Here is a 92,027-nt window from a genome sequence, read left to right as displayed (position 1 = left end):
CGGCGGCCGTCCCTCGGGGCGTCCCCCCGGCCCCACACGCTCCTCCCGGGCCGAGCCGGCCCCCCCCCCCCCCCCCCCCCCCCCGCCCCCCCCCCCCCCCCCCACGGCGGTGATCAGTCGGAAAGTCCGCGCCAGAAGGCGCACCGGTGCTCGTCGCCGAGGTCGACCGGGCCGATGCCGCCCTGGCTCGCGGGTTTCAGGCTGAGCACGGTCCGGCCGGACGGGGTGAAGGCGTGCCAGGCGGGTGCGCCGGCGGCCTGGGGCCTGCCGCTGTGGGCGAACGACGTCCAGTAGCCGATCATCTGCCGCGCCAGCCGCCACTGCTCGGAGGTGAGCCCGTCCCATGCCTCGCCGTCCAGGTCGAACAGGTAGGGCAGGTCACTGGCGTGCTGGGCGCCCAGCGGGAAGTCGGAGGGAATGCCGGCGATGTTCGGGGCCTGGGCGTCGGCGAACTCATAGGCGTACACCGTGGTGCGGGCGGCCATCGCCTGGTTGCCTTCCAGCGTCGGGCAGGCCCATGCGCGGTCGCTGCTCACCGTCGCCCAGGCCAGGGCGGGCGAGGAGAAGGCCGTCAGCGGATACTCCCGCATCACCGTGCCGGCCTGCTCGCCGAACGCGCTCTTCATCAGAGCGGGGTAGTTCTCGGCGGTCACCGGGATGCCGGCCTGTGCAGCGCCGGCGACGAAGCCGCTGCTCTCGCTCCTGGTGGCGCCGGAGATCACCGGCACGCGCAGGAACCTGCCTGTGCGCAGTGCCTGCGCCGGGTCCAGCGGCAGCAGCGGCGTGCCGTGGGCGAGGGCGGAGCCGAACCTTTCGTTGATCTTCATCAGCTCGGAGACCGGCTTGGAGCGCAGGCACTCCAGCTCCTTGCCCGCCGCGCAGCCGAGCTGCCTGGCCGCGGCCAGACCGATGTCCCGGCTGGTCTTCAGCGATGCGTATGGCGTGAACGGCGGCATGTCCGGAACGGGGACGTAGGTGCCGGACGGCCAGTTGAGCGTGCACGTCCCCGACTGCATGACGGCCTTGTCGACCAGGCCGCGCGTGGCCGGGGAGGTCAGCAGCGCGCAGGTGCTCATCCCGCCGGCGGACTGGCCGATCAGCGTCACGTTGCCGGGGTCGCCGCCGAAGGCCGCAGCGTTGCGCTGCACCCATCGCAGGGCTTCGAGCTGGTCGGCCAGCCCGAAGGTGCCCGAGCCCGGCAGCCCCGGCAGCGCGAGGTAGCCGAACGCGCCGAGCCGGTAGTTGGGCGTCACCACGACCACCTCGCCCTGGCCGGCCATCCGCCGGGCGCCGTACATGCTGCCGGAGCCTTCGACGAAGCCGCCGCCGTGCAGCCACACCATCACCGGCAGCGGCTTTCGAGACGCCCTGGCCGGTGCGGTCACGTCGAGGAACAGGCAGTCCTCCCCGCCGAGCTGCTTACCCCTATCCGCCTGCGGGCATGGCCGGCCGGGCTTGGTGGCGTCGGCCACCCCGCGCCACGGCGCGACCCGCACCGGCTCCTTCCACCGCAGCCTCCCCAGCGGCGGCTGCGCGAAGCGGATCCCCGAGTACGTCCTGACGGCGCCGTCGTCCACTCCCCGTATCCGGCCCGAGTCCAGCTTCACGATCGACGGGCGCGGCTTCGGCGCCGTGGGCGGCTGCGCCGCGGCCTGCGTGACGCACGCGGTCAGGGCAAGGCAGCCGCCGGTGACCAGAGCGAGTAGCCGCCGCATCGGCGGGCTCGCCATTGACGTGGCAAAACGCGATCTTTTTGCGCTCATGCGGGCCAGTTTCGCCCCGGGCCGGAGGTCGCCGTGAGGTACGGACGTTGCGGCTTGGCGATCGGTTGTTGCGAATCAGCGCGACCAAGGACCCAGCGGCCGGGTGGCGGCGCCGGTGAGACGCCAGAGCGAGGTGACTTCCGCAGCGCGGGCGGCATGGAGGAAGTCAGCGGTGTCCCGCGCTCGTGGATGCTGCGGCCTGGTGTCGATTTTGTCCACGACGTGCAGGCCGGCTGCCTTGATGTCGGCGAGCAGTTCACTGCGGGTCCTGAGTCCGAGGTGCTCGGCCAGGTCCGACAGGATGAGCCATCCTTCCCCTCCCGGTTCGAGATGTGCGGTCAGCCCGTACAGGAAGGCGCGGAGCATGCTGCCGCCCGGGTCGTAGACGCCTTGCTCGACGGCGGAGGTGGGCCGGGCCGGAATCCAGGGCGGGTTGCAGACCACAAGGTGCGCGTTTCCGTCCGGAAAGAGGCCGGGGCCCACGACGTCGACGCGCCCGGTGAGGCGCAGCCGGCGGATGTTCTCGCGGGCGCAGGCCAGGGCACGCGGGCTGATGTCGCTGGCCACGACGCGGTCGATTCCCCGTCGGGCCAGGACGATGGCGAGCACTCCCGTTCCCGTTCCGAGGTCGAACGCGGTACGGCGACCCGCGGGGAGCGGCGCATGTGCGACGAGGTCGACGTATTCGCCCCTGACCGGGGAGAACACGCCATAGTGCGGGTGGATGCGGGCGCCGAGGGCCGGTACTTCCACGCCCTTCGTACGCCACTGATGCGCTCCGATCACGCCCAGGAGTTCTGTGAGCGAGACAGCCATCGGCCCGGACGGCGGACCGTACGCTTCGGTGCATGCCTGGCGCACGTCGGGGGCTCTGCGCAGGTTGAGGCTGTAGTCGTCTTCCAGCAGAACGAGGAGCCTGCCGAGCACGCGGGCCCGGTGGGCGCGGGCTCTGCGGTGCAGGTGGAAGGACTCCGCCGGGCTGCCGCCCTGCCGGGAAGGTTTCCGGTCGATGCGGCGGCCCATCGCCTGCAGGAGTTGACGGGCGTTGTGGAAGTCGCCCTGCCACAGCAAAGCGGTTCCTTCGCAGGCCAGACGGTGAGCAGTGTCGGCTTTCATACGGTCGTCCGCGCCGACGACCCGGCTGGGAGGCGGTGTTGCACTCTCGGAATGCCAGTGAGCGGAACGGAGAATGCCTGTCTCGGTCCAGTGAATGGTGGACACCACGTACTCCTCGTGAATCGAACGTGCAGGGGCACGAAGAGCACTTCGACGAGGAGCAGGGCGAACGGCCCGTGCTGCTGCAGCACGGGCGCGCGTTTCAGGGCAGGTAGGGCTACCGCTCCCGCGTCGAAGCGCGAGAGGAGAGATCGCCGAGAACCATGCCTAGCGTCACGAGCAGCCCTTTCGGAGAGATGACACAAGAGGCTCGCACACCTGCCCCTCCGCAGGCAAACCAGGGGGCCGCCCGCTGCGGCTGGGCAGGTCGGGCAGGCGTGCCTCACCGCCGGTGATGGAGTCGTTCAGTCCCTGCTGTTGTAGGCGCGCAGCTCATGGCGTGCCTGGTGGCAGCTCCGGCGCCGGTCCTCGCGGCGGATGTGACTCCACTCCCGGCCACCGCCGAGAATGCCGCATTCGAACAGGTAGTGGTCAGTGGCGCCCCAGTAGCAGCCGCTTCTTCCGCGGCGGTTCATGGACGCGCTGTCGGCGGTGATCTCCTCCGGCAGCGTGCACGGCCCGAACCGATGATCGTGCACGGGACGGCAGTTCACCATTGGCGCTTCAGCCATGCCCACCCACCAGGGCCGGGTCTTGTCGGTCTTGCTCATACGGTCACCTTTCGGCTCCGCGACGCCCCGGGATGGGGCTGTCACAAGACCGGATGCACCGTGATCACCTCCGCATTCGCCCGCCATGTCGGAGCCGGAAGCTTATCGCGTTGGACTTGCCCCACCCTGTGCAAGCCGTAACTCCGCTCCGGTCAGCCAGGTCCTGCACCGCGCCCTGGACGGTCCGCAGGGGGACGGCCGACAGGCGTGCCTGGTCGCGTTCGGAGCCGGCGGGGCCGGTTAGCGGGCTGGGCGGGAGATCAGCGCTTCTATGCCGTCCAGCAGGAGATCGAGGCCGAACTGGAAGTCGGCGTCCTCGGTCCAGCCGGTGGAGTCCCTGAGCAGGCCGGCGCGCATCATGGCCGACAGTGCCGGGTACGTCGCGGGGTCCAGGACCTCGGTGAGTATCTCGCCGTACTCGGTGGCGCCCTTGGCCCTGGCAGCGAGTTCGGTGCCCCCGGCGCCGAGCGAGTGCGTGAGGGTGGCGTCGGTGAGGGCGTAGCCGGTCAGCACCGTGGCGGCGTGGAATCGCTGGCCGTCGTCCAGCCCGGTGTCGGACAGCGCGTCCAGGGCCCGGTCGAGCCAGAGCAGCCGCCGTGGGCCCATGGGCGGGGTGCTCGGGCGCAGCTCCAGCAGCCAGGGCCGCGACAGCAGGACGTCGCGGGTGAGCCGGGTCCACGTGGCCAGGTAGGGGCGCCAGGGCAGGTTCCCGCGTTCGGGCGGTGGGGGAACGGCGCTGTCGGCCATGACGGTCAGCAGTTCGTCCTTGCTGCCGACGTACCGGTAGAGCGCCATCGGGGCGACGCCCACCTGGGCGGCGACGTTGCTCATGGAGACGGCGGCCAGCCCTTCGGCGTCGGCGATCTCGATGGCGGCCGTCGTGATCGTGGCCAGGTCCAGGCGCGGCCGGGGGCCTCTGCGCGTGGTGGGTTCGCGGTCCCACATCCGCGCCACGACGGGTGGCAGCTCTGCCATCGAACATCCTCTCGTGCGATCGGGATCTGTGTATGTCATATAGGCTAATAATTGCGTATGACGTACAGAGTAGGCCGTACATGATGATGGAGGCGTGATGGAGATCCGTACGTTCGCACCGGGCGACCGTGCCGAGCTGCGTGAGCTGTTCGGGCGCGTGGGGGAGGGCGCTCCCACGGCGTCGCTGTGGGGGCACGTGGACTCGGAGGCGGCCGTCTACCTGGACCCCTACATGGAGCTGGAGCCGGACTCGCTCTTCGTCGCGGTCTCCGGGGGCGCCCTGGTGGGCTACCTGACGGGGTGCCTCGACAGCGCGAGGTTCCCCGGGGAGGGGGAGCGCATGGAGAAGGCCATGCGGACCTACAAGCTGATGTTCCGGGCCAGGCCGGCGGCCTTCTTCGCGCGCAGCCTGGCCGACCTGGCGTGGGCCGCGGTCCGCAGGCAGCCCCGCGTAGGCGAGTTCGCCGACACCCGGTGGCCCGCGCACCTGCACATCAACGTGGCACCCGAGGCCCGGGGGACCGGCGCCGCCGACGGGCTGATGAGCCGGTGGTTCGACCGGCTCAGGACGGCCGGATCTCCCGGCTGCCACCTGCAGACCCTGGTCGAGAACACCCGGGCGGTGCGGTTCTTCGAACGCATGGGCTTCGCCGAGCACGGCCCGGCGCCCCTGGTGCCCGGCCTCCGGCACGACGGCCGGCGGGTCCACCAGCGGACGATGGTCTGGAGCGCCGGCCCCGCTGCCGGAGAGGCCGAGGCCGCAGCGCGGACGTCCGCCTGGCGTCGATGAACCCGGGCCGCACCGCCGGCCGAGCGCGGCGCACGGCTGCTTCACCGGCCCAGCACGGCGGAGCACGCCCGGCGATGCGGTGCCGGCAGGTTGAACTCCTGCCACTCCTGCGCCGTCATCGACCTGCCGGCCGCGACGCAGGCCGAGGCGAACAGGTCACGGTCCGCGGGAAGGCCGACGTCCCAGCGCCGCATGGCCGCCTCGACCCCACCTCCGGCGCTGACCAGCGTGCGCCCGTCGGCGCTGAACGCCATCGCCGCGACATACGCCTCATGGCCGGTGATCGCGGCGCCGATCGGCTGCTGGGTGGCCACGTCCCACAGGCGGATCCTCCTGTCGTTGCCGCCGCTGGCCAGGAACCGCCCGTCGGGGCTGAAGGTCAACGAGGTGACGCCCCCGTCGTGCCCGGTCATCGGCGTGCCGATCTGGCGGCGGGTCGCCACCTCCCACAACCTGATCGTCCTGTCCACGTCACTGCCGGCGCTGGCCAGGATGCGGCCGTCGGGGCTGAACGCCAGCGCCATGATCGTCCCCGTATGCCCGGTGAGGGCCGCGATGCGGCGCTGGGCGGCTGCGTCCCACAGGTCCACGACGTTGCCGTCGAACTGGGTCGTGGCGGCCAGGACACGACCGTCGGGACTCAACACCGCCATCGGGTACGACGCCCCTTCCAGCCGCATCGGGACGCCGATCGGGCGGCGCGTCGCCACCTCCCACAGCCTCGTCCCCTCCCGGCCGAGCGTGAGCAGCGCCCGGCCGTCCCGGCTGAAGAGCAGGTCATCGACGTACGAGCGATCAGCGGTGAACGCCTTGCCGAGACGCCTGCGTCCCTCCACGTCCCACAGTTGCACCGTGCCGTCCCCGGTGACCACGGCCAGCGTGCGGCCGTCCGGGGCCGGCGCCGCCAGGTGGCCGGTGAACGGGACGCCGATCGGGCGGCCGGCGGCCACCTCCCACAGGCGCACCTTGTCGTTCTCGTCCGTCGTGACCAGGGTGTGGCCGTCGGCGCTGAACCCCGCAGACATGAGATCGTCCGTCCCGGTGGTGAGCGGAGCCCCGAACTGGCGGAAGATGGACACGTTCCACAGCCGGACCGTCTTGTCGAGACCCGCGGTGGCCGCCGTCCGGCCGTCGCGGCTGAAGGCCATCGAGACGACCTCGTCCGTGTGGCCGCCGAGCGTGGCGCCGAGCTGGCGCCGGGTGGCCACGTCCCACAGCTTGGTCCCGTCACCCCCGGTGGTGGCCAGGACCCGGCCGTCGGGGGAGAAGGCCACATGGTGAGGGTCGTGCCCGCTGCTGATGGAGCCCTTGCTCCGGAGGGTGGCGACGTCCCACAACGCCACCTCCGTGCCGTTGCCCGCCCCGGCCAGCGTGCGACCGTCCACGCTGAACGCCACCGATTTGATCTCGTCCTCGAAACCGACGGCGCCGATCTTGCCGCCGGTCGCCGCGTCCCACAACGTCACGACCTTCTCGCTGGTGGTGGCGAGCCTGCGGCCGTCGGGACTGAACGCCACCGACCCGATCCCGTAGCCCTGCCCTGCGAGGAGGCGGATCTGGCGGCGCGTGGCCACGTCCCACAGCTGGGCGCCCTTCCCGGTGTGACCGGAGCCGGCCAGGGTGCGCCCGTCCGGGCTGAACACCAGCGTGCTGAGGTCTTCCCGGCTCTTCAGCGGCCCGCCGAGCGGTCGGCGCGTGGCCACGTCCCACAGGCGTACCGTGGCGTCGGCGGCAGCGGCGGCGAGAACGCGGCCGTCCGGGCTGAACGCCACCGCGTCGATCTCCGTCTTCCCCCTGGTGAGCGGCGCGCCGAGCTGGCGCCGGGTCGTCACGTCCCACAGCCGGACGGTGCCGTCCTGACCGGAACTGGCCACGGTCCGGCCGTCCTGGCTGAACGCCACTCCTTCGACGGCCTCGGCGTGCCCGATGAGCGAGCCCTTGCCGGGTGTGCTCGACGCGCTGAGCAGGGCGCGGCGGGCGTCGTCGGTGGGCGCGAAGTGCCAGGCGGTGGCGGCGAGCGCCTGCGCCTGGAGGGGATCGCGGGTCAGGACGCGTTCGCTCTGCGTGGCGAGCTGACGTGACAGGGCCTGACGGCTCTGGATCTCGGTCAGCCGCTGCTGCGCGTCGGCGTCGCGAGCCGCGAGGACGGCGGTCCCGGCGCCCGCCAGCGACGTGATCACGAGAGCCACCAGCGTCACGAACGTCGCCCGCCGCCGCCGCGCCAGCCGCCGCACGGCCTGGTCGCCGGCTCGCAGGAAGTCGCGGGCGACCTCCCCGAGCGCGGCCTGCTGGGCGGGGTCGGCCTCCCAGCGCCGCCGCGCGGGAGCGATCGCGGCCAGTCGGGCGCCGCTGTAGAGGTAGCCGGCCTGGCGGTGGTGGGCGTCCCAGCGGGCGGCGTCCTGCGCGAGCTGCTGCAGCGCCAGCAGATCGGCGCGGTCGGCCTGGAGCCAGGCGCGCAGCCGGGGCCAGGCCCGGATCAGCGCCTCGTGGACGATCTCCGCCCGGTCGCTGTCGACCGTGACGAGACGGGCGCGGGTGAAGGCGTCGAGCACCGTACGGGCCAGGTCGTGCTCCTCACCGGCCGGCAGCACGTCGGACAGCGGCGCGGTCCTGCGGGTGTCGCCGGTGTTCTCGCCCAGGTGCACCAGCCGCACCAGCATCCGGCGGGCGAGCCGCTGCCCGTCCTCGCCCAGCCCGTCCAGGATCTGATCGGCGGTACGGGCCAGCGCCTGGCCGATGCCGCCGGTGGCCCGGTACCCGCCCAGGGTGAGCACGCCGTTCTCGCGGCGTTGCCAGGTGGCCAGCAGCGCGTGCGAGAGCAACGGCAGCGGCGGGCCGCCCAGCCCGGCTCCCAGGTCCTCCAGCAGCAGCTCCACCAGCCCTTCTTCGAGGGCCAGGCCCGCCAGCCGGGCGGGCTGCTCGATCACCTCGCGCAGTTGCTCGCGGCTGAGCGGGCCGACCACGACCGGATGCTCGAGCGCGTGGGTGAGCTCGGGGAAGGAGGTGCAGTGACCGAAGAAGTCGGCGCGCACGCCGATCACGACCGCGGCGCGGCGCGCCGCCGCGGCCAGCACCGCGACGAACGCCGCCCGCTGCGCCTGGTCGGTGCATTCGGTGAACAGCTCCTCGAACTGGTCCACCACGATCACCGCGTCCCCGGGCAGGGCCTCCACCAGCTCCGCCCACCCCGCTTGCTCCGCCGGTTCCGCCCGTTCCGGGACGTCGGCGACGGCCTCGATCGCCTCGCGCAGGCGCGCCGGCGGGGCCGCGCCCGGCGTGAGCAGCAGGCAGCGGCGCACGCCCAGAGCCGGGATCAGCCCGGCCCGCAGCACCGACGACTTCCCCGCCCCCGAAGGGCCGGCGACCAGCAGCGGCTCCCCGCCGCAGCGGCGCACGCGCTCCTCCAGCGTGCGCGTGAGCTCCGCGCGGCCGAAGAACAGCGCCGCGTCCTCCTCCCCGTAGGAGTGCAGCCCCAGGAACGGGCTGCGGCTGCCGTCCTGCGCCGCCGGGGCGGGCAGCGGGCGTCCCGCGGGAAGCCGGTAGGCGACGTTGACCGCGAAGGGACGGCGCCCGGCGGCGTCGGCGGCCTGCCTGCGCGGCAGCGGCAGGCCGCGCGCCCGCAGATCCCGGTTGAGCGCGGCGTGCACGTCGTCCAGGGACAGCAGCGGCGGCCCGGCGGGATCCCCCTCCGACAGCAGGCGGATCAGCGCCCCGGTGAACGCCGTGTGCCGCTCGCCGGGCAGCGACCAGGCGGCCTCGTCCATGCTGGTCGCGGTCAGCAGGTAGCTGTCCGGCCAGCCCGCGGCGCGGCCCGCCCAGCAGCAGTCCAGGATCACGATGCTGAGCCTGGCCCGGCTCCTGGTCAGCAGCTCGCGCGCCTCGGCGTACGGCAGCGCCTGGTTGCGCGGCGGCCCCCGTCCCAGGTCCACGCTCGCCCGCGTGGCCAGGTACAGCCGGTTGTCCGGTCCGATCACTCCGTGGCCGGCGTACCAGAACAGCAGCACCTCGCCCGCCCGCCCGGCCAGGGCGTCGATCTCCGCCGCCAGGTGGGAGGGATCGGGCGGATCCAGCAGGCAGGTCACGTGCTCGCGGGCCAGCCCGGTGGCCTTGACCAGGGCGTCGGCGAGATCCCGCGCGCTCGTGGCCGCCGCGGGCACGTCGCCCGTCAGCGCCCCGGGAACATGCCGGCTCGACCCCACCAGCAGCGCCCGCACCCCAGGGCCGGACAGCAGCCCCGGCCGGTCAGTCACGCGGGCCCTCCGCGGGCGGCAGCCCGTCCTTGAGCGCGGCCTCGACCTGCGCGGCCAGCGCCCGGGTCTGCTCGGCGTTCAGCGTCCTGACGCGCTGGGCGCTGACCTCGACCTCGGTGTCGCCGTCCGTCCTGCGCACCTTGACCGTCACGTCGCTGGTGCGGTAGCGCAGCCAGGCGATCAGGACGCCGGCCACGGCCGCCACCACGCCGGCCGAGCCGGTCACCACCTGCACCGCCTCGGCCACCGGGCCCAGCGCCCCGGGAGGAGGCTCGCGCTCGACCAGGCGCACCCAGCGGCGGACCAGGGGATCCTCGGACAGCCACGCGTGCAGCTCCCGCACCTGGCCCGGCGCGCCGTCCACCGCCAGCACGCCCTGGCCGGCATCCGAGGTCTCGTTCGAACCGCTTCCCATGCCACCCCTCCGCGAGCCGGTACGGCGATCGCCACCTGGGTATCGCTCCGGCCGGTCCCAGCGCTACCCGCCTGGACGCGGATACCCCGGCGTCACAGAGCCGGCCAGGCAGGACGCCCGCGGTCCCGGTTGCGGTGTCAGGGGGAGACGCCGGGGACCGCGGGCAGTTTCGGTGAGCCGCCGTCGGAGGTCGCATCGGGAACGTCACCCCGCAACCGGCAGGAGGTGCTGCGGCTGTTGGACGGGTTCAAGCTGATCGGTCGTGGCCTAATTCCGGTCCAGGAACGGCAGGTCGGCGAGGGGCCCCGGATCCCCTGCTGGACGGCTACGTCGGCCGGCTCAGAGCCGGATGCCCTTGATGATCTGCGCAAGCTCGGGTACGAGAGGCTGGCTGGCCATCACGGTGACGACGACACCCTTGCGCTCGACCCAGCCCGCGTACTGGCCGTGGCCCAGCGCGCCGTCGCCCTGCTGGGTGAGCACCTGACGGTCACCGATCTTCACGGTCTTGGTCTTTCCTGAGAACGTCCCGATGTCGAACGGCCCGTTCTTGAGCTGCGCCAGCTTGCTCGCCTTCGGCCAGCACACCACCCTGACCCACAGCGACCGGCTCCGGCGATCCACCTCGCTGCGGTCGTCAGTCCACTGGTAGCCATACTCGGTGATGCCGTCGTGCTTGTTGACGACCACCGATCCGTTCTTGAACCCCTTCGGGATGTGGTTGACGCGGACCCCCTTGATAGCGGTGGCGCCCCTCGGCGGCTTGTCGACCTTGGAGTCGTACGACCGCTTCACCTCAGCCTTGGTCGGGACGGGGCAGTTGGGGCGCTCGGCGGCCTGGGCCGGGAGGGCCACCACAGCCGCGGCGACGGGCAGCACGGACAGCACGGCGATCTTCTGCAGCTTAGTCATACCGGGTTGGATGCGACGGATTCGCGAAAAGTTCAGTAGCACGCGGCCCTGCGGTCACCACGGCAACGCCGACACCACCGGACTGTGAGAACCGCCGGCTGCTTCTCGCCGTGGACAGGCTTTGAACCAATACGGGGAAACCGGTGGCCCGGGTCGGATCTACGCTGGGATGGACATGGAATGGGAGGAAGCCATGAAATTCATGGACGTCCACCATGGCATGACCGGCATCACCGCGGACCAGCTCAAGCAGGCCCACGACGCTGACCTGGCCATCCAGGATGAGGAGCGGGTCACTTTCGAGACGGCGTGGGCCGATCCCGACTCCGGGCTCGTCTACTGCCTGTCCGAGGCGCCGGACGCCGACGCGGTGCAGCGGATCCACCAGCGTGCGGGGCACCCGGCCGACGAGATCCACCCCGTGCCGCTGACCGTCTAATCGCTCGGACACTCTTCCCGGCAGCGGGAAAGGTGAAGGGCTGCGGCCGATGCGCACATGTGCGCGAGCAGCATGCTCGGGTTCCACGGGCGAGGCCGGCAGGGCCGACGGCGCGAGCTCCGCGCCAGGCGTACGCGGACGGCCACTTCCAGCAACCCCGCTCCAGCCGTCATCGGCGTACCGCCTGGCCGATTGCCGGATCGATCTGCGGCAGGCAGAACAGGGAGAAGACGCTGCTGTCCATGAACGCGACAATGCGCTCTATCCCGGCCGGGGAAACGGCGAGCACGTGGAGGGCGTGGGCGCGCCAGGCACCGTCCCGGGTCGCGAGGTAGATCGCGACGCCGGGTTGCCCGTTCGTGTCGACGTGGACGAACTGCGCCTGCCCGGCGGCCGGCAAGCGGGGCGCCAGGAAGCGGGCGACGGCTTCCCGGCCCGCGAACCAGGTGGGGATCGGCGGCATCTCGAAGGTCGCCTCCTGCGCCAATGTCCGCGTCAGCGCGTCGATGTCGGCCCCTTCGAACGCGGTGACGTAGCGCCGCAGCAGCTCGCGCTGACGCTCTTCGGTGGGTTCGGCGAGCTGCAGATCAGGCCCGGGGAGGTTGCCGAGTTGTGTCCTGGCCCGCTGCAGCAGGCTGTTCACGGACGCGACGGTGGTGTCGAGCAGCTCGGCGACCTCGGCGGCGCGCCACATCAGCACATCGCGCAGGATCAGCACCGCACGCTGTCTGGGCGGGAGCACCTGGAGGGCGGCTATCAGCGCCAGGCGCAGCGTTCCTCGATCAGCTACCACCTCGGCCGGGTCTCGCGCCTCGTCGGGAACGCGGGCCGGGAAAGGCTGCAGCCACGGGATGTCCCAGCGCGGTTCGGCCGGTGCGGCAGGGTCGCCGGCGGGCCCGCCGAGGCCGGACGGCAGGGGGCGGCGGCCGGCCTGCTCCGCGGCGCGGAGGCAGGCGTTGGTCGCGATCCGGTACAGCCACGTCCGCAGAGAGGACCGGCCGGCGAACGTCCCGTAGGAGCGCCAGGCGCGCAGGTAGGTCTCCTGCACGATGTCCTCCGCGTCGTGCACGGAACCCACCATGCGGTAGCACAGTTTGAGCAGTTCGTCGCGGTACGGGTCGGCCAGGCGAGCGAACTCCTCGCCCGGCTTCACTGGCTGTGTCACATCGACTCCCGTCCGCCTCCGCAGCGGCGGATCGTTGGGGCTGGTGTTCCGCGCTCCCGAGCTTGCGGCACGGAACACCCCGGAAGGGGCTCACCCGGCGGCTGACGCCTGCGTTTCCTCCGCCTTGCGCATCTCGTACGTGTCGAACACCACCACATCAGAGATGATCTTGCCGTCCCGGACGACCAGGTGATCGACGGTGCGCAACGTACCGAACGGTCCGGTTCTCATGTCGTAGACCACCACCGCCTGCTCGGCGTCACCCAGCGCCGCGATGATGTCCACGCCCGTGACGACCTGAGCGAACCCCCCGATCGCGGCCGTCACCGCTTCGGCGCCCTCGAGGCGGACCCGGGGGCTCTGGAACACCACGTCCTCGGCCAGGCACTCCGTGACCGTGGCCATGTCACCGGTTCCGAATGCCTTGATGAACACCGTCGCGACGTCGACGGCCGTTCTGCGCTCTGCCATGAACACTCCTCCGTACTTCTCCACCGATCGATCACGCCGCGGGCGGCGCGTCCCGCATCCCGCCTTTACTGATCCGGCGAACGGATGTCAGGCGGCGCGCCGCGGGCGGGTCGCGGTTGAATAGTCAGAGATCGGCCGCGACGAGCGAATGGCCGGCACCAGCTCATCGCGGATGAAGTCCTCGATGCGGTACGCCGCCTGAGTCGCGGGCGGGGGTTCTTCCCGCGGTGCCTCACCCAGCGCGGTGGCCATCGCCCAGGTCTGGTTCAGCAGCGTCGCGAAGCTGCGGCCGGTGCCCGCCGCCATGAGGTCCGCGATGTCGGCCTCGGCGGAGGTCTGCTCCACCCCTACGGGCCGGTCGAGGTGCTCGCTGAGCAGCGTGGCGATCTCCCGCATGGTCATGGGCCGGATGGGATGAACGGGTGCGGCGCTGACCCCGCGAAAATGCAGATCCCCCAGCAGGCGTACGGCGACGGCCGCCACGTCGCGTGCGCTGACCAGTTGAAGGGTGGCGTCGGTGCCGAGGGGCGAGCTGAGAACGGCCCGCTCCCGCAGCGGCCCCAGGAAGTAGTAGAGGATCTCGAAGAAGCTCGGCGGCTGGACGTGCACCACATTGAGGCCGTCCACCTGGTTGAGGATGGATTCGATGGTGGCGTGCCCGGCGATCAGGCCGCTCACGCGACCGTCGTCGGCCCCCTTCGTGCTGATGAACGCTGCATGCCGCAGCCCGGTCCGCTCGGCGGCCGAGGCGTAGACCCGGGCGATCCTACGCTGGTGGCGGGGAAAGTCCGGTGCGGCAGGACGCGGCGGCACGATCAGCAGGGCGCCGTCGACGTCGGCGAACGCGTCCTCCACGTAGCCCTGGTCGGCCAGGTCACCGGCGAGGACCTCGGCTCCGGCCGCCTCCAGTTCCTTCAGACGCGCGTGGTCGCGGCCCATCACGCGGACCTGGTGACCGGCTCGAAGGAGCCCACGCGCCGCGTAGCCGCCGACGTGTCCGGTCGCCGCGGTCACAGCGTAGGTTCGTGCGTTGTCCATCAGTGCCTCCAGCGTTCGGATCCTCTGGATGAATAGATCCGTCAGCCCTGCCGAACTCATCGCCCGGCCGCCGCTCCATGACTCCTGAGCGGGGTCATGGAGCGGCGGAGGCCGGTGATCAGGAGGACACCGTCAGCACGATCTTGCCCTGGATGTGCCCCCGCGCGGCCCGCGCGTGCGCGCTGGCCGCTTCGGACAGCGGGTAGGCGCTGTCCACCCCGACCTGGAGCTTGCCCTCGTCGAACAGGCGCCCGATCTCGGCGAGCTGGGGGCCGTTGGAACGCACCTGAATGATCGAGACGGTGATGCCCAGACGCGCCGTCTCCTCCGGGTCGTACTGGGCGAAGAACACCGGAAGCATGGTGCCGCCACGCTTGAGCACGGTCAGGAACCGTGAACTGTCCGGGCCGCCGACGGTGTCGATCACCAGGTCGACGCCGCTGACCACGTCGGCGGCCCGCGTCGTGGTGTAGTCGATGAACTCGTCGGCGCCGAGCTTGCGCAGGAACTGCTCGTGCCGCCCCGAGGCCACCGCGATCACGCGTGCCCCCTTCCACTTCGCCAGCTGCACCGCGAAATGACCCACTCCGCCAGCGGCCCCGTTGACCAGCACGGTCATCCCCGGCGTGATCGGCACCGGCCGGTGCACCCGGCCGGTGAAGGGAGAGGGCACGTCGTGGCCGAGATCGACCAGGTACTGCCAGGCCGTCAGCAGGGCCATCGGCGCACCGGCCGCCTCGACGAAGCCGATACCGGCCGGCTTGTGAGCCAGGTCGGAAGCCGGAGCGGCCACGTACTCGGCGTACGTGCGGCCGTCGAATCCGGGGAACCGCAGCATGCCGAACACCTCGTCACCGACGGCGAACCCGGACACATCCGGAGCGACCGCCTCAACCACGCCCGACATGTCCGTTCCGGGGATGAGCGGGTACTCCAGCACCGGCCTCATCTCGGCCGGTATGACCTTCATCCCCTCACGCAGGTACCAGTCCGGCGGATTGATGCCCGCCGCGTGCACCCGGACGAGCACCTCGCCCGGGCCGATCCCGGGAACCGGCACCTCCTCGTACCGCAGAACCTCCGGCCCGCCCGCCTCGTGGAACTGGATCGCCTTCATCGCGCCCATCGCTTTCTCAGGGGAAACGTTGCCCCCTAAGTCAAGGCCCTGGACCGCGTGGCCGTCCAAGACCCCTCCGGCAACGGGCCATTCCGAAACAGCATGACGCGTACCCTGAAGCGGTGAACGATCTCGGACGGGACCTGGAACTGCGGCTGGTGCGCTACTTCACCGTGGTGGCGGAACACCAGCACTTCGGCCGGGCCGCCGCCGACCTGCACGTGGCCCAGCCGGCGCTGAGCCGCCAGATCCAGCGGCTCGAGAAGTACCTCGGCACACGACTGCTGGACCGCACCTCCCAGGGCACCCGGCTCACCCCGGCCGGCCGGACATTCCTGCCCCGGGCCCAAGCCCTGCTGCAGGCCGCCCGCGAGGCCGAAGTGGCCGTGCGCGAGCAAGCCCGGAGCGAACGCATCACCATCGGTTACGTCGAGGACCTGGTGATCACCACCGTCGTACGGGAACTGCGCCACCGTCACCCGGACGCCGAGATCACCACCCGGCATCTGAGCTGCCGCGACGTCGGCGCACTGTCCGAAAGGCGCGTCGACGCCCTGATCGCGCGGACCCCGTTGCCGCTGGCCGCCGACGACGTATTCACCACCCCGCTGTACGAGGAGCCCCGGATGCTCGTCGTCCCTCGCGGCCATCCCCTGGCCGGCCGCGCGTCGGTGACCGCGGAAGAACTGGCCGGCCAGGAGGCGGCGCCGTGCGCGTTCGAGACCGCGGACTGGACGTCCTACCGGATCCTCGGGTCCGGCGTGCCGCCGATCGAGAGCTACGAGGACAAGCTCGAACTCGTCGCCGGTGGCCGGGCGATCGCCGTCCTGCCGGTCGGCGATCGGCGCAGCTCACTGCGTCCCGACCTCGTCACCGTCCCGATCGAGGGCGCTCCGCCCAGCCAGGTCGTCCTGGCCGGCCGCAGGGGCGACCCGAACCCCATGCTCAAGAGTCTCCGCCTGGCCGCCCGGGCAGTCCTAGGAACGTCCTGAAGATCTTGGTGGGCGAGCCGGCTCAGCCGCTGGTCATGACGTGATCGGGTCGAGAGCCCACATGAGGACCAATCACCTCCGCTTCCGGTGAACTACCTCCTTGTCGCCCTTGCCCGGATACGCCATGATCAGCAGCCGTTGCCCGCTCTCCGCCTCGCCCTTCCAGGGGAACCAGGCGTGGTGCACGCGGATGCGGTAGTGACCCTTGCGCCCGTTGAGGGCGAGGTTGGGCAGCTCGGTGCCGCTGAGGCTGTCGTAGAGCACGATCTCGCCGCCCGGGCTGTGGTAGCCGACCTCGACCACCTTGTCCCAGCCCTTGGTCTCGACAGGCGGCCGGCGGGTGTAGGTCTCCAGGGTGACGCAGAGGTCGAAGTCGGGGTGGGTCATGACGGCCAGGATGCCGCGAGAGGAGGAGACCAGCCCGTTGCCGGGGTCCGTGTCCGACGCCGCTTCCTCCTCTCCTTCTCCCTCGTACGTCTGCAGCACCCCGTAGTCGGTCCACTGCGGCTCCTTCATCCGGATCGCCCTGGCCGGCTTGATGCGCGGGCGGTGGCGCGGCGTGGCGTCGCACATGGCTTGGGCGTCGGCCTGCATCGCCGCGATCTCCTGGTCCTGCTTGGCCTTCGCGGCCTCGACGATGGCGGTGGCGCTGGGGCAGATGCCGGCCAGAGGATCGGTGAGGGAGGCGCGGCCGATCTTCAGCCGGGCCAGCTCCCGTGGGTCGTTGCGGGTGTGGACGCCGCACAGCCGGCGCCCGTAGGCGAGCACGACCTGGTCGGGCGTGGTGGCGGGGAACACGTGCAGGCCCCGCGCGCCGTCGTCGCCGCGCAGGGAGCACACGAACTTCTGCTCGGCCGTCAGCTCGCGCGGCGCCGCCTGGCCCGTGTCGACCTCCCACGGCGCGGGCAGGTCGCAGTCCGTGGCGGGGCCGCGGGGCTGGTCCGCTGCGGGCAGCAGGCACAGGGCCACCGCCGAGGCGAGCCCCGCCAGGAGGACATGGTGGCGGATGCGGTGGGCGGGCGGGGCGGCGTACAGGAGGAGCAGGATGAGGCCGGAGGCGGTGAGCGCGAGGGCGTACCAGAGCGGGGAGATGCCGGGGGAGAGGAGCTGGGCGCTCTCGTAGGGGAAGGTGGCGCCCGGCTCGACGTAGAGGCTTTCCGGGTAGAGCCACAGCTCCCCGAAGAAGGTGGAGTCCTCCGAGGTGAACGCGCTCACGGCGCCGGCCCCGCCCAGCAGGAACAGGCTCAGCGTCGTGCCGCGCAGCAACGTGCGCGTCCGCCGCCGCACGGCCACCAGGATCAGCACCGCCGGCGCGCCGACGCCGACGAGGAGGTCGAGCGCGAACCAGTACGCGGTGGCCTCCGACCCGGTGAACTCGCGTACCACGTCGCCCAGCACGTTCTTCGGCCCGAGCCAGAACGGGATCCCCTGCGCGAGGTTGACGGCGGCGGGGACCAGCGGGAGCACGATCGCCACGGCCGGCAGCGGCCACCACCTGGCGCGTACCCGCACGGGCTCCGTCCGGGGAGAGGGAGGCTGGAGCGTGCCCAGGTCGTGGGCGGAACGTGCCCACCAGACCAGCGAGAAGACCGAAACCGCGCTCAGGAGCGAGGGCATCAGCAGCTCCCACGCCACCGATTCCGCGCCGCCGAACGCCACGATCGAGATCGAGCCGGACGAAAGGAGCGAGAAGAAGACCGCGATCACGCCGGCCCGTACCGTCGCGCCGTTCCAGCGCGGATCCCGCGCCTGCGCCACCAGCAGGGACACCAGACATACCGACCACAGGGCGTCCAGCGCCCAGGTCCAGTTCTGCCCGGCGAAGAGGTAGTTGCCCCTCTGGTATGCGATGGTGATGACGCCGTCGTACACCACGCTGAGCGTGCCGGTCACGAGCATGAGCACCCGTGGCCATCGGCGGGGGTTCCCCCGCAGCACGCGGAAGAACAGCCATATCGCCACGAGCTCGACCACATCGGCGACCAGGGACATCCACCACAGGTAGGGGATCGGCAGGTCCCAGGACAGGACGTATACGGCCATGGCGTAGAGAGCGACCCGCAGCAGCCGTACCTCCCGGCCGTACCGCGCCGGTTCCCCGCGCAGCCGTCCGCGCAACACCTCCCGGTACGCCCACGCCTGCACCGCGGCGATCGGCACCAGCAGGGCGGCCAGCCACGGCCACGCCCGGATCTCGTCCGCCAGGTATCCGTTCGGGTCCGCGACGACTCTCCACAGGGGGACGAGGTCGCCGGTGACCAGCCCGACGACGGCGAGGACGCCCACGGCGGCCACGTAGAGGGCCGCGAAGCCGGCTGCGAATCGGCCGAAACGATGGCGGCGCATGAGGCACTCCGGCATGGGGGGATGTGGAGGAAAGCGCCCAACCTTACTGATCACCGGCTAAGTGGATCAAGCGCCGGCTGCAGTCGCCGGAGGCACGGCGGGATGTCCCAAAGGGATGTGGCCGATGAGTCATTGACCGCACACGGGTTGTTTCGTACGTTCATGGGGCTCGTCGGACGGCATCGCCGGGAGGCGCTCATGACGGAACTGTCCAGCACCCCATGGCCATGGCCCGACCTTCCGCCCGGTCCGCTCGGCACCGCCTCCCCTGAACTGGCCCGCAGGCTCGCCGAGGCTCCGGCGGAGCCCGTCACGATGCCGAGCGGGGACCAGGTGCCGATGATCGTCGGCTATGAGGACGTCCGTACCGTTCTCGCCTCGCCGGCCAGCAGCCGCAACCTGCGCGAACCCGGGCTTCCCAGGATGGTCAGCGGCACCTCCCTCGAGGACGACCCCTCGGCACTGATCAACCAGGACCCGCCGGAGCACACGCGGTACCGCCGCATCATGCAGGGCACCTTCACCCCCAGACACATCGAACGCTGGCGGCCACGCGCGGCCGCGATCGCCGGCGAGCTGATCGACGCGGCCGGCCAGGGGTTCGACCTGGTCACCGATTTCGCCCTGCCGCTGCCCGCGCGCGTGATCTGCGAGATGCTCGGCGTCCCGATGGACCGGTTCGACCAGTTCCGCGGCTGGACGGAGATGTTCCTGTCCACGTCCGAGGCGAGCGCCGAAGCCAGGGGAGAGGGATTCGCCGCGTTCATGGCGTACGCCGGCGAGCTGATCGCCGAGCACCGCGCCAAGCCGGGCGACGACCTCATCGACCTGCTCATCGAGGCGCGCGACGAGGGGGACAGGCTCAGCGAGCCGGAGCTGACCCACATGGTGTTCACCCTGATCATGGCAGGGCACGAGACCACCGCATCGATCATCATCCGAGGCGCGTTCCGCCTTCTGTGTCACCCTGACCAGTACGCGCAGCTGGCGGCCCGCCCCGAGCTCCTGGAACCGGCGGTGGAGGAGATCCTGCGCTGCGAAGGTCCTGGAGGGAACGGCCTGCTCAGGCTGGTCACCGAGGACATCGAGCTGCCCGGCGGCGTGATTCCCGGGGGCACCGTCGTGCTGCCCAACCCCACGGGCGCCAACCACGACCCGTCGGCGTTCGACGACCCGCTGCGGTTCGACATCCGGAGGTTCGCCGGAACGGCGCCGCCCAATCCGCACCTGACGTTCGGCCACGGCCCCCACTACTGCCTGGGGGCGAATCTGGCCAGGATGGAACTGCAGGAAGCCTTCCGCGCCCTGGTGACTCGGCTGCCCTCCCTCCGCGCCCAGGAGGACCTGTCGACGCTCCGCTGGACCAACGACGGACTCATCCATCGCCCGGTCCGGCTCCCGGTCAAGAAGAACGCGTCTTGACCGGCCTCTTGATCCGTGTAGGAGGAGGGGCGGCAGGACGAGCCGGCGGGGCATGGCGTTGTCCTCGGGCCAGGGCCAGGCCGAATGGGTCAACTACACCGACACCCACGGCGCGACCAGGGTCGGGTTCGCCTTCACCGAGCTGCTGGGCTTCAAGCTGCTGCCCCGGATGAAGAACATCGGCGCGATCGAGCTGTACAGCCCTGACACTGTTCAAACTGCCTGGCCGAAGGTGGACAGGATTCTCAATAAGCGGCCGATCGACTGAGACCTCATCGCCCGCAACTACGACCAGATGATCAAGTACGCGACGGCGCTGCGGCTGCGCACGGCGGAAACCGAGCAGGTGCTGCGCCGGTTCATGAAGGGCAACGGCCCCAAGCATCCGGTCTACCTGGCGCTGGAAGAACTCGGCCGGGTGGTGCGCACCATCTTCGCGTGCGACTATCTCGCCAATGCGCAGCTGCGCCGGGAGATCAACAGCGGCTTGCAGGTCGTGGAGAACTGGAACAGCGCCAACGACAAGATCTTCTACGGGCGCGAAGGAGTGCTGACCGGAGCCGACCGTGAGCACGCCGAGGTGTCCATGCTTACCCTGCACCTGCTGCAATCCTCGTTGGTGTTCATCAACACCCAGCTCCTACAGGCCGTTCTGCGAGATCCGCAGTGGGCCGGCAAACTCACGGAGGAAGACCGGCGCGCGCTCAGCCCGCTGTTCTGGGCTCACGTGAACCCCTACGGCCGGTTCCGGCTGGACATGGACACCCGGCTCGACCTCACTGCGGCCTGAGCAGGTCCCCCGGCGTCGGGTTCTTGCGCTGGGAAGCATGCCGGGCAGCGCCGCCAACATGCCTCACATCACAGGAAAAGATCATCTCGCCTCGACTTGCGAGAAGGGGCCACAACCCAAGACAACGATTGCTGGGACCGGGTGTCCTGGGTGTTGGGCTGAATATGTTGCAGCGTGGGGACGGCTCACGGCCCGCGGCATGTTCGCGAGGGAACGGTCTTCGCATCGGCTGTAAGACTGATCCGCCTTTGACCATTACCTGATGTAAGGGCCAAAGAAGGAGCCTATGTGCTGAGTGATGATGAGTTCGCCGCATTGTTCGATGCGTACCGCCCCCGGGTGTACGCGTACGCGGTGAGCAGATGTGGTCGCCGGCTGGCCGAGGAGGTGGTCAGCGAGACGTTCGTGGTCGTGTGGCGACGGCGGGACGTCATCCCGGCCAAGGCGCCCTTGCCCTGGCTACTTGGCGTGGCGCACAACGTGATCCGCGAGCTCTATCGCGCGGAGCTCCGGCAGGCGGCGCTGGACGAGGCGCTGCGCGGCTGGACCGAGGAGTTGGAGAGGGACGTGGCCGACCAGGTGGCCGAACGGGCCACCGCGATGAAAGCCCTGTCCACGTTGAGCGACGCGGACAAAGAAGTGCTGACCTTGGTCTCGTGGCACGGGCTGACCTCGGCGCAGGCGGCCGCGGTGGTGGGAAGTTCGCGATCGGCATTCTTCGTCAGGCTGCATCGGGCCCGCCGACGGCTGGAGGCCGCCATGAACAACGTGACGGCAGTCGGCCCCCGGCCCGCATTCATCCCGGAGGAGGAGAAGTGAAACGGAAGAACGCGCTCGATCTGCTGGCGGCGGCCCGGCCCGCCGACCTCGACATGCCGGGGTCGTCCAGGGCGATGGAGGAGTTGCCCACGCCGGTGAGACGGGGCCGCGTACGGTGGGCCGGGGCGGTCGCCGCGTCGCTGGCCACAGTTTCTGTGATCGGGGCGCTGGCCTTCCCCCGCCTGCTCGACCCCGGCGTCTCCATGGGGCAGGTGGCCACGTATCCCGCCGGGAACGCGCTGGACACGGCGGCCCGCAACGCGGCAGCGCAGCAGCAGACGCCCGGGCGGTTCTGGTACACCGAAGGCCTGATTCTAGGTGAGGAGATCATCGGGGCACCGGGCAACCGGTACCGGATCAAGACCCGGGTCCAGACCGGCCGATGGGCCCCGCGGGACCCGGCGACGCTCACCGTGCTCACCGAACGCGGACTGCCCACCGTGCCGGCGTCCGGACAGGAGGAGCAGGCGTGGCGGCGAGCAGGGAAACCCAAGCTGTGCGGCAACGACACCGACTGCAAGAACGACACGGCTCCGCTCGGACGCACGAGATTCATCTTCATGGCCGGCACCTGGCCTTACGGAGATCAGGGGCTCACGCTTCCCGCCGCTGAGCTGCTCGATCTTCCTCAGGCACCGGACGCGCTGCGCGAACGCCTGCTGGCGTTCTGGCCCGCCTACAGCGAGACGATGAAGGACTGGCCGTCACCGCCCGCGGGGACCTCGCTACCCACCAAGGACTCATGGCTCCTTGGCATCTCCCTGGACCTGCTCCAGCACGCCCCGATCTCAGCGGGCACCCGCGGGGCCCTCTACCGGATGGTGGCCAACCTGCCCGGCACCCGCGCCCTCGGCCGGATCCCCGATGCCGAGGGCCGCCTAGGGGTCGGCATCGGATGGACGCAGGCTGTAGGGGACGGGCAGAGCGAGCAGCAACTCATCGTGGAGGAATCCAGCGGTCGGCTACTCGCGCTGCAGAACACCGTCGTGAAGCCCTGGTCGCAGGATCCGGCAGGCTTCGAAGGGGCGGCGGGTCTGCCCGCGGGAACCGTCTACCACGCACTCGTCTACCAGCGAGCCGCCTGGACCGACACCCCCGCCCGGCTTCCCGAGGCGTGTTCCGCCCCCACACAGACCGACCGGAAGGACTGCGTCGGCTGAGGCCCGACATCCACTCGGCAGCTCAACCCTGAACGTACAGGAAGTCGTCAAGTCATGTACGTGATAATTGTCCATTATCACGTACATGAGCGACCACGGCGGCGCGACGACCTGGAGAACGTCTCGCCGGGGCGGTGCGCGACTCCGGCACGCTATCCGGTACATCGCCCAGACCGACGCGACGACCACTGGGCGGCCGGCATGAGCGCCGCACCGAAGATCACCGCCCTGCGTGGTGGAGACGTCAGCCTCGCCGCGGCCGCCGACGCCTTCCTCGCCACCCCGCGCACGGCCAACCCCAACACCCACCGCGCCTACGCTTCCGCCATCGACCGCGTCATCGACCGGCTGGGCCGCGACCGGCCGCTGGCGGAGGTGGCCGACGCCGAGATCGGCACCGCCCTCGCCGAGCTGTGGGGAGCGAGCGCGCCGGCGACCTGGAACCGCAACCGCGCCGCCGTCACCTCCTGGCTCGCCTGGTGCCAGACCAAGAAGCACTGGGCCGCACCGTCAGTCCCAGCCGACGCCGAACGCCGCAAGGAAACCGCCGACGAGACCCGCGCGGTCGCCAGGACCACGATCCACCGGCTGCTTGCACGCCGGGACATCCCCCTTCGCGAGCGGGCGCTGTGGCGCATGCTCTACGAAACGGCGGCCCGGGCCGCGGAGATCCTGGCGCTGAACGTCGAGGACCTCGACTTGGAGCACCGCCGCGCGTCTGTGCGGTCCAAGGGCGGCGCCGTCGAGTGGGTGTATTGGGACCGCGGCGCCGCCCACCTGCTGCCCCGCCTGCTCAGGCTCCCGGACGGCAGCGCCCGTACGCACGGCCCACTGTTCCTGTCCGAGCGGCGTCCGGTCCCGGCCCGTCGGCCCGGACCCGGCGACATCTGCCCGCACACCGGCCGCGCCCGCCTCGGCTACGACCGCGCCCGTGTCCTGCTGGAGAAGTACGCCGGGCTCGATCTGCACCAGTTGCGCCACAGCGCGGCCACCCACCTCGGCGAAGCCGAGATCCCGCTGCGGCTCATCATGGGCAAGACCCGGCACAAGAATCCCCGCACTGCCATGCGCTATGTCAAACCCGGCGCTGAGGCCATCGCCAAGGTCACCGAGGTGCTGGCGCTCCGCCGCCGTACCCACTGATCAACTGAATGGCGGCTCGCCGTAGCTATAGGAGTTCCGGGCCATTACGCCGGCATGCGCATCATCTAAAGGCCGCCACCGACCATGGCGGAGATGGCGGCATGACCACGGTGATGCCGAGACGACGAGCGCGGCTCGTGCCGCTGAGTCCGGGCTTCGGTGCGACCGAGATGTCAGGACGGCCCAGTCCTGCGCAACATGAGCATCGTGGTGTCATCGTGCTGACCGGCCGCGCTGAAGGCATGCAGGTCCTCGCTCAGCGCGCGGACGAGACCGGTGGGCGGGTCCGCGGCCCACGCGCGCAACCGCTCCTCCAAGGGATAGAACCTGCCGTCCGCGTCCCGCGCCTCGGTCACTCCGTCCGTGCACAACAGCAAGCGTGCACCGCGCGCGAATCTGAACGACACGCCTGCTCGCGGCGCCGGAGCCAGCGCCGCCAGACCGAGGGGGACCTCCGCCTGCCCCAGGTCCACCTGCCGGACGTCACGGCCCTGAACCACGTACGGGGCGATGTGGCCACAGTTGACCACCTCGACCGCCTCGGTCAGCGAGGCGTCCTTGATGTCCAGGATGAGCGCGGTGACCAGCCGCTCCGGCTCGCCGTTCTGAGCCGCGAAGTAGTTGTGCCTGACCACCGAGCTCTCCAGTGCGGCCACTACGCCGGTGAGTGTCTCCTCCCGGTGGGCCGCCTCTCTGAACGAACCCAGCAGCGCGACCACCATCCCAATCGCCGACAGGCCCTTGCCCTGCACGTCCGCGATCAGCACCCGGGTGCCGGTCTGGGCGACGGCCACGTCGTACATGTCACCGCCCATCATGGTGTCCTCCTCTACCGGCTGGTAGAGGCCCTCCGCCACGATCTCCGCCGTGCGCAGAGGCAGCGGGCGCACCAGGAGCTGCCTCAGGGCGGAGGTGGCCGAACGCAACCGGAAGACCTCCGCCTCCCGCTTAACCCGGTAGCGGCACCCGGCCACGCTCAGCAACCCGAACAGGCCGGTGAACCCGGCCGCCAACAGGATGTCGTTGGGCTCGCCACGCAGGTAGATCGCCGTGCCGACCACCACCACCTGCACCCACGCTGCGGCGACAGCTGTCTGCCACACCACCCCGAGCCCTGACACGATGGCTGGCAGGAAGATCAACAGCGGGTACAAGCGGACCGCGGTGCCCGTGGACACGTCCAGCATGATCACCACGGCGGTGACGAGGACGAGCCCAGCCAGGAGCTGTGGCGTCCGCAGAGCGGGACTGGCCCCGCGCCGCCCCTCAGCGTCGTCCGTCACCCTGCCCCCTTCGCCACCAAACCACCTTCTATCAGCGATATCTCCGCCCAGCCCTTTCGGCGCGCCCATGTGACCCCTCCTTGTGCCGATGACTGTCTGCCTGGAGGTCGTGTAGGCAACCTTCTCCCAGGTGGTGCGATGCCGTCGTGCCCGAGAAGATCACCCGACAGATTCATCCCTGCGTCAGGTCACGGTCCAGAGCCGTTGACATCTGAGCGGGGGAGCAGGACGCTCAGCCGTCACCAGGGAGGCGTCGATCTCCTGCGACGCGAGGGGCTTGCGGGAGACGCGCCGGCGCGTCAGATCCGGCAGAACACGCACTGCGGCCAGAACCTTGCGCCCCAGCCGCCGCACCCCGAGCCTTGGACTCGTCCAGCAAACGAGCGGACGATGCTGTACTTGTCGACCAGCACGGCGCAGTGCCTGCCTCGGCAGGCTGCGTGGCCCCGGTGTAGAGGCCAAGGCTCAACCGCTCGTTATGCTGTGTTGGGGCGCTGCTCCTCGGTGATCGTCGGCTCAGGGGTGCTGTGACGTTGTTGAGAACGGGTGAGGTGGAGAGGCTGACGGGTCGCCGTGCTCGTCGTCGTGCTGGAGGCGCGGTGCTGCCGCCGACGTGGCCGTTGGCCCAGTTGTAGAGGATTGGGGAGTCGGCGGGGATGGCGTGTCGCCGCAGGTTGGGCATGCCGGCCTGCGGGTTTGTGGAACAGTCGTGCCAGGCGCGTCAGCCGTCACAACGATCGGCGTTCGAAGACTGCCTGACTATGGGCCCGGCAGACAGCTCCGATCGCGCAGCCGAAGCGCTGCTCACGATCTCGTGAGCAAGCCGCCCACCTCGCTGGCGAACGCCTTCGCATTGTCGATCATGATGTTGTGGCCGGTGTCCGGGACCGCGATCAGCCGTACCCCGGAGGTCTCCAGCTCGGCCGCCCCGGCGAGCTCGCCGTCGATGGCCGGGTAGAGGTAGGCGCGCGGGATCGGCAGCCTCCGCAGCCGTTCTCGTACATCGGCCTGCGTGAGGTGCACCGCGCTCCGGTGCAGTGCCTCGCGGCCGGCAAGCCTCATGGTGGCCGCCCAGTGCGGGCCGACCCGGGTCAGGGTCTCGTCCCAGCCGTGCCGTACGAACCCGTCCTCGGTGTAGGCGGCGATGGTCGGGCGCGGCGTCGGCTGGATCGGGTCGAGGTTGGCGTCCACCAGCACCAGCTCGGCCACCAGCTCGGGGTGCCGCTCAGCCAGGTGCACTGCGATCGTCCCGCCCATGCTGTGCGCGATCACCTGTGCCGCGCGAACGTCCGCCGCACGCAATGCGGTCGCGAGTGCATCCGCGTGCTCCTCCATGCTGTAGCCGAACGCGGTGGGTCGATCGCTGGTCCCGAACCCCAGCAGATCAACGAACAGGCTCCGGTGCCCGGCCAGCTCCGGTCTGCTCGCGGCCTCCAGGAAGTACGGCGCTGCCGCCGCGCCCAGCCCGTGCACATAAACCCGGACCGGCTCGCGCCCGGCCACCTCGGCCCAGCGAATCCGGCTCCCGTCCGGCAGCACCTGCGCATCTCTCATGACCATCTCCTCCGAGGTATCTAACCGTCGAGATACTAAGTTGTCGATGTATCCTATGGGGATGATTGAGCTGTCGATCCTCGGGTTCCTCTACGACGAGCCGCTCCACGGGTACGAGCTGCGCAAACGCGTCGCCGCCCTGACCGGCCACGTCCGGCCCATCGCCGACGGCACCCTCTACCCAGCGATCAAACGCCTGGAGCGCGACGGCCTGCTCGAACGCGACCTTCAGCCTGGCGCTCAGGCCGCGCCCAGGCACGTACTCACCCTCACCGACGCCGGGCGCGCCGAGCTGCGGCGGCGGCTCGCCGAACCGGATGAGCCGTTCATCACCGATGAGAATCGCTGGTTCACGATGCTGGCGTTCCTGCGCCACCTCGACCAGCCTGCACTCCAAGCGGGAGTGCTGCGACGCAGGCTGGCCTTCCTCACCGAACCGGCCAGCTTCTTCTGGGACGGCGACCGGCCCTTGCGCGCCGCCGACTTCGACGATCCGTTCCGCAAAGGACTGTTCACGATCGCCACCGCGACCAGCAGAACCGAGATCGGCTGGCTGCGGGAAACCCTGGCCGTGCTGGGCGCATAGAGCGGCGCGTATGTGCCGCAGTCGTCCTGCAGCATAGCTGGGCGCATGGGCCAGCCACCGCACGTTCACCATGAACACCGGATCAGGAGCGAGGGGTGACCAGCATGCGGACGGAAGTCTCGTTAGCCGCCTCAGAGCCGTCCTTCGGCGAGCCCGAGTTCGCCGGCGTGCTCGGCGACCCACTTCAGCCCGGCGTGACATTCGACGGCGGCCTGCGGCGCACGGGCCTCGGGTACGAGCGTGTACTCGGGAGAAACCAGGACCAGCTGGTTGCCGGCGATCAGCTGGAGTACCTCGGGCAGCAGCCCTGAGAACCGGTTGCTGAGGATCATGCCGCCACCGTGGATGTCGTACAGGCAGGGGAGCGGCTGGGCCGCGCTGCGCGGCCGGACGATCGAGAGGATCATCTGGCCTTCAGGGACGGGTACGGTGTGCTCTTCGTGGACAAGATCGTGCTGGTCGAGCTGCTCCTGGAACATGTCGATGGTCATCTCCGGTGCGCTGCGCAGCGACTGGAACACCTCGTAATCGGTGATCACCGGGGTGAACAGGGTGCGGTCGGCGACCAGAAGCTCGGGGTCGTTCGGTGGTAGCGCCATGGCGTCGGTCATTGGAGTGCTCCGTTCTGGTGACGGCCGTCCGAGGACGTTGTCGGTCCTGCGCCGGTGACGGTGGTCAGCCGATGCGGATGAGGATCTTCGAGCCCTGACCGGCGCGCAGTGCGTGGATGGCGTCGACGACGTCGTCGAGCTCGCGCTCGCCGATCATGAGATCGGTCGGCTGGATCTCGGCCGGTCGTTCGTATGCGGCGACCTCGACCATCCGGCCCCCGGGTGCAGACTCGCCACGCCTGCGGTGAAGGCGGCGGGCGCTCCGGCGGCGTCGATGACGGCCTGCATGCCCTCGCCGCCGGTCAGTTCGCTCACGGCCGCGGCGAGGTCGTCGCCGGCCGGGTCGATCACCCGGGCCCCCAGCGCGGCGATCGCACCGCGCCGCTCGGCGTTCGGCTCCGAGACGAGCAGCTTCTCCACACCCTGGACACGCAGCGCGTTCCACGCGCCGATGCCGATCGGCCCGGCCCCGAGGACGAGTGCGGTTCCGCCCGCCTGCACGCCACTGCGCACCATCGCGTGCCAGCCCACTGCCATCGGTTCGACGAGCGTCGCCATGCGCAGCTCCAGGCCCTCCGGGATCAGATGCAGCTGCGAGACGTTGACGACGACGTACTCGGCCAGACCTCCGCCGCTCGCGTTCGTGCCCAGCGACGCCATCAGCCGGCAGGTCATGGGGACGCCGCGGCGGCACGAGGCGCACTCTCCACAGGTCGCCACGATCGGGTGAACGGCAGCGCGATCCCCGACGTCGATGCCCGTGGCGCCTGATCCGAGTTCGGCGATCGTGCCGCCGAGCTCGTGCCCCATGATCTGAGGCAGCTTGGCTCCGGTCAGCGGGTGCGGGGTTTCCAGGTCGAACGGGTTCGACTCCGGGCTGAAGTACGTGTGCACATCAGATCCGCAGATGCCGGCGTAGGCGATGCGCACCTTCACCTGACCCGGTCCGGGAGTCGGCTCCGGCACCTCCTCGATGCGGAGGTCTTCCTTGCCGTAGAACACCGCTGCTCTCATGCGTCTCTTCTTTGAAACTGTGCAGGGCCTGTCGTCGGCTGCCTTCCATGACCGGTATCGCGCCACGCACGCCCATCCTCCTCAACCGCAGGTCAGATGCGCGCCTGCATTCGCGGAGGAATTCGCGCCACTTGTCGGCCTCGCTGTATCCCAGGGATATTTCCAACGGATTTGCCTGACGGGGTCCCGGTAGCCGGGACCCCTGCTGGAGACGGCCGTCCTGATCGCCGGTCCAGCCCGGCACTTCCGCGCCGCCGAATGGCTGACCGACCTGGCAGGCATGGCCAACCGGGCGGCCTGCTGGCTGCTGTGCTCTCGCGTCCGCGCCTGGGGCTTGCTCATCCCGCTCATGGTGGCGGCACTGGACCAGGTGCGGCAGTCGCAAGGGTGGGGGACGGCTCTGTGGACGGAGTTCACGGTGTCCGCATTGGTCGACTTGGGGGACCGCATTTCTGGAACGTTCCCGTCAAGCCGCTCAGGGCACGGCTGTTCCAGAAACCCGGAGGCCGGCCTGCGGCGACACGCCATCCCCGCCGGCTCCCCAATCCAGCCAGGCCAAGGGCCACGTCGGCGGCAGCACCCTGCCTCCAGCTCGACGACGAGCACGGCGACCCGTCAGCTTCTCCACCTCACCCGTTCTCAACAACGTCACAGCGCCCGTGAGTCGACGATCACCGAGGAGCAGCGCCCCAACACGGCATAACGAGCTGTAGAGCCTTGACCGTCGCATCGTTCGGTGACGGACCCTGCCTGGGCCGGTCGGGGGGCCTGCGGCGCACCGCGTTCTGGCCGAGGGTGGGGACACGATCCTGCTGGCGCAGCTGAACGACCGGCCGGGGGGCTCCGCCGTGTTCGGGGCCTCCGCTTCCCGGCCCGGACGTCTGGGGCAGCGGCATCGCGAGGGCCCTGCTGACGGCCGTGCTGGACGGGATGCGAGATGCCGGGTACGACGACGTGCATCTGTGGACCCTCCGCGACTCCACCCAGGCGCGCCGGTTCTACGCCACGCACAGCTTCACCGAGACCAGCAGGACCCGCTTTTACCCATCGAGGAAGGGCCCCGCTGGCCCCGATCGAGCTGGAGCGAGCGGAAGGTGCGGCTCGATCAAGGACATCCATCGCCCGGGAGGTCCACGCGCCATGCCCCGGGGGCCCAACCAGTTATCTTCGGTGCTGTTGGTGTCAGGCATGCTAGGCACATGAAGGATTCAGAACGTGTCTGACGCACGTCAGGCACGCGCCATGCTCCTGCCGGCCACAGCATGATCCACTCGGTGCCCGCGCTGAGACAGGCCGAGCCGTACGAGATGATCGTGCGGCGGTCGCCGCCGCACCTGCGCCCGTACGCGCTGGGGGCGGCGGGGTTCCGGACGCGGACGGCGGAAGACGCGCGGATGCTGCCGCTCAATGCGGCCACCTTGATCGTCGACTTCACCGGCATGAGCCCGATCGTCACCGGCCCGCGCGCCACCGCGACGTTCGCGGTCCACACGCCGTGGCGTCACGGGATGGCGGTCGGGCTCACCCCCGCCGGGATGTCCGCGCTGACGGGCGCGCCGGTCCGGGAAGTGGCCGGGGCGACCGTGCCGCTCGCTGACCTCCTCGGAGTCCGGGCCGAGGAACTGGCGGGGCGGCTGGGCGAGTCAGCGAGCTGGGATGAGCGCTTCGCCCTGCTGTGGGAGCGCCTGACGGCGTGGCTGCACCCCGGCCCGGGACGCGACCATCTGATCATGCGCGCCTGGTGGCGGCTGCAGGCCCCGGACTGTCCGCGCACGATCGCGGGCCTCGCCGCCGAGCTTGGTGTCAGCAGGCGGTACGTCGAGCTCGGATTCCGCAGAGTGGTGGGTCTGTCACCCAAGACCGTCGCCCGGATCGCCCGCTTCCAGCGGACCGTGGACAGCTGGCGCCGCCCGTCAGCCACCCTGGACGCGGCCCTGAGCTGCGGTTTCGCCGACCAGCCGCATCTCACCCGGGAGGTCAGGGCGATGTCGCGGCTGACGCCCGCGCAGCTGTTCGCATTCGTTCAAGACACCGGGCGGCTCGCCGAATAGCGTGTCCTTCCGCTCCCGGCCGAACGGCGTGCCGGGATGGGAAGGGGCAGCACGTCATGGGAGTCACGCTCGCCGACTTCGGCAGGGATCCGCTGGGGATCACCATCGTCAAGGCGGTGTTCCTGTTCCTCTTCCTGTCGCTGGGGGTCGTGTTCGGGGTCTGGTTCGAGCGCAAGCTCATCTCCAGGATGCAGAACCGCATCGGACCCAACCGGGCGGGACCCTTCGGGATCCTGCAGTCGGTGGCGGACGCGATCAAGATGGGGTTGAAGGAGGATCTCCTCCCCAACACCGTGGACAAGGTGCTGTATCTGCTGGCTCCGGTCATCATGGTGGTTCCGGCGTTCGTGGCGTTCTCGATCGTGCCGTTCGGGCCGAAGGTGTGGATGTTCGGGCACCAGACGCCGTTGCAGCTGGTCGACCTGCCGGTGGCGGTGTTGTTCATGCTGGCGATGGGGGCCATCTCGCTGTACGGGGTGGTGCTGGCCGGGTGGTCGTCGCGCTCGCCGTACGCGCTGCTCGGTGGTTTGCGGTCGGCGGCGCAGGTCGTCTCGTACGAGATCGCGATGGGCCTGTCGTTCGTGGCCGTCTTCATCTTCGCCGGGACGCTGTCGACCTCGGAGATCGTGAACGCGCAGACGTCGCTGTGGTACGGCGTCATGCTGCTGCCGTCGTTCCTGGTGTATGTGGTCTGCATGTTCGGTGAGGCGGCGCGGATTCCGTTCGACCTGCCCGAGGGTGAGGGTGAGCTGGTCGGCGGGTTCCAGACGGAGTACTCCTCGTCGCTGAAGTTCGCTCTGATCATGATGGGCGAGTACCTGCACACGTTCACCGCCTCCGGCATCGCGGTCACCCTGTTCCTGGGTGGCTGGCGGGCGCCGTTCCCGATCTCGCTGTGGGCGGGCGCGAACGATGGCTGGTGGCCGATGCTCTGGTTCTTCATCAAGTTCGCGCTGACGTTCTGCTTCGTCATCTGGGTCCGCGCCTCGCTGCCCCGCGTGCGCTACGACCAGCTCATGTCCTTGGGCTGGAAGGTCCTCATCCCGGTCAACCTTGGCTGGATCCTCCTCGTCGCCGCCGTCCGGACGATCACGCAGAGCCCGGGAACCGTCTCCATCGCGCTCGGGGCCGTCATCGCCGTCGGCGTACTGGCCATCTGGATGCGGTTCGACACCGTCGGCCAGCGGCGACGGGAAGCCAGGAAGGCACAGGCCGACGCCGAGTTCGAGGAGCTCGGCGAAGAGCCGACCGCAGGCGGCTTCCCGGTGCCGCCGCTCGATCTACCGCACTATCACGGCCGCTGATCCGCCACCCGGGGCGCTGACCAGGGTGGCCCGCCGTTCGGCGAGCCGGGCCACGGGCGCCACCAGGAGGCCGACGAGGACGATCCAGCCGGGCGGCTCCAACCCAGGCACAGCGTGGTAACGACGGCCGGGCCGAGGAACTCCAACGCGCTCATGCCCATCCCGAACAGCCCCCGGTACTGGCCGATGGCGCGCGGCGGGGCGAGCGCGAAGGACAACTCGAAGCCGCCGGCCTTCTACGGGCCCTCAGCGCAGAGTTCAGGACGAGTTCGCGGACCTCGCGCCTATGGCTTTACTGCTCGCCCCAGTGCCTTACATGCCTTACGAGATCGTTCACGGTGTGTGTCACGGGTTGCTCCTCTCCTACCCGCACGGAGCGGGATCGGAGAGGAGGACCGACCCGGGACCGCAGACAGTACGCGCCGTGGCTTTCCGGCAGAGTTTCCGTGGGGGCGCAAGATCAGCAGGTGGGGCAGGGGGCATCGCGCCGGATGCGCCAGGTGAAGGTGGTGCTTGCCTGGCCGCCGCCGACGGCCGTGACCGTGACGTTGTAGCTTCCTACACGGGGCGTGCCGCTGATCAAGCCAGTCGTCGTGTCGATGGTCAGCCCGGGCGGCAGACCGGTCGCCGACCAGGTGTAGGACCCGCTCCCGCCGGTGGCCTGCATCTGCAGCGACACACGGTCCGGGAGGTACGTGTTCTGGGTGCCCGGGTTGACGACCGTCATCGCCGGCGAGGGCGTGGGGATATCCGGCGGCGGGCAGTCGAACAACACCGGACCAGACCCCGTCGATCGGGTGATGAACTCCGGAGTCCCCGACAGGTATTGGACCGTGGCGGTCGCCCGGCCCGAGTAATAGCCGGACTCGCACACCTCGCCCGGGCTGGGAGCGCCGAGGCCGAACAGGGGGACCAGGGTGGTGTACTGCCAAACGTCGGTGCGGCCGGTCACGGTTACGCCGGGGCCGCCGATCAGCCCGTGGTAGAGCAGCTCCACGGTGAGGTCGATGCGGCGCACTGGGCCGTCGCACTGGACCGTCGCGGTGTAGTTGACGGTCTTGGCGTCGGTCTTGCTCGGCGGGCTGCCCGGCGAGACCCACCAGCAGACGTGGCCGTCGGGAAGGTCGGCGGATGCCGGGGCGGCGTCGATGCGGCGCGCTGGACCGTCGCACTGGACCGTCGCACTGTCGTTGACGGTCTTGCTCGGTGGGCTGCCCGGCGCGCCCGACCAGCAGTTGTCGCCGTCGGGAACGGTGGCGGATGCCGGGGTGGCCAGGCCCAGGAATGCGATGGAGAAGGCGGCTGTGACCAGGGCCAGGAGGATGCGGGATAAATGGCGATACCACAGATTCACACGCATCGCTGGATGGTCTCACGGGACATCAGCGGCGACAATGGGTGAGCCCGGGGCCGGGGCGTGCACTCGAAGACAACCTGCTCACGCACAACGAGACCTTCCAGCACGACGTCGTCGACCGCCGCCGGCTCGCTGGTGAGAAGCCCCGCTACGAGGACCCCGCCGCGGCGGGGATCGACCGCGCCTGGCTGGCCCGGACCGTAGCCGTCCAGCACGTCACGGCCACCCGCGACAGCGACGACCAGTAGCCCCCGGCGTTCGCGTCGTCCGGCGCCGACGGCGGCGTAGGCGTCCATGCGGTCGGCGAAGACGGCGTTGATGAGGTCTTCGCGGGTGGCGAAGCGGCGCGACAGGGTGGCCTTGCCGACGCACGGCCTCGCAGGCGATGCAGGCCATGGAGACGCTCGAGGCCGTAGCCGGCGTACAGGCGGCGGGCCGCGGCCAGGATGCGTTCGCGGTTGCGCTCGGCGTCGGCAAGCGGCATTCGCACCCGGCGTCTTCCACGCTGACATAGCGCACCGCAGACCCCACGGCCAGGTAGCGCTGGTGGAACACCACTGCCCTTCTTGCCGCGCACCAGCCCCGGCTGCGAGGTGCCCGTTCTCTTGATCGACACGTTCGTACAAGCCACGCAGGTGATCTCGCCGCATTCTGAGGTCAGACAAACCCCCCAGAGAAAGGCGTGGCATGAGGTCCTTCCTATCCATCGCCATCGCGGTACTCATCGTCTGGTTCGGGGCGGCTCCCGTCTCGGCCGCGGAGCCTCCCACCGTCTCAGCGGTCGAGGCGTACGAGCAGGTCAAGAAGAACGTCGCGGACGGAGTCGGCGGGCGGCGACTGGCGAGCGGAGTCACCGTCTACGACTCTGATCCGTTCTTCTTCCACGTACGCGCCTACGGAGACTCCTACTGCCTGGACAACTTCGCCAGCGGCAACGGGGCGAACAACTCGCCGGTCGGCTTCTGGATCTGCAACCGCGGCATCACCGAGCAGTGGCGGTGGCGGTACTACAGCTCCACCGCCTACTACGGATGGGAGCTCGTCAACCAGGCCTCAGGACGCTGCCTCGACTACCCCGAATCCGCCGACGGCCAGCTCGGCTGGCAGTTCAACGTCTACGACTGCAAGGAGGGCGCCGCCAGCGGCCAGACCTTCAGGCTCTACAGCAACGGCTCCAGTCTCGCTCTGGCCTCTCCGGTGAGCCAGTGGTACGCCTGCCTGGACGGGTACTCCTCGCGCTGGCAAGGCAGCGGCAGCCCGGTAGGACTGTGGCGATGCGACCTGAACAACCCGAACGACTACCAGCGCTGGTACTGACACACCATCGTCCTGCGGCTGAGGGACTCAGGCCACGGCGGCAGAGCGCGCAACCTGTTAGTCGCTTCTACGAAAAGACGGGAAGCCGCCCGGACGGACGGCTTCCCGCTGCCATACGAACGATCTGGGGCCACGGTCACCGGGTCACATAGACGCGGGCGTGGGTCCAGGTCGGCCAGACGTAGTCGAAGTTGGTGGTGCCGGCGTTGTACGCCTGGTAGCGGTAGCCCGGCTCATAGGGCACGTACAGCTTGTCGGTCTGGCAGTATGTGGGCCCCCGGCCGGCCTTGACACAGCCTTTGATTTTTTTGTAGATCTTGTTGCGGGCCCAGACAATGATCTCCGGCCGCATGATCGCCTGGGGCTTGTTGCACGTCATCATGCCGATCCCGAACATGCGCTCGCCCTCGCGGTCGAACACAACATAGTTGCTGCAGCCCTTGTACTCCCCTCCCCACGCCGAATCGGCATGGGCGGGAGCGACGGAGATGGCCACCATGGCCATCGCTGCGGCGCCGGCGCCGACTGCCTTGAGTGCGTTTCTCATGGACCACGCCTTTCCATGAAGAGTTCGAGTTTCTGCGTGCGCATGTCAATGGTGCGGCGCGATCGTGGTCAGAGCTTGTACGAACGGGTCGAATCCCCGCCCTGCGAGGCGTCATCGCAGGGACCGGGCACGGACCTTAGTCGTCGCCTTCGGCCAGCGTGGCGGCGAGTGGTTGGAGCAGGCCGGCGAGCTGCGTCCGCTCATCCCCGCTGAGCCCGGCGAGGTCGGGCGCTTCGGCCTCCCACTGAGTGGGCGCGGCCGGGACCCCGTACTCGAGCACGTGCTCGCGGGTGAGCGCGATCTGTTCCACGGCCAACCAGCAACCGCCGGTTCGGGCGCGTCAGTCGGTCAGGATCGCCTCGCCGCTGGCGTCGTCATCGCCGACGTAGGCCAGCACCGCCGGGCGCGGATCGCCGTAGTCGAAGGTCCAGCTGGTGATCTGGGTCCGCAGCGTGTCCTTTCGGCGGCCAGGTGCAGTGCCACCGGCTGGTGCTCCGTCCGGTCGCGCCGGTACAAGTCGGGGACCTGGGCGAGGATTTCGCCTCGGTCGGTGCAGGCCGACGGGGAGTGGATCTCGCGCACCGCGTCGATCAAATCGGGGAAGTTGCCGCGCAGGCGTGCCTCGGCCAGATGGGCGGAAAGCTTGCGGTAGGCCGCCGCGGTGTTCGGGATGATGCCGGTCACGGCGGCGCGGTTAGGGTGAAGTTTCGGCCCTTGATCGTGGTCGCCGTGCCGCCGGCGGCCGGGCCGGTCGCCGGGCTGACGGTGCTGATCTCTACAGCCGGGGACATCGCGTCGAACTCCGACTGCCGGATCAGCGTCCCCGCGGTCTTCCACAGCTTGCGCGCCTGCGGGGGAAAGATGGTGCCCTCCGGCCGGAAGCCCTCGATCAGGGTCCTCGGTGACCTCGACGATCGGGTCGGTGACCGGGACGGCGGCGGTGGCCTTGGTCAGTTGGGTGCCGTTGGCGGCGTACAGCGTCATGGAGTTCCCCCAGGTAGAAGCGGCCAGCAGGGGACCGTCTGACGGTGCCGGCGCAACGATGGCGCGATCAGTCGCCAACGTCCCGCCGGCCACCGGACCCGCGTCTGAGGGGCAGCGCACCTGCCGGCAGAGGGCGGCAGGTGAACATACCGCCGGCATACCCAAGTTTGGTTGGCTTCTCGGCATCCATCCGTCCTCACCACTGAGGGGCCACCTATGAGGAAATTCGCCGCCGCCGCAATGGCCATCGCCGCAGGCACAGCCGTTCTGATCACCCCTGTCGCGGCGCACGCGGAGACCCGCATCTGCAAAGCCGGGATCAATCGCTACATGCCCGGCGCCCCCGATAAGGGAAGCGCCTCGTGCACATCTGGAGACGGGCTCTACCGCGTCTTCATGACGTGCTCGGCCAAGGCCACCGGCGGCGACACCAGAAACTTCTCTGGTCCGTATCGGGTGCCTGGCACCCGGTCGTCAGCGGCGACGTGCGGGTCGACACGTCCTTGGGCCATCAGTGTGAGGGTGGACTGGGACTAAGGGCGAGCCGGACGCAGGCCGGACCAGCCCTCGGGCCCAGACGTGAAGATCCTTAGTAGACGACGCCGGGCCGCTGCGGGCCGAACAGGTCCGGCACGTCCTGGTCAGCCGGCAGGTCGGTCGGTGCTCATGGGGTGATGGTCACGGGGATCTCGATGACGGGTTTCCGGCCGCTGGTGGACCTGATGGTGATCTTGCCCGTGCGTTCGGTTTCGCCGCCGGTGGCGGTGACGGTGAGGGTGGCCGCCTGGTTCTTCACCAGTCCGCCCTCGGCGGGGGTAACGGTCAGCCAGGCCGAATCGCTGGTGGCTTCGAAGGAAGTGGGGACGCCATGGTTGGTGAGGGTGACCGTTGCCGTGGTGGTGCCGCCGGGTGGGGCGATTAGGTCGAGTTCGCCTGGTGCGGCGGTGATCTTTCCGGTGACGAGTTCGACGTCCATGGCGGTGATCGCGCCGTGGGTGACGGTCACGTTCCTGTAGGTGGTGCCGTAGTTCGGCGCGTAGACCTTGGCGTTGTGGCTACCGGCGCGGATCTGGCCGGTGAAGGTGCCATCTGCGCCGGTGGTGAAGGTCGCGACGTCAGGGAACTCCACGGTCGCGTTCGTGATGGGCTGATGGTCGTTGGCGTCGGTGACAGTGCCGCGCACCACGCCGTAGTCGGCGGCGGTGAAGGTCAGGCTCTGACCGTTCTTGATCGACAGGGTGTTGTGGGAGTACTGCAACGCATCGGTGCCATCGGCGTTCTCGATGCCGATGGTCGCGCTCGCGCCTCGTTCGAGCGGACTGTCGTCGATGTCCTTGTAGCGGTAGCTGATCGTTCCGTTCTCGCCCAGCAGCACCGAGAAGGAGACGCGGGCGGTCAGTGACCTGTTGTTCCTGACGTTGCGCCATTCGATGACGAACGACCGGTGCGGGGCGGTGCCGACGGTGGCGGTGTAGACCCCTCCGGCCGGCTCCACGACGAGATCCTCCCAGTAGGGAAAGACGGCGAGAACGTTGAACGGAGAGGGCAGGGGGGTGTTGTCGGCGTCGACGGCGGTTTTCCCGAAGGAGGCGAAGCCGCCGGGCGTCACCCAGATGTCGGAATACGCCTTGCCGTAGAAGGGCACCGGGAACGGCGCTGTCACGCGCACGGTCTCGACGGTGCCCTCCAGGGCGAGACGGTTGGTGCCCGCCACGTACGGTTCGGAGCCGATCGCGCAGGTATAGCCGAAGTCGTCGTGTCTGTTCGTCAGGGTGGCGTTCCTGGTCGTGTTCCCGGTCACGGTGATCTGCTGGGTGACCGGGGCGACACAGCGGGAGGCCGAGGTGATCTCCAACCGGTAGGTGTCGTGCGGGAGTGTGAGCTCATACCGGCCGGAGGAATCGGTCACGGCCTTCACCGGCCTGGTGGAGAACGCCACGACCGTGGCTCCTTGCTCGGGGACGCCCGCGGTGGTGATCGTCCCGGTGACCACGGCGTCCGGTCTGCGGGTGAGGGTGGCATCGGCGGTGGAGCTCTGGCCGTCCACGACGGTGGCGGTGGTGGTGACCGGGCTGTATCCGAACTTGGACACGGTCACCTGGTAGCTGCCCGGGGGGACGCGGAGCAGGGAGTAGGTGCCGTCCTGGCCGGTGCCGCCCGTGCGGCCGACCGGCCCGGTGACGGTCACGTCGGCTCCGGACAGGGGCCGGCCGTTCGCGGTGATGGTGCCGTTCAGGGTGCCGAGTGGATCATCGGGTGCGGCCTGGACGGCGGCGTAGGCGTCGAGACGGCCCTCGCCGTAGACGTTGTTGTCGGCGGCCGTACCGCCGCACGTCGTGTCCGGCGTGTCGATGGCGGTGCCGTCCAGCAGCGCCCGGGTGGCGGACACGTTTCGCCGCAGCGAAGGCGCGGCCGACCAGATCAGCGCCACAGCCCCCGCCACCTGCGGAGAGGCCATCGAAGTGCCGCTCCAGACGGCGTATCGGCCCTTGGTGATCGACGAGCGGATGTCGACGCCGGGAGCGGAGATGTTCGGCTTGATCTCACCGTTCTCGCCGGCGCCTCTGGAGGAGGACCCGGGGGCCGTGCCATCCGCGCCGAACGCACCCACGCTGTAGCTCTTAACGTATTCTCCAGGGCTTTGACTGGTTCCACAGTTCGGGCCGGCGTTGCCGTTGGCGAACATCGGGAAGATGCCGGCGGTGACCCATGTGCTGATGAGACTTTCGAACGCCGGGTCGTTCGTTCCGATCGTCCAGGACGAATTGACGATGTCAGGGGATAGATCGGTGCGGGGGTTCTGGCCGTTCAGATCGGTCGGTGCGACCATCCACTCGCCGGCCGCCCAGAGCGCGCTCTCGTCGCAGTGACTCCCGTCGCAGGCCCTGGCAGCGATCCACTTGACCCCGGGAGCGACCCCGATGCCGTTCTTGCCGGCGATGGTCCCGGTCACGTGGGTACCGTGGCTGACCTCGTCGCTGTCACATGGAGCCGGGGAGAAGCACCCCTCCAGGAACGTGGCCCAGTTGTAGTTGTGGTCCACATAGCCATCGGGCCGCAGTCCACGGTAGCTTTCGACGATCTCCGGATGCTCGAAGTCCGCTCCGCTGTCGATGATTCCGACGACGATGCCTTCGCCCCGGTTGTTGTCTTCGTTCCAGACACGGGGGGCGTTGATCCGGTCGATGTTCCACTCGACGGCGTTGGCCTTGGCCTTCGCTTCGGCCTTGCCGGGGATCGGCTTCGGCAGCTCGGCGCGGCCGACCGGGTTGAGGGAGGCGACCTCGGGGAGCGCCGCGATCTCGGCGGCGAGCTTGGTGTCGGCGGTCACTTGCACCCTGTTCACGATCCAGAACGGGGTGTTCTCCGCTTTCCGGTCTGCCAGTAGCTTGCGCAGTCTCGCCTGTGTTCTCTTCGCGTACGCGGTCTTGGCGTCGTAGACGGCCTTGCCCTTGGCGGCCTTGGTGGTGGCGGCGCGGGCGGCTCGCAGGTCGGCCTCGCCGTTGAGGCGGACCATGAAGGTGGCTTCGCCGTCCTTCAGGTCGGCCAGGACTGCTTTGTCGATCTTTGTTGGTTCGGGGGCGGCACTCGCGGGGCTCTGGGGGAGTAACAAGCTGAACCCGGCGGCCAGGGCGACGAGCGTCCGGGTGAGGATCGATCGCCGGAGTGGCGGGGGGAGGGACACGAGGTCTCCTTCGGGTCGAATCACTTGCGATTTCAGAGGCCAGGTGCCGAGACGGTGGTGAGCGCCGTACGGACCGAGGGACTGGTCAAGACATTCGGCACCTGTCGAGCCGTTGACGGGATCGGGGTGGTGCGGCGGTCACCCTGCCGGGGAGCATGCCGCGCGGGCCGTGGCGCGGTCGATCCCACCGGCTGCCGGTGTGCGGTACAGCCTGCGCTACCTCGTAGCCGCCCGGTTCCGGATGGCGAAGACCGGGAACCGCAAGTGGGCGGACGGGCCCATCGCCAGCGGCGGGCCAATGTTCAAGGTCGCGTAATTCGCCCGCCGGTTGCTCGGTGGTTGCTCTTCGGTCACCGGTCGGGGTGATGCGCTCTCACAGATGATGGCCGAGCACCTGGCCATGCCGTTCCGGCTTCGCCGCAGGCCTTCTTCAAGGCCCGCTCACTCAACAACCCCGCTCTGGCCAGCCTGACGCGCTGACGTCGCGACGTACTGTGCGCGGCATGGCTTCGAGCCGGTCGGCGAGCTCGGGCCGGTTCAGGCGCTGCAGCATCCCGAGCAGGGTGCGCACCCGCTCCGTCGTACGCCGCTCGTCAGCGCTTGCCGCGTCCATGTCACCCGCCCTGCCAGGGATGGCGGACCGGGTCTGTCCGCTGAGGATCACGGAGTTCTCCAGTGGAGAGCTCCCAGGAACCTGCCGCCTTACCAGCTGGCTGGCAAGATCGCGGCGATGCCGCCTTCACTTCGTCGATGACGACCGCGCGCGTCAGGCACGTCTTTTCGGGGTCTTCGGAAGTACGAGCACCGCCACCGCCCCGGCGGCCACGACGCCGGCGCAGACTCCGAACGCGAGGGAGTATCCGGAGGTCTGCGCGCTGGTCTGGGCTGCGGCCAGGGTGGTCAGCGCGGCCAGGCCGAGCGAGCCGCCGATCTGGCGGGAGGAGTTGAGGATGCCGGAGACCAGTCCCGCCTCGCCGGGGCCGACCCCCGCTGTGGCGGCCATGGCGATCGGCGCGGAAGTGAGGCCCATTCCGCCGGTGATGAGCACGCCCGGCAGCACGATGCCGGTGAGCAGGCCACTGTCCGGCGTGATCGTCGCCTGCCAGGCGAAACCCGCCGCCGAGATCAGCGCCCCTGTGGCCAGCAGCGGACGCAGGCCGACCCGGCCGGCCAGCCACGGCGTGGCCTTGGAGGCGACGATGATGGCGAGGGTGTGCGGCAGGAACGCTAGGCCCGCCTGAAGCGCGCTGTAGTGCAGGACCTGCTGCATGTAGAGAGACAAGAAGTACCAGACCGCGAAGCCCGCAGCGCCCAGCAGGAACTGTACGAGGAGCGCGCCCGACACTGAGCGGGCCCTGAAGACCCGTAACGGCATCAGCGGCGCCCGCGTGAACCTGGCCTGCACCAGGACGAACACGGCCAGGGCCAGCACGCCCACTCCCATGGGGATCAGCGCGCGCGCTGAACCCCAGCCGTGCGCAGGGGTCTGCAGCACGCCGAACTCCAGCGCCGACAGCCCCACCGTCACCGTGATCGCCCCGGTCAGGTCGAGCCCGCGGGTGCCGAGGTCGCGGCTTTCGGCAAGCAGGCGCAGCGCGGCAATGATCGCGACCGTCCCGATCGGCGCGTTGATCAGCAGGATCCAGCGCCACGACAGGTAGTCCGTGAGCAGCCCGCCGACGAGCGACCCGGCCGCCCCGCCGGCCGCCCCGACCGCACCCCAGGTGGCGATGGCCTTGGCCCGCGCCGGCCCGGCGGGGATCGCGGTGGTGAGGATCGTCAGCGTGGCCGGGGCGACCACCGCCGCGCCGAGTCCCTGGATCGCCCGCGCGGCGATCAGCAGCCCCGGCGTGGTGGCGAGCCCGCCCGCCAGGCTGGCGATCGCGAATACAGCCAGGCCCGCCACGAAGGTACGCCTGCGTCCGTAGAGATCGGCCGCCCGGCCGCCCAGCAGCAGGAACCCGGCGAAGGTGAGGATGTAGCCGTTGACCACCCATTGCAATCCTTCGGCACCCAGGCGGAGGTCGGATTCCATGGCGGGCAGCGCGACGTTCACGATCGACACGTCGAGAACCATCATGAACTGCGCCAGGCAGACCAGGCCGACGATCGACCAGGCGGGGGCGGGCGATTTAGTGGAGCCTCGCCCGGAAGGGGGTGCATCAGCTACGTTCGTCATGCTCGGAACCTGTCCTGAACCCGTCAGTATCGGGATAGTCGCTGGGCTCGCCGGCTTGAGCGCGGATCAAGGCCCAGCGGGCAGTGGTTTCGTGAGTGTTGCGGCGGTGGCCGGGCCCGCGGCCCGTACCAAGCGGATGGGGGCGGGGCAGCCGCCCCTCCACGACATCTGCCACCTCTGGGCTCGCAGCGGGCACGTTGACGGGGTGACCTCCACCTGGTCGTCGCTGTTGGATCGCCCCAGCATCAGAACCGGGCCATTCGACGACCGGTGGATTGTCCTGCCCCTGAGGGCGTTACACGACGGCGACGGCGTCGATCTCGACGAGGAACCCGGGACCCAGGCCCGCAACGACGTGGACCGTGATGGCCGGCGGCGGGTCGGCCCGGTTCCACACCTCCTGGAAGGCGGCCACGCCCTCGTCGAACGTGTTGCCTTCCACCACGGCGATGCGCCAGTGCACGATGTTCGCCAGGCTTGCTCCCTCGCTCTCCAAAATGGTCATGAGGTTGCGGAACGCCTGCCTGGACTGCTCCCCGACCGTGGGCCCGACGACCTTTCCGTCGGCGCCGACGCCGTTCTGCCCGCCGATGTAGATCGTCTTCGCCGGCTGCTCGACCACGACCGCCTGGCTGAAAGCCGGGCTGCTGTGCATCCCGGCGGGGTTGATGTGTCGTACGCCCATGTGTGGACCTCCTCCATCGAGGACACCAGTTGTACCGGTGTCGCTGTCGACACCAGTTATAGTGGTGTCATGCGAACGAGTGCAACCGGGCGAACGTTGCACGACCCCAAGGGCGGGTCGTTCTGGTTCGATGCCGGCGCCGTCTGCCTGGACTTCGCCCACACCGGCGGCGAGGGTCCGTACGCGGTGTTCGAATCCCTCCACGAGCCTGCCGACCTGGCCGAATGGCTGGCCCACCCGCCGATCGCCGCGGTCATGACGGTCCCTCTGACGGCCCGCGAACTGACCTCGGCCAAGGCCCTGCGCCAGGCCATCTGGGACGCGGCGCACGCCCGGGCGGCGCATCAGCCCCTCCCCGCCGAAGCGATCGAGACCATCAACCGGGCCGCAGCCGCGGCGCCACTGGTCCCCGAGCTGACCGCCGACGGCACGACCGCAGGCTGGGCACCGCCGGTACGGGCCGCGCAAGCGCTGTCGACACTGGCCCGGGAGATGATCGAGCTGTTGTCCGGGCCACTCTCCGGGCGCATCCGGGAGTGTGCGAGCGACAACTGCCCGCTGGTGTTCGTCGACACGTCCCGCCCTGGTGCCCGGCGGTGGTGCGCGATGGAGCGCTGCGGCAACCGCCACAAACTCCGGGCTCGCCGCGCCCGGCAGACCTCGGACCCGTGACGCACCCTCAAGCGCGGACAACGCCCTATCATCTGCGGGGGAGGACGCCGTGCCCGCCGTGACGCCTTCCCCGACAGCCTGCCAACCCCAACCGTGCGTGCCTGTACGCCGGCGTCGGCAGGATCACGCTGTGGGGCGGCGCACCGGAAGGTCGGCCGCAGCGTACGGACCGCCGCCCTGCTCCGGTACCTGGCCGATCCGGCGCTGCGGCGCGTGTACCCGCGGCGACCAACAAGGCCGAGTCTGCAACGGCTTCTCCAAGTGGCCAGGTTCGGCGGGGTGCCGGCCGACAACGACCCCGAAGAGCAGGAAAAGGTCGACTTCACCGGCCGGACCATGCCCCACGAACGACCGCTCAGGTCTCATCTCCGCCCTCGGACGGCATAGGGAGCTCTGCCGTGCGATGAATTCTCTAGCGGCAGCCGAGCACGGCCAGCTCGGCGTGCCCCTCATCGGCCCGGTCGGGCAGCAGCGCCAGCGTGGCTGCCCGCTCGAAGCGCGCACCCAGCCGGTACCACCGCTCCGCAGCGTCCGCCAAGGCGGCGTGGTCGCCGAGCCGGCCGCGTACCCGGGCCAGACACGCGGCCGCCCAGTCGCTCTCGCCCGCGTACGGCTCGGCGGCAATGATCCGGTCGCCGGCGTCGGGAAGGCCGGCCATGACGGCAAGCTCGGCCCCGACGACGCGCGCGTAGCCGACCCACCGCTGATCGGAGAACGGCGCGAAGGCCCGTTCGACCTGGTCGGCCGCATCGTCATACTGTCCGCAGTGGAGGGCGACCCGGGCGTCGGCGAACGCCCGGCAGGCCGCTACGACGGGCGAGCCGGCCGCCACCGTCAGCGCCCGTTCACACCATTGCTGCTGGCCGGCCGGGTTGCCACGCAAGCCCTGGATCATCCCGGCGAGGGCGAGCGCCGAGTTCATCCACGGCATCGACGGGCTACCGTCGCGCCACCACGCCACCCACAACGTCTCGGCTCGGCTGATCGCCTCGTCGAAGTCGCCGGTGAGGGCCAGCACGCGCACGAGCCGCGGAGCCTGCAGGTACGGATGCCCGCCGATCGGATCGTCGGCGTGGGCCTGCCGGGCCAGCGCCAGCGCGGCGGGTAGGTCGCCTGCGCCCAGCGCGGCCCTCGGCGCGACGTGGAACGCGTCAACGATCTCTGCGGCCGCGGCCGGGTCGTGGCGCGGCAGGGTGGTCGCGATCCGCAGTCGTTCGCCGGCCAGCCGGTGGGCTTCCCGGGTGGCCCCCGCGCGGTCGAGGGCATTGCACAGGGCGTCCATCGCCGCAAGTAGCACCAGCCGATCGCCGGCCGCACGGGCGAGTTCCACGGCCTCTCGGGCTCGGCCCAGGTCGGGCATCCAGCCGTGACCCTCGTGCCAGGCCGTCGCTATGGCGACCAGCGCGGCCAGTCGCTGATCGCTCGGGTTCGCGTCGGCTGTCTTCCTCGCCTCGGCCAGCAAGCGTGCCTGGTCATCGGTCGCAGACTCGATCGGCCCGAAGTTGTAGCGCACGCCGATCACCACGGCCTCGGCACGCAGGTCGGCGGTGCCCGCGGCCTCGACGGCCTGCCGCATGAGTTCGGTGGCGGTGCGGTTGTCGGCGACGGCCAGCGCGGCGTAGGCGCCGGCTCGCAGATCCTGGCCCTGCTCGATGCCGGCAGCGCACCGGGCTGCGGCCTGATAGAGCGTTCGCGCTTCGACGAACCGGCCCGCGGCGAAGGTCAGGTGGGCGAGCGTGCGCAAGAAGCCGTGGGCCGCGGGGTCCGATCCGACCGCGATGGCCGCCGCTCGAAGGTCATCGGCGACAACGTCGAACGCCGATCGCCAATCGGCGTCGAGCCGGGTCTCCACCTCGGCGGCGGTCGCGAACGCCCAGAGCAGGTACCGCTCGCGAATCGCGTCCTGCTCTCCCACGGCGCTCGCCTGCGAGAGGCCGAACGCGCGGATCGTGTCGAGCAGCCGCCATCCGGGGCCGGTGCGCACGACCAGGTTCTGGTCGACCAGCCGGCCCAGCAGATCGGCCACCTCCGCCGGGGTCGCCTGCGGACTCAGCGCCGCCGCGGCGGCCAGGTCGAACACCCCGACGAAGGCCGACAGCCGGCGGAACAAGGTTCGCTCGTCGGCGTCGAGCAGGTCGTAGCTCCACCCGATCAGCTCGCGCAGCGAGTGATGGCGGACGTGTGCCCCTCTGCCACCGGCCAGCAGCCGCAGCTGATCGCCGAGGCCGGTCAGCAGCCCGTCGGCGCCGAGCGCGGCCACCCGGGCGGCGGCCAGCTCGACCGCGAGCGGCAGACCGTCCAGCCGGGCGCAGACATCGGCCACGACTGCCGGTGGCGCGGCGAACCCGGGATCCGCGGCGCTGGCCCGATCCCGGAACAGCTGCTCGACCTCGGTGCCGGCGAGTGGGCGCACGTGTACGAGCCGCTCGCCGGTGACACCGAGTCGCTGTCGGCTGGTGGCCAGCACGGTGGCCTGCGGGCAGGCGGTCAGCAGCTGTTCGGTCAGCATGCTGACCTCGTCGATCACGTGCTCGCAGTTGTCCAGCACCAGCAGCGGCCGGCCCGAGCGCAGCCGCTCGAACACCGCCCGCTCGACGGACTGCGTCGGGCCCACGGTCACGCCCAACGCGTCGGCGACGGCCTGCACCACCGAGCCGGCCACGGCCGCGGTCCGGACCGGCACGAGGTCGACGAAGGCGCCGCCGGCGGGAAACCGTGACTGCGCCCGCTCGGCGACGGCGGCGGCCAGCCGGGTCTTGCCCACCCCGCCCGGGCCGACCACGGTCACCAGCCGGGACTCCTCCAGCGCCGATCCGACGGCGGCCACCTCCGCCACGCGGCCCACGAAGGTCGTCCGGCTGACCGGCAGGCCGACGAACCGCCCGGTCCTGGCCTGCTCGGCCAACGCGGCCAGGGCTTGTCGATCGGACGCGTCAAGCTTGCGCAGCAGCGCGGCGACGTGGCTCTCGACCGTCCTGACCGAGATGTGCAGCCGACCGGCGATCTGCGCGTTCGACAGGTGCCGGCCCACGGCGGCCAGCACATCGGCCTCCCGGGTCGAGATCTTCGTCAAGTCCACGCTTATCAGGATGGCGTACGTCGGTGACCGATCCGTACCGGCTCAGTGCTCAGCACGGATGTCCGGATGCGTGCCGCCCACCAGCCTGGATGCACACCGTCGAACAAGGAGGTCACGATGCCCACCCGACCATGTCCCCGGACGCGGGGTGACCGTCAGGGCGCCGTCGCTGCTCAACAGCGGCACCCACTCGCGTACAGGCGCGATACCACCGAACCCGCCGCGGAGACCCTGATGAGCCTGATCCACCGGACCCAGCGGAGGGCGGCGTCATGACCGACATCGATCTGGACGCCCACGCCCGTGGCCTGATGGACGCCAACCTGTACGTGATTCTCGGCACCGTCGACGCCGAGGGCATCCCGTGGACGTCGCCGGTCTACTTCGCGACCGCTGACTACGCCGAGATCTTCTGGGTGTCCAGCCCCGACACGCGGCATTCCCGTAACCTCGCCGCGCGTCCCCGGCTGAGCATGGTGATCTTCGACTCGACGGTGCCGGCCTACCACGGCCGGGCGGTGTACCTGTCCGGCACCGCCGCCGAGCTGACCGGCCGCGACCTGGACCGCGGTATCGAGATCTACCCCGGAGACCCCGGCCGGGGCGGCGCCGCCCTGTCACTCGAGGACGTCACCGCCCCGGCCGGGTGGCGCCTGTATCGCGCGACGATCAGCGAGGCGTTCGTGCTGTGCCCCCGCCGGCCGCGCCAGCCGTGCCCCACGCACGGCCTCGCCATCGACCATCGCGCGCCGGTGATCCCCTGGCGGCATCCTGCCTAGAACTCGACGGCGACAGGCGTCCCGGTGCGCTGCTCGATCGCATGGACGGCACTGACAACAGAGCGCGGCCTGTCGTTGAGGAAGCTGCCGCCACGTGCGCCCGAGCGGAGCTGACCTAGATAGAGGGGCGCTTGAGCGCTCGCCCGAGTGACCGCTTGACCCTGCAGGACTACACAGCGACGAAAGGAAACATCATGGGTTGCGCGCCGGTGTCGGCCGACGGCCATATCGCTTACGACGAGGGCGTCACGATGCATCGTCATGCCATCCAGTATGCAAAGGAGGCGAGCTCGTGCTGAGGCAGGTCGCGGAGGGTGTGCTGGTCCACGAGAGCGAGTTCGTGCAGACCAACACCGTGATGGTGCAGGGCCGGGCCGGTGTGCTGCTCATCGACCCCGGGATCACGGGCGACGAAATGGTCGCCATCGCGGACGACCTCGGCAAGGCGGGCCAGCCCGTCGTGGCAGGCTTCTCGACGCATCCTGATTGGGATCACGTGCTCTGGCACGCCCAGTTCGGCGACGCGCCCCGCTACGGTACGGCCCGCTGCGCGGCTCATATGCGAGAAGTGCTGTCGGACGCGGAGGCGAAGGCCCGCATCGCCGACCACCTGCTCGAGACGGAGATCGCCGGGCAGGTCCCCCTGGAACTGCTCGGCCTCATCACCGGCCTGCCCGCCGGAACCGCGCAGATCCCTTGGGATGGCCCCCAGGTCCGGATCATCGAGCATCAGGCGCATGCACCGGGCCACGCGGCGCTGTTCATCGAGGAACGCGGAGTTCTCGTCGCCGGCGACATGCTGTCCGATGTCCTGGTGCCGATGCTCGACGTCGGAGACCCCGCCACCGCGATCGAGGAGTACCTCACCGCGCTGCAACTGCTGGAGGACGTGGCGGGTGACGTCGACGTCATCGTCCCAGGCCACGGTTCCGTCGGCGGATCCGGCCAGATGCGGGCACGGATCGAGCGGGAGCGGGCGTACGTACTCGCGTTGCGGAACGGCCAAGTCCCCGCCGACCTGCGGGTCGGCCCATCGGCCAAGCCCGGCTGGGAGTGGGTGAGCGACATCCACGAAGCCCAACTCCGGCGCCTCACTCACTGAAGCGAGCGCGACCGGGACGCCTCGCCGACGAAGTCTCCACGCGCGGCGTGCGGGCGGCAGCAGTTCGCCAAAGCAGTACGACGAACCGCCCGGAGTGTTGGATGGCGGAAGGTCGGACGTGACGGGCCAGCGCAGTGGTCAGGGGCCCCGACCGTGGACGCGCTCCCGCAAGTGAAGGTGGACAAAGGTCCGGAAGAGAAAGATGAAGGGAGTGTTGTGACGGGTCTCGGGCGCCGGGGGAAGCTGGGGGAGCGGAGCGGGTGGTGGCTACGCCTCGACCGTACGGCGCGCGCTCAGCAGCCTGGCCCGGCGATCGCCCCAACTTGCGGCGACCGCCGCGGCCGCGGCCGGTGGCGAGTCAGATGGTGGCCGGGACGTCGTTCTCGGCCGCCTGCGTTGTCGCGCGAGTTCGGGGCAGGACGAGGTAAGTCAGGGCCAGGCCCGCCAGGCTCAGCACCGCACCGACCAGACCGGTCCAGCGCAGGGCGCCTGCCGAGACGATCACGCCGCCCAGGGCCGAACCGGCGGCCGCGCCGAGGTTGAAGGCGCCCACGTTGGCGGAGACGGCCAGCGTGGGGGCATCGCCGGCGTGGCGCAGGATCAGCCCCTGCAGCGGTGCGATGGTGGCGGTGGAGAGCAGGCCGAGCACCAAGACCGCCGCCACGGCGGAAGGTTGCCAGACGGCGGCGAACGGAATGAGCACGAGCACACCGGCCAGCCCGCCGAAGACGCCGCGCACGGTGGCGCTCATGGACTTGTCGGTGAGCCGGCCGGCAAGGAGGTTGCCGACGAAGCTGCCTGCTCCGTAGGCGAGCAGCAGCCCGGAGACCGCTGTGGAGGAGAATCCAGACACGCGCGTCATCAGCGGGGCGATGTAGGTGAACACCGTGGCGACGCCGGAGAATCCGACCGCGGTGGTGGCGATGGCCAGCAGGACTGGCCGGCGGGTCACCACGCGGACCTCGTCTCGCAGGCGCGTAGCCGGGGCCGGCTGCTTGGGCAGGACGGCTGCGAGCAGCACCACGCCTGCCAGCGCCAGGGCGGTCAGGACGGCGAACGGGGTGCGCCATCCGGCGCTCTCACCCAGCAGCGCGCCCAAAGGCACACCGAGCAGGGTCGCCACGGTGAAGCCGGAGGCGACCGTGGCGATCGCCGCCCCCGTCTTGTCCGGCGGCACCACGCTGGTCGCCATCACCAGGGCCAGGGCGAGGAAGGCGGCGTGGCTGAAGGAAGAGACCAGGCGTCCTGCCAGCAGCAGTTCGTAGGAGGGGGCCAGAGCGCTGATTGCGCTGCCCGCCGCGAACAGCAGCATCAGACCGAGCGCCAGTCCTTTACGGGGCATCTTGGCAGTCAGCGCGGCCACAAGGGGCCCACCGACCACGACTCCCAGCGCGTAGACGGTGACGGCTTGACCTGCCATGCCTACGGATATGCGCAGGTCCGCTCCCACCTGAGGCAGCAGCCCGGCGATCAGATATTCCGACGTTCCGACGACGAAGACGCTCACGCACAGGGCAGCGAGTGTTGCGAATGTCTTTCTCATGGCGAGGACGCTAGAGTCTCACATGGATGTGAGAGTCAAGTCGTGCGACGATTCCCCGCAGCACACGAAGGAGGCGCCATGCGCATCGGTGACCTGTCACGACGGACCGGCGTTCACGAGCGCCTGCTGCGCTACTACGAAGAACAGGGCCTGCTCCACCCCGCGCGGCGCCCCAGCGGTTACCGGGAATACAGCGACGAAGACATCGACACCGTCCGTCGCATCCGTAGCCTCCTGGCCGCCGGTTTGAACACCTCCGCCATCGCCACGATCCTCCCTTGCCTACGCGATGACGGCGACCGGCTGATCCCAACCTGCTCCGACCTTCTCGCCGATCTTCACCGGGAGCGGGAAAGGATCACACAGTCGATCACAGACCTGCAGGCGTCCCTGGGCGCACTCGACAGGGTCATCGCGGCAGCCCCGCCCGATGTCACACGGCGTGCACTCGCCACGCTCGATCATTGAACGACGTGCCGGACGAGGATGCCACCACCGTCACGGTGTTACGCGGCATCGCGGCTGGCCCGTCCTTGCGCGATGCCTTGGTCAACCGGTCGAGGGTTGCGGTGTGGCGGCGTCGACTGCCGCCTCCTGCCAGTCCTCGGGCACCATGTGCCTGATCGGCACCGTCTCGGAGGCGTCGCAGAAGACGGCCTCGAAAAGGGCGTAACGCTCCAGCAGCGCCAAGGCGTCCATCACCACCAGCGAGCTCGTCGCGCGACCCTTCGGTCTGGGGGAGTGACACGACGCCTTCCGAGCTTGGCCGAGCGCGCAGGTGGTGAGCGCGCCCGGCCTCGTACGGTGCCTAGCGAGCAGGCCGGTAGGCGTCATTGACGGCCACCGGGGCGCCGCCGCCCGCCGTACCGCCTCCCGGGATGTAGATCGTGCCGCCCACCGCGACGGCGGCGGTGCCGTGGCGGGGCACCGGCATCGGGGCGAGCCGTTGCCAGCGGTCGTGGACAGTGTCGCAGGCCTCGACATCGGGGAAGACGGTGTTCGGGTTGCCGCCGTGGTGCCTGCCTTCGCCGCCGAAGGTGTAGATTTTCGTGCCCACGACGGCGGTCGCGATCCCGCCACGGGCGGTGGGCATGGGCGCACGCTCCGACCAGCGGCGCGTTCGCAGGTCGAAGGCGTAAACGGTGTCCCGGACGTTCACCTGGCCGCGGTCGCGGCCGCCCACGACGTAGAACGTCGAGCCGATGACGGCCCCGCCGACGTGGTCGCGCGCCTCAGGCAGGTCGGGCAGCTTCTCCCAGCGGCCGCTCACCACGTCGTATGACGTCACGGTCGCCACGGTGTCCTGGAGGCCGCCGGGTCCCGGCGTCAGCGTGAGCATGCCGCCCGCGAGGTACATCTTCGTTCCGCGTACGCCTATCGCGGCGCTGCCGCGCGCCATGGTCGCAGGCACCGACGGGAGCCGGGTCCAGTGGCCGGTGCGGGGGTCGTAGACGAAGGCGTCGCGCAGCGCCTGCCACGACGTGCCGCCGGACAGCCCGCCCAGGACGTAGATCTTGCCGCCGACCGTCACCGCGTTGGGGTGGTTCATCGCCACTGGCAGCGGTGCCGCGGTCGACCAGGTGTCGCGCCGCGTGTCATAGACCTCCATGCGGGCCGTGGTGGGGAAGGCCGGTTCGTCGAGCACACCGCCGATCACGTAGAGCTTCTCGCCGACGGCGGCGACGCTGTGCTCCTGGCGAGGGCCGCCGGCGATCGGGGCGAGCGTCCGCCACCCCTGGCCGTGGACCGGCTCGGTCTGTACGGCCGGCCGCTCTGCCGCCACCGGGTGCGTCTGGGCGCTGGTGAAAACGACAGCGGCCAGCACGCCTGTCCAAAGCTTCATGACATCTCCTTCGGTTGCCCCCAAACGCTGGCCGAGCGGACAGCTGGGCACCAGGCGCCGGTTAACCCGGTGACGTCATCACCAGTGTGAGCGCCGCCTTCTCGCCGGGAGCGGAACCGACGACCGTGGGATCTCGAAAGTCGAAGGAGGAATCGCCTGATGTCCGAGAATCTGGTTGTTCTTGTGACCGGGGCCGGCAGCGGGATCGGCCGCGCTGCAGCCGAACCGGGCCGTGCTCCCGGTCATGCGAGTTCCTCGGGAGCATCCGATGATCGACACGTTGATCGGCACGTTCTAGGGGCGTTCACCGGCTTCCACATCGTGGTCCATCAAATCATCGACGGTCGCGGCCGCGACAGTGACGGCTTCGTCGGCGTACGTGGCGAGATGCGCGGCGTACACACCACCGGTGAGCTGTTCGGCGTCGCACCTACGGGCCGCGAGATCCAAGTACGCATTCACGAATTCCACGAAATCTCCGGCGGACGCACCGTCCGCACCTGGCACCTGGAGGACCGGCTCAGCCGGCTCGACCAGGTCGACGCAGTGAAAGGCACGAACTCATGAAGGCATTGCACTACACCGCCTACGGCGAGCGCCCGGTCGTCGCCGAGCTCCCCGACCCGGTCCTCTCTGACGGCCAAGTGCTGGTCAAGGTCGCCGGCGCGGCGCTCAACCCGCTGGACGTCAAGATCGGCGCCGGCCATGTGCGGGACTTCTTCCCGATCGCCTTCCCCTCGGTCGTGGGCACCGACCTCGCCGGAACCATCGAGCACGTCGGGCCCGAAGTCACCGGCTGGAGCGTCGGTGATGCGGTGATCGCCCGTACCGACCCCGGCTCGGGCGGGGCCGTCGCCGCGCATGCCGCCGTCGCGGCGACGAGGCTGGTGGCCGCCCCGGCCTCGGTCCCGCTCGGCCTCGCCGCGAGTCTGGTGACAGCCGCCGGCACGGCTTGGCAGGTGGTGTTCGAAGTCGCGGAGCTGAAGCCCGGCCAGAAGGTGCTGGTCCATGGCGGTGCCGGGGGTGTCGGCGGGTTCGTCATCCAGTTCGCGCGTCAGGCGGGCGGGCACGTCGTCACCACCGTGTCCCCGCCCGGTGCCGAGATCGCCAGTAAGCTCGGCGCGCATGAGGTGATCGACTACACCGCGACCGACTTCCGCACCGTGGTCTCCCGCGCCGACGTGGTCATCGACCCGATCGCGGGCGACACCGAGGTGGCCTCCCTCGACGTGCTCCGGCCGGGCGGACTGCTCGTCGGCCTCAACGTCCCGCCGGACGCCGAACGAGCCGCCGGCCGGAACGTTCGCGCCGAGTTCGTCTTCCACGGCTCCGACACGGAGCGGCTCGCGAAGGTCGTCGCCGCCGCCGACGCGGGGCTGCAGATCATGATTGACCGCACGGTTCCCCTGGCACGGGCCTCCGAGGCGTTCGACCACCTCGCCCAGGGCCACGCCAAGGGCAAGGTCATCATCCAGCCGTAGAAGTGCTGAGGTCGTGGCTGCCCAGAACGTCGAGCAGCGCGAGCTTCTCGGCCGAGTCGCCGCCGACCGGCGCGGTGAACCAGAGCAGCCGCTGCGTTCCGTCCTCGCTGAGCAGGCTGAGGCAGTCGAGCTCGAGTTCGCCCAGCTCCGGGTGCAGGAGGCGCTTGCGGTCGGCCCGCCGTACCGCGACCTCCTGGTGCGCCCACAGCTCGGCGAACTCGTGGCTGGCCGACAGCAACGCGCCGATGAGGCCGGCCACCTGCTCGTCCCGGCCGCGCCGCGCCGCCACGGCACGCAGATCCGCCACGAAGACGCGCGACTGATGACCATGCTCGTCCGGGTGGTAGCGCGAGCGTGCCTGCGGATCGGTGAACCAGCGGTAGACGAAGCTCGCCTCGCGCCCCTTGGCCTTGCTGATCGGCCCGAGGAGCGCCGTGGCGAGGCGGTTCTGGACGAGGACGGCGTGCAGATCGGTGATCACTGCCGCTGGGGTCGTGGGCAGCCGCTGCAGGAGGTCGAGCATGCCGGGGTGCACGTGCGCGGCGAGACTGTGCTTCGGCGGAATGGGGCGGCCTGCCAGGAAGTACAGGTGAGCTCGCTCGTCCTCACTCAACCGGAGCGCGCGGGCGAGCGCCGCCACCATCTGCTCTGACGGCTGCGCGCCGCGCCCCTGCTCAAGCTGGTTGTAGTAGTCGATTGAGGCACCCGCCAGGGCGGCCACCTCATCCCGGCGCAGCCCAGGCACGCGGCGGCGCGCCTGCACCGGCAAGCCCACCTCGCCGGGCCGGATGCGATCCCGCCGCGACCTCAAGAACTCGCCGAACTCACGCAGATCCATACCCGCCATTGTGAACCGGGCACCGTACAGGAAGGCAGGCGACGTCATCGCCACCAGCCCACCCCAGATCCTGATTCCCGGCCTTCCGCGACGCCGGCTGCCGGAGTGCTGAACGTCGATCCCAGCCGGCTGGCGTCGTGATCCATGATCCAGACGTCCAGCCAGCGACAGCATTCACCTACCTGCGAAGAGCCGGGCTAAGGCGCCTCGCCGTTCGCCCACTCGGACGCGTGGTCCTGGACGAACTCGTCGAAGGAGCGGGGAGGGCGGCCGGTCAGGTCCAGCACCGCGGTGCTGACCAGGTCGTCCCGGCCGGCGCTGAGGCCGGCGTCCACGGCGGCAAGGGCGGCGGCGAATTCGGCCGGCATGCCGGCGGCCCGGTAACCGGCCGCCAGCTCGTCGGCTTCGACGGGCAGCACCCTGATCGGCCTGCCGGTGCGGGCGGTGATGATCGCCGCCGCGTCCTGGTAGCTCAACGCTTTCGGCCCGGTGAGCAGGTAGTCGCGCCGGTCGCCCTGCCCTTCAGTGGGCCTCCCGCTGGGCTCGTCATCGGGGTTGGTCAGCAGGGCGGAGGCGGCGGCCGCGATGTCGCGCGCGTCGATCCAGCCCAGCCGGCCGCCACCGGCGGCGGTGTGAATCTCGCCGTGCTGCCGGAGCCGCTCGCCCAGCGGATGCGGGCGCAGGAAGTTCTGCATGAACCCGGACGCGCGCAGCACGACCCACCCGGGCCGCGTCCGTACGCGTGCGGCCAGCTCAAGCGCGCCGGGGGCGTTCGGCAGCACGACGGCGGAGCCGAGGAGCACCACGCGGCGCACGCCGAGCCGCTCCGCCTCGTCCAGGAACGGCTCGACCAGCGGCATCGGATTCACGGCGTTCACCGGAGGCACCAGATAGACGCGGTCCATCGCGTGCAGCGCGGCCCGATGCGTGCCCGGGTCGTTCCAGTCGAACCGGACGGCGTCAGGATCCCCGGCAGCCGGGTTGCGAGCGGCGACCCGGACCGGCACGCCGTCGCCCCGCAGCAGCTCCACCAGCACGCGGCCGGTCTTCCCGGTGCCGCCGGTGACCAGCACGCCGCTCATCGGGAGGCCCCCGAGCGCAGCGAGCCGAGCAGTTCGGGCAGCGTCCCGGTCGCCGAGGCGGCGGCCAGCGGGCTCCAATAGTCCCTGTAGTGCGTGATCAGGCCATCATGGACCGTGATCACGGAGATGTAGTCCATGCGGTAGGGCTCGCCGGTGCGCACCGTGTACCCGTGCGCGGTGAACTCCACCACGATGGTGTCCGGCCGTTGCGTGTGATGCACGGTGACTACAGGTATCTCCCGTACGTCCATCCGTTCCGGATATCCGGCCAGATAGTCACGGACGGCATCCCGCCCCGCCAGCCGCCGCGGCGCGTCCCCCGCAGCGAACGGGAACTCGGCGGTGCCCTGCTCCGCCCACAGATCGGCGATGGCATCCATGTCCTTGGCCAGCAGCAGATCCAGCAGTCGGCGGATCGTCTCCTCAGGAGTGCGTGGCATGTTCGTCCTCCGGTGTCCCGTGGAATGTGGTCATGCCAGCCTGGCCGCGGATCCGGGCGCCGTGGAACGGACGGGTAAGCCCCGGACCCCTGGTCCGTGGCTAAGGCGGCCGCCACTGTGGCAGCCTGGACGGGTGAGCAGAGCTGAACTGGCCGACTTTCTCCGTCGCCGGCGGGAGGCGCTGCGCCCGGACCAGCTGCCGGCCACGGCCGTCCACCCGCCAGGCCGCCGCGCCCGCCGTACTCCCGGCCTGCGCCGCGAAGAGGTGGCCACGCTGGCCGGGGTCTCCACCAGCTACTACGAACGGCTTGAGCAGGCCCGCGCTCCGCATCCGTCCCCGCAGGTCATAGCCGCGCTCGGCACGGCGCTGCGGCTCACCGACGCCGAGCGCGAGCACCTGGCGCGGCTGGCCGGGCAGGCCCCGCCCGCCCCGGAGACCGGCCGGGCGCCGGTGCCCGCCTTCGCCCGCGAGCTGCTGGACCGGCTCGGGCCGGTGCCCGCCTACCTCACCGACGAACGCCAGGACATCGTGGCCTGGAACGGCGCGGCAGCCGACCTGATCACCGACTTCGGGTCGCTGCCCGCTGAGGAACGCAACGCCGTGCGGCTGTCCATCCGGCTGAACGGCACCCTTTGCTCGGCCGCCGACGGCTCGCAGGGCGAGTACGCCCGGCAGACCGCCGCCCAGCTGCGCGCGGCCAGCGCCCGTCACCCGGCCGAACGCGTACTCGGCGAGCTGGTCAACGAGTTCGCCGCGCACAGCCCCGACTTCGCCGCCAGCTGGCGCAACCACGAGGTACGCCCCATACCGACGCTGCGCAAGCACCTGCACCACCCCGAGCTGGGCGTGCTGGAGCTGGACTGCCAGACTCTGCTGCTGCCCGGCACCGATCTGCGGATGGTGATCTACACCGCGCGTCCGGGCAGCCCCAGCGCCGCCGCGCTCGCCCGGCTCGCCGCACGCGGCACGTAGATCGAAGCCACCGTGTGAGCTGAGCCTGGTGTCCCTTTCGGTCGGTGGGCGTACGTACGGCCAGCGGTCGACCGTGATCAGTTTGAGTCGCCCGCCGTATAGTTGCCGGTTCCCCAGAGTCGACTGGTCGACGACGAGGACGAGGGCGTTGACGTCGGCGCGTGGCCGGGACAGCTTGTCCTGGTCTTCCTTGCGGATCCGGGCGCGGCGAGCGCGCGCTTCACCCGAGCACGGCCAGAAGGAAGACCAGCGGAACCGCGATCACAAGCTTCGTCATGGCTGCCACGATGGCCCGGTGGCGATCGCGCGGCAGAGCCGGTCCGCGTCCCACGCGGGTTCTCCCAGGTCGAGCCGGTCCGGCGCCCGGAACCCGTCCAGCGCCAGGTGCACGTGGCGCCGCCACAGTGACGGGGCGGCGTGCCGGGTGGCCTCGGCTACCGTGCTGCTCGCCCACAACAGCAGGAAGAGGTCGGCGCCGGTGACGTCCGGGCGGACGACGCCGGCCGCCTGCGCCCGCGCCAGCACCCGTTGCGCGAGCGCGCAGATCTCACTGTGCGCCGTCTCGGTGCGGTCGTCGCCGGGGAAACGCCGCGCCAGGAAGTCGGCGAACGCCCGGTCCCCGGCCTGGGCCGTACACAGGACTTCGAGCAGGCCGCGGAAGGCCTGCCACGGATCCTCCAGGCCGAGCGCGGCCTCCACCTCCTCGATCACGTGGCGCAGCTTCGGCTCGAGCACCGCGCACAGCAGGTCCAGGCGCGTCGGGAAGTGCCGGTAGAGGGTGCCGACGACCAGGCCCGCCTCGCGTGCGATGCCGTCGAGGGCGGCCTGTGCGCCCTGCCCTGCGAACGCGCTTCGGGCGCACTCGAGCAGCCGCTCGCGGTTGCGGCGGGCATCCCGGCGAGCGGGCAGCGGGTTCCCTGCGGCAGGCATGAGGTCACCGTAGCAAAGTGCGATACGTCTCAACTTTGAGGGTGCTCTCATTTTCGCTACAGTGAGCAGCACTCAAAATGAGAGCATGCTCATTTTTCAAGGCAGGGGAGAGCGACATGGCGAAGCTCGGCGGGAAGGTCGCGGTGATCACCGGCGCAACCTCTGGGCTGGCACTGGCGACGGCGAAGCTGTTCGTCCAGGAAGGCGCGCACGTGTTCATCACCGGCCGCCGCCAGGACCGGCTGGACGCGGCGGTGGCCGCCATCGGCCACGGCGTGACCGGCGTGCTCGGCGACGTCGGCCAGATCTCCGACGTGACCCGCCTGGCCGAGGTCGTGGCCGTCGAAGCGGGCCGGGTGGACGTGCTCATCGCCAGCGCCGGCGTCTGGACGTGGAACGAGCACATCGGCGACGTGACCGAGCAGTCGTTCGACGCCGTGTTCGGGGTGAACGTGCGGGGGACGTTCTTCACCGTGCAGAAACTGCTGCCATTGCTGTCTGACGGCGCCTCGATCGTGCTCATCGGGTCGGGCGCCGCGGACAAGGGCGATCCGGGAACGACCGTCTACGCGGCGAGCAAGGCGGCGCTGCGGTCGTTCGCCCGAACCTGGACCACCGACTTGAAGCAGCGCGGAATCCGGGTCAACGTCCTCAGCCCCGCCGCGATCGACACCGCCGCGTTCGCGGACCTCCCGCCGGGGTTCAAGGAGCAGATCGCCTCGCGGGTGCCTGTCGGCCGCCTCGGTGACGAGCATGAGATCGCCACCGCGGCGCTCTTCCTGGCCTCCGCCGACTCGAGTTTCGTCACCGGCATCGACCTGCCCGTCGACGGCGGGATCGGCCAGGTCTGACCACTGGCAAGGCGCCGAAGGCGACGTCGATGCCGGCGTCGGGGCATGACGAGCATCCGAACGAAAAGTCCCGTTAGCAGAGCGGCGTTGTGCGGGTTTCCGCAATTCATGACCCATGCAGTCGGGTGGCCTCGACGGCTGCGACGCGGGCGGGGTACGCCCGGTGCGCCTTGCGCTCAGCCGGGCTGGCGCTGTGTGCAGCAGCGTAGTGATGCCCGCGCGGTCGAGGGGGAGCCGACGGCTGGAGGTGACGGGGTCTTCGTAGGTGGGAGCGCCTGCGGCCAGCAGGGAGGCAAGGGCGTGCCGCTGGCGGGCGTCCGGATCTCGCCGGCCTCCTCGCGACGCGCGCCTCGTATCGGGGGAACTCGGCCGTGATGTAAGCGATCTCCGGGGCCATTCCAGTCGGCCTGCTTGAGCATCGCGCTGCCGTGGCCGCGATCATGATCAGCCGGAGACTCGGGGCGGGTCACCAGTGGATCGCGCTGCCACAGCGCGATCCACTGGTCTGGGTGAACGTGTCCGACGGCGGCGTCACGAGACACGCCGGCCGCCGCCAGGGCGGCGTCCACTCCTCGGTGACGCGTCCTCAGCGAGGCGCGCACCGAGCCGCCGAGCCCGCTGAAGCCCAGCTCGACCAGTTCCTGGTAGGTGCGGCGGCCGCGTACCAAAGGTTCGGGCCTACGCTCGATCCGCAGGATCGCCGAGTCGACCGACGGTACCGGCCGGAAGGACCTCCGGTTCACCGTGGGGCCGAGCCGCCAGTGGAACCATGGCCACGACCGCACGGTCACGCGGCTCCAGCGGCCGTAGCCGCCCGCGCGTTTGCGGGCGTACTCGCGCTGGGTGAGCAGCGTGGCCGAGGTCAGGGACGGCGCCCCCAAGCACCAGCTCACGATCTTCGACGTCGCCGAGTACGGTATGTTCCCCACGACCGCGAACGGCCGTCCTGGCACCGTCGCGGTGGTGAAGTCGCCGTGCACCACCGCGACATGGGGATCGTCGCGTGTGCGTGCGGCCAGCCGCCGGGCCAGGCGCGGATCGATCTCGTAGCCGATCACTCGCACGCCCGCACCGGCCAGTGCCAAGGTCAGTGCTCCAGCGCCCGCCCCCGGCTCCAGCACCAGCCCCGCCGGGTCTGCTGCCCTGATCACGAGATCGATGGCCTGGCGGTCGACCACGAAGTTCTGTGAGAGCGTGCGCCGCGCCCGGTCCGCGGTGGTGCGGGCGCCGCCGGCCCTGCTCGTGGTCCGGGAGGATGGCCGGTCACCGAAGGCGGGATCACGCGCCACCGTCCCGCCCTGCCGGAGTGTTCCGTCGGGAGCGCCCCGGCAGGCGTGCTCTGTTCGTCCTGCGCGGGTCATCCCGGCGCTCTGCGGCTGAGGTGCTCCCAGGCACGGTACTCCGCCACCCGGTCCTGGAGGTCCTGCTGGACCATGTCGTAGGACGCGGCGCCGACGATGAGACGCCGCGGCGGCTCCGGCAGGTCCACCAGCTCCATGATCACCGGAGCGGCGGTCTCCGGGGCGGGACCGGCCTCATCGCCCCACATCTCGATCAGCTTGTCGCGCAGCTCCTGATAGTGCGGGGCGGATGCGGTCATCGTGGTGCCCGTGGTGAACAGGCCGGTGTCGTAGCCGCCCATCTGCACGATGGTCAGCTTGATGCCGAACTGCTCGACCTCTCCCGCCACGGCCTCGGAGACCGAGTCGAGCGCCGACTTGCCGGCCGCGTACAGGCCGACCATGGGGAAGCCGCCGCCGGTGCCCATCGTGGTGACTTGCAGAATGCGGCCGGAGCCCTGGGAGCGCAGGTGGGGGAGTACGGCCTGGGTGACCCAGATCGCGCCGAACAGGTTGACGTCGAAGTGGGATCTGATTTGCTCTTCCGTCGCCTCCTCCAGCATGCCCAGGAGCATGACGCCGGCGTTGTTGACCACGATGTCGAGCTTGCCGAAGGCCGCTGCCGCCCGATCCACGCCCGCGAACACGGCCGCGCGGTCGGTGACGTCGAGCGGCAGCGGTACCAGGTCGCCGGGATGGCGCCGGGCCAGATCGGCGAGCGGCTCGACGTTGCGCGCGGCCCCGACCACCCGGTCGCCCGTTTGCAGCGCCGCCTCCGTGAACGCCCGGCCCAGTCCTCGTGACGCGCCCGTGATGAACCACACCCGGGTCATGGGCTCCACCTCCTCGTGTTCGGGTTCAGCTGTAACGAAGCAAGACGGTACGTCTCGCCTTGCCATAGTGTCAAGACGGTACGTCTCGCCTCGCAAGGGTGTTATGATCCGGCACATGGCCAAGCAGCCCAACCCCGCGCGCCGCAACCAGCGCTCCCGGCAGGCCATCCTGACCGCCGCCCGCGAGCTGGTCTCCGAGGTGGGATACGCCAAGCTGACCATCGAGGCCATCGCGACCCGGGCCGGCGTGGGCAAGCAGACGATCTACCGCTGGTGGCCCTCCAAGGGCGCGGTGGTCCTGGACGCCTTCCTGGCGCTCAGCGAGAGCGGGCCGGACCAGGACATGGCGCTGCCCGACACCGGCGATCTGAAGGCCGACCTCAGGGTGGTCATGCGGGCGACGGTGGCCGAGTTCGCCGATCCCGCGTTCGAGGGGCCGATCCGCGCGCTCAACACCGAGATCATCAACGATTCGGCACTCGCCGCCCAATACCGCGAGAAACTGGCCGGGCCGGTCGACGAGGCCAAGAAGGCCCGGCTGCGCAGCGCCCAGCAAGCCGGCCAACTCGCCCCCGACGCCGACCTCGACCTGGCTCTGGAGCTGCTGTACGGCCCTGTCTACCAGCGCTGGCTGCTCCGCTCCGGCCCGCTCACCCCGCAGTACGCCGACGCCCTCGTCGACGCCTTCCTCAAAGCCATGCGACCGGGCATCGGCGGTTCTGCCCAATGATCAATGCGGCCCGCCTTGAGGTCACGGCCGCCGAATCGACCATCCGCCGGTGCGGCACCTCCAGCCCCACTCCGAGGATTTCCGTGGCGAGCTCAAGCGCATTCCTGCCCGAGGCGCCCCGGGCCCTCGCGCCGGCGTTCCAGATCCGAGGAGCGCCAGCCTTCGGGCACCTCCAGCAGCATCTCCAGGACAGCATGCGTACCGCGTGTCGGGTGTCAGAGAGACGCGGAACGGATCCGGCGGTAACGACCATCAGCACGCCGCGCAGACGCTTGGGCATCCGGGTGAGCGCGTACGCCATGCAGTAGGCCTCGCCATCGCCGAGCTCGCCCGCCTGGCCACCCGGGGCCACGTCTACGGTGTCGACCACTCACAGGTCATGGTCGGCCAGGCCCGCCGGCGCAACGCCGCCGCCGTCCGGGCTCACCGCGTCCACCTCACGCAAGCGTCCGTGGACCAGCTGCCGGGCTTCGACCATCCGCTCGACGCCATCCTCGCCGTCAACTCCAGCTCCAGGACCTGCTCACCGAGGCCGGCTTCGCCCACCCCCGGGTCGAGGTCCTCGACATCGACCCGCCCGCAGCCTGTGTTCTCGCCGACAACTCGACCAGGATGCCGTCATGAGCGCAGACGACATCCCAGCCGCCCTGCCCGCCGACATCCGCCTCACCGGTCTCGGACTCGTCCTGCGGGAGTGGACCGATGACGACGTGTCCGTGATGGTCGAGCTGTTCAACGACCCTCAGGTCGACCTCTGGACCCCGCTGCGCTTCCCCTTCGACCAAGAAGCCGCCCGCGCGTACCTGGCCCAGGCCCGGCAGCGCCGCTCCGACGGCCTGTACGTCCAACTGGCCATCACCGCCGACGGTGACGCACCCATGGGCGAGATCCTGCTCTTCCGGACCGGGAGCCCCGGCGAGGCCGAACTCGCCTACGCCGTCGGCCCGCGCCACCGCCGGCGACGCCTGGCCACCCGCGCAGTGCAGCTGATCACCGGCTACGCGTACGACGTCCTGGGGATGGATCACGTCCTCCTGCGCATCACCCAAGAGAACCGGGGCAGTGTCGCCGTAGCCCACAGCGCCGGTTTCGCGCTCACCGCCGCCACCCCCGTCACGCGGGCAGGCAGCCGACATCCCCTCCACACCTGGCGGCATCACCGGGCTGAGTGAAAGGGGAATCGGGACCTGCCCGGCGGTGATAGCAGCCACCAGCTCATGCACCGTGATCGCGGCCAAGGCGGTTCTCCGAGATCGGAGACCTCGACTTGTCGCGCTCCTGGTCAGGGCCGGACGAGCGACCACAGAAAGCTGTACGCGTTTAACCCCGGGGATCGTCCGGCAACTCGTGGCGACCCCGAGGGCGTCGTCCGCGTGCTCCTCGATCCCGACCGGCGCCCGTTCACCTGCCGGAACTGGCGCTCCGTCGAGGACGACGAGGCCCTTCGCGCCGCAGCGTCTGATCATTCGCGTACGGGCAGGCCGTGGGAGGCCGCCAGGTGACCGAGGGCCGCGCTCAGTGCGCCCTGCTGGGACGAGGTGAGGCCGGCGGCGAGCTTCGCGTCGAGGGTGAGCGCCATGGCCGTGCATTCCGCGAGGAGGTCGCGTCCCTGGCCGGTGAGGCTCAGGATCTGGCGGCGGCGGTCGGCGGGGTCGCGGAGGCGCTCGACGGCTCCCATGGACTCGAGGTGGTCGGCAAGGGCCACGACGAGGCTGGGCGCCACCCGCATCAGCTTGGCGATCTCGAGCTGCGAGGCGGCCAATCCCAGGTCGAGGACTCCCAGCAGGCCGACATGCTTGGGCTTCAGGCCGTGGACGGCCAGAGCTTCCGCGTACTGATCGGCGACCAGGGCGCCCACGGCGCCTAGCCGGAAGCTGAGCGTCTCGGTCAACTTGACATCGTTCACCAACAGCATGCTACCGTCATTAAATCATTCAGAGTGTGAACGATTTGAGATGAGAACAATGCTCGACCATCGCACTGCGCAGATCGTCTTCGCCGATCTGCAGGACAGCATCGTGGCCCTGAGCGGCACCAACAGCCCAGAGATCATCAGGCGTTCGGCCGGGGTGCTCGCCAAGGTCGCGCAGGCGCTGGACATCCCGTTCTCCGTGTCGGTCGCGCCCAGGCCCGACGGGCCCGGCGTCATCGTCGAACTTCCCGAAACGCCCCCATTCGTGCGCGGCGGGCCGTGCTGCTGGGACGACCGGGCATGGCGCGCGGCCATCGCCGCCGAGTGCCGCAAGACGTTGGTCATCTGCGGCGTGACCTCGGAGATCGTGGTCCTTCACACCGCGCTCGACGCCCTGGCCGACGGCTATGACGTGATCGTCCCGGTCGACGCGTGCGGCGGCATGTCGGAGCGTACGGAGAACGCCGCGTTTCGCCAGATCGAGGCCGCGGGCGGCACGGTGACGTCGGTGGCGGGCTTCGTCACGAGCATGGTGCGCGACTTCACGGACCCCACCGGCCGCACCGTCATCACCGCACTGCACGACCTGATCGGCCGGCGACCACAGTCCTAGCCGCTCCCCGACCGCGTCTTCAGAAAGAGGTCCTATGAAACTCGCAGCTCATCTGCACCGCCTCGGCAATGATGTCGTGGCGTGCTACCTCGTCGACACCGACGAGGGCATCACGCTCATCGACGCGGGGCTGCCCGGCCACTGGCGGGATCTGCAGGCCGAACTCCGTTCGCTCGGCAAGTCCGTCGACGACATCCGCGGGCTGGTGCTGACCCACGGCGACTCCGACCACATCGGGTTCGCCGAGCGCCTGCGCAGCGAACACGGCGTACCGGTGTTCGTGCATGCCGCCGACGCGGCCCGCACCCGTACGGGAGAAAAGCCCAAGACCGCGTGGGGCCCCATGCGTCTCGGCCCGACGCTCGGCTTCTTCGGTTACGCCATCCGCAAGAACGGCCTGCGCACCCGCTACGTCAGCGAGGTCACCACGATCGCCGATGGCGACGTCCTGGACCTGCCCGGGAGTCCGGTGATCGTGGGCATGCCGGGGCACTCCCCGGGAAGCGTGGCGGTGCACGTCCCGATCGCCGACGCGCTCTTCGTCGGCGACGCCCTGACCACGCGGCACGTCCTCACCGGGCGTGAAGGCCCCCAGGCGGCGCCCTTCACCGACGACCCGGCCACAGCACTCTCCTCCCTGAACCGCATCACTGGGCTGCCGGCCTCGTGGGTTCTCCCCGGCCACGGCGCCCCCTGGCGCACCTCGCCACCTCAAGTGAGCGAGGCGGTTCGGTCCGCAGGGGCTGCGGCTTGACCGGTGAGGTGGGGGATCTTCAGCCGGTCAGCTTCTTCCGGTCGCGTCCCTGCCGCCCGGCCCGCTGCAGGCCCGTCGGCTGGCGGTCGGGCCCGAGCGACGCCTGACCCGGCCTCCGGCGCGGCCAGATCGACCCCGGCGGGACCCGTCAGCCCACACGCTTCGACATACCTTCGACATACCTCTCATTGCTAGCGTCGCCACCACTCACAAGCGTCAAGCACCAGCGAGGAGATCCTGCATGCGCAAAATTGCCGCGTCGCTCACTCTGATCGTCAGTGCCTTCATCGTCACTACGCCAAGTCCCGCTGTCGCCGCACCTACCGGGTGCTCAGTGTGGAAGGCGTACAGCGGCAGCTCGGAGGGAGGCGGAGCCAGATGCACCGGCGGTACGGGGCATTTCAGGGTCCTGGCCTACTGCACGGCCGATCCTTCCAATGGCTGGGGGACCCTCTATCGCGGGAACTGGGCGTATCCCGGGAACTACAGCTACAAGTGGTGTCCGAGCAGCCAGCGCCATGTGGTCAATGTCGCCCTTGAGAAGGCGAACTGGTAGCAGGCCCGCCGGTCCCGCCGCCAGCACCATAGCCCCAGGCGCTCGACGTGCAGGATGCCTGGTCCGCCTGCGGCCAACGCCTCTTCCCCTTTCCAGGGAAGAGAGACATGACATCAAGACAGGCCTCACGGAGCCGCCGGCATCTGCGTGACCGCCGCCGACGAACTGGTTCTGATCAGCCATGACGGAGCGCACTGGGGTCCTCGTCGGGGTTCCTTGATACCCAGCTCCTTCAGGCCGTTCCGCGAGATCCGCAGTGGGCCGGCAAGCTGACGGAGGAGGACCGGTGAGCCCTCAGCCCGCTGTTCTGGGCTCATGTGAGCCCCTACGGACATGGAGGCCCGGCTCGATCTCACCGCGGCGTGAGCGGACCTCCGGACGGGACGGTGCGGTGGTCCTGGCCCCACCTCATGTTTCTGCGCCGCCTGCTAACTACGCGATCGCCTTAGCCGGCGTCCGTGCTGTGGCGTTCGGGTAGCCAATCGCGGGCGGGATCGTGTTCCAGCCATCGGTTGCGCTCGGCCTCCGTCACGAAGGCGCTTGTCAAGGTGTCCAGCAGTGGGTGGCCGCCGTTGTCGCGCCAGAGCAGTGACCAGGCGTACAGCGGTGTGGGGTCGACCAGCGGGATCGAGCGGATCGCCGGGTGCGGTGGGAGGGGTATGTCTGCGGGCAGCAGGCTGAAGCGGTGCATGTCGGCTGCCAGATCGGCCAGGAAGCGGTCCAGCCCCAGGTTGGTGCCTTCGGCGTGCTGGTGGATGCCGAAGGCCATGGCGAAGCGGTGCAGGAAGTCCAGCCGGTGGAGCGCGCCGGGGGTCCACAGTACGCCGTCGCGCAACTGCGCCGGACGGATCGCGGGCGCGTTCGCCAGCGGGTGATCGGCGTGGAGGATGGCGTCCACGGGTTCCAGCCGTACCAGGCGATGGGTCAGCCCGGCGGGCAGCGGCGCGTGGACGCGGCCGAAGGCGGCGTCGATGTCGCCGTGCAGCAGCGCGGTGATCACCGACGGCAGGTCTCGGCCGTGGCCCAGTTCCAGCCGCGGCTCGCCGGTCGCCACCTGGGCCAGGGTGCGCATGGGCGCGTACAGGTGGCCCCACACGTCGATCCGCAACGGGCGGTGCGTGTCCAGCACAGCCGCCACGGCCAGGTCGGCGGCGGCCAGCGCCTGCCGGGCGGGCTCCAAGAAGCGCCGGCCGGCCTCGGTGAGGCGCACCCCCTGGCCACCGCGGTCGAGCAGGCGCCTGCCGAGCGTGGACTCCAGGCGGGCGATCCGTTTGGACAGGGCCTGCTGGGAGATCGACAATTCCTCGGCCGCGTGGCCGAAGTGCAGCCCTTCTGCCGCCTGTACGAACGCGCGCACCTGCGCCAGGTCCAAGTCCACGGCTGTCACCATAGGCGACAACCTATGGTTGTCGGCTCCTCGCGTCCGTTGTTGGCTCGGGCGACCCGCCTGCCGCTTTCATGGCCGCATGCGTAGATTGATCCCTACGGGAGATGCCTCGCGGCCGGTGGAGTTCGCCCAGGCCGCACAGCCCGTGCCCGCCCCGGACGAGGTGCTGATCAAGGTTGAGGCGTTCTCCCCGAATCGCGGAGAGACATTCCTGCTGGAAACGCCGGAGCCCGGTCTGCAGCCGGGCAAGGACGTCGCAGGACTGGTCGTGCAGGCCGCCGCCGACGGCTCGGGCCCACCGGCCGGCAGCCGGGTGGTGGGCCATCCACCCATGGGCGGCTGGGCCGAGTACGCGACCGTGCCCACCCACTCGATCGCCGTCCTGCCCGACGGGCTCGCCACCGTGCAGGCGGCCGCCCTGCCACTGGCCGGGATCACCGCGCTGCGGCTGCTTCGCGCTGCCGGCGCCGTGACGGGCAGGCGGGTGCTGCTGACCGGCGCCGCCGGGGGAGTGGGGCACTACCTGACCGAGCTCGCCGCCGCGGCCGGGGCGGAGGTGACCGCGGTGACCGCCACGGCAGAGCGCGGCGCGCGCCTGCGCGAGCTGGGCGCCGCCGCGGTCGTGCACGACGTGGACGAGACGGACGGGCCGTTCGACGTGGTGCTGGAGTCCACCGGCGGCAACGCGCTCCCGGCCGCGCTGGCCCGGCTGGCGCCGGCCGGCCTGCTGGTGTGGTTCGGGCAGGCCAGCCGTACCCCTGCGACGGTGAACTTCTTCGACCTGCTGGCCGGGCCGCAGAACGCCGTGATCCGGCACTTCCACTACGCGGGCACGCCGTACGGTCCTGACCTGGCCACCCTCGTACGTCTGGCGGCCCGCAGGCGGCTGCACCCCGAGATCGGCCGCATCGCCGACTGGAGCCGGACCGCCGATGTCCTGACCGACCTGCGGGAACGCCGCATCCGCGGCAAGGCCGTACTGACGATCGGAGCATCGCGATGAGCGCCGCGGACTTCGCCGCCGCCAACCTGTCACGCGCCACCGGAGCCGGGCTGGACCCGCACGAGTACCTGCGCGTCACCGGCGAACTGACGGACCTGGACCAGTGGGGCGAGGCATTCATGCGCGCCGCGCGCGAGCACGTGGCGCGCGCCGGGCAGGCGGCCACGGCGATCTCAACAGGCGAGCACCTCCGGGCGGCGGCGCGCTGGTTCCACTTCGCCACCCTGGGACCGAACCGCCAGAGCGCGCTCGCGGCGGCCGAGGCCGACACCGCCATGGAACGGGCGCTGGAGTTGCTGGAGCCGCAGGCGCGCCGGATCGAAGGGCCGGGCTTCACCGGCTGGCTGCGCGGCCCCGCTGACGCCGCCGCGACGGTGGTGGTGGTCCCGGGGCTGGACTCCGGCAAGGAGGAGTTCCACGACCTCGTCACCGCCCTGCTGCGCCGGGGCCTGGCCGTGTTCGCCATGGACGGGCCGGGACAGGGCGCGCTCGCTGCCACCAGCACCGTCCGCGCCGACTACCACCACGTGATCGGCCAGGTCATCGACACACTCCGCCCGCGGAACGTGGGACTCGTCGGGCTCAGCCTCGGCGGCTACTACGTCGCGGAAAGCGCCGCCCGGGAGAGCCGCGTCGCGGCCGCCCTCACCGTCAGCGGCCCCTTCCGGCTGCACTGGGACGACCTGCCACCTCCCGTACGGGATCTCCTCATCCAGCGGGCCGGTGGCGAAGAGGCGGCCCGCCGCTTCGCCGGCCAGGTGGACGTGTCCGCCCTCGCCCCGCAGATCATCTGCCCGCTGCTGGTCATCGACGGCGGCCAGGACGTCATCCCCGGCGTGACCAACGGCGAGCCGCTGGCCCGCCTGGCACCGCACGGGCACTACGTGTGGCTGCCACATGGCGACCACCTGCTCGGCAACGCCCGACCCGACTGGCTGGCCACGGCCGCCGACTGGATCTCTGCAGCACTCGCATGACACGCTTCACCGACAAGGCCGCCCTGATCACCGGCGGCACGAGCGGCATGGGACTGGCCGCCGCACACCGCCTCATCGCCGAAGGCGCCCACGTGATCGTCACCGGCCGCACCCGGCAACGCGCGGACCAGCCCACCGCCGTGCCCGGCGTTCCCCAGGTGACGTACGCGACCCGTGCCCCGGTGGGGTCGGTCGCGGGACCGGCGGCCGGGACGGGGCGGGGAGCCGTGCGTGCGGCGGGGTCCACGGGGATGTCGACCGGGATGTCACGGCCCACAGGTGGCCGTCGACGGCGAAGACCACCGTGCGGAGGGCGGCGTCGGTGGGGTAGGCGACGATGCCGGTGGTGCTCTCGCGGGCGCGTTCGCGCCGGATCAGCTCTGCTTCGGGGACCTCGCCGGGGCGGGTGAGGTGCTCGGGGCGGCCGTCGGGCGAGAGGGTGAAGGCGCGGGGTAGTCCGAGGGTGAAGCGGGCGGTGGCGGCGAGCCGGCGGGGAAAGGTTCGGTGTCCATGAACGACACTTTGCCAGGCATATCGGGAGACTCGCGGTTCAGCACGGTGTCACGGACCTTGGCACCCCGGGCTGATCACGATCGGCGGCGCGGCCGGCGCCCGCGGGCAGGCGAGGGGGTGTGGGCCCGGACTGCCGCGATCAGGCCGCGGTGCAGCGGCGTCGAGGGAGAGTAGCCGAGTTCGCGGACGGCGGTGTCGACGTCCTCGGCCGGGCACACCCAGCGGGTACGGCTCATCTCCCGGGTCTTGTCGGAGTTGAAGGCCGGCACCCCGCCTCGGAGCCGGCCGGCGAGTTCGGCCAGCCGGGCGGCCGTGCGGATCACGGTCATGGGCATCGGCAGGATGGCGGGCTCCCGGCAGCCCAGCGCGCGGGCCAGGGCGGAGCAGATGTCCGGCCAGTCGTAGGATCGCCCGTCGCAGATCGCGTAGACGCCCGCGCGGGGATCGCCGGTGGACAACGGGGTGCCTAGTTCGGCGGCGGCCAGAAGGGCGGCGCACAGGTCGTCGACGTAGAGCAGGCAGTAGCGGCGCGGCCCGAAGCCCGCCTTGACCACCAGCCCGCTCCTGACCATGGGAATCAGGGCGGGGATCAGCCCTGGCTCGCCCGGGCCGTAGACGATGCCGGGCCGCAGGACAACGGTCTGGACCCGGTCGGCGTGCTCACGCACCGCCCGCTCCCCGCCGAGCTTGCTGGCGCCGTAGTGAGAGAGCGGACCGGCGGCAGCCAGGGACGAGCAGACCACCAGGCGGGGAGGATGTGCCATCGCGGCCAGCTCACGCGCCAGCCGGGCGCTGCCGTCGCGGTTGACTGCCCAGTAGTCGACGGCCGTACGTGCTTTGACCAGGGCGGCCAGATGGATCACCCGGTCGGCCTCGGCGACGGCCGCACGCAGACCGGCTCCGGTGCGCAGGTCTCCGTCGATCACCTCGGCGCCGATCCGGCGCAGGGCTTGGGCGCGTGCCGAGGGGCGGGCCAGGGCGATGACGGCATGCCCGCGCGCGAGGATGATCCGGGTCAGCCGTTGCCCGACGAACCCGGTCGCGCCGGTGATGAGGTATCGGGTCATAGGGGGCGCCGGTAGATCCGGTACGTCTTGGTGCGGGTGGCGCCGGCCATGGAGATGAGCCGGGTGATGGTGTCGTTGTCCTCCAGGACCCAGCTGAACTCGATCGCGCGGTAGCCGCCGGCGGTGAACGCTTCCTGCAGGCGGCGGAGCAGCACCGTCTCGATCCCGCGACCGCGGAGTTCCGCGACGACGCCGAACAGGACCAGCCGCGCCCCGTCGATCCCGCGTGCCGCGCGGGCCAGCCGGGCGGCTCCGAGGGGCAGGCCGAAGCGGGTCAGCCGGCCCTGCGCCACCGGCAGGGCCTGGTTGAGGTCCGGCAGGGCGAGGATGACGCCAACGGGCTCGTCACCGCACTCGGCCAGATGCACGAGTGAAGGATCCGCGATGGCGCGCACCCTGCGGGCCATCGCGGTGAACTCGGCGTCGGTCATCGGAGTGAAGCCCCAGGAGGCTTGCCACGCGCGATCGTAGACGTGCTTGAGGCGAGCAGCCTCGGCGTCGAAGCGAGCCAGATCGATGGGCCGGACGCGGAGCCCGGCACGCCGCTCGACGCTGTCGGCGATGCGCGTGATGCGCTCGCCGCAGGGGCCGCCGTCGTGGTCGAAGGCCAGCAGATCCTTGGCCTTGGTGAATCCGCCGGCCTCCAGGAGGGCCGGGTAGTGGGGCGGGTTGTAGGGCATGAGCACGCACGGTGGCCTGTCGAAGCCGTCCACGAGAAGGCCGCACTCGTCGTTGGTGGTGAAGTTGACCGGCCCGACCATGGTGGTCAGGCCGCGCCGGCGCAGCCAGCCGGCGGCTGCCTCGAACAGGCCGCGCGCCACACCCGGGTCGTCGGCGCACTCGAACTGGCCGAAGAAGCCGTCGCCGGTTCCGTGACGGTCGTTGTGGCGCGGATTGTGCACGGCGGCGATCCGGCCCACCACCCGGCCGTGCCCGCCGCGAACCAGGAACAGTTCGGCTTCGCCGTAGGCGAAGAACGGATTGCGCCTGCGGTCGAGCAGGCGGTGGCACTCGCCGCGCAGCGGCGGCACGAAGTTCGGGTCGTCGCGATGGAGGCGGTACGGCAGCTCGACGAACTGCTTCAGCTCCCGGCGTGTACGCACGGGGCAGGGCGCGGGTGCGACCGCGGCAGGGCTGGACGGCATGGCGTGCGCTGCTTTCGGGGTTCGGGTGACGCGGGGGGCGCGGGAGACGTACCAGGTCGATGATCCTGCCCGCGGTGGAGCGACTCCCGGACAGGTGTCACACAGCCTTTTCAGGCGGTGACGGCGGCACGAAGACGAGAGAACATCAGCCGGCTCGCACTGGACGGTCGCGATCGAGGGCGGCCCGGACGAGTGACACGGCGTCGGCCATCGTCTGCAGGCGCATGGCGGCGTCGAAATCGAGGATCAGCCCGAACCGATCCTCGGCGCTCACGGCCAGCTCGGCCAGTTCGAGGCTGTCCGCCTTCAGATCGCGGCGCAGATCCGTGTCAAGGGTCAGCGTCACGGCGTCGGCGCCCAGGAGGAGTACGCAGATGGAGCGCAGTTCCTCGAAGATCTGTTCGTCGGTCACGGGGGACGTCCTTCCGGATGACTGGGATGGGGCCTGGGTGCCCAGCGAGCACCCAGTATGACGAGAACGTGACTCTCGGTGACGAGAGCAGGGTAAAGGGTTGGCAAAGGCGCGTCCGTGTTCAGTATGGAGTGGGCAAAGCTTTCCCGCGCAACGCACCACGATCACGTTACGTAGCCGGACCGTGAAAGAGAGCAGAAGCCCGTGCTGGATGCCTTCGGCAAATGCCGGCCCCGCCCCGACCAGCAGCTCGCGATCGAAACGGGGCTCTACCCCTATTTCCGCCCCATCACGGAGCGGCTGGAGAACGGGGAGGTCGTGATCGGCGGCCATGCCGTGCTGATGGCCGGGTCCAACGACTACCTGGACCTGTCGCAGGATCCGCGTCTCAAGGCCGCAGCCGCTGACGCGATCGGCCGGCACGGAGCCGGCAACTCAGGCTCCCGCCTGCTCAACGGCTCGCTGAGGCTGCACGAGGACCTGGAGGCCGAACTCGCCGACTTCCTGGGCAAGGAAGCGGCCCTGGTGGTGTCCACCGGTTACCAGGCGAACCTCGCTCTCGCCGCGCTGTTCACCCCCGACGACGTGGTGTACACCGACCAGCTCATCCACGCTTCGCTCGTCGACGCCACCCGCCTCGGGCGGGCCAGAGTGGTGCGCTACCGGCACAACGACATGGCCCACCTGGAGCGCCTGCTGGAGGAGGACGGCACCGGCCAAGGGCGGCTGATCCTCAGCGAGGGCATGTTCTCCGCCGAGGGCGATCTGTGCGACGTGCCCGGGGCGGTGCGGCTCAGCCGCGCCCACGGCGCCCGCCTCATCCTGGACAGCGCCCACGACGCCGGCCTGCTCGGCGCCGGTGGCACGGGCGCCGCCGAACACTTCGGGCAGCAGGGGGCGGTGGACCTGCAGACGCTGACGTTCTCCAAGTGCTTCGGCACCCTCGGCGGCGCCATCGCGGGCCCGGGTCACGTCATCGACTACCTGCGTCATCACGGGCGACCGGCCGTGTTCTCCGCGTCGCTGCCGGCGGGCTGCCTCGCGGCCGCGCGAGCCGCGCTTCACATCATCCGCACCGAGCCCGAACGCCGCCTCCGGGTGCTGGCCGCCGCCGCGAAACTGCGCGCCGACCTGACCGCCCTCGGTCTCCCGACTGCTCCGGGCATCACGCCGGCCATAGCGCTGCAGGTGGGAGACACGCTGATGTGCCTTCGGCTGTGCAAGGAACTCCTGGCCGAGGGCATCTACACCAACGCCATGGTTCCTCCGGCGGTCCCCGGCGGAAAGGCGCTCGTCCGCCTCAGCCTCACCGCCGCGCACACCGACGCCAACCTGGCACGCATCGTCGACGCGTGCGCCGCCGCCGGTCGCCGCCTCGGCCTCATCCCCGCCCGGCCGGGCCACACCGTCGCGGCATCGGTTCTCACACCGTAGATGGACCACGCGCCCCTGTCTGCGCCGCACGACCCGCCGATCACCTGGCGCGCCTCCCGCAAGGCGCCGCTGACCTGGCTGTTCCTCGGCTTTCTGGCTGCCGTCTGCGCCTTCATGGCCGTCTTCGCCGAGCGGGTGGACGGGGCCGCGGCGCTCCTGGCGGGCTTCGGCTGCTGTGCCGGGCTCATGCTGGCCTGTGCGGGGCTGGCCGATCGCTTTCCGCGGCACCGATGGTCGACCGGCCTGTGGATCTTGTGCCCACTGGCGCTGCAGCCCTACCTGTACACCTCCGCCGAGCGTTATGTCACGGCCCTGCGCGGCCGCTACGTCGACGCCGACGTCATCGCCTGGGAGACCTGGGCGTTCGGCGATGTGCCGAACCTCGCCCTGGATCGGTACGTCACGCCGGTCCTGACCGAAGTGATGATGGCCAGCTATTTCTCCTACTACCTGCTCATGTCGATCCCGGCGTTGTGGCTGGTGGCCCGGGGGCGGATCCCGCACGCGGCGCGGCTGATGTCCGCCCAGGTCCTGGCCCACGTCCTGTGCTATCCGGGCTATCTGCTCGTGCCGCTGCGAGGACCGTCACACGCGCTCGCCGGCGAGTTCGGCACCCATCGGTTGCCCGGCTACCTCGTCACCCGGGTGCAGACCGCCATCATGGAGCTGGACCCGCTCGGAACCTGCTTTCCGTCCTCCCACGTCGCCATGTCCTGGGCCGCACTGCTCACCATGCGCCCGCTGGTGTCCAAAGGCGCCTTCCGCCTGTGCCTGATCCTCGTCTGCAGCCTGACGGCGTCCGTCGTCTACTGCCGCTACCACTACGTCAGTGACGTGGCCGCCGGCCTGGCCGTCGCGATCATCGCCACATTCCTCACGCGCCGCATCGGCAAGGAGAACCCGCATGTCATACGCCGCGTCCACGCGGTCCCGATGGGCCGTGCTCTGGCTGGCCGCTGCCGCATTCGGTCTCGCGCTGCTGATCGGCCATGATGTCCAGGACCGGCTCGTCCTCGGCAACACCGGCCCGATCGCGAGCGGTTCGGCGCGGGCCGACGAGCTGCTGCGGAACGTTCCCGGCCGGGCAGCCCGCACCTCGTACTGATCGCCCGCGCCGCCGGCTCCGTGGACGATCCCGCCACCGTCGCGGCCGGCAGGCGGCTCGCCGCCAGGCTGGCGGCCGGCCACGCCGTGGCAGGGATCACCTCGTACTGGGACACGCGTGCACCGGCGATGCGCAGCCGCGACGGTCGCAGCGCCCTCATCACCGCACGCCTGAGCGGTGATCACGCACATCGGATCAACGCGGCCCGCGAACTCGTCGCCGACCTCGCCGGGCGGCACGGCCCGCTGTCCGTCACCGCTACCGGTGAAGCGCCGATCAGGGCCGAGACCCAGGAACGCAGTGAGCGTGACCTGCGCACGGCCGAGCTCATCGCCGCCCCGGTGACCCTGCTCATCCTGCTGCTCGTATTCGGCAGCGCCGTGGCCGCGCTGCTGCCCCTGCTCGTCGGCGCACTGTCCGTCGTCGGCGCGATGGCCGTGCTGCGGGTGCTCACCGAGGTCACCGAGATCGCGGTGTTCGCCCTGAGCATCGCCATCGCGCTCGGATTCGCGCTCGCCGTCGACTTCAGCCTGTTCATCATCACCCGCTTCCGGGAAGAACTCGCGCGCGGCAGCGATGCGTCCACGGCCATCGGCGTCACGATGGCCACCACCGGACGCGCCATGGCGTACTCGGCGGCCACCGTGACCCTGTCCCTGGCCGCGCTGCTGCTGTTCCCTTTCACCATCCTGCGCTCCATCGCCTACGGCGGCATCACCATCACCGTCCTCGCGGCCGTCACGAGCCTCGTCATCCTGCCCGCCGTCCTGGCGCTGCTCGGCGAACGCGTCAACAGCCTGCCGATCCCCGGCCCCTGGCGAGCCGGCGGTCCCACCGGCCGGTGGTGGTTCGACGCGGCCATCGCCGTCATGCGCCGCCCCGTCCGCGTCGCCGTGCCCGTCGTCGTGCTGCTGCTCATCCTCGGCATCCCCTTCACCGGCGTCCGCTTCGCCACCCTGGACGACCGGGTACTGCCGCCGCAGGCGCCGGCGGCCCAGGCCGGCCAGCAGCTACGTCAGGACTTCGACACGGGTGGCGGCATCGCCCCGACCACCGTCGTACTGCCCGAGACGCCCATGAACAGCGCCAGCCTGCCGGTCCTGAACGACTACGCCCGGCGGCTCGCGCAGGTGAGCGGAGTCGTGCGCGTGGACGCGCCCGCCCACCTGCGGGACTCGGCCTTCTCCCACCTGGTGGTCACCACCGCCTACGAGCCCTACTCCCTGGAGAACAGCGACCTGGCCGACCGGCTGCGCCAGGTCCGCGCTCCCGGCCCCGTGCTGATCGGCGGGCCGGGCGGGAACCTGGCCGACACCCGGCAGAGCATCGGAGACGTGCTGCCGACGGCGCTGACCGTGATCGCGCTGGCCACTCTGGCCCTGATCACCGCCCTCACCGGCAGCGTCGTCCTGGCGGTCAAGGCGCTGCTGATGAACGCGCTCAGCCTGACCGCCACGTTCGGCGTGCTGGTCCACGTCTTCCAGGACGGCCATCTGCGCTGGCTCGTCGGTGACTTCACCGTCACCGGAAGCATCGACATCCTGATGCCCAGCATGATCTTCTGTGTCGCCTTCGGCCTGTCCATGGACTACGAGATCTTCCTGCTGTCGCGCATCACCGAAGAACACCGGCACACCGGCGACACCGTCACCGCGGTGGCCCGCGGCCTCCAGCACACCGGCCGCCTGTTCACCTCGGCCGCCGTCATCTTCGCCGTCGTCATGGCCGCCCTGGCCAGTTCCAGCCTCGCCCCGCTCAAGATGATCGGCGTCGGCCTGGCCCTGGCCGTGCTGCTGGACGCCACCGTGATCCGCGCCCTGCTCGTACCCGCCGTCATGCGCCTGGCCGGACACGCCAACTGGTGGTCACCCACCGTCCGCCGCACCCGGCGGGCACGTCCCGATCGGGCCGGCCCACCCGTCCCGTCCCTGACCGCCACTTCACCGGAGGACCGCACATGATCAGTTTCATCGCCCCGCGTGCCCTCGCCTGGCGCCTGCCCACCATCGTCCTCGGCATCTCCGGCCTGCGCCTGGAGCGCGGCACCCGCTACCTGCCGGTGCGCGTGCTGCTGTTCGGCATGATGACCGCCCTGTACTACCTCATGACCCCGCTGCTGATGTCACCGGCCATCGCCACCGGCTACGCGGCGGTGGTGTGGGTGTCGTACTACGGCGGGCTGAGCCTGATGCTGGCCGGGCCCGGCCGGACGGTTCTCGTCAAGCGCTTCGGCGAGGACCGCGCTTACGCCCTGTACGAGGTCGGCCTCGGTCTGCTCTTCATGAACCAGGCCTTCGCCCAGGCCGTCGTCATCCACGCTCACGGCGACACCCTCCCCGGCGCCGTCCCGGTCTGGGCCACCTGTACCGCGGGCGCGGCGCTCATGGCCGTTGGAACGTTCTACAAGCTGTGGGCCGCGAGCAGCACCGGCCTGGACACCTACTACTGCCGTGACATGTTCCTCGGCCGTCCCCTCAGCCACACGAGCGAACTGGTGATCTCCGGCCCCTACCGGCACGTGCGCAATCCCATGTACAGCGTGGGCAACCTGCCCGCCTACGGATGGGCCCTGTGGTCCCGGTCCATGGAAGGTCTTGCCGTCGCGGCGCTCTTCCAGGCCGGCATCTACCTCTTCTACCACTTGTGCGAACGGCCCTTCATCCAGCGCACCTACCACCGGGACCCGACCAAGCCGTGAATCGCGGCGCCACGGCGACAGGCCGTCCGTCACCAAGAGGGGGAGTGGCTCACGCCGCGTGGCCGGTGCGGCCCCCCGGCTGGGCGGCGTATCCCGGCAGATCCTTTCGGCACTTTCGGCTCATCGCCGCCTCGATCGCGCTCTCACTTCGTCCGCACCGCTGAAAGGAGGTCGGACATCAGCGGGCCGGGGATGCCCGCGTCCGAGCCCCGCGGACTCTACCGCGCAGGTGAGCGCGTGGCTCTCGGCATGGTTGAGGTTCGCTCGGCACCCCTCGTGGCCGAGCAGCTCGCGTGCCACGTAGCCATCTTGTGCCGTTAGGGCCTCCGCGATGAGGCGGGCGTAGGCCGGGCGGACCCTCGCGGGGGCGGCGCAGGTGGTGAGATCGACGACGGCAAACCCAGGCGGACGCGGAAGACGGCGTGTCCAGGCTCGGCTTGCGGGTGGCGCACGAGCTGGCAGAGCACCGCCAGGCAGGCGGAGACTTGGGCTTCCCGCGGCTCGGTGATCGTGCTGCCCGCCAGAACGGCCACGGAGGTAGACGCGGTATGCCCGGGCGCGGAGCTCTCAGTGCGCCGAGCTCGCCTCATCCGGCACAAACCCCAGCCAGGGCAACGTGGCGAGTTGGACAGCAAGGCCGAGGCGGTCGGTCGGGCCGCGACCGCGGCCGGGGGTCAGGGTGAAGTGCCGGATCAGATCGTCCCGGCCGATATCAGGGTACGACTGGTCTTCGGAGAACATCCGGGTCGACATCGCCCCCCTCACACCGCCACCGGTCAGAACCGTACGAACCGTAGGGAAGTGATCAACAAACGGAGACAGGCCCGCATCAGTGCACGTCAGGCAAATCCGTTGGAAATTCCCCAGGACTACAGCGAGGCCGGAACGGTGGGCTCCAGTGCTCAGTCCGCGTACTCGAGGCCCGTTTGGCGCTCGGCCGTGACCTCCAGGCCGACCACGCCCTCACGCGCAGGTATGACCTTGTACACGACCCAGTTGCTGCCCACCTGGTCCGCGGCCAGTGGTTCGACCGTGTACCCGCCCTCATGGACCACGACGCGACGGAACTCCGCACGCAGGCCGTGCTTGCCGACCTCGGCCAGCACATCGTCGACGGTCCGGCCGCTCACCTCGACGCCGGCCAGCGGCTCTCCGGACGGGTGGCCGACTGCCAGCTGTTCTCGTAGGGCTCCCCCGGCTTGGCCGGCCTGCCCAGCTCGAAGTGCACCACGTCGGACGTACCCTTGATCGCCGCCGGGACGGTCACCACCGTGAAGCAGCCGCTGTCGGCCGGATCGCAGTCCGCCGGCTCCCTGCGGACCCCGACCGGCACGTTCACCGGGACGTTGCCGCCACCCAGGCTCACGATCTCGCCGACCGCGCTGGGGGCGACCGGGATCACCCTGAGCTCGACGTTGAGGCCGAGGGAACGGAACGCCTCCGAGAACCTCCGCTGGTCCGCGTAGGGGTCCTTGATCCGAGCTACGTAAGTGTCGGCCTCCTTGTGGATCTCCACCGCGGAGTTGGCGTAGGAGGTCGCGACGCCGCCGAGCAGACTCGGTCCAAGGACGACGCCGAGGGCGAGGACGGCGGAGGCGGCGAGCCCGAGCAGCGCGCGATGCCCGAAGCGACGCGCGCGTGGACGTCGCCGGAGCGCCGCCGTCGTCGTGTCCCGCTCCTGAGCGATGATGTCGGCGAACAGCGCCTGCGCGCGGGCCCCACCGGCACGCCCGCCTGGCTCGTCCAGACTGATCCGGGCCAGCGGCCTCAGCAGCTCGTTGATCTCATCGACATCCCTCATAGTGATCCCCCGTGGGAACGACCGCGTCGGTCGGCGTGAATCGAACGTCGGCTACTTCGAGCGCCCGGGACAGGCGTCTGCGCGCGCGGTGAAGCCGGATACGGACGGCGTTGCGGGAAAGCCCCAGCATCACGGCGATCTCCCCGCGGTCCAGGCCCTCCCACGCGACCAGCTCGCGGTCGTCCTCGGGAAGGGTCGCAAACGCCTGGGCGATCGCGTTCCTCTCGACGCTGCGGTCGGCGAGATCACCGTAGAGGTCGGCCATCTCCGCGTCGAGGTCCCGGTGCCGCACCTGTCGGCGCAGCGCGCTGCGGCGATGGCCGGCCAGCACGTTGCGGGCTACTCCGTAGACCCAGAGCTTCGCCTGCCGGCCCGGGGGCAGTTCCTCGATCTTGCGCCAGACGATGACAAAGGTCTCGGCGACCACGTCGGCCGCGTCCTGCGGTGAGTCGCAGCGGCGTCCGGCGTAGGCGGTGATCTGATCGTAGGTCGCCCGGTAGACCGTTTCGAACCTGTGAGTGTCATCTGACACAGGCGGTTCCCACCGTGACATCCTCCACTTCCGGTACGGATACGAACGCTCTCTTCATGGGTGGAGGCGCTCCGATCATTTCGCCCGGAACCGGAGAATTTCGCGCGGCCTCGTCACGCTCCCGGGTCGCGCTCGCCCGCTTGACCGCCGAGCTCTCCGCCCTCCACACCGCCACCGTGCCGATCGGCACGCCCGCGCCTGCCGATAGTGAGCCGCACGGCGACGCCGCCGATGACACAACCGATCGCGCGGCCGTGGGCCCGTCGACCGGCTGGGAAGCGTAGCTCGCCGAGCGGGACGTCGGCACGGCTGATCACACCGCCTGGGCGGACGATGCCGAGGGCCTGCTGGTAGGCGGGCATCGCACCGACCGCCTCCAGGACCACATGGGTGCCGTATCCACCGGTGAGCTCGCGCACCTGAGCGATGCCTTCCTCACCACGGGCGGAGACGACGTCGGCGGCGCCGAACTCGCGACCGAGGCCGGTGCGCGCCTGGTGGCATCCCATCAGGATGATCTGCTCCGCGCCCAGGCGGCGGGCTGACAGGACCGCCAGCAGGGCGATCGCGCCGTCTCCGATCACGGTCACGCGAGTGCACTCGTTGACGGCGCCGACCACGGCGGCGTGGTGACCGTGTTCGCCCGCCGGGTCCGAGTCGGATTCGAGGACAAGCTCGACGGCCCCGCCGGTGTGCCGCCCGGCCTGGTGGCCCCCCGACGCCTGATACATCCTTTACGAGATCCCCGCACTGTTGACGGCCATCAGGAAAGCCTGATCGGCGGCCACTGACGATCCTGGCAGGTGGCTGGGGTCTCCAGGCGGGCGGCCATGGAGAATGCTGCTGGACGGACTTATGCCCAAACAGGAGCGGGGCGGGTACGGCGCTGATAGGAGCGGGTGCCCAATGCGAGGGCCAATCCGAGGCCCGCGAAGGCCAGTCCGCCCACGTAACCGACCCAGGGCGACCAGCCTTCCTCGACGGCCCTGAAGCCCACGGCCGAGGCGATCAAGGTGGCGGTGCCGTACGGGGTGAGGATCAAGGCTCCTGCCCATCCCGGGACCAGCAGCAGCCAGCGCGGCAGCCGTCCGCCCCACGGGCGGGCCAGTGCGACCAGGAAGAGCACGCCCCCGAGGGCGCCCAGAGCGGTGAAGTCGATCCCGTGGCGTTCCATCCAGACCAGCGCCTCGGGCGCGCCGTTGGCCAGCATCTCCGCCCCCAGGTCACCCGCCGGTCGGCCGGCGTTCCCGCCGAAGGCCCAGTAGGTCTTCATGGCGATGTACGGGGTCAGAGCGGCGATTCCGAACCACGTTGATCTCATGCGCTCGATCATGGCGGTGCCACGGGGGACGCGCCTCACGCCTGGGAGCCAAGTGGCTCCCCCGCTTGGGGGATTGCACCGCTGCCGGGGACGCCCAGCACGGCCGGCTCCCTGTGCTGGTCGGTCCAACTCGACGGCCGACCCGGCCTGGCAGGACCGACAGGAGCTAGGAAAGAGTGCTACGACGCCATGGCGCGCAGCGGGTCGATGGTGATGGGTGGTGCCCCACGCTAGCCGCGGCCGCCCGTTTCGGCGCGCGGTTGCGCCCACGGGAGTGGTGTATGAGTTTGACCTGGTCAACAGGCATAGCGTCGTGAAATGGTGACGGCCATCGCGTGATCCTTCGAAGGCGCAAACCCAAGATCGAAGAGGCACGTGATGGCCGCGGACAACAGTGTGACGCCCGAGCAGTGGCTGGCGAAGCAGATCGAGACCGGGGACCCCGACTTGTTGCGATCCATGGCGGGAGACCATGGCCGAGTCGTTGATGTCGGCCGAGGCCGACAGCCTGTGCGGGGCCGGCTACGGCGAGCGCAACGAGGAGCGGACCAACCGGCGCAACGGCTACCGCACCCGCGACTGGGACACCCGCGCAGGCAGCATCGAGCTGGCCATCCCGAAACTGCGCTCGAGCTCGTACTTCCCCGACTGGCTGCTGGAACGCCGCCGCCGGGCCGAGCAGGCGCTGATCAGCGTCGTGGCCACCAGCTACCTGCTCGGAGTCTCTACCCGCCGGGTGGACAAGCTGATCGAGCAGCTCGGCATCAAGCACATCTCCGAAAGCCAGGTCTCGCAGATGGCCAAGACGCTGGACGCCCAGGTCGAGGCGTTCCGCACCCGCGCTTTGGACGCCGGCCCGTACACGTTCGTGTGGCTGGACGCGCTGACGCAGAAGGTGCGTGAGGGCGGCCGGATCATCAACGTGCACGTCCTGGTCGCCACCGGGGTGAACGCCGACGGCCGGCGGGAGATCCTCGGCCTGCAGGTCACCAGCACCGAATGCGCCGGCTGGCTGGCGTTCCTGCGCGATCTGGTCGCCCGGGGCCTGTCCGGGGTGCAGCTGGTGATCTCCGACTGCCACGCCGGGCTGGTGGCCGCGATCGGCGCCACGCTGGCCGGCGGTCGCGGGCTCGCTGGACGCGTTCGACCGCGCCACGCACCAGCAGCGACACACCGACGAGGTTCGCGGCCGTCGCCTCGGTCACGCCGACCTGCCTAACGCCGGTCTCCCAGCGGCCCCACGGCAGCGGGGTGCCGACGTTGGGGATACTGGCCCACCTCCGACCACCCCTCGGCCAAGGCCGGGAACGAGATCCCCAAGGTCGTGTTCTCCCGCACCCTGAAGTCGGCCGGCGACTGGCCCGAGACCCGGATCGCCAGCGGTGACACTCGCCGAGCTATGGGGAGCGAGCGCGCCGGCGACCTGGAACCGCAACCGCGCCGCCATCGCCTCCTGACTCACCTGGTGCCATACCAAAAGCACTGGGCTGCCCCGTCGGTCCCGCCCGACGCCGAACGCCGCAAAGAAAGAACCGACGAGACCCGCGCAGTCGCCAAGACCACCATCCACCGGCTGCTGTCACGTCGCGACATCCCGCTCCGGGAGAAGACGCTGTGGCGGATGCTGTACGAGACCGCCGCCCGGGCCCCCGAAATCCTCGCGTTGCACGTCGAGGACCTCGACGTGCGTGGGCTTGGAGGAGCGAGGCGGGGGAGAGGAGTGGTCCAGCGTTCAACTGCCGAGGGCGCGCTTCTGTGGGTGGATCGTCTCGCCGCGGGCGAGCATGTCAACGAACTGGGTGATACGGCGGGCTCGGGTCTCGGCGCGTTTGGCGTTCGTGATCCGATAGAGGATGGCGTAGCGGTTCTGGGAGGTGAGGATGTCGAACATCGCTTGTGCCTGGGGTTTCGCGACCAATGCGGCGGCCAGGTCGGCTGGTACCTCGATGCCGGCTTGTCCCGCGTAGGCCGTGTCCCAGCGGCCGTCGGCCTTGGCGCGTTGGACCTCGGCCATTCCGGCCGGATGCATCCGGCCCTCGCCGATCAGACGGGTGACGATGGAAACGTTCCGCGCTGGCCAGGGACTTTGCCTGCCGCGAGGGGTGAAGCGCCGGCAGAAGGTGATCTCATCCCGCCGTCGTAGCCGGCCATCGATCCAGCCGTGGCACAGGGCTTCGTCGAGCGCCTGGTCATAGGTCAGGTTGGTGGGCCGGGTCGTGTTCTGCTTGGCGAGGACCAGCCACACCCCTGCCGAGCTGTCGTGGTGCCTGCTGAGCCACTCCCGCCAGGCTCGGGCATCGGCAACGGTCAGTTCCAGTGGTTCGTTGCTCATCGTCATTGTGCCCCTGATGATCATCAAAGGGATGGTTGTCGGCGGTCACCCGAAGGTGAGAGCCCAGAACGGGGGCCTGCCGGCAGTGGCGCCGGATCGGCCAGCGGTGGAGCCGGCCGATCTCGTCCTTCGCCGCGTCGCCACCGCGTCCTCTGGACGGATGACGGCCGCCCGCCTTCACCAGGCCTTGCCGGCCTGCTCCCGGATCGTGTGGTTGATCCGGTTGAAGAAGTTGGTGATTGCGATGTTCAAGATGATCGCCGACATCTGCTTCTCGTCGAAGTGGGCGGCAGCGGCGTCCCAGATCTCGTCGGTCACGCCCGGCGCGCCATCCTGGATTCGGGTGGCGGCCTCGGTCAGCGCGAGCGCCGCCCGCTCCTCCTCGGTGAAGAACGGGGTCTCGCGCCAGGTGACCACGCTGTGCAGCCGCTCGTCGGTCTCTCCATGCTTCTTCGCCGACTGGACGCCGGCGAACACACACGGGCTGCAGCCGTTGATCTGGCTGGCCCGCAGATGGACCAGCTCGAGCACGAGCGGGTCGACGCCACCGGCGTGAATCGCCTTCTGGAGATGCTGGACCGCTGTGATCACGTCGGAATTCGCCACGCTCTTCATGCGTGCTTCCATCAGTGTTGCTCCTTCATCGGTTACCTCGGCCCGTCCGGTTCCGTCATCTAACGCACCTTGGCGGAGGTCATCGTCGTCATGGACTTTTCGGCCGAGGAGTTCTCGGTCATGCCGGCGACGTTACGGTATGACCCGGTCAGAAACGGTCCTGGTTATCGAGCAGACTGTCCGCCATGGTCAACACCTCGGCGCGGCTGCTGCAGTTGCTGTCTTTGCTGTCAACACGGCAGTCCTGGACGTGCGCTGATCTGGCCGCCCAACTGGAGATCACCGAACGGACGGTTCGCAGGGACATCGCCCGGCTACGTGAACTCGGCTACGGCATCGAATCGGAGATGGGTCCATGGGGCGGCTACCACCTCGGGCCTGGAACCAGGATTCCACCACTGATCCTTGACGAGGAGGAGGCCCTCGCGGTCGCTGTCGGGCTGCGCACCGCCGCCTTCAGCGGAGTCTCCGGCAGCGACCAGGCAGCCCTGTCGGCGCTGCTGAAACTACGCCAGGTGCTGCCGGCCAGGATCGCCGACCGGCTCGGCGAGCTGGACGCCGCGTTCACCCACACCGCACGACCCGACGACAGCCAGATCTCCCCCGCGCTGCTCCTCGACCTGGCCACCGCGTGCCGGCGAGGCGAACGTACCCAGGTGACCTACCGCGACGGGGCCGGAACGACGTCCACCCGCCGAGTAGACCCCCACCGGCTCATCTACACCGGCCGCCGCTGGTATCTCCTCGCCTACGACCTGACGCGGCAGGACTGGCGCACCTTCCGTACCGATCGCATCATCGATGCCACAGCCACCGGGCAGGCCACTGCCCTGCCCGACCCGCCAGATCCAGCACAGATGGTCAGCACGGGCATCGCGCTGAGGCCCTACCCGGTGCGGGTGACCATCCGCCTGGCCGTACCGGCCGATGAGGCCCGCAGGCTGGTGCCACCAACGGTCGGCGTCCACCACCCGGACGGCGATGACGCAACGATCATCGACATCGGCGGGCCAGACGCCGACGGCCTGGCCCGCTATCTGCTCAGCCTCGGCCGACCACTCCAGATACTGCAGCCAGAAGAGGTCCGCCAGGCATTCCTCACGCGCACACAACAGCTCCTCAACGACAACCAGTAACACAAACACCCGCCGATCGCTGACACGGCTACCTGCAGTGACGGATTTTGCCGTTGAGGAACTCGAGAGGTTACCGGAAGGGGTGCACTACCTGGGATAACTACGTGCTGGAACCGAAAAGCCATGTTCTTCGCATATCGCTCACTGGTCCTCAGGACTGGCCGGGGTGGCGGCTTGCCGCAGCTTATGGGAGGTCCAGGCCACCACGGCGGGGCGACGGCCCGGACCTGGGCCTCGAACGCGGCCGCCACCGCGGCGTCGGGCGGACGGCATGCTCGGCCAGCCACGGCCCAGGCCAAGGACAACCCAGCCGATCTGATCAACGTGGCGCTGGAGGAACTGGTCCGGGCGCGACGCGAGCTGCCCGGCTACACGACGCTGGACGAGCTGACCAAGACGATCCGCACCGAGGTGAACCGCGGATTCTTCACGCTCGTGGCGAGCCGAGTCGATGTCGCTGCTCGCACGAGGCTGGCCAGGTTACTGGTGGTCGACCCGATCACGGGGCGCAGTGACTACGACGGGCTGAAGGACGTGGCGCAGGCCGCATCGCTGGGCAAGTTCAAGGGACGTCTGGTGTTTCTGCAGAACCTGGACGCACTTGGCCCGACCGAGGCCTGGCTGGAGGATGTGCCGCCGGGGAAGGTCGCGCACTTCGCGGGAGAGGCGCGGGTGACTGATGTCGCGGATCTGCGCAAGGTGCTGGACGAGGACAAGCGGCTGACGCTGATCGTCAGCCTGCTGCACACGGTGCGGACCGGGGTCCGCGACGACGTGGTGACGATGTTCTGCAAGCGGATGGCCGCGATCAGCTGGAGGCGCTGCGCGAGATGCATCGTGCTGAGTCCGAACGGCTTCTGGGCGTGTTCGGCGACGTCCTGGACAGCGTCCGCGAGGCGCTCGACCCCGACCAGCAGGAAGGTCCGGAGGGTGTCGAGGCCTCGACGAACATGCCAGCCAGCGCCGGCGGTGACAGGCAGGCGGTGGCCGAACGAGCGGGCCGTCTGGTGTTGAAGGCTCTTGAGCAGGGCGGCGGGCTGGATGCTCTGGCTAGTGCGCACGAGGCGGTGTCGGCTCATCATGGCAACAACTACCTGCCGCTGCTGGAGCAGTACTACCGCTCGCACCGCTCGGCCCTGTTCACCCTGGTGGACTCGATCGAGCTGGAGTCGACCAACGCCGACCGCAGTGTCCTGGACGCGGTGGAGTAGCTGCAGGCCCAGCGCGGTGCCCGCTCGGCGTTCGTTCCCGAGCAGATCACGGTGAAGCGGACGGGCCCGGACGATGTCCCGGTACCGGTGACACTGTCGGTCAACGTGGACGCGTTCGCCTCGGCGATGTGGCGGAAGATCCTTAAGGATCCGGACCGGCCGGGGATGCTGGTGCGCCGGCACGTGGAGGTCTGTGTGTTCTCCTACCTTGCGGCTGAACTGCGATCGGGCGATATCGCCGTGGCAGGGTCGGACCTCTACGCCAACCTGCACGACCAGCTCATGTCCTGGCAGGAGTGCCAGCCGCTGGCCGAGGAGTTCTGCGCCGAGGCTGGGTTGCCCACCGATCCGGCGGAGCTGACCGGCCACTACAAGAAGCTGCTCGTCGACACCGCCGAGGCCGTGGACGCCGGCTACCCCGGCAACACCGATCTCGTGCTGGAGGGTGGTCGCCCGGTCCTGCGTCGCCGCAAGGGCACCGAGCGCAGCACCGAGGCGCTCAAGCTGGAGGAGGCGGTGCATGACCGGCTTCCACAGCGCGATCTGCTGGACATCCTCACTCGCACCGCCTACCAGCTCGGCTGGCACCATCACTTCGGGCCCGCCTCCGGCTCCGACACGAAGATCAAGGAATCGCTCGGCCGGTATGTGCTGACCGTGTTCACCTACGGCACCCTGCTCGGCCCGGCGCAAGTCGCCGCGCACATGCGCGGCCAGGTCAGCGCAGCCGAGCTCGCCCGGGCGGCGAACAAGCATGCCACCAGCGAGAAGATCGCCAAAGCTTCCACGACCGTGATCAATGCCTTCAATCAGCTCGATATCGCCTCGATGTGGGGTGACGGAAAGACGGTGGCCGCGGTCGGATCGCAGGTGGAGACGTGGGAGAACAACCTGCTCGCCGAGTCCCATATCCGGTACGGCGGCTACGGAGGCCTGTTCTATCGGCACATCTCCAACACCTACGTGGCGCTGTTCAGCCACTTCATCCCCTGCGGCGTCTGGGAGGCCGTCTACATCGTCGAAGGGCTGCTGAAGAACGCCTCGGAAATCCAGCCAGACACCATCCACGCCGACACCCAAGGCCAATCGCTGCCTGTCTTCGAACTCGCGGCGCTCCTGGGCTTCGACCTGCTACCTCGCATCCGCAATTGGCACGACCTGATCTTCTACCGTCCCGATCTCAGGGTCTGCTACCAGCACATCGGACCCGCTGTTCGGGCTGATCGAGACCCACTGGAGCGACCTGCTGCGTACCGCGATCTCCATTCGGGAGAACCGGATTTCCTCGGTCACCCTGCTGCGGCGTCTTGGGAACCACTCACGCAAGAACCGTCTCTATCGAGCCTTTCGCGAACTCGGCCGCGCCGTGCGCACCTACGCTGCCTGTCCGATCCGGATTTGCGCGAGCAGATCACCGCGATCACCAACCGCAACGAGGCCTTCCACGGCTTCGCTGACTGGCTGATGTTCGGCGGCAAGCTGATCGGCCACAACGACTGCCTGCGACATCACCGACGCCGCCAACGCCATCGCTGCCGAGGGGCGTCCCGTCGACCCCGATGACCTAGCGACCATCTCCCCGTACATCACGCACGTCATCCGCCGGTTCGGCAACTGGATCCTCAACCTCAGCCCGCCGACAGCCGAGCCAACCACCCGTCTCGATCTCGAATCCCGGGTCTTGTTCGCGCCATGACGAGGAAGGTCTGATCAGAACCTCGTCCGGAATCCATGCCATAACAGCCGTCACAGGCACGGGTTTCGGTACATGATCGAAATCATGGACCTTCCCGAACATCTCTCGCCCTCCAGCATGTCGGCTAGCGAACCGGCATGAGCGCTGCCCACGACCGCACCGTTGGCGTACTGCTGACGTCGCAGGCGTTTCGCGGTCTCGGGTATGGCGTGGCCGCCGTCCAGCTCGGCGCTCTCATGGGCAACGATGGGCTGTCGGCCACCGAGGTCGGTCTGGTGCTGGCGGCAATTCTGGTCGGCAGCTTTCTCACCAGCCTGGTCCTGGCTCGGTGGGGCGACCGCCTCGGCCGCCGCCGTGCCTACGCGGGCCTGTACGCCGCCCTGCTCCTATGCGGCTTGGTCATCGCCGCCGGCCTGCCCTGGTGGCTGGTGGCCGTGGCCGCCTTCAGCGGAGCAATGTCGGTCGAGGTCATCGAGTCCGGGCCGTTTACCACGCTGGAACAGGTCATGCTGGCCGGCCCCGGCCGCCCCCAGAAGCAGATCGTGCGGGGATTCGGCCTCTACAACGCGATCGCCGCCGTTGCCGGGACCCTCGGCGCGCTCCTGGGGAGCCTGCCCGCCGACCGGGGACTGCTGGGCGGCATCCTGGCCGGCACAGCCGCCGCCGGAATGCTCCTCACCCTCCGGCTGCCCGCCACTGTCGAAGCTCCGGCAGCGACAGTGGCACCGGCACCGGCTCCTGCACACGGACTACCACAATCGCGCATACTGGCCAGCTCCCGCGGCCCGGTGGCCCGCCTGGCGGGCCTCTTCGCCACCGACAGCCTCGCGGGCGGGTTCGTCATCCAGGCCTACGTCGGCTACTGGCTCGCCGTCCGCTTCGAGGCCACCACCCACACGATCGGGGTCACCTTCGCTGTGGTCGGGATCCTCCAGACCGCTTCGCTGCTGGCCGCGCCGCGGGTGGCCAACCGGATCGGGCTGCTGCCCACGATGGTCTTCACCCACCTGCCCGCCAACGTCATGCTGGCTGCAGTGCCGTTTGCTCCCTCCCTCCCGCTGGCGATCGCCCTCCTGCTCGGGCGTGCCTGCCTGTCGTCGATGGACGTGCCCGCCCGGCAGGCGTACGTGATGGCGATGGTCCCGCCCGAGGAACGCACCGCCGCCGCCGCGATCACCAACACCGCCCGCTACCTCACCAGGCCCCTAGGACCGGCGCTGGCAGGCGTACTGCAATCGATCAGCCTGGCTGCGCCGTTCCTGCTCGCCGGTGTCACGAAGATCGGCTACGACCTCGCCCTGTGGCGGATCTTCCGCCACAGCCGGCTGCCCACCGACCCCCCGCCCAACCGGGCGCACTGAACACCCTCGATCATCCAAGGACCTCCTTCACCGTTTCGGCCATCGGAGGGAGATTCCTTCGCTGTCGCAGGGTGACCGAGGGAGCGCTGATCGCGAACCTTCTATCGCGTGGGCGAGCTTCACCGCCTGGAGCGCGGCGGATCACCTCCGCTGCCCGCTGCGGCCGCCGCCTACCTGGTCACCTTGTCCGGGCCCGAGCAACGCAACACCCAGCGCGCCTACCGCTCCACCCTGCGCGCCCTGACCACCGAGTTCGCCCCGCCCGGCACCCACGTCCTGCTCTCCGAGCTCGACGACGAACAGAACGTCGACCGACTCACCGCATGGTTCGCCCGCCAATGGAGCGGCCGAGCCGCCGCCACCTTCAACCGGCACCTGGACGCGCTCCGCTCGGCGGTGGCCTTCTGGATGGACCAGGGCTGGCTGACCGCCGACCCGACCCGCCTGCTCGGGCGACGAGGCCGCGCCCCTGACCGGACTCGCGAGTTGGCGGTCGCCGACATCGAGGCGCTGTTCGACCTGGAGGCACCACTCCGGGAGAAGACGCTGTGGGCGATGTTGTACGAGAGCGCCGCCCGCGCCAGCGAACTACTCGGCCTGGACCTCGAAGACCTTGACCGGCGCAACCGACGCGCCAGGGTCACCCGCAAGGGCAGCGCGGTTGACATCGTCGTCTGGCAGACCCGCACCGCCCGCCTTCTGCCCAAGCTGCTCGCCGGCCGCAGCAAGGGACCGGTATTCCTCACCGAGCGGCGTGCCCGCGTCGCCCACGCCGCTGGCGACCTGGACCCGGTCACTGGCAGGGCCCGACTGTCCTACCGACGCGCTGAGGAGATCTTCAATGCGCTGACCAAATCGCTTGCGCACCAGGATCTCGCCGACCCAGCAGATCTCACCGCCGCACCTGGATGGACCCTGCACGGCCTACGGCACTCCGCGCTCACCCACGCCGCCGAGAACGGCGCCAACACCGGCACGCTCCTGGCCTACTCCGGCCATGCCTCTGTAGCCAGCCTGGCCCGCTACACCCGGGTCTCACCCGACGCCCTCACACGCTGGCAAGCCCGTCGCGATCCCCACCGCCGAGCCTAACCAGGCCGAACTTCTCTCCGCGGCCCATTTCTGCCGTATTCCGGTGGCCCCCGTGTGGGGGGGCGTCCTTGATGGGATGGTCGCGGCGGCTGGGGGAGGGGGCTGGCGGCGGCGCAGCCGCTGGGCCGCCGCCGGTCAGGGGCGTGCAGCGGAGGCGGCCAGGATCGCGGCGGCCAGGGTTCGCCCACGAGCTGGAACGTGCTGTGGGTCGCCGAGCCGGATCTCCTGATCTTGGAAGTGCAGTACCACGGCGCCGTCCGGGTCCCGGGCAACGTCGATACCGGCGTCGGGCAGGGTGACGCCGCGAACCCCGACACCGTGGTCGCTGCTGAGGTCGGTTAGTTCCGGCAGCACCAGCCCGGCGGCGGCCTGGGCGGTGGTCAGCCGGTCGCGCAGCTGATGCGTCTGCTCGGTGGCGCGCTCGCGTTCGGCTTCGGCGGCGCGGGCTCGCTGCTCTGCGATGGCGGCGCGCTCGCGTTGGGTGTCGTGCTCGGTGCGGGCCTGGCGGAGCTCGTCCTCGGCGCGGGCCCGGAGCTGTGCGGCGGCAGCCGCTTCGCCCTGGGCGGCGACCAGCGCGAGTCGGGCATCGGCGGCTTCGGCGCGGGCGGCCTCGGCGTGCGCCGTGGCTGTCTCGGCGCGGGCGTGGGCCTGAAGGGCTTCGTGCTCGGCGCGTTCGCGGGCGGTCTCGGCGTCGCGGGCGCGCTGCTCGGCGTCGGCGGCCGCAGTACGGAGGGCGTCGGCCTGGCGGGCCTGCTCCTCGACGGCCGCGTGTAGCCGGTCGAGCTCGCGGCGGGCCTCCTCCAGTTCGGCCGTCTTCGCCTGGAGCTGCGCCGTGGCGCGGTCGCGCTCGTTCAGGGCGTCGTCGCGGGCCTGTTCGGCGGCGCCGCGGGCGCGTTCGTGCTCGGCGGTCCGGGCCCAGGCGGCGCGGGCGTCCTCCTTGGCTTCGGCGACCTTGCTGCCGGCCTCCTGTCTGGCCTGGTGGGCGGCCTGTTCGGCGGCCTGCTGTGCTTCGCGGGCGGTTTGGGCGCGGCGTTCGGCCAGTTCGGCGCGGGTGCCGGCTTCGGCCTGCTCGCGGCGGGCGCCGTCGGCGTCGGCGCGTGCGGCGCGGGCCTCGTTCAGCGCATCCGCGACCGCTTCGTCGAGGGCTGCGCGCAGGGCGGCCGCCGTGGCGGTCAGCTGGTCGGTCAGCGGCCCGAGCACGGCGCCGGCGTGTTCCAGGCGGACCTCTCCGCTGTCGCGGTCGGGCGGCGCGGCGGCGACCCGTTCACGGTTGTAGCGGCGGCGGTGATCGTCGCTGCAGTCCAGGGCGTCGGCGCGTTTGCCGGCGGGCAGGGCGCCGCCGCAGTAGCGGCAGGGCCGCCGCCCAGCGGCGCGGGTGCGCGCGGCGCGCCCGGCGGCCACCGCCTCCTCGACCTGCCCCTGCACCGGCTGCGGGATCTCCTCGCTGCTTCCCACGCTCGGACCGGCCTGCTCGGTTCCCTCGATCATACTCAGAAACCTATCAGATCCATAGCCGATCCGCATCCGAATCGGATCATTCGATTCGGATGCGGATACGCGGGCAGCACGAATCTCTCACACAATTCTGATTAAGTGAGATACGGTAAGCGATCATGTTCTGGGGCAAGCCATCACGCCTCGAATCACAAGGAGCCGTATGAGCCAGGACGCCGGCCGCGACGACGTGCTCGTGCCCACCGCGGTGTGGCGTCCCGGGGCGGGCGCGACGCTTGCCGGCTCAGGCGGTCACGGTGGCGGGGGAGTGGTCGGCGGTTCCGGCCAGGCGGCCGAGCCGCCGTTGCCGCCGCCCGCGCCGCTGGTGGATTCGGTCGGTGACATCGCCGGGCT

At 70.2% G+C, this 92,027-nt stretch carries 86 protein-coding genes and 6 pseudogenes; 44 read left to right on the top strand and 48 right to left on the bottom strand.

Translation table 11 applies throughout. The features are described from left to right. Positions 1 to 113: 113 nt before the first annotated feature. The 4 genes from AB0J53_RS42645 to AB0J53_RS42630 all read right to left on the bottom strand — a co-directional run bounded on the left by AB0J53_RS42645 (position 114) and on the right by AB0J53_RS42630 (position 4,564). Positions 114 to 1,715: a carboxylesterase family protein gene (locus AB0J53_RS42645; protein ID WP_364183402.1), complete on the bottom strand. Its 1,602-nt coding sequence runs from the start codon at positions 1,713 to 1,715 to the stop codon at positions 114 to 116. Between the two features lie 123 nt (positions 1,716 to 1,838). After that, on the bottom strand, positions 1,839 to 2,984 hold the full coding sequence (locus AB0J53_RS42640) for a class I SAM-dependent methyltransferase (RefSeq protein ID WP_364183400.1): 1,146 nt from the start codon (positions 2,982 to 2,984) through the stop codon (positions 1,839 to 1,841). Between the two features lie 299 nt (positions 2,985 to 3,283). Continuing rightward, positions 3,284 to 3,589: a hypothetical protein gene (locus AB0J53_RS42635; protein WP_364183398.1), complete on the bottom strand. Its 306-nt coding sequence runs from the start codon at positions 3,587 to 3,589 to the stop codon at positions 3,284 to 3,286. 240 nt (positions 3,590 to 3,829) lie between these two features. Next, positions 3,830 to 4,564 (bottom strand): TetR/AcrR family transcriptional regulator, encoded by a 735-nt coding sequence (locus tag AB0J53_RS42630; RefSeq protein ID WP_364183397.1) that lies wholly within the window; start codon positions 4,562 to 4,564, stop codon positions 3,830 to 3,832. 97 nt (positions 4,565 to 4,661) lie between these two features. Between AB0J53_RS42630 and AB0J53_RS42625 the strand changes: the two genes are divergently transcribed. Beyond that, complete coding sequence (locus AB0J53_RS42625) at positions 4,662 to 5,354, top strand: GNAT family N-acetyltransferase (protein WP_364183394.1); 693 nt, start codon at positions 4,662 to 4,664, stop codon at positions 5,352 to 5,354. A 41-nt stretch (positions 5,355 to 5,395) separates the two neighbouring features. On the opposite strand, the gene AB0J53_RS42620 is transcribed toward AB0J53_RS42625, so the two are convergent. From AB0J53_RS42620 to AB0J53_RS42610, 3 genes are all read right to left on the bottom strand, one after another. Then, on the bottom strand, positions 5,396 to 9,604 hold the full coding sequence (locus tag AB0J53_RS42620; RefSeq protein WP_364183391.1) for a caspase family protein: 4,209 nt from the start codon (positions 9,602 to 9,604) through the stop codon (positions 5,396 to 5,398). Next, positions 9,597 to 10,019 carry a hypothetical protein gene (locus tag AB0J53_RS42615; RefSeq protein WP_364183390.1) on the bottom strand — a complete coding sequence of 141 codons (423 nt, stop codon included), beginning with the start codon at positions 10,017 to 10,019 and terminating at the stop codon, positions 9,597 to 9,599. The genes AB0J53_RS42620 and AB0J53_RS42615 overlap by 8 nt, the downstream gene beginning before the upstream one ends. A gap of 339 nt (positions 10,020 to 10,358) precedes the next feature. Further along, on the bottom strand, positions 10,359 to 10,931 hold the full coding sequence (locus AB0J53_RS42610; RefSeq protein WP_364183387.1) for a hypothetical protein: 573 nt from the start codon (positions 10,929 to 10,931) through the stop codon (positions 10,359 to 10,361). A 193-nt stretch (positions 10,932 to 11,124) separates the two neighbouring features. Between AB0J53_RS42610 and AB0J53_RS42605 the strand changes: the two genes are divergently transcribed. Next, positions 11,125 to 11,370, top strand: a complete 246-nt coding sequence (locus AB0J53_RS42605) for an SCO4226 family nickel-binding protein (protein ID WP_364183384.1) — start codon at positions 11,125 to 11,127, stop codon at positions 11,368 to 11,370. Between the two features lie 169 nt (positions 11,371 to 11,539). Here AB0J53_RS42605 and AB0J53_RS42600 read toward each other — a convergent pair whose 3' ends face one another. From AB0J53_RS42600 to AB0J53_RS42585, 4 genes are all read right to left on the bottom strand, one after another. Continuing rightward, the gene (locus AB0J53_RS42600) at positions 11,540 to 12,535 is read right to left on the bottom strand and encodes a sigma-70 family RNA polymerase sigma factor (protein ID WP_364183382.1); all 996 of its coding nucleotides are present in this window, start codon (positions 12,533 to 12,535) and stop codon (positions 11,540 to 11,542) included. Between the two features lie 90 nt (positions 12,536 to 12,625). Further along, positions 12,626 to 13,030 (bottom strand): nuclear transport factor 2 family protein, encoded by a 405-nt coding sequence (locus tag AB0J53_RS42595; protein WP_364183380.1) that lies wholly within the window; start codon positions 13,028 to 13,030, stop codon positions 12,626 to 12,628. Positions 13,031 to 13,093: 63 nt separating this feature from the next. Next, positions 13,094 to 14,104: an NAD(P)H-binding protein gene (locus AB0J53_RS42590; protein ID WP_364183377.1), complete on the bottom strand. Its 1,011-nt coding sequence runs from the start codon at positions 14,102 to 14,104 to the stop codon at positions 13,094 to 13,096. A 58-nt stretch (positions 14,105 to 14,162) separates the two neighbouring features. Beyond that, on the bottom strand, positions 14,163 to 15,161 hold the full coding sequence (locus AB0J53_RS42585) for an NADP-dependent oxidoreductase (protein WP_364183374.1): 999 nt from the start codon (positions 15,159 to 15,161) through the stop codon (positions 14,163 to 14,165). Positions 15,162 to 15,283: 122 nt separating this feature from the next. Between AB0J53_RS42585 and AB0J53_RS42580 the strand changes: the two genes are divergently transcribed. After that, on the top strand, positions 15,284 to 16,153 hold the full coding sequence (locus AB0J53_RS42580; protein WP_364183371.1) for a LysR family transcriptional regulator: 870 nt from the start codon (positions 15,284 to 15,286) through the stop codon (positions 16,151 to 16,153). A 72-nt stretch (positions 16,154 to 16,225) separates the two neighbouring features. On the opposite strand, the gene AB0J53_RS42575 is transcribed toward AB0J53_RS42580, so the two are convergent. Next, positions 16,226 to 18,499: a hypothetical protein gene (locus AB0J53_RS42575; RefSeq protein ID WP_364183368.1), complete on the bottom strand. Its 2,274-nt coding sequence runs from the start codon at positions 18,497 to 18,499 to the stop codon at positions 16,226 to 16,228. A gap of 198 nt (positions 18,500 to 18,697) precedes the next feature. Here AB0J53_RS42575 and AB0J53_RS42570 point away from each other — a divergent pair, with 198 nt between their 5' ends. The 5 genes and pseudogenes from AB0J53_RS42570 (at position 18,698) to AB0J53_RS42550 (ending at position 23,833) form a co-directional block, all read left to right on the top strand. Continuing rightward, positions 18,698 to 19,921, top strand: a complete 1,224-nt coding sequence (locus AB0J53_RS42570) for a cytochrome P450 (protein WP_364183365.1) — start codon at positions 18,698 to 18,700, stop codon at positions 19,919 to 19,921. A 52-nt stretch (positions 19,922 to 19,973) separates the two neighbouring features. Continuing rightward, positions 19,974 to 20,711 (top strand): annotated as a pseudogene (locus tag AB0J53_RS42565) (Tn3 family transposase). 288 nt (positions 20,712 to 20,999) lie between these two features. Continuing rightward, positions 21,000 to 21,530: an RNA polymerase sigma factor gene (locus tag AB0J53_RS42560; protein ID WP_364183363.1), complete on the top strand. Its 531-nt coding sequence runs from the start codon at positions 21,000 to 21,002 to the stop codon at positions 21,528 to 21,530. Further along, positions 21,527 to 22,690 carry a hypothetical protein gene (locus tag AB0J53_RS42555; protein ID WP_364183360.1) on the top strand — a complete coding sequence of 388 codons (1,164 nt, stop codon included), beginning with the start codon at positions 21,527 to 21,529 and terminating at the stop codon, positions 22,688 to 22,690. Before AB0J53_RS42560 ends, AB0J53_RS42555 begins: the two co-directional genes overlap by 4 nt. A 201-nt stretch (positions 22,691 to 22,891) precedes the next feature. Next, positions 22,892 to 23,833, top strand: coding sequence for a site-specific integrase (locus AB0J53_RS42550; RefSeq protein ID WP_364183357.1), 942 nt, complete (start codon positions 22,892 to 22,894; stop codon positions 23,831 to 23,833). A gap of 173 nt (positions 23,834 to 24,006) precedes the next feature. Here AB0J53_RS42550 and AB0J53_RS42545 read toward each other — a convergent pair whose 3' ends face one another. Together AB0J53_RS42545 and AB0J53_RS42540 are read right to left on the bottom strand one after the other, a co-directional pair. After that, on the bottom strand, positions 24,007 to 25,020 hold the full coding sequence (locus AB0J53_RS42545) for a PP2C family protein-serine/threonine phosphatase (RefSeq protein ID WP_364183409.1): 1,014 nt from the start codon (positions 25,018 to 25,020) through the stop codon (positions 24,007 to 24,009). Positions 25,021 to 25,920: 900 nt separating this feature from the next. Continuing rightward, positions 25,921 to 26,670, bottom strand: a complete 750-nt coding sequence (locus AB0J53_RS42540; RefSeq protein ID WP_364183355.1) for an alpha/beta hydrolase — start codon at positions 26,668 to 26,670, stop codon at positions 25,921 to 25,923. A 61-nt stretch (positions 26,671 to 26,731) separates the two neighbouring features. Between AB0J53_RS42540 and AB0J53_RS42535 the strand changes: the two genes are divergently transcribed. Then, positions 26,732 to 27,256, top strand: coding sequence for a PadR family transcriptional regulator (locus tag AB0J53_RS42535; RefSeq protein ID WP_364183352.1), 525 nt, complete (start codon positions 26,732 to 26,734; stop codon positions 27,254 to 27,256). Between the two features lie 131 nt (positions 27,257 to 27,387). Here AB0J53_RS42535 and AB0J53_RS42530 read toward each other — a convergent pair whose 3' ends face one another. Together AB0J53_RS42530 and AB0J53_RS42525 are read right to left on the bottom strand one after the other, a co-directional pair. Then, positions 27,388 to 27,867 carry an alpha/beta hydrolase fold domain-containing protein gene (locus AB0J53_RS42530; protein ID WP_364183349.1) on the bottom strand — a complete coding sequence of 160 codons (480 nt, stop codon included), beginning with the start codon at positions 27,865 to 27,867 and terminating at the stop codon, positions 27,388 to 27,390. Between the two features lie 153 nt (positions 27,868 to 28,020). Further along, positions 28,021 to 28,881: an alcohol dehydrogenase catalytic domain-containing protein gene (locus tag AB0J53_RS42525; RefSeq protein ID WP_364183347.1), complete on the bottom strand. Its 861-nt coding sequence runs from the start codon at positions 28,879 to 28,881 to the stop codon at positions 28,021 to 28,023. A gap of 885 nt (positions 28,882 to 29,766) precedes the next feature. Between AB0J53_RS42525 and AB0J53_RS42520 the strand changes: the two are divergent. The 3 genes and pseudogenes from AB0J53_RS42520 to nuoH all read left to right on the top strand — a co-directional run. Then, positions 29,767 to 30,084 (top strand): annotated as a pseudogene (locus AB0J53_RS42520) (GNAT family N-acetyltransferase); the annotation flags it as partial. A gap of 71 nt (positions 30,085 to 30,155) precedes the next feature. Continuing rightward, a complete protein-coding gene (locus tag AB0J53_RS42515; protein ID WP_364183344.1) occupies positions 30,156 to 30,932 on the top strand; it encodes a helix-turn-helix domain-containing protein in 777 nt (258 codons plus the stop codon). 56 nt (positions 30,933 to 30,988) lie between these two features. Continuing rightward, a complete protein-coding gene (nuoH, locus tag AB0J53_RS42510) occupies positions 30,989 to 32,236 on the top strand; it encodes an NADH-quinone oxidoreductase subunit NuoH (protein ID WP_364183342.1) in 1,248 nt (415 codons plus the stop codon). A 460-nt stretch (positions 32,237 to 32,696) separates the two neighbouring features. Here the strand turns inward: nuoH and AB0J53_RS42505 are convergent, their stop codons facing one another. Next, the gene (locus AB0J53_RS42505; RefSeq protein WP_364183339.1) at positions 32,697 to 33,596 is read right to left on the bottom strand and encodes an Ig domain-containing protein; all 900 of its coding nucleotides are present in this window, start codon (positions 33,594 to 33,596) and stop codon (positions 32,697 to 32,699) included. Positions 33,597 to 33,634: 38 nt separating this feature from the next. Here AB0J53_RS42505 and AB0J53_RS42500 point away from each other — a divergent pair, with 38 nt between their 5' ends. Both AB0J53_RS42500 and AB0J53_RS42495 read left to right on the top strand, forming a co-directional pair. Continuing rightward, a complete protein-coding gene (locus tag AB0J53_RS42500; RefSeq protein WP_364183336.1) occupies positions 33,635 to 33,841 on the top strand; it encodes a hypothetical protein in 207 nt (68 codons plus the stop codon). Between the two features lie 439 nt (positions 33,842 to 34,280). Then, positions 34,281 to 34,910 (top strand): RICIN domain-containing protein, encoded by a 630-nt coding sequence (locus AB0J53_RS42495; RefSeq protein WP_364183333.1) that lies wholly within the window; start codon positions 34,281 to 34,283, stop codon positions 34,908 to 34,910. Between the two features lie 136 nt (positions 34,911 to 35,046). Here the strand turns inward: AB0J53_RS42495 and AB0J53_RS42490 are convergent, their stop codons facing one another. The 7 genes from AB0J53_RS42490 to AB0J53_RS42460 form a co-directional block, all read right to left on the bottom strand. Further along, on the bottom strand, positions 35,047 to 35,457 hold the full coding sequence (locus AB0J53_RS42490) for a hypothetical protein (RefSeq protein ID WP_364183330.1): 411 nt from the start codon (positions 35,455 to 35,457) through the stop codon (positions 35,047 to 35,049). Between the two features lie 136 nt (positions 35,458 to 35,593). Beyond that, on the bottom strand, positions 35,594 to 35,773 hold the full coding sequence (locus AB0J53_RS42485) for a hypothetical protein (RefSeq protein ID WP_364183327.1): 180 nt from the start codon (positions 35,771 to 35,773) through the stop codon (positions 35,594 to 35,596). Positions 35,774 to 35,805: 32 nt separating this feature from the next. Then, entirely contained in the window at positions 35,806 to 36,141 is a 336-nt protein-coding gene (locus AB0J53_RS42480) for a hypothetical protein (RefSeq protein ID WP_364183324.1), read from the bottom strand. Beyond that, on the bottom strand, positions 36,138 to 36,248 hold the full coding sequence (locus tag AB0J53_RS42475; RefSeq protein WP_364183321.1) for an IPT/TIG domain-containing protein: 111 nt from the start codon (positions 36,246 to 36,248) through the stop codon (positions 36,138 to 36,140). The genes AB0J53_RS42480 and AB0J53_RS42475 overlap by 4 nt, the downstream gene beginning before the upstream one ends. Positions 36,249 to 37,105: 857 nt before the next feature. Further along, complete coding sequence (locus tag AB0J53_RS42470; protein ID WP_364183319.1) at positions 37,106 to 40,126, bottom strand: S8 family serine peptidase; 3,021 nt, start codon at positions 40,124 to 40,126, stop codon at positions 37,106 to 37,108. Positions 40,127 to 40,892: 766 nt separating this feature from the next. Then, entirely contained in the window at positions 40,893 to 42,305 is a 1,413-nt protein-coding gene (locus AB0J53_RS42465) for an MFS transporter (protein ID WP_364183316.1), read from the bottom strand. Positions 42,306 to 42,600: 295 nt separating this feature from the next. Further along, on the bottom strand, positions 42,601 to 42,990 hold the full coding sequence (locus AB0J53_RS42460) for a RidA family protein (protein WP_364183313.1): 390 nt from the start codon (positions 42,988 to 42,990) through the stop codon (positions 42,601 to 42,603). Between the two features lie 69 nt (positions 42,991 to 43,059). On the opposite strand from AB0J53_RS42460, the gene AB0J53_RS42455 reads away from it, so the two are divergent. Further along, positions 43,060 to 43,662, top strand: coding sequence for an ABATE domain-containing protein (locus AB0J53_RS42455; RefSeq protein WP_364183309.1), 603 nt, complete (start codon positions 43,060 to 43,062; stop codon positions 43,660 to 43,662). Between the two features lie 412 nt (positions 43,663 to 44,074). Here the strand turns inward: AB0J53_RS42455 and AB0J53_RS42450 are convergent, their stop codons facing one another. Then, positions 44,075 to 46,741 carry a LuxR C-terminal-related transcriptional regulator gene (locus AB0J53_RS42450; RefSeq protein WP_364183305.1) on the bottom strand — a complete coding sequence of 889 codons (2,667 nt, stop codon included), beginning with the start codon at positions 46,739 to 46,741 and terminating at the stop codon, positions 44,075 to 44,077. Between the two features lie 272 nt (positions 46,742 to 47,013). Here AB0J53_RS42450 and AB0J53_RS42445 point away from each other — a divergent pair, with 272 nt between their 5' ends. After that, positions 47,014 to 47,520, top strand: coding sequence for a pyridoxamine 5'-phosphate oxidase family protein (locus AB0J53_RS42445; protein WP_364183303.1), 507 nt, complete (start codon positions 47,014 to 47,016; stop codon positions 47,518 to 47,520). 292 nt (positions 47,521 to 47,812) lie between these two features. After that, positions 47,813 to 48,622 (top strand): MBL fold metallo-hydrolase, encoded by an 810-nt coding sequence (locus tag AB0J53_RS42440; RefSeq protein WP_364183300.1) that lies wholly within the window; start codon positions 47,813 to 47,815, stop codon positions 48,620 to 48,622. 358 nt (positions 48,623 to 48,980) lie between these two features. On the opposite strand, the gene AB0J53_RS42435 is transcribed toward AB0J53_RS42440, so the two are convergent. Then, positions 48,981 to 50,165, bottom strand: coding sequence for an MFS transporter (locus AB0J53_RS42435; RefSeq protein WP_364183298.1), 1,185 nt, complete (start codon positions 50,163 to 50,165; stop codon positions 48,981 to 48,983). A 78-nt stretch (positions 50,166 to 50,243) separates the two neighbouring features. Here AB0J53_RS42435 and AB0J53_RS42430 point away from each other — a divergent pair, with 78 nt between their 5' ends. Next, entirely contained in the window at positions 50,244 to 50,633 is a 390-nt protein-coding gene (locus tag AB0J53_RS42430) for a MerR family transcriptional regulator (RefSeq protein WP_364183296.1), read from the top strand. A gap of 81 nt (positions 50,634 to 50,714) precedes the next feature. Here AB0J53_RS42430 and AB0J53_RS42425 read toward each other — a convergent pair whose 3' ends face one another. Both AB0J53_RS42425 and AB0J53_RS42420 read right to left on the bottom strand, forming a co-directional pair. Beyond that, positions 50,715 to 50,864, bottom strand: coding sequence for a hypothetical protein (locus AB0J53_RS42425; RefSeq protein WP_364183293.1), 150 nt, complete (start codon positions 50,862 to 50,864; stop codon positions 50,715 to 50,717). Positions 50,865 to 50,973: 109 nt separating this feature from the next. Next, the gene (locus AB0J53_RS42420) at positions 50,974 to 52,008 is read right to left on the bottom strand and encodes a kelch repeat-containing protein (RefSeq protein WP_364183290.1); all 1,035 of its coding nucleotides are present in this window, start codon (positions 52,006 to 52,008) and stop codon (positions 50,974 to 50,976) included. Between the two features lie 159 nt (positions 52,009 to 52,167). On the opposite strand from AB0J53_RS42420, the gene AB0J53_RS42415 reads away from it, so the two are divergent. After that, positions 52,168 to 52,575: an ester cyclase gene (locus AB0J53_RS42415; RefSeq protein ID WP_364183287.1), complete on the top strand. Its 408-nt coding sequence runs from the start codon at positions 52,168 to 52,170 to the stop codon at positions 52,573 to 52,575. After that, positions 52,572 to 53,489 (top strand): NADP-dependent oxidoreductase, encoded by a 918-nt coding sequence (locus AB0J53_RS42410; RefSeq protein WP_364183284.1) that lies wholly within the window; start codon positions 52,572 to 52,574, stop codon positions 53,487 to 53,489. The genes AB0J53_RS42415 and AB0J53_RS42410 overlap by 4 nt, the downstream gene beginning before the upstream one ends. Here AB0J53_RS42410 and AB0J53_RS42405 read toward each other — a convergent pair. From AB0J53_RS42405 to AB0J53_RS42395, 3 genes are all read right to left on the bottom strand, one after another. Further along, complete coding sequence (locus tag AB0J53_RS42405; protein WP_364183281.1) at positions 53,476 to 54,327, bottom strand: helix-turn-helix transcriptional regulator; 852 nt, start codon at positions 54,325 to 54,327, stop codon at positions 53,476 to 53,478. The two genes, AB0J53_RS42410 and AB0J53_RS42405, sit on opposite strands and share 14 nt — an antisense overlap. Before the next feature lie 197 nt (positions 54,328 to 54,524). After that, complete coding sequence (locus tag AB0J53_RS42400) at positions 54,525 to 55,409, bottom strand: NAD(P)H-binding protein (RefSeq protein WP_364183278.1); 885 nt, start codon at positions 55,407 to 55,409, stop codon at positions 54,525 to 54,527. Next, entirely contained in the window at positions 55,406 to 55,849 is a 444-nt protein-coding gene (locus tag AB0J53_RS42395) for a nuclear transport factor 2 family protein (RefSeq protein ID WP_246645749.1), read from the bottom strand. The genes AB0J53_RS42400 and AB0J53_RS42395 overlap by 4 nt, the downstream gene beginning before the upstream one ends. 133 nt (positions 55,850 to 55,982) lie before the next feature. Here AB0J53_RS42395 and AB0J53_RS42390 point away from each other — a divergent pair, with 133 nt between their 5' ends. Beyond that, complete coding sequence (locus AB0J53_RS42390; RefSeq protein WP_364183275.1) at positions 55,983 to 56,822, top strand: helix-turn-helix transcriptional regulator; 840 nt, start codon at positions 55,983 to 55,985, stop codon at positions 56,820 to 56,822. Between the two features lie 273 nt (positions 56,823 to 57,095). Here AB0J53_RS42390 and AB0J53_RS42385 read toward each other — a convergent pair whose 3' ends face one another. Beyond that, positions 57,096 to 57,752 carry a TetR/AcrR family transcriptional regulator gene (locus tag AB0J53_RS42385; protein ID WP_364183272.1) on the bottom strand — a complete coding sequence of 219 codons (657 nt, stop codon included), beginning with the start codon at positions 57,750 to 57,752 and terminating at the stop codon, positions 57,096 to 57,098. Between the two features lie 116 nt (positions 57,753 to 57,868). Between AB0J53_RS42385 and AB0J53_RS42380 the strand changes: the two genes are divergently transcribed. After that, entirely contained in the window at positions 57,869 to 58,603 is a 735-nt protein-coding gene (locus tag AB0J53_RS42380; RefSeq protein WP_364183269.1) for an SDR family oxidoreductase, read from the top strand. Between the two features lie 176 nt (positions 58,604 to 58,779). On the opposite strand, the gene erm is transcribed toward AB0J53_RS42380, so the two are convergent. After that, positions 58,780 to 59,892 carry a 23S ribosomal RNA methyltransferase Erm gene (gene erm / locus AB0J53_RS42375; protein ID WP_364183267.1) on the bottom strand — a complete coding sequence of 371 codons (1,113 nt, stop codon included), beginning with the start codon at positions 59,890 to 59,892 and terminating at the stop codon, positions 58,780 to 58,782. A gap of 68 nt (positions 59,893 to 59,960) precedes the next feature. After that, on the bottom strand, positions 59,961 to 60,776 hold the full coding sequence (locus AB0J53_RS42370) for an SDR family NAD(P)-dependent oxidoreductase (protein ID WP_364183264.1): 816 nt from the start codon (positions 60,774 to 60,776) through the stop codon (positions 59,961 to 59,963). A gap of 115 nt (positions 60,777 to 60,891) precedes the next feature. Here AB0J53_RS42370 and AB0J53_RS42365 point away from each other — a divergent pair, with 115 nt between their 5' ends. Genes AB0J53_RS42365 through AB0J53_RS42355 form a run of 3 tightly spaced genes read left to right on the top strand, consistent with a single transcriptional unit; the run spans position 60,892 to position 62,678 of the window. After that, complete coding sequence (locus tag AB0J53_RS42365; protein WP_364183261.1) at positions 60,892 to 61,506, top strand: TetR/AcrR family transcriptional regulator; 615 nt, start codon at positions 60,892 to 60,894, stop codon at positions 61,504 to 61,506. Positions 61,507 to 61,555: 49 nt separating this feature from the next. Further along, entirely contained in the window at positions 61,556 to 62,212 is a 657-nt protein-coding gene (locus AB0J53_RS42360) for a class I SAM-dependent methyltransferase (protein WP_364183258.1), read from the top strand. After that, positions 62,127 to 62,678: a GNAT family N-acetyltransferase gene (locus AB0J53_RS42355; RefSeq protein WP_364183256.1), complete on the top strand. Its 552-nt coding sequence runs from the start codon at positions 62,127 to 62,129 to the stop codon at positions 62,676 to 62,678. Before AB0J53_RS42360 ends, AB0J53_RS42355 begins: the two co-directional genes overlap by 86 nt. A gap of 290 nt (positions 62,679 to 62,968) precedes the next feature. On the opposite strand, the gene AB0J53_RS42350 is transcribed toward AB0J53_RS42355, so the two are convergent. Further along, entirely contained in the window at positions 62,969 to 63,421 is a 453-nt protein-coding gene (locus AB0J53_RS42350) for a MarR family transcriptional regulator (RefSeq protein ID WP_364183252.1), read from the bottom strand. A 49-nt stretch (positions 63,422 to 63,470) separates the two neighbouring features. Between AB0J53_RS42350 and AB0J53_RS42345 the strand changes: the two genes are divergently transcribed. Further along, positions 63,471 to 64,031, top strand: a complete 561-nt coding sequence (locus tag AB0J53_RS42345) for an isochorismatase family protein (RefSeq protein ID WP_364183249.1) — start codon at positions 63,471 to 63,473, stop codon at positions 64,029 to 64,031. Positions 64,032 to 64,065: 34 nt separating this feature from the next. Next, entirely contained in the window at positions 64,066 to 64,785 is a 720-nt protein-coding gene (locus tag AB0J53_RS42340; protein WP_364183246.1) for an MBL fold metallo-hydrolase, read from the top strand. A gap of 1,001 nt (positions 64,786 to 65,786) precedes the next feature. Here AB0J53_RS42340 and AB0J53_RS42335 read toward each other — a convergent pair. After that, the gene (locus AB0J53_RS42335; RefSeq protein WP_364183243.1) at positions 65,787 to 66,719 is read right to left on the bottom strand and encodes a LysR family transcriptional regulator; all 933 of its coding nucleotides are present in this window, start codon (positions 66,717 to 66,719) and stop codon (positions 65,787 to 65,789) included. A gap of 88 nt (positions 66,720 to 66,807) precedes the next feature. Between AB0J53_RS42335 and AB0J53_RS42330 the strand changes: the two genes are divergently transcribed. From AB0J53_RS42330 to AB0J53_RS42320, 3 genes are read left to right on the top strand one after another with little or no spacing between them, the layout of a single operon-like run. Further along, positions 66,808 to 67,731 carry a zinc-binding dehydrogenase gene (locus AB0J53_RS42330; RefSeq protein ID WP_364183240.1) on the top strand — a complete coding sequence of 308 codons (924 nt, stop codon included), beginning with the start codon at positions 66,808 to 66,810 and terminating at the stop codon, positions 67,729 to 67,731. After that, a complete protein-coding gene (locus AB0J53_RS42325; protein ID WP_364183237.1) occupies positions 67,728 to 68,708 on the top strand; it encodes an alpha/beta fold hydrolase in 981 nt (326 codons plus the stop codon). Before AB0J53_RS42330 ends, AB0J53_RS42325 begins: the two co-directional genes overlap by 4 nt. Beyond that, positions 68,705 to 69,118 carry an SDR family NAD(P)-dependent oxidoreductase gene (locus tag AB0J53_RS42320; RefSeq protein WP_364183235.1) on the top strand — a complete coding sequence of 138 codons (414 nt, stop codon included), beginning with the start codon at positions 68,705 to 68,707 and terminating at the stop codon, positions 69,116 to 69,118. Before AB0J53_RS42325 ends, AB0J53_RS42320 begins: the two co-directional genes overlap by 4 nt. A gap of 177 nt (positions 69,119 to 69,295) precedes the next feature. On the opposite strand, the gene AB0J53_RS42315 is transcribed toward AB0J53_RS42320, so the two are convergent. From AB0J53_RS42315 to AB0J53_RS42305, 3 genes are all read right to left on the bottom strand, one after another. Further along, the gene (locus AB0J53_RS42315; protein WP_364183232.1) at positions 69,296 to 70,288 is read right to left on the bottom strand and encodes an NAD(P)-dependent oxidoreductase; all 993 of its coding nucleotides are present in this window, start codon (positions 70,286 to 70,288) and stop codon (positions 69,296 to 69,298) included. Next, a complete protein-coding gene (locus tag AB0J53_RS42310) occupies positions 70,285 to 71,391 on the bottom strand; it encodes a hypothetical protein (protein WP_364183229.1) in 1,107 nt (368 codons plus the stop codon). Before AB0J53_RS42310 ends, AB0J53_RS42315 begins: the two co-directional genes overlap by 4 nt. 187 nt (positions 71,392 to 71,578) lie before the next feature. Further along, positions 71,579 to 71,845, bottom strand: a complete 267-nt coding sequence (locus tag AB0J53_RS42305) for a phosphopantetheine-binding protein (protein WP_364183226.1) — start codon at positions 71,843 to 71,845, stop codon at positions 71,579 to 71,581. Between the two features lie 204 nt (positions 71,846 to 72,049). Here AB0J53_RS42305 and AB0J53_RS42300 point away from each other — a divergent pair, with 204 nt between their 5' ends. The 5 genes and pseudogenes from AB0J53_RS42300 to AB0J53_RS42280 all read left to right on the top strand — a co-directional run bounded on the left by AB0J53_RS42300 (position 72,050) and on the right by AB0J53_RS42280 (position 77,082). Beyond that, the gene (locus AB0J53_RS42300) at positions 72,050 to 73,279 is read left to right on the top strand and encodes an aminotransferase class I/II-fold pyridoxal phosphate-dependent enzyme (RefSeq protein ID WP_364183223.1); all 1,230 of its coding nucleotides are present in this window, start codon (positions 72,050 to 72,052) and stop codon (positions 73,277 to 73,279) included. Next, on the top strand, positions 73,280 to 74,272 hold the full coding sequence (locus tag AB0J53_RS42295) for a phosphatase PAP2 family protein (RefSeq protein WP_364183220.1): 993 nt from the start codon (positions 73,280 to 73,282) through the stop codon (positions 74,270 to 74,272). 99 nt (positions 74,273 to 74,371) lie between these two features. After that, positions 74,372 to 75,259, top strand: a pseudogene (locus AB0J53_RS42290) (MMPL family transporter); the annotation flags it as partial. Continuing rightward, positions 75,254 to 76,345, top strand: coding sequence for an MMPL family transporter (locus AB0J53_RS42285; protein ID WP_364183406.1), 1,092 nt, complete (start codon positions 75,254 to 75,256; stop codon positions 76,343 to 76,345). The pseudogene AB0J53_RS42290 and the gene AB0J53_RS42285, both read left to right, overlap by 6 nt. After that, complete coding sequence (locus tag AB0J53_RS42280; RefSeq protein WP_364183217.1) at positions 76,342 to 77,082, top strand: methyltransferase; 741 nt, start codon at positions 76,342 to 76,344, stop codon at positions 77,080 to 77,082. The genes AB0J53_RS42285 and AB0J53_RS42280 overlap by 4 nt, the downstream gene beginning before the upstream one ends. A gap of 567 nt (positions 77,083 to 77,649) precedes the next feature. Here the strand turns inward: AB0J53_RS42280 and AB0J53_RS42275 are convergent. The 6 genes and pseudogenes from AB0J53_RS42275 to AB0J53_RS42250 all read right to left on the bottom strand — a co-directional run bounded on the left by AB0J53_RS42275 (position 77,650) and on the right by AB0J53_RS42250 (position 80,736). After that, positions 77,650 to 77,835, bottom strand: a complete 186-nt coding sequence (locus AB0J53_RS42275; RefSeq protein WP_364183214.1) for a DUF4158 domain-containing protein — start codon at positions 77,833 to 77,835, stop codon at positions 77,650 to 77,652. Positions 77,836 to 77,984: 149 nt separating this feature from the next. Beyond that, positions 77,985 to 78,188, bottom strand: a complete 204-nt coding sequence (locus tag AB0J53_RS42270; protein WP_364183212.1) for a hypothetical protein — start codon at positions 78,186 to 78,188, stop codon at positions 77,985 to 77,987. Positions 78,189 to 78,208: 20 nt separating this feature from the next. Further along, positions 78,209 to 78,883 (bottom strand): hypothetical protein, encoded by a 675-nt coding sequence (locus AB0J53_RS42265; protein WP_364183209.1) that lies wholly within the window; start codon positions 78,881 to 78,883, stop codon positions 78,209 to 78,211. Continuing rightward, positions 78,867 to 79,415 carry an RNA polymerase sigma factor gene (locus AB0J53_RS42260; protein WP_364183206.1) on the bottom strand — a complete coding sequence of 183 codons (549 nt, stop codon included), beginning with the start codon at positions 79,413 to 79,415 and terminating at the stop codon, positions 78,867 to 78,869. The genes AB0J53_RS42265 and AB0J53_RS42260 overlap by 17 nt, the downstream gene beginning before the upstream one ends. Positions 79,416 to 79,528: 113 nt before the next feature. Beyond that, positions 79,529 to 80,005, bottom strand: a pseudogene (locus tag AB0J53_RS42255) (zinc-binding dehydrogenase); the annotation flags it as partial. 263 nt (positions 80,006 to 80,268) lie between these two features. Next, positions 80,269 to 80,736 (bottom strand): hypothetical protein, encoded by a 468-nt coding sequence (locus tag AB0J53_RS42250; protein ID WP_364183203.1) that lies wholly within the window; start codon positions 80,734 to 80,736, stop codon positions 80,269 to 80,271. Between the two features lie 378 nt (positions 80,737 to 81,114). Between AB0J53_RS42250 and AB0J53_RS42245 the strand changes: the two are divergent. Then, positions 81,115 to 81,856: pseudogene (locus AB0J53_RS42245) on the top strand (IS256 family transposase); the annotation flags it as partial. Positions 81,857 to 82,468: 612 nt separating this feature from the next. On the opposite strand, the gene AB0J53_RS42240 reads toward AB0J53_RS42245, so the two are convergent. Next, on the bottom strand, positions 82,469 to 83,092 hold the full coding sequence (locus AB0J53_RS42240) for a YdeI/OmpD-associated family protein (RefSeq protein ID WP_364183200.1): 624 nt from the start codon (positions 83,090 to 83,092) through the stop codon (positions 82,469 to 82,471). A 153-nt stretch (positions 83,093 to 83,245) separates the two neighbouring features. Beyond that, positions 83,246 to 83,695, bottom strand: coding sequence for a carboxymuconolactone decarboxylase family protein (locus AB0J53_RS42235; protein ID WP_357592543.1), 450 nt, complete (start codon positions 83,693 to 83,695; stop codon positions 83,246 to 83,248). 173 nt (positions 83,696 to 83,868) lie between these two features. Between AB0J53_RS42235 and AB0J53_RS42230 the strand changes: the two genes are divergently transcribed. The 7 genes and pseudogenes from AB0J53_RS42230 to AB0J53_RS42200 all read left to right on the top strand — a co-directional run bounded on the left by AB0J53_RS42230 (position 83,869) and on the right by AB0J53_RS42200 (position 90,179). After that, on the top strand, positions 83,869 to 84,819 hold the full coding sequence (locus tag AB0J53_RS42230; protein ID WP_364183197.1) for a YafY family protein: 951 nt from the start codon (positions 83,869 to 83,871) through the stop codon (positions 84,817 to 84,819). A 324-nt stretch (positions 84,820 to 85,143) separates the two neighbouring features. After that, positions 85,144 to 85,833 (top strand): hypothetical protein, encoded by a 690-nt coding sequence (locus tag AB0J53_RS42225; protein WP_364183195.1) that lies wholly within the window; start codon positions 85,144 to 85,146, stop codon positions 85,831 to 85,833. Continuing rightward, on the top strand, positions 85,827 to 86,030 hold the full coding sequence (locus AB0J53_RS42220; protein ID WP_364183194.1) for a hypothetical protein: 204 nt from the start codon (positions 85,827 to 85,829) through the stop codon (positions 86,028 to 86,030). Before AB0J53_RS42225 ends, AB0J53_RS42220 begins: the two co-directional genes overlap by 7 nt. 126 nt (positions 86,031 to 86,156) lie before the next feature. Next, positions 86,157 to 87,236: pseudogene (locus tag AB0J53_RS42215) on the top strand (Tn3 family transposase); the annotation flags it as partial. Further along, positions 87,208 to 87,495 (top strand): Tn3 family transposase, encoded by a 288-nt coding sequence (locus AB0J53_RS42210; RefSeq protein ID WP_364183404.1) that lies wholly within the window; start codon positions 87,208 to 87,210, stop codon positions 87,493 to 87,495. The pseudogene AB0J53_RS42215 and the gene AB0J53_RS42210, both read left to right, overlap by 29 nt. A 368-nt stretch (positions 87,496 to 87,863) precedes the next feature. Next, a complete protein-coding gene (locus tag AB0J53_RS42205; protein WP_364183191.1) occupies positions 87,864 to 89,087 on the top strand; it encodes an MFS transporter in 1,224 nt (407 codons plus the stop codon). A 108-nt stretch (positions 89,088 to 89,195) separates the two neighbouring features. Continuing rightward, positions 89,196 to 90,179, top strand: coding sequence for a tyrosine-type recombinase/integrase (locus AB0J53_RS42200; protein WP_364183189.1), 984 nt, complete (start codon positions 89,196 to 89,198; stop codon positions 90,177 to 90,179). Between the two features lie 135 nt (positions 90,180 to 90,314). Here the strand turns inward: AB0J53_RS42200 and AB0J53_RS42195 are convergent, their stop codons facing one another. Then, positions 90,315 to 91,667, bottom strand: coding sequence for a hypothetical protein (locus AB0J53_RS42195; RefSeq protein ID WP_364183186.1), 1,353 nt, complete (start codon positions 91,665 to 91,667; stop codon positions 90,315 to 90,317). A 169-nt stretch (positions 91,668 to 91,836) separates the two neighbouring features. Here AB0J53_RS42195 and AB0J53_RS42190 point away from each other — a divergent pair. Then, positions 91,837 to 92,027 (top strand): hypothetical protein (locus AB0J53_RS42190; RefSeq protein WP_364183183.1); only part of this gene is annotated, 191 nt, incomplete at its 3' end.

Origin of the sequence: Nonomuraea sp. NPDC049725, assembly GCF_040674795.1 — a bacterium.
GTDB classification, from domain to species: domain Bacteria; phylum Actinomycetota; class Actinomycetes; order Streptosporangiales; family Streptosporangiaceae; genus Nonomuraea; species Nonomuraea ceibae.
This window is presented reverse-complemented; position numbering and strand designations above follow the sequence as displayed.

Coding starts and splice junctions, on each gene's coding strand:
- AB0J53_RS42645 (WP_364183402.1), bottom strand. CDS start 1,715: ATGCGGCGGCTACTCGCTCTGGTCACCGGCGGCTGCCTTGCCCTGACC.
- AB0J53_RS42635 (WP_364183398.1), bottom strand. CDS start 3,589: ATGAGCAAGACCGACAAGACCCGGCCCTGGTGGGTGGGCATGGCTGAA.
- AB0J53_RS42630 (WP_364183397.1), bottom strand. CDS start 4,564: ATGGCAGAGCTGCCACCCGTCGTGGCGCGGATGTGGGACCGCGAACCC.
- AB0J53_RS42625 (WP_364183394.1), top strand. CDS start 4,662: ATGGAGATCCGTACGTTCGCACCGGGCGACCGTGCCGAGCTGCGTGAG.
- AB0J53_RS42615 (WP_364183390.1), bottom strand. CDS start 10,019: ATGGGAAGCGGTTCGAACGAGACCTCGGATGCCGGCCAGGGCGTGCTG.
- AB0J53_RS42610 (WP_364183387.1), bottom strand. CDS start 10,931: ATGACTAAGCTGCAGAAGATCGCCGTGCTGTCCGTGCTGCCCGTCGCC.
- AB0J53_RS42605 (WP_364183384.1), top strand. CDS start 11,125: ATGAAATTCATGGACGTCCACCATGGCATGACCGGCATCACCGCGGAC.
- AB0J53_RS42590 (WP_364183377.1), bottom strand. CDS start 14,104: ATGAGTTCGGCAGGGCTGACGGATCTATTCATCCAGAGGATCCGAACG.
- AB0J53_RS42585 (WP_364183374.1), bottom strand. CDS start 15,161: ATGAAGGCGATCCAGTTCCACGAGGCGGGCGGGCCGGAGGTTCTGCGG.
- AB0J53_RS42575 (WP_364183368.1), bottom strand. CDS start 18,499: ATGCGCCGCCATCGTTTCGGCCGATTCGCAGCCGGCTTCGCGGCCCTC.
- AB0J53_RS42570 (WP_364183365.1), top strand. CDS start 18,698: ATGACGGAACTGTCCAGCACCCCATGGCCATGGCCCGACCTTCCGCCC.
- AB0J53_RS42550 (WP_364183357.1), top strand. CDS start 22,892: ATGAGCGCCGCACCGAAGATCACCGCCCTGCGTGGTGGAGACGTCAGC.
- AB0J53_RS42545 (WP_364183409.1), bottom strand. CDS start 25,020: ATGCTGGACGTGTCCACGGGCACCGCGGTCCGCTTGTACCCGCTGTTG.
- AB0J53_RS42540 (WP_364183355.1), bottom strand. CDS start 26,670: ATGAGAGATGCGCAGGTGCTGCCGGACGGGAGCCGGATTCGCTGGGCC.
- AB0J53_RS42535 (WP_364183352.1), top strand. CDS start 26,732: ATGATTGAGCTGTCGATCCTCGGGTTCCTCTACGACGAGCCGCTCCAC.
- AB0J53_RS42530 (WP_364183349.1), bottom strand. CDS start 27,867: ATGACCGACGCCATGGCGCTACCACCGAACGACCCCGAGCTTCTGGTC.
- AB0J53_RS42525 (WP_364183347.1), bottom strand. CDS start 28,881: ATGAGAGCAGCGGTGTTCTACGGCAAGGAAGACCTCCGCATCGAGGAG.
- nuoH (WP_364183342.1), top strand. CDS start 30,989: ATGGGAGTCACGCTCGCCGACTTCGGCAGGGATCCGCTGGGGATCACC.
- AB0J53_RS42505 (WP_364183339.1), bottom strand. CDS start 33,596: ATGCGTGTGAATCTGTGGTATCGCCATTTATCCCGCATCCTCCTGGCC.
- AB0J53_RS42495 (WP_364183333.1), top strand. CDS start 34,281: ATGAGGTCCTTCCTATCCATCGCCATCGCGGTACTCATCGTCTGGTTC.
- AB0J53_RS42490 (WP_364183330.1), bottom strand. CDS start 35,457: ATGAGAAACGCACTCAAGGCAGTCGGCGCCGGCGCCGCAGCGATGGCC.
- AB0J53_RS42475 (WP_364183321.1), bottom strand. CDS start 36,248: ATGTCCCCGGCTGTAGAGATCAGCACCGTCAGCCCGGCGACCGGCCCG.
- AB0J53_RS42465 (WP_364183316.1), bottom strand. CDS start 42,305: ATGACGAACGTAGCTGATGCACCCCCTTCCGGGCGAGGCTCCACTAAA.
- AB0J53_RS42460 (WP_364183313.1), bottom strand. CDS start 42,990: ATGGGCGTACGACACATCAACCCCGCCGGGATGCACAGCAGCCCGGCT.
- AB0J53_RS42455 (WP_364183309.1), top strand. CDS start 43,060: ATGCGAACGAGTGCAACCGGGCGAACGTTGCACGACCCCAAGGGCGGG.
- AB0J53_RS42445 (WP_364183303.1), top strand. CDS start 47,014: ATGACCGACATCGATCTGGACGCCCACGCCCGTGGCCTGATGGACGCC.
- AB0J53_RS42435 (WP_364183298.1), bottom strand. CDS start 50,165: ATGAGAAAGACATTCGCAACACTCGCTGCCCTGTGCGTGAGCGTCTTC.
- AB0J53_RS42430 (WP_364183296.1), top strand. CDS start 50,244: ATGCGCATCGGTGACCTGTCACGACGGACCGGCGTTCACGAGCGCCTG.
- AB0J53_RS42425 (WP_364183293.1), bottom strand. CDS start 50,864: ATGGACGCCTTGGCGCTGCTGGAGCGTTACGCCCTTTTCGAGGCCGTC.
- AB0J53_RS42420 (WP_364183290.1), bottom strand. CDS start 52,008: ATGAAGCTTTGGACAGGCGTGCTGGCCGCTGTCGTTTTCACCAGCGCC.
- AB0J53_RS42415 (WP_364183287.1), top strand. CDS start 52,168: ATGTCCGAGAATCTGGTTGTTCTTGTGACCGGGGCCGGCAGCGGGATC.
- AB0J53_RS42410 (WP_364183284.1), top strand. CDS start 52,572: ATGAAGGCATTGCACTACACCGCCTACGGCGAGCGCCCGGTCGTCGCC.
- AB0J53_RS42405 (WP_364183281.1), bottom strand. CDS start 54,327: ATGGATCTGCGTGAGTTCGGCGAGTTCTTGAGGTCGCGGCGGGATCGC.
- AB0J53_RS42400 (WP_364183278.1), bottom strand. CDS start 55,409: ATGAGCGGCGTGCTGGTCACCGGCGGCACCGGGAAGACCGGCCGCGTG.
- AB0J53_RS42395 (WP_246645749.1), bottom strand. CDS start 55,849: ATGCCACGCACTCCTGAGGAGACGATCCGCCGACTGCTGGATCTGCTG.
- AB0J53_RS42385 (WP_364183272.1), bottom strand. CDS start 57,752: ATGCCTGCCGCAGGGAACCCGCTGCCCGCTCGCCGGGATGCCCGCCGC.
- AB0J53_RS42380 (WP_364183269.1), top strand. CDS start 57,869: ATGGCGAAGCTCGGCGGGAAGGTCGCGGTGATCACCGGCGCAACCTCT.
- AB0J53_RS42370 (WP_364183264.1), bottom strand. CDS start 60,776: ATGACCCGGGTGTGGTTCATCACGGGCGCGTCACGAGGACTGGGCCGG.
- AB0J53_RS42365 (WP_364183261.1), top strand. CDS start 60,892: ATGGCCAAGCAGCCCAACCCCGCGCGCCGCAACCAGCGCTCCCGGCAG.
- AB0J53_RS42355 (WP_364183256.1), top strand. CDS start 62,127: ATGAGCGCAGACGACATCCCAGCCGCCCTGCCCGCCGACATCCGCCTC.
- AB0J53_RS42350 (WP_364183252.1), bottom strand. CDS start 63,421: ATGCTGTTGGTGAACGATGTCAAGTTGACCGAGACGCTCAGCTTCCGG.
- AB0J53_RS42345 (WP_364183249.1), top strand. CDS start 63,471: ATGCTCGACCATCGCACTGCGCAGATCGTCTTCGCCGATCTGCAGGAC.
- AB0J53_RS42340 (WP_364183246.1), top strand. CDS start 64,066: ATGAAACTCGCAGCTCATCTGCACCGCCTCGGCAATGATGTCGTGGCG.
- AB0J53_RS42330 (WP_364183240.1), top strand. CDS start 66,808: ATGCGTAGATTGATCCCTACGGGAGATGCCTCGCGGCCGGTGGAGTTC.
- AB0J53_RS42325 (WP_364183237.1), top strand. CDS start 67,728: ATGAGCGCCGCGGACTTCGCCGCCGCCAACCTGTCACGCGCCACCGGA.
- AB0J53_RS42320 (WP_364183235.1), top strand. CDS start 68,705: ATGACACGCTTCACCGACAAGGCCGCCCTGATCACCGGCGGCACGAGC.
- AB0J53_RS42315 (WP_364183232.1), bottom strand. CDS start 70,288: ATGACCCGATACCTCATCACCGGCGCGACCGGGTTCGTCGGGCAACGG.
- AB0J53_RS42295 (WP_364183220.1), top strand. CDS start 73,280: ATGGACCACGCGCCCCTGTCTGCGCCGCACGACCCGCCGATCACCTGG.
- AB0J53_RS42285 (WP_364183406.1), top strand. CDS start 75,254: ATGCGCCGCCCCGTCCGCGTCGCCGTGCCCGTCGTCGTGCTGCTGCTC.
- AB0J53_RS42280 (WP_364183217.1), top strand. CDS start 76,342: ATGATCAGTTTCATCGCCCCGCGTGCCCTCGCCTGGCGCCTGCCCACC.
- AB0J53_RS42275 (WP_364183214.1), bottom strand. CDS start 77,835: ATGTCGACCCGGATGTTCTCCGAAGACCAGTCGTACCCTGATATCGGC.
- AB0J53_RS42265 (WP_364183209.1), bottom strand. CDS start 78,883: ATGAGGGATGTCGATGAGATCAACGAGCTGCTGAGGCCGCTGGCCCGG.
- AB0J53_RS42250 (WP_364183203.1), bottom strand. CDS start 80,736: ATGAGATCAACGTGGTTCGGAATCGCCGCTCTGACCCCGTACATCGCC.
- AB0J53_RS42240 (WP_364183200.1), bottom strand. CDS start 83,092: ATGATCATCAGGGGCACAATGACGATGAGCAACGAACCACTGGAACTG.
- AB0J53_RS42235 (WP_357592543.1), bottom strand. CDS start 83,695: ATGGAAGCACGCATGAAGAGCGTGGCGAATTCCGACGTGATCACAGCG.
- AB0J53_RS42230 (WP_364183197.1), top strand. CDS start 83,869: ATGGTCAACACCTCGGCGCGGCTGCTGCAGTTGCTGTCTTTGCTGTCA.
- AB0J53_RS42205 (WP_364183191.1), top strand. CDS start 87,864: ATGAGCGCTGCCCACGACCGCACCGTTGGCGTACTGCTGACGTCGCAG.
- AB0J53_RS42195 (WP_364183186.1), bottom strand. CDS start 91,667: ATGATCGAGGGAACCGAGCAGGCCGGTCCGAGCGTGGGAAGCAGCGAG.